The following is a 115,343-nucleotide window of genomic DNA, read 5'->3' as shown; positions in this document are numbered from 1 at the left end:
GGGATTGTTGGCATCTATGCCGACCCTAGATATCCATCAAACGGATCTTTACAATATCCCGGGATCACCACCCAATTTGCTACATCCGCCTAAAGGAGACGCTTTTGCTTCAAGAAATGAATTCGCATTAGCAGTCGATTTTGAGCAAGAGCCTGAGATGTTCAAAGTCACAGATACTCATTTCGCCAAAACTTGGCTATTGCATCCAAAAGCGCCGAGTGTGACGCCGCCTGCGGAAGTGGTCAGGCGTAAGCAGAAATACGAACAATTATTTGGTGAAAAGAAGGTAAGAATTCAGTCAGGAGGTGAGGTCGTTGGTAGCAGAGGTTGAAAAAAAGAAATCAATCGTTGAAATTACAGGTTTCAAACAGTATTTCAATGCGGGAAAGAAAAGTGAAGTCAGAGCAGTCAACGATGTCAGCTTCAATATCTATGAAGGGGAAACGTTTGGCCTAGTTGGGGAATCAGGTAGTGGAAAGTCGACGACTGGTAGAGCGCTTATCAAATTAGGAGAGTTCACTGGTGGACAGATTCTATATAAAGGCCAAGATATTTCTAAAATTCGTGGACGTAAAAAGTTGCTTGATTTCAGAAAATCGATGCAAATGATTTTTCAAGATCCCTATGCTTCATTGAACCCAAGAATCACAGTGAAGGATATTATCGGAGGGGCTTTGAAGGTCCATGGGATTTACAAAAATGGTAAAGAGCGTACGGAAAGGGTTTATGAGTTACTAGAAGCAGTGGGATTAAGCAAAGAGTTCGCGAACCGTTACCCTAAGGAATTTTCTGGAGGCCAATGTCAGCGTATAGGGATTGCGCGTGCACTAGCTGTAGAACCGGATTTTATTATTGCTGATGAGGCCATTTCAGCTCTGGATGTATCGATTCAAGCTCAGGTAATCAATTTGTTGAAAGAATTGAAAAAAGAAAACAATTTGACGTATCTGTTTATTGCGCATGACTTGTCGATGGTTAAATATATCAGCGACCGTATTGGTGTCATGAATAGTGGACGAATGCTTGAAGTGGCAGAAGCAGACGAGTTGTACATGGCTCCGCTACATCCCTATACGGAGTCTTTACTCTCCGCTATACCAACGCCAGATCCAGAAAATGAGCGAAATCGTGTTAGAACGGAGTATGATCCGAAATACCATCAATACGATGATTTAACAAAAGTGGGCTTACATGAGATTGCTCCAGATCACTACATTTATTGCCACGAAAATGAAATAGAGGTCTACAGAAAAAAACGAGAAAGACTGTTACGTGAAGGTCAAAAATATGCTTAGGATGACTTAATACGAACTCGAAATCCAAAGACTGTTGTCAACTATGGACCCACTGACCTTTAGACATCCTAAAACAGTGACCAGACTTGATGCAGTCTTTTTTGTATAGCGAAATCATACACTGAACAGAAAGCTTCTACTAAAAATGTAGGATAAACGAGAACTTAAACAGAAACTAATGGGATGAAAGAAGGCAGAAGAGTAGATGAATGCACTAGAAGAAAAATTGCAGAGTGTAATCGATAGTAGAATGGATGAATTTTTCGATTATTTAAGACTAGATTCTGTTTCCACACAAGACAGAAAAATACCTGAAACAGTCGCTTACGTTAAAGATATGCTTGAAAAGACAGGAGGAAAAGTCCAAGTACTGGATGATTTAGGCGGAAATCCTGTTGTATACGGTTATTTTCCAGCTGGGAAAAATGGGAATAGTAAAAAGACACTGTTGTTTTACAATCATTACGATGTTCAACCAGAAGATCCAATCGATGAATGGGATAGTGCGCCATTTGAACCTAGAGTAAAAGACGGTATTCTTTATTGCCGAGGCGTAGCGGACAATAAAGCGAATCTGATGGTTCGCTTGAATGCCATTCAAGCATTGCTGGATACGGAGGAAGGTTTATCTTGTAATATTAAGTTCCTTATTGAAGGTGAAGAAGAAAATGGGAGTCCGTCCCTTGGAGCCTACTTAGAAAAATATGCAGATTTATTTAAAAGTGATGCATGTATCTGGGAATTCGGTGGAAAAGATGAAGAAGAAAACTATGTGATTGAAGCAGGAATCAAAGGAATGGCTTATTTTGATTTGTTTGTGGAAAGTGCAGATGTAGATATTCACTCTTCTATCGGTGCAGTCGTGGATAATGCTGCTTGGAGACTGACGCAAGCGCTAGCTAGCTTAAGATCTGCAGATAACCAAGTACTCGTTGAAGGATTTTACGAGGATATCATTCCCCCAACAGACTTTGAAAAAGAAGTGGTCGCACGAAAACCATTTGATGAAGAAAAAATGCAGAAAGTTTATGGCTTGAAACATCCACTGATCACTAAAGACTTAGAATGGACACCAAATGAAGCCTTAGCTTTCTATCCTACGATGACGATTTGCGGAATGATCTCAGGTTACACTGGACCAGGATCAAAAACGGTCTTACCGAGAGCGGCGTCTGCAAAATTAGATTGCCGAATCGTACCAGGACAGGATCCGGAAAAAATCCACGAATTGATTCGGAAGCATCTAGATAAACACGGGTTTGAAGATGTACAACTAGACTTGATCAAAGCTCAAAAAGCTTTTCGTTCAGACCTAACAAATGATTTTGTGGATGTGGTTGCTGACTCCGCTAAGAAAGCTTACGGAGAAGGGACAGAAATTGTTTTGTCTCCTAATAATGCGGGAACAGGCCCCATGTACAATTTCGACAAGTATCTACAGCTTCCAGTATTAAGTAGCGGATGTGGTTGGGCGAATTCTAGAGCGCATGCACCTAATGAATCTGTAAGACTCAAAGACTTTTTTGAGGGAACAGCACATATGGCATACCTTCTTCAAGACTTTGGAAAATAATCATAAAAAAAGTGTCTCTCATGAGAGGCACTTTTTATTTTTTAAGAAATCAATTGATGGAAGACAACTCATCTACAGCAATGGTCGTGCCTTCTTCAGGAACTTTGGTTAAGACAAAGAATCCAATAACGAATAGTAAAATGAGACTAAAGACCCCGTAATTAGATTTACCGGTTAGTTGAGTGATCGTTGCGACCATCGTGGGACCAATAATAGAAGCAAATCGACCAAAAATATCATAGAGACCAAAGAATTCATTAGCCTTATGGCTAGGGATAATTCGTCCAAAATAAGCACGGCTTAAAGCTTGTATACCTCCTTGAGAAGTCGCGATCAACATCGCTAGTATCCAGAAGTCTATCAAAGTAGACATAAAGAATGCGTAGGTACACACACCAATATATACGACAATCGCTACATAAATCATGGTTTTACCAGGGAAACGGTCAGCTAGTCGACCGTATAATATAGCAAATGGCGCAGCGACGATTTGAACAACGAACAATACGATAAGCAAGTCAGTTGCTTGCAATCCTAAATCTGTTCCATAAGCCGTGGACATTGAGATAATCGTTCCCACACCATCGATATAAAACATATAAGCAATCAAAAATAAAAAGGCTGCTCGGTACTGCTTTAGTTGACGAAAAGTACTAAAAAGACGCTTAAAACTATGCTTGACGAGCTTGGGCTGTCTTTCGATTCCATGGATTTGATGAACATTTTTCAGCATCGGTAAGCTAAAGATAGTCCACCAAAGAGCGGTCAGTATAAATGCGAAGCGAGTTGCACTGATAGTAGAAAAAGGGAATACACCGTTTTGAGACAATAGTATGACGCCGATACTGATCATAAAAGGAATGCTACTCCCGATATATCCCAGACTGAAACCTCTGGAAGAAACGCGGTTCATACGTTCTGGCTTTGTAATATCAACTAAAAATCCATCATAGAATACATTAGATCCAGCCATCCCAATCGAGGCTACGGCATATCCAATCAATAAAACCAACCAAGAAGTGTCAGGAATAATGGCGAGACTGAGTGTCCCTAAAACACCGAGTGCAAAAAATGTGAAGAAGAATTTTTTCTTGAATCCTTTGACATCAGCCATTGTTCCAAGAAGCGGCGACAGTACTGCGATAATCAGAGTGAAGATAGAAATTGTATATCCAAGATAAGCAGTAGAGTTTCCGTCCGACACACCAGACAGTTCAGCTGCACTACTATAGTAAATCGGGAAAATAGCGGTTGTTACAATAATCGAAAAGGCCGATTCCGCCCAATCATAAAACATCCAACTATGTTCGGTTTTTGTATAAGTCATCTTCAAATTAGTCACACTCCCTTTGTTATATATGACTTTATTTTATCAAATAAGTCAGAATGATAGACAAAATCAATCAATAATTATCCCAAAGTTTACAATTGAGAAATTCAAGTGAATAGATGAGATAGAAAAAGAAATAGACAAAGAGCTCAATAAGAAACTTTTGATTCATAAAAACCTTAATTGTTAACTTTATGTGAACGTTATGTAAATTTTGATCAAAATTTCGGCTTTACAGACAAGCCGAAACTATCTATATGTAAGCGGAATACAAGAACATATAAAGAGGGTTTTCCGAACTTTAGATTACTTATTCATTTTAAAATTCGTTTATAGTCTATCTGCTTCATATAGAGACCAAAATGACATACGGTATGAAGGTGAAATGCAAAGGCTATTAAATAAAAATCTTCTAATTTGTAAATTTAGTGTTCATTTATTGTAAAGATACATTTAAGATAAGGATGGAAACTCTGAATTCGAAAGTAATAGGTATCCGATATTACTTCAAGTTATCCATCACCAAAATACGTAATACATCTAATGGAGGAGTAAAAAAGTGGATATACAACAAATCATTTTTCAGTTCGTTGGTGGACTAGGCATTTTCCTTTTCGGTTTGAAATATATGGGAGACGGTCTTCAAAGAACAGCTGGAGATAATTTGCGAGATATTTTGAATAAATTTACATCTACACCGTTTCGAGCAGTTCTAGCTGGAATCGTTGTGACCGTACTGATTCAAAGTAGTAGTGGGACAACTGTTTTAACTGTAGGACTCGTAAGTGCTGGCTTTATGAAATTAAAGCAAGCGATTGGAATCGTTATGGGTGCCAACATTGGTACAACCATTACGGCATTCATTATTGGATTTGATATTGGAGCTTACGCTTTGCCAATTATAGCTATTGGAGCCTTATTGTTGTTTTTTTTCAAACGTCCATTTGTGAATAGCATGGGACAAGTTATATTTGGATTTGGGGCATTATTTTATGGTCTCGAGTTAATGGGAGAAGGTTTAGCACCTCTTGAAGACCTTCAAGTATTTACGGATGCAATGGTCACATTATCTAACAATCCCATTCTTGGTGTGGTATCAGGAACTTTATTCACCTTTATGCTTCAAAGTTCGTCTGCAACGATTGGGATTTTACAAGAACTTTATAGCCACGGAAGTATTACACTTGAAGCAGCTCTACCCGTTTTATTCGGAAGTAATATCGGAACAACCATCACAGCGATCCTTGCTGCAATAGGGGCAAGTGTAGCGGCTAAACGTACGTCAGCATCTCACGTGATTTTCAACTTAACGGGAACTATTATTATATTGATTCTTTTAAATCCATTTACAAGTCTGGTTAGTTATTTATCCGTTCATTTGGGACTGAATGCAGCTATGCAAATTGCTTTTGCTCATGGAATGTTCAATGTCTTTAACGTACTTGTGCAAATGTGGTTTATCAGTCAAATCGCTGCCATCGTTACAAAGATCGTACCTGGAGACGATGCACTGATTGAATACGATTCTTCACATTTAGATTATTCTCTTATTCAGACAGCACCTTCCATTGCTTTGAATCAAGCTAAACTCGAAATCGAGCAGATGGGTGAGTTTGTAGTGGAAGAATTCAACTCAATGTTCAAGTATTATAAAAAACAAGATGAAAAAAGTCGGACAGATACACTCCAACTAGAAGAAGTCGTTAATAAGATTGATGTCCACTTAACAGAGTATTTAATGTTGATTTCAGTGGAAGATCTTCCGTTACAAAACTCAGCGGAACATGCACAACTCGTTGATGTAACGAAGTATCTGGAACGAATCGGTGATCACTCAGAAAACATCATAAAAAATATTCAAGAAGCCGTAAAAGCAAATAAGAAACATAATAAAAATTATAACAAAGAAGATAAAGTCTTTTTCGATGAAGACCTTGTCAGATTGTTTGAGCTTGTAGAAGAAAATATTAAAGATGCCATTACATCATTTTCGACGGATAGTTATTCTTTGGCTGGGAAAGTATTGAAACGTGAAAAGGAAGTAAACAAGCTAGAGGATGATATACGTAGCAAATTTATTGAACGCTTGAATAAAGGTATTGGCTTACCATCAGATGGTATTCTATTTGTCGATATCGTTTCAAATCTTGAGAGAATGTCTGACCACTCTACTAAAATCGTTAAACATACTTTAGGTATGCGTTATCCATTCCAAAAACAATCAAAAGTACCAAAACATGGTTACATCAAAGAAGTAACCGATGGAACAGAAATTTCTTAAAAGGTTTCCAATAAAAAACAGCCTTGCCTTTGGTCATTATTATGACTAGAGAACAAGACTGTTTTTTTTATTTTAATTGATTAGAAAGTGTACCGATTTTTTGAATCGAAACTTCCAGCAAATCATTTTGTTTGAGCCATTGTCGCTCAGGGTTTGGTTTACCAACAATCACCCCTTTAGGCGTTCCTGTGAAATCAAGTCACCCGGTTTTAACGTCATATGACGAGACAAGTAGCTAATCAAGTAAGGAATAGTGAAAATCATATCTTTTGTATTTCCATGTTGTTTGATTTCATTGTTAACTTTCAACATAATATCTAAATGGGTAGGATCTACTAGTTCGTCTGAAGTTATGATAGTAGGACCGATTGGTGCAAAATAGTTTAGTGTTTTACCAAGCATCCATTGAGATGAGCTCATTTGAATCTTCCGATCCGTTAAATTGTTACCAATCGTGTAGCCAAAAATATGATCACTCACTTGTTTCTCATCAATATTGGTTGCTTCTTTACCTATGACGACAATCAATTCTGCAGAATAATCGACATTTCTAGCCACAGAAGGTACTGGGATTTCTTGTCGATGAGCGGCTAGTGTATTATTATATTTACTGTAAAAAATGGGCGTCACTGGCAGTTCACCATCAACTTCTTTAACGTAATCTACATAATTCATGCCGACACAGATGATCTTCTCGGGATCTTGAACAACTGGAAGGTAATAGATGTTTTCGCTCTGTTCAAGAAAATGTTTAGAGTCAAAGTCTTCATAGTGATAACGTTCCAGCAGACATTTCAGTTGTTGTTGAAAATGAGGTTTTTGAATGATGGAATTCATAGTGTATTCTGAAGGGTCTTTGAAATGCTTTGCTAAAGTCTCGACATTCAGAATACCAGATGTTAATTCAATACCGAGCTGTACTTGAGCATTTGAGGCAGTATAGTACTGGACGAGTTTCATACGGGTTTCCTCCCTGAAAGTATGGAACGATTCAAAAATAGTTTGTCCAGAATATTATATCGAAAAGCTTGAAGATATAATATTATAATGAATTTAAATCTGTTTCTTCTTGCTCAAAAGGCTGGTTTGAAGTATCCTTAAGAGACAAAAGATAAAGCGTATGGCTTATAAACGGAGGATACACATGTCTAATCGTAATAAAAACATTGAAGTCGAAATCAAAGAAACCGCTAATCAGTCAGATACTTTGACTGAACTTGAAGTTTTAGTAAAAAACAAAGTGATCGGTACAGTTCGTCAAGCTCAAGATGAGCAAGCGATGATTTGGTACAAATCGGATAAAGAAATGACTGCAAAAACGGTTGAAGAAGGTATTCAGATGATTATTTCTGAATATAACTTACACGACCAGTAAACATAAATAGCTGTCCCACATCAGGTCTCCGTTATGGAATCTGGTTTGGGATTTTTTTATTTATATAGTTGGTTTAAGTAGAATCCAAAATTGTAAATGCCTTTCGATACGGTTTGAGGATAGGAATATGATATGATGAAACAAAGAACTGTTGGGGATCAACAGTATTAGGAAGTGATGAGTATGGAAAAAGTAGAAAAATTCGAGGACAAGATCCCTCATAAGAAAAAACTAATTCGACTGATTAATATCTTTCAGTCCAATTGGGAACGAGCAGATATCAATCAAAGTGCGGCCGGAATGGCGTATTTCCTTTTACTATCTCTGTTGCCGGTACTATTGGTAATCGCAAACGTGATCCCATTACTACCAGTGGCGACGGCAGATATTTTGGAGTTTGTGTCAGAAGTGATTCCTCAAGATATCTTTAATGTACTTGAACCGACACTCGCGAGTTACTTAGAAAGCGGTAGTGGAGGCGTAATATCCATTGGTTTGTTAGGTGCAATCTGGTCAGCCAGTAAAGTGATCAACATCCTCAGAAAAGTATTAAATGATGTATATGGTGCAACGATGGAAAATAACTTTATTATTGCACGTGTTATCTCAGTATTCGTGATGGTCGCCATTTTAGTGGTTATCGGCCTCGCAGTATTCTTATTCGTTTTTGGAGAACAAATTCTGAATATCGTACAAGATTTCGTCGGTCTGCAACTACCGTTTATTGATGCCTTTTTAATCTTAAGATATGTTGTTTTAATTGCGATTTTGTTCATTGTATTCTTAATCGTATTTCGGTTTATACCGAATCATAATCTTACGATGAAATATTCTTTCCCTGGTGCAATATTCTCTACAGTTGGTTGGTTAGTCCTTGTCCAAGGGTTCTCACTGTATTTGAACGTTGCAGGTGGAGATGCAGTAGCGAACGCGACTTTTGGAGCATTTATCGCTTTAATGTTGTTCCTTTATCTATCTAGTATCATTATTTTACTTGGTGGACTCTTGAATACGATTATTTTTGAATGGAAAAACGGCAAATCTGTTCCAGATTATGAATCAGACCTTAGAAGAGAAGAACAGATCAGTGATTCAGAGTGGACAGGTTATCCTGATGAAGAAGATACAGTAATTTTGAAAAAAGTCATTTACAAAGTAAATCGGTTAAAAGAAGACGAGCTTGAGACCATTAAGCAAGACGGTGATGAAGCGAAAATGGATGGTTAGTTCATTAAAGGAGAAGACGAGGCTAAGGGGAGACCTTTCCTCGTTTTTCTTTTGTCCTCTTTTTCTTTTTAGTGAAATGCCGTATAATAAATAGAGATGATTCAACGATGAGGAGTATTGAAATGAAATTTTATTGCCATCCGACATGTACAACGTGTAAAAAAGCCCAGAAGTGGCTGGACGAAAGATCGATCGCATATGAGTGGATCAATCTAAAAGAGACATCCTTATCAAAAGAGGAATGGATTGAATTACTTGAAAAAACAGATCGTCCGATCAAACAGTTTTTCAATACAAGCGGACAAGTTTACAGAGAAATGAACCTAAAAGAAAGAGTCCCCAATCTGACAATTCAAGAAGCGGCAGATTTGTTGTCCCAAGATGGCATGCTAGTCAAGCGACCGTTAGCTTTTGATCAATATAATCTAACAGTTGGATTTAAAGAAGCAGAGTATGAAACAGTGTGGGAAAAAGAAAAGGAGAGTCAAAAATGACGGTAAAATATCACGAGTCTGGTGTGTGGATCGAAAAAATAACGGATAACTATAGAATTGGACTATCAGAAAAAGGGCAAGACGATATTGGAGAAGTTATGTTTGTGGAATTGCCGGAAGAAGGCACGGAGCTTAAAGCTGGAGACGTACTACTAGGTGTTGAGGGTGCTAAAGCCGTAACGGAGCTGACCATTCCTATCAGTGGAACCGTAACAGCTGTTCACAAAGAAGTGGAAGATGAACCAGAATTATTGAATTCAGCGAACAAGACAGAGAATTGGATCGTAGAATTGGCAAGCTCAGATCACGATACAGTCAGTACGCTTTCAGATAAAGTATGGGGAAACGAAAATTAAGCTTGACAGTCTTCCAGTATCTTGATACTATAAAAATCACATTAATACAACAAGTTATGCGAATCAAATAAAGAAGCGATGATAAGTAGAGTACATCCAAGAAACATTCAAAGAGAGCTGCTAATTGGTGAAAAGTAGCAATGTAAACGGGATGGAAAATGAGCTTTGAGCAGATAAGGTGAATGAGTCATCATAAGCCTGATCCGGTTGCACCCGATAACGTGCCACAGTATGCGGAAAATAGTCCAAGTACTGGTTGAGGTCTGATATGCGAGTACCAGACGAATAAAGGTGGTAACACGAAAGCTAAAGCTTTTGTCCTTTGGAATCTACGAATGGATTCTATAGGACAAAAGCTTTTTTTATTGTTAAAATCACTAAGACATGATAAACGCATCCCGAAAATTGAAAGATCAGAACCATTTCCCTAAGGAGGAAACACCGTGATCGAATTAAAGCAGATCAATAAAGTATACAAAACAAAACAAGATGACGTGGTTGCGCTAGACAACGTTAATATCGCAATTCAAGATGGCGAGATCTATGGTATCGTAGGCTACTCTGGTGCAGGGAAAAGTACTTTGCTACGATTACTGAATGGATTAGAAAAACCAACATCAGGTGAAGTATCTCTTGCTGGAAAAGCCTTAAACACCTTAAAAAATGCAACGCTGAGAAAAGAAAGACAGAAGATTGGGATGATTTTTCAGCACTTCAACCTACTTTGGAGTAGAACAGTCTTAGAAAACATAATGTTTCCGCTAGAAATCGCAAAGGTACCTAAAGCAAAGCGGGTTGATAGAGCGAAAGAACTGATCCGTTTAGTTGGACTGGAAGGCAGAGAAGAAGCGTATCCATCACAACTGTCAGGTGGACAAAAACAGCGAGTCGGTATTGCTAGAGCACTTGCTAATGATCCAACGGTCCTCTTATGTGATGAAGCAACCAGTGCCTTAGATCCTAAAACAACGGAAGATGTTCTTGAGCTATTATTAGACATCAATCGTAAGTTGAATCTGACCATCGTCTTAATTACACATGAGATGCAAGTGATTAGAAGAATCTGTGATCGTGTAGCTGTCATGAGTAAAGGTGAAGTCGTTGAAGAAGGAAAAGTCTCTAACGTATTCAGAAATCCAGAACAAGAAATCACGAAACAATTTATTCGCCAAGATACAACAGCCGATTCAGAAGATGTGATTACCATTCTTCATGAATTAGCTAGAAAATATCCAGAAGGCAAAATTGCTAGACTGGTTTTCTCAGGGGAAGAAGTGAGAAGTCCGTTTATCTCAAAAATTTCTCGTTCCTGTAATGTTGATATTAATATCATTCAAGGAAATATCCAGGAATCGCAGGAAGATACAGTCGGTTCGCTTTACGTACAAGTGACGGGTCGACCTGAAGATGTTGAAGCAGGGTTAAAACAGATTCAAGAACATCATATTGAAATTGAGGTGATCGACTATGCGTAGACAACAAAGCCTACTAGAAGTATTTCAGTCTTATACAAACTGGGAAGATGTTGATTTAACAAAACTGTGGGAAAATACTCAAGACACCTTGTATATGACGTTCGCATCTTTGGTTGCTGTTTTCATTATTGGCTTAGTTCTAGGTTTGCTATTATATGAAACAAGCCGTAGAGATGATGGGTTTGCAAAAATCGTTTACTATATAACCACGTTTTTAGTGAACGTCTTCCGGTCCATTCCCTTTATCATCTTGATTGTTTTACTAATTCCATTTACTCGAGTGCTGCTGGGGACAATAACCGGTCCAACGGCGGGGCTACCGGCTTTGATTTTTTCAGCCGCACCTTTTTATGCCAGATTAGTTGAAACAGGATTTAGAGAAGTGGATAAAGGTGTCGTTGAAGCAGCAGAAGCAATGGGCGCGAGCAAACTAGGCATTATCGGTAAAGTACTGATCCCAGAAAGTTTGCCATCACTTGTATCAGGGATTACCGTTACAGCGATTTCTCTTGTAGGTTTCTCAGCTATTGCCGGAATCATTGGTGCAGGTGGTTTAGGTAATATGGCTTATCTGGACGGATTTCAAAGAGGACGAAACACAGTGGTTCTCGTCGCAACGATCACAATCGTACTCATTGTATTTATTCTACAAGCGATTGGAGATATTGCCGTCAAGAGAATCGATAAAAGATAACACCAATAACTATAGGAATAAACTTTTAAAAAATAGATTTATGGGGGAACTAACATGACAAATTCATTATGGAAAAAAGTATTAGTATCAGCAGGAGCGCTTGCACTATTAAGTGCCTGCGGAAACGGATCAGATGATTCAGCAAATGAAGGTACAGGTGACACAACAACAAACACAGCAGAAGAAACAACTATCAAAATCGGTGCAACAAATACACCGCACGCTGAGATTTTAGAATTCGTTAAACCAACACTTGCAGAAGAAGGTATTGATTTAGATATTATTACCTATACGGATTATCCATTAATCAACCAGGCTCTAGATGGTGGAGATTTGGACGCAAACTACTTCCAGCACGTGCCTTACTTTGATGCAGATGTAGAACAATTCGGCTATGACTTTGTTAATGCGGGTGGGATCCATATTGAACCAATCGCGGCTTATTCACAATCTATTGATCAATTAGAAGATCTTCCAGAAGGTGCTGAAGTTTTGGTCAGTAGTAATGCATCTGATTATGGCCGTATCCTTGAAATTCTTCAAGACCACGATCTAATCAAAGTTGATGAAAGTGTGAATATCACAGATGCAACATTTGATGATATCGTTGAAAATGAACGTAACCTTGACTTCCAGTATGATTATGCACCAGACTTGATGGTTCAACTTTATGATAACAACGAAGGAGATGTTGTCTTTATCAACTCGAACTTCGCGGTAGATAATGACTTGAATCCTGTAGAAGATTCTATCGCGATTCAAGGAGAAGATTCTCCGTATGCGAATATTATTGCTGTTCGTTCAGAAGATGCTGAAAACGAAGCCATCATTAAGCTAGTTGACGAATTGCACAGTCAAGAAACACAAGACTTCATTCTAGAGACTTGGGGCGGTTCAGTTGTACCGGTCTCCAAATAAATAATTTCTTAACGAAATATTCTTAAGTCAAACGAAGGGTCAGTCACTTTTAATAAAGTGATTGATCTTTTTTGCTTAAGATTCTAAAAAAGAAGGCAGAGCAATAGAAAAAGTATGCTATGATATTTCATACAAATCAAAAAGGAGTGAAACATATGCCAATCGTTCACGTAGAAATGATTGAAGGACGTTCTGACGAGCAGAAAAAGCACTTGGTGGAAGATATCGTCAAAGCAGTAGAAACGCACACAGGTGCCCAAAAAGATGCGATCACAGTCATCATTGATGATATTAAAAAAACAAATATTGCCACTAAAGGACAATATCAAGGATAATCAATTCATGCCTTTAACTGATTCAGACAAATTCAAGACCATTGCAAATAGTGCTCCTCAGTGGCTTATAACTGAGTGAGCACTATTTTATAGTCTAGGGATCTTTAGGTTTGACACTTTAAGGATACATTCAAGAAACGGGGAGAAAGAAACATGATCGATACGAAAAAAATAGGGCTGATTTTTGGTCCACTAATGTTTTCAGTGTTATATTTTTTACCAAACCTTACCGGATTAGAGGATTCACCCAGAGCTGTATTAGGGGTAACGGCTTGGGTAGCCATCTGGTGGATCACGGAAGCTTTACCGATACCAGCGACTTCTTTGTTACCGATTTTCCTGCTACCATTAACGGGTGGAGCAGATCAAGCGACTGCAGCAGCAGCTTACGGAAATCCAATCGTCTTTATGTATATGGGCGGATTCACAATCGCCATCGCCATTGAAAAATGGAATCTACATAAAAGAATTGCAATGACGATCATTTCGATCTTAGGAACAAGTAGTGACCGAATCATTTTAGGCGTTGGTTTAGCAACAGCATTCTTATCAATGTGGATTTCTAATGCCGCAACGGCCTTGATGATGTTACCGATAGCAATTGCCTTGATTTCAGAAATCAGAGAAAAGAACTTCTTTGATACAGAATCCATGCAGAACTTTTCTAAAGGCTTACTCTTAATGGTCGCTTATTCTGCTTCGATAGGCGGACTAGCAACAATCGTCGGCTCTGTACCGAACGCAGCTTTCGTGGCCATTGCTTCAACGATGTTAGATCAGGACGTGACATTTTCGGACTGGTTTTTATTCGGTATCGTAATCACAATTGTATTGATGATTGCTTTGTACTTTTACATTACAAAAATCAAATTCAAAGTGAAACAAGTAGGGAAAATCTCTTCTGATTTTGCAAAACAGCAGTTAGCTGATTTAGGACCGATGTCATTAGAAGAAAAACTGGTTTTGACTGTCTTTACATTGATTGGATTATTGTGGATTTTTGGCGGATTTCTTCCTTTCGACCTATCAGATACGACCATCTCCATCTTTGGAGCGACTCTACTGTTTTTGATTCCAAGCTCAAAAGGCGGAAGATTACTGGACTGGATCGATATGAAACATTTATCTTGGGGACTGCTTTTATTGTTTGGAGGAGGTCTTTCTCTAGCAGCGGCTTTTGAATCTTCTGGACTGACTTTATGGTTTGGAGAAATTTTATCTAATCTTGATCAATTCAATTACTTTGTTATCCTAATTATTTTGACAACGACCGTCTTGTTTATGACGGAAATTATGTCCAATACAGCCGTTTCCAATATGCTGATGCCAATTAGCGTGGGCCTCGCGGCAGGTATTGGAGTTGCCCCGTATGGCATTATGGCTGTTGTAGCGTTAGCCTCTTCTTGTGCCTTTATGCTACCCATCTCAACCCCACCTAATGCCGCTGTATTCAGTACAAATGAATTGAAAATAGAAGATATGGTAAAAGCCGGATTCTGGATGAACATCGTCAGTATCGTCGTCATCGTATTGGCCGTTTATTTTCTACAACCGATTTTGCTGGACTTCTAAGATGACTTGAGTTCTTATTCTGATTTGATTCAATGTAAATTGAATCGAATTAGGGTAAGATCTTTTTTTGTTAAATCCACAATTTAAAAATCGTTACATTTATAAATGCTTTAGGTAGAAGGTTTATCGTAAATAAAAGCTTGGAAATTGTTCTGTATTTACATTAAATTTACATTCATTTACACGAACTACACATAATCTCAGCAATGAATCAACAATCGGATTGTAGTATAAGAACCGAGGGCAAGATAAACTGTCCATCACATAACTTAATCAGAAGGAGATTTAAAATGAAACCTAAGTACGCATCGAAATGGATTATGGCACTTAGTGCAACAGCATTATTAGCAGCATGTGGAGACGGTGGATCTGATACTGGAACTGACGAAACTGATTCTACAGAAACTACTGATGAAACAGCAACAAGTGACTTTGATACTTCAAATACAATGAACGTTGTTGTACGTGAAGATGGTTCTGGTACACGTGATGCTTTCAACGAAATCACAGGAGTATTATCTGAAGATGGCAACACTGATAATACGTATCAAGCAGCAACAATCCAAAACGGTACGAACGGAGTTATTACAACAGTTTCAGGTGATACTAATGGTATTGGGTACATCTCAATTGGTTCAATGAGTGACCAAGTAAAAGGTGTAAACGTTGATGGAGCTGCTCCAACTGATGAAGAGATTGTTGATGGAAACTATGCAATTTCTCGTCCATTCAATATGGCATACGGGGAAGACTTATCTCCAGTAGCGCAAGAATTCTGGGATTTCATTTTCTCAGCTGAAGGACAAGACGTTGTTGAAGAATCAGGTTACATCAAAGTAGATCAAGAAGCGCCTGCTTACGAAGAAGCTGAAGGTATCGAAGGTACAATCAGTCTTGCTGGTTCTACTTCAGTATCACCTGTAGCAGAAGCACTATCTGAATCATTTACTGCTATGTACCCAGATGTGTCATTTGATATTTCAGCAACTGGTTCAAGTGCTGGTGTAACAGCAGCTCAAGACGGAACAGCTGATATCGGAATGGCTTCTCGTGAAATTACTGATGAAGAAGGTGCAACAATTTCTCACGAAGCAATCGCTTTGGACGGAATTGCGGTAATTGTAAATACTGAAAATCCACTTGAAGATTTAACTTTAGACCAAGTTCAACAAATCTTTACTGGTGAAGTAACAACTTGGGAAGACGTCATGAACTAATCGTTCTATTTCAAATTTTCGAATGATTTATAACAGAGTAATCAAACATAAGTCTCCCCTTATAACAGATTCTGTTCATTGAAAATAGTACAATTAAATAAATGATATGTCTAGCTTTTAAGGGGTGGAGTCGAATTGAGAATCATTCGGCTCTTAACCCTTTTTATGCGTTTATATTCAGTTGAGCTTTCAGGTAGAGGTCAATGAATTTTAAGCTTGGTATTATCTAGTGGGTTATCAAAAATCGAAAATGAAATGATCTCTATCGTAGAAAGGATGTTAATGTTGAAGAATGGCAAAGAAACAGCTATGAAAGGAATCTTTTTCCTATCCGCTACCTTTTCAATCGTCGCACTGCTATTAATTATTATATTTATATTTGCAAATGGAGTGCCTTTTATAACAGAATATGGAATCGGTGATTTCTTGTTTGGACAAAAGTGGACGCCATCCAATAATCCAGCACTATATGGAATTTTCCCAATGATCGTGGGGTCCATTTACGTCACGCTTGGGGCGGTTGTCGTGGGTGTTCCAGTAGGAATTCTAACAGCTGTGTTCATGGCAGAATTTTGTCCACCAATCCTATACAAAATACTGAAACCGGCAGTGAATTTGATGGCTGCTATTCCATCCATCGTTTACGGATTCTTTGCTTTACAGGTTTTCGTTCCTTTTGTTCGAGAAAATAGCTGGTTAGGTGGGACAGGGTTCAGTGTGCTGACAGCCCAAGTTTTGCTTGGTATTATGATTTTACCGACTGTTATCAGTTTATCTGAAGCAGCTTTAAGAGCCATTCCGCGCTCTTACTACACAGGTAGTATTGCAATGGGTGCAACAAAAGAACGTAGTGTGTTCGCCGTGCTCATTCCAGCAGCTAAGTCGGGAATCGTATCCAGTGTTATTTTAGGAATCGGCCGTGCGATTGGCGAAACAATGGCAGTCGTTCTAATTGCTGGAAATCAGCCAATCATCCCTCAAAACTTGTTATCCGGCGTTAGAACCTTAACAACGAACATCGTTTTAGAGATGGGTTATGCCAGTGGCGTTCACCGTGACGCGTTGATTGCGACATCAGTTGTCTTATTTGCTTTCATCTTAATCATCAATTCTGTCTTTTTATACTTCAAAAACAAGGAGGCTAAATAAATATGGGTTCAAAAGTTTTACGTGGCTTAGTTTATTTAGCCTCAGCGATCACTTTCGGAATGCTTGGATATATTATTTTCTTCATTCTGTATAATGGTCTTAGGTATATCACACCAGATTTGTTTGCCTGGAATTACAATTCATCAAACGTTTCCATGATGCCAGCTATCATTACAACGTTTTACCTAGTAGGTGGAACGTTACTGATTGCTACGCCGATTGGAGTCTTTACTGGATTTTATCTAGTGGATTATGCAAATCGAAAAAATCCGATTGTTAAGTTGATCAGTATGGCTACAGATACACTAGCTGCTGTTCCTTCTATCGTTTATGGTTTATTCGGGTTCTTATTTTTCGTAACCTTTTTAGGACTCAGATTTTCTTTACTGGCAGGGATTTTAACTTCTGTGATCATGGCCTTACCTTTGATCATTCGTGCTACAGAAGAAGCACTGATCTCAACAGGGCGTCCGATTCGTGAAGCCAGTTACGCTTTAGGAGCGGGTAAATTGAGAACGATTTTCACGGTCGTATTACCTGTTGCGATGCCGGGGATTCTTTCAGGAGTTATCTTGGCAAGTGGACGTGTTATTGGTGAAACAGCTGCATTACTATATACCTTAGGTTCATCCACAAACCTACCGAGCTCAATATTCAGTTCAGGTAGAACACTGGCTTTGCATATGTATGTATTATCCAGTGAAGGATTCCATGTCAACGAAGCTTATGCTACAGCGGTTATCTTACTGTTATTTGTACTGGTACTAAACGGACTTTCAACACTTGTCAGTTCACGATTATCTAAAGGAGGAAAATAAATGGCTACACAAAGTTCAAAAATCAAAGTTCAGGATCTTAAATTATGGTATGGAGATTTCCAGGCATTACATGGACTGGATCTTGAGATTCCAGAGAAAAAGATCACAGCTTTTATTGGACCTTCTGGATGTGGAAAGTCAACGTTCATCAAAACATTGAATAGAATGAACGACCTCGTTGAAAACTGCCGTATTGAAGGTAAAATAGAGTTAGATGGAAAAGATATCTATGGAAGCAAAACAGATATCAACCATTTACGTAAAAAAGTCGGTATGGTATTCCAACAGCCGAATCCATTCCCTAAAAGTATTTACGATAACATTGCTTACGGACCACGTACACATGGAATTAAAAAGAAAGCTGAACTAGATGAGATTGTAGAACGTAGTTTGAAACAAGCTGCTATCTGGGACGAAGTCAAAGATCATTTGAACCGTAATGCTTTATCGATCTCTGGTGGACAACAACAAAGAATCTGTATTGCTAGAGCATTGGCGGTAGAACCAGAAGTCTTGCTGATGGATGAACCGACAAGTGCCTTGGATCCAATCTCAACAGCTAAAATTGAAGAACTCGTTTCTCAATTGAAAGATGATTATACGATCGTTATGGTTACCCACAACATGCAACAAGCTTCTCGTGTATCCGATGAAACAGCCTTTTTCTTGAATGGGCACATTATCGAACACGCAGACACCCGTAAAATCTTTACAAACCCAGATCAAACTGAAACTGAAAACTACATTTCAGGTCGATTCGGTTAACTAACGTTCAAAGAAAATAGGAGGGAATGTAAAATGAGAAGAGCGTATGATGAAGAGTTAGAACAGTTGCACAGAAAGTTTTATCAAATGGGCTGCAAAGTGAATGAAGCAATCTATAAATCGATCAAGGCTTTCGTTAAGCATGACAAAGAACTGGCTAAAGGAGTCATTGATGAGGATAACGAAATCAATCAATTCGAACACGACCTTGAACAATCCTGCATCGAACTGATTGCCTTACAGCAACCTGTTACAACAGATTTAAGAAAAATCGTTACAGTGATGAAAGCTTCTGCTGACCTTGAGCGTATGGGAGACCATGCCGTTAGTATCTCTAAATCAACGATTCGCGTAAAAGGTAATAAACGAAATACAATGATCGAAGGTATGATTTCAGATGCTGGAGAGAAAATTAAAAAAATGGGTGAAGATGTCTTAAAAGCCTATATTGAGTATGATGCAGAAAAAGCGGTTGAAATCGCAAAATACGATTATTTAGTCGACAGCCTAGCGCATGATATTAAAGAAGCCTGTATCGCTGAAATGAAAAAAGATCCAGAACTTGTATTAGGGGCAACGGATTATATGATGGCCAGCACTTATATCGAAAGAATTGGCGATTATATCACGAATATCTCCGAGTGGATCGTTTACTTTGAAACAGGCGAGATTCAAGAACTGAATACGCATAATAGCTACGAAAATCTATAATCGCAAGTTGAAAGTGCTGATTCCCCAAAAGGAAAAGGCACTTTTTTTATACCGACGATTCCTCTCGTTTGGTATACTGGAGAGAGTAGCGTGGAAAGGACGGTGTACATATGAAAATCAAAATCAGTCAGACAATCCAATTAAATTATGAGGTGACCGGAACGGGTCCGAACGTGATCTTGTTACATGGAAATGGGGAAGACTTGCATATCTTTGATGCACTGGTTTCTCGACTGAAAGCCTCTTTTACGGTCTATGCGGTAGACAGCCGAGATCATGGCAAGAGTACCCAAACAAACGAACCGTTTAACTACAACGATTTAACAGAAGATATCCATCTGTTTATCCAAAAGCTCCAGCTAGAAGAAGTGACGATCCTCGGCTTCAGCGATGGGGGCATTATTGCTTTATTACTCGGAATCAGACAAGAGCGCTACTTAAGAAAACTCATCAGTCTCAGTCCCAATCTTTCACCGAAAGACTGGAAGAAAGCACCATTGATGAAAATTCAAGAACGGTACAGAGAAACAAAAGACCCGATGTTTCATATGATGTTGAATGAACCGAATATTGATCCAAAAGAGTTGAAGAACATTGTGGTTCCTACACTGATTACAGCGGGAGAACACGATCTTTTTTATCGATCCATGTACAGAACCATTGAAAAAAGGATACCAGAGGCTGAGCTGCAGATACTAAAAGGCGAAGACCATAGCTCGTATATCATCGATACTGATAAAATGGCAGAAGCATTTCGCTCATTTATCCTTCGCTGAAAGTCAGTCACTCTGGCTTATCCACTAGAGAGAAGGTAGAACGATGTTAGTTAAAGCAGATAAAACCGTAAATGGTCAAATTGAAAAACTTTTTGCCGGCTTAGAAGAAACCATGATCCAAACCTATTTAGAAGGTCATATGGGAGAAGCCTGGGTAGATGACCTCGAAAATCCGACGGCTGCTCAGATCACGGTCAGTATGTTCACCTTTTATGCAGGGGATCATACTTCGCCCCTAGCGGAAGAGATGTTGAACAATATTAAAGAAGATGTCTTGATCATTACAGAGTCTGAGGGGTGGAAACAAAAGCTAGAGAGAATTCACGTAGGGGCTTTTGAAAAATATTCCAGATACCGCTTTGAACATAGCGCAGACTATTTTGACCGAAATCATCTAGAAAATCTAGTCGCTCAATTACCAGAGCCTTATGTCGTCAAAAGAATCGATCAGGATGTGGTTGAATTACCGTCTTTACATCAACTATCACCGGACTTTACAGGAAATTTCGAGTCTAGCGAAGCTTTTTTGGATAGAGGTGTAGGTTACGTAGTGTTGCATGAAGATAAAGTGGTCAGTGGAGCATCCAGTTTTAGTATCTTTGATGAAGGTATCGAAATCGAAGTAGGTACTGATCCAGAGTACAGAAGAAAAGGCTTAGCGACGGTTGTTTCTGCAGCTTTGATGCTAGACTGTTTGGATCATCAACTGTATCCAAGCTGGGATGCGGAAAATATTGGCTCCGCTAAACTGGCGGAATCTCTAGGTTATGTTATGAAAGAGCCTTATGATACTTATTACGTCTTTAAACGCTAGTCTTCTTAAATAATAAAAACGAAGTAGTGACTATAATCGTCGCTACTTCGTTTTTTGAATTTAATCTTGTTTGTTTTTCCAGTCGATTACCGTTTTGACATAGGCATCGAATAAGCCTTGGGCAGCGTCGTTGTTATGGATCATAAGTTCCGGATGCCACTGAACGCCAACCGTAATGTGCTTATCATCACTACTCTCAAAAGCTTCGACCAGTCCATCATGCGACCAGCCAACAGGACGTAAACCGTCTGCCAATTTTTTAATAGCTTGATGGTGATAAGAATTCACACTGGCTTTTTTACCATATAATTGACCAAGCCAGGAATCTTCTTCAAGGGTTACCGTGTGTGCGGCTGTTTCAGGAGTAGACTCTTGAACATGCTGCAAGCCCAGTTCTGGATAAAGGGAGACATCTTGGTATAAGGTTCCCCCGAACGCCACGTTAAAGATCTGTAGACCGCGGCAGATGGCTAAGACGGGTTTATTTTCTGCCCACGCTTCTTTGATGACGGCCATCTCAAACTTGTCACGTTCAAGGCTGGTGTCTTGTAATTTTAAATGAGGCTCTTCGCCGTAAGTCAGCGGAGAGACATCTTGACCACCAGCCAAAACGATTGCATCCACACTTTTCACATATTGTTTTGCATTTTCTTCGCTGGAGATCGGGAACACGACAGGCAGTGCGCCGGCAGCGTGTAAGCCTTCCACGAATCCTTGCGGTGTATAAGTGATCGGTAAGCTGTTATACCGAGGACTAAAGTTTGTCAAAATATTTCCAGGGATTCCAATAACGGGTTTCATCGTACATCATCCTTTCAAACACCTGTTGGATTCAGGTCTCTATCAGTATACCGTATCGTCGTTTCCGTGCACAAAAAACTTTGTCTAAATCCTGAAACAAATTAGCGTTCGTCTAGCAACGTTTTATAAGTCTGTTCAATCGCAAAAGCACCAATGGGAGCCGTGATCAAAATCGACAATACCGCGACCGTCGCAATCAGTTCGCCACTAGCTAACTCCATCGCTAACGGGACACCACCAATCGCTGCCTGAACCGTCGCTTTTGGCGTATAAGCAATCATCGTAAAGAGTGTTTCTTTTTTCGTTAACTGAGAAGGCGTTAAGCTGATCCATACCCCAAGCATTCTGAACACCAATGCAGCAAGAACCATAACGATCGCAGCCAGCCCAGCCGTCAGCGCATAACGTAAATCAACCGTCGTACCGACCAGCACAAACAACAAAATCTCCGCGCCGACCCAGAGACCGGAATAGGTTTTCGATAACTGAGCAGAGACGTTTGGATACAACTGATTCAAAACGATCCCCATACTCATGATCGCCAGTAAGCCAGACAAAGCCACCTTGCTTTCTAAAATACCTTCTAATGCCAGTAGCAAGAAAGACACACTCAAGGTGATCAGCACTTTGATCAGCGGATTCAACTGAATCCTTTTAAATAATTGTCCAAGAAACAGTCCAGTAGCGACACCCAAAAGACTGCCTAAAACGATTGAAACGGGAATCGTCAGAAAATGACGAGCGGTGACCGCCCCACCAGTTGCCACAGACAAGAAAGAAGAAAACAAGACGATCACAAAAATATCATCCAAAGAAGCACTCGCAAGCACGAGTTGTGGAATCCCTCTTTTTTGACCATAGCCTGATTCTTTAATCTTGAGCATCAAAGGCACGATAACCGCAGGAGACACAGCCGCTACAACCGAACCCATCAAAGCCGATTCAATGTAAGTCAAATCAAAAAAGAGTGGCGCGAGGAGGGTGATAGCTGTGATTTCAAGTATGGCCGGAACAAAACTCATCAAGAGAGCCGGTAAGCCGATCTTCTTGAGCTCCGTCACGTTGAGTGACAAACCGGCCCGAGTCAAGATAATGACCAAGGCAATACTTCTCAAATCAGAAGAAATCGAAAGCAAAGAATCATCTAGTAAATCTAAAGCATGTGGTCCGATCAAAACACCCGCAAAAATCATCCCGATCAGTCCAGGTAAGGCCAACTTCTTAGCCACACCACCCAATAAAAGTCCAAAAATAAAAATCAAAGCAAAACTCGTTAACATAGAATCAGTCCTTTTCACTAGTTTAGTAGACAAACAGTCGAATCAAGCATAAAAAAAGCCGAGACTCCTGGATGCATACACATCACAGAAGTCATCAGCTTTACAGCGGTTTAGGCTAGACCTTGGGAGACATTCATTCCCGTTTGACTAGAGTATAGCACAATTCTACTCACTTTAGGAATAGTCAATTCACTAAGTTCATATAAAACAGTTCACGCAGAGATTGAACAAAATGATAAAATACAGACTGTTTTAGATTATTTCCTAGATAATAATTTTTACAATCTGAAAAGGTTGGTATCAGTGGTTTTATAGACTTTCAAGCTGTCAGTGGGCTCTTTTAGACCTTGATAAACGTTCTCACTTAAACTAAAATGATAGAGTATACGCATAAAGATTTTAACGTGCGTAGCTAAAAAAATCCCAGAGAAAAGGAAGGTACATAATGGCAGTATTAGAAATCAAGAACCTACATGTATCCATTGAAGATAAAGAAATTTTAAAAGGCGTTAATTTAAAAATGCAGACAGGAGAAATCCATGCCATCATGGGACCCAACGGAACAGGTAAATCAACTTTGTCCGCTGCAATCATGGGCCACCCAAGTTACGAAGTTACAGAAGGAGAAGTCCTTCTTGACGGAGAAAACGTATTGGAACTAGAAGTAGATGAGCGTGCACGTGCGGGTCTATTCTTAGCCGTTCAATATCCAAGTGAAATTGCTGGGATCACAAATGCAGAATTTATGCGTGCAGCGATCAACTCTCGCCGTGATGAAGACAACAAAATGGGTGTTATGGAATTCATCAACAAACTGGATGAAAAAATGGCCTTACTCGATATGTCTGAAGAAATGGCTGAACGTTACTTGAACGAAGGTTTCTCAGGTGGAGAAAAGAAACGTAACGAGATCTTACAGTTACTGATGATCGAACCGACTTTTGCGATTTTAGATGAGATCGATTCAGGTCTTGATATTGATGCCTTACAAGTGGTTTCGAAAGGCGTGAACGAAATGCGTGGCGAGAACTTTGGGTCACTGATCATCACTCACTACCAAAGACTTTTGAACTACATCACTCCGGATGTTGTTCACATTATGATGGATGGCCGTGTTGTTAAAACCGGTGGCGCAGAATTAGCGCACAAACTGGAAGCTGAAGGATACAAAGGTTTGATGGAAGAACTAGGTATTGAATACAAAGAAGAAGAACACGAATAAAAAAAGAGGAGGCAAAACCTATGGTAACAAAAGAAAAGCAGTACGTAGATTATGCTGACGCTCTAACGGCCTTCTCGACAGGACTCGGAGAACCAGAATGGATGCTTCAGTTGCGTCTAGAAGCGCTGAACAGTATCGAAAAACTGGACCTACCAATTATCGAACGACTACGCTATAACCGCTGGCCACTGTTTCAGGTGCCAAACCTAACAGGCGCACCAGCAGCGAAGTCAGTTGATATTACTCAGTTTATGGAAGACAAAGCCGATGCAGCGCGCGTCGTTCAAGCCGGTAATGATACGCTTATTGAAACTTTACCAGAATCACTGAAAGAAAAAGGCGTCATCTTTACCGATATTCAGACAGCTTTAAAAGAGCATTCTGAATTGGTACAAGAAGCGTATATGCAAATTGCAGTGAAACCACAGAAGAACAAAATCTCTGCTTTCCATGCAGCTTTTATGAACTCAGGACTATTCTTATATGTGCCAAAAAACGTTGTCGTAGACGAACCGCTAGAAGCAATCTTTATTCAAAACAGTTTAGTAGAAGACAGCTTTATCAAACATGTACTGGTTTATGCGGACGTAAATTCCAGCTTCAACTATGTGGAGCGTTTCTTTACTGCTGGTCAGGAAAAGAATGCAGCCAACATCTTAGTGGAAGTTGTCGCAAAACAAGGTGCACAAGTGAAATTTTCTGCTGTTGATCAGCTAGGCGAAAATACGACCACTTACTTTAACCGTGCTGGACATACTTTCCGTGATGCTTCAATTGATTGGGCAATTGGGGTTATGAACAACGGTAGTACAATTGCGGACTTGGATACGAACCTAGTTGGGGACGGATCTAGTTCTGATTTGAAAGCTGTTGGAATCAGTAGCGGTAAACAAACACAAGTCATCGATTCAAATGTTGTCAGTTATGGTAAAAGCACTGTTGGAAATATTTATCAACACGGCGTTATCCTTGATCGTGCTACACTGACGTTCAACGGAATCGGCCATATCATCAAAGGCGCTAAAGGATCAGATGCACAACAAGAGTCTCGTGTATTAATGTTATCTGATAAAGCCCGTGGAGATGCCAACCCGATTCTATTGATCGATGAAAATGAAGTAACCGCTGGACACGCCGCTTCTGTTGGTCGAGTGGACCCAGAAGAAATGTATTATCTCATGAGTCGTGGGATTGAAAAAACAGAAGCCGAACGCTTAGTGATTCGAGGATTCTTAGGATCTGTAATCTCAGCGATTCCTTTGAAATCGATTCGTGATGAACTAGTTGAAACCATTGAGAGGAAGTTGACTTCTAGATGACCGTTTCGTTTGACCGATTAAAACAGGATTTTCCCATTTTAAACCAGGTCATTAACGATGAACCACTGGTTTATCTGGACAATGCAGCGACAACTCAAAAACCTCAGACCGTACTGAATGCGGTCGAAACCTATTACCATACGTCAAATGCGAATGTTCACCGCGGTGTGCATACTTTGGCAGAACGAGCAACCAGTCAGTATGAAGGGTCCCGTGAAGTCATTCGTAACTTCGTCAACGCCGCTGAAACGGCAGAAGTGCTTTTGACTCGCGGAACCACAACGTCACTGAATTGGGTTGCCAAAAGCTTTGGAGAAGTTGTGGTGGAGGCCGGAGATGAGATCTTGATCTCTTATATGGAACACCACTCCAATATCATTCCTTGGCAACAGTTAGCGAAAAAGAAAAAAGCGAAACTGGTGTATGTCGAACTGACAGAAGATGGTCAGCTTGATCTGGATGATTTCCAAAAAAAACTCACAACTAAAACAAAAATCGTTTCTTTAACGCACGTATCCAATGTACTGGGTGTGGTGAATCCGATTCGTCAGATCGCCGACTGGGTACATGAGAAAAACGGCTATCTAGTCGTTGATGGTGCCCAAGCAGTTCCACATATGCCGGTAGACGTACAAGCGCTCCACGCGGATTTCTATGCGTTTAGCGGACACAAGATGCTTGGACCAACTGGGATCGGCGTGCTTTACGGAAAACGGGCACTCTTGGAACAGATGGAACCCATCGAGTTCGGTGGCGAGATGATCGATTTCGTGGAAGAACAAGACAGTACTTGGAAAGAACTGCCTTGGAAATTCGAGGCAGGGACACCAAATATTGCTGGAGCGATCGGTTTAGCAGCAGCCGTTCAGTATCTGGAAAGAATCGGGATGAAAAACATCGTTCAACACGAACGCGAACTGGTTGAATACGTGATGCCAAAACTGAAAAAAATCGAAGGACTAACGATTTTCGGTCCAGAAGATTTGAGATTCAGAACGGGTGTGATATCATTCAATATCGATGGCGTCCATCCACATGATGTAGCGACAGCGATGGATATGGAAGGCGTCGCGGTCAGAGCTGGGCACCATTGTGCTCAGCCACTGATGACGTATCTGAATCAGCCTGCAACGGCTAGAGCCAGCTTTTATATTTATAACAAGAAAGCCGATGCCGATAAATTTGTAGAAGCGATTCTCGCTACAAAGGAGTTTTTCTTAGATGGCCTTAACTAAACTAGACCAACTATATAGAGCGGTTATCCTGGAACACTCGCAGTCTCCAAGACGTCGCGGTACACTGGATGAAAGTACCACACAGATTGAGTTAAGAAACCCGACTTGTGGGGACGTCATCCAAGTGCAACTGAATGTACAAGACGGACTTGTAAAAGACGTCAGATTCGATGGTAGTGGCTGTACGATTTCTATGGCCAGTGCCAGCATGATGACGGATGCGATCATTGGGAAACCGATCGAAGACGCCTTGAATCTTTCAAAAGAATTTTCCCAAGTGGTTCAGGGTAACGAAACGGAAGACCAAAACGCCTTAGGCGACGCTATGATGTTGTCAGGTGTTTCAAAATTTCCAGCCCGTATCAAATGCGCCACACTTTCTTGGAAAGCATTGGAAAAAGCCTTGGCGAACCAGGGTACCGGAGTAGACGGACAACTCAGACATGAAGACATAACAGACTAGAAACCAACGAGCAACACACTCACGAGAGGGGCACGCAAACATGGTCGATGTACCAGAAAAAAGCGAATACCAATACGGATTCCACGATGATGTCGAGTCGATTTACGATACTGGTAAAGGACTGACAGAAGGCATTATCCGAGATATTTCAGCTCGTAAAGAAGAGCCACAATGGATGCTGGATTACCGTTTGAAATCTTATGATCATTTTTTGAAACGTCCAATGCCAAATTGGGGCGCGGATCTATCAGAAGTTGATTTTGATAATATCACGTATTACCGTAAATCCAGTGAACGTTCAGAACGTAGCTGGGATGATGTACCAGACAAAATCAAAGAAACCTTTGAACGTCTTGGCGTTCCAGAAGCAGAGCGTCAATTCCTAGCAGGATCTGGTGCTCAGTATGAATCTGAAGTGGTTTACCATAACATGAAAGAAGAATACGAAAAACTAGGCATCGTCTTTACCGATACAGATACAGCTTTAAAAGAATATCCTGAACTATTCAAAGAACACTTTGGAACAGTTGTCCCACCAACAGATAACAAGCTAGCGGCTTTGAACTCAGCGACTTGGTCGGGTGGAACCTTTATCTATGTACCAAAAGGCGTCCGCTGTGACGTGCCACTACAAATGTACTTCCGTATCAATGATGAAGCCATGGGTCAATTTGAACGTACGCTGATCATTGTAGACGAAGGCGCAAGTGTGCATTATGTTGAAGGCTGTACGGCTCCAACATTCTCGGAAAGTTCATTACACGCTGCCGTTGTAGAAATCATCGTTAAAAAAGATGCTTACTGCCGTTATACAACGATTCAAAACTGGTCAGATAACGTTTATAATCTCGTTACAAAACGGGCAACTGCCGCAGAAGGCGCAACGGTTGAATGGATCGATGGAAACCTAGGCGCTAAAACAACGATGAAATACCCAAGTATCCATCTGAACGGACGTGGCGCTCGTGGTACGACAATGTCGATCGCAATGGCGGGAGAAGGTCAGATCCAAGATACAGGTGCGAAAATGATTCATAACGCTCCAAACACATCTAGCTCGATCGTTTCTAAATCGATTGCGAAAGATGGTGGAGAAGTGAACTACCGTGGACAAGTAACGTTTGGGAAAAATTCCGGCGGATCGATCTCACACATCGAGTGTGACACGATCATCATGGATGACAAGTCGAAATCCGACACGATCCCTTATAACGAGATCCACAACTCGAACGTCGCATTAGAGCATGAAGCAAAAGTTTCCAAAATATCAGAAGAACAACTCTACTACTTGATGAGTCGTGGCTTGAACGAAGAAACAGCCACAGAAATGATCGTCATGGGATTCGTAGAACCCTTCACCAAAGAACTTCCTATGGAGTACGCTGTTGAACTCAACCGTTTGATCAGCTATGAGATGGAAGGTTCAGTGGGGTAATTTTTAAATAGAAAGCTCGAAACGTATATAAAATGCGTTTCGAGCTTTTATAAAATAGAAATTTGGGTAGGGATAATTATTATTTGATGGGCTAACTCAATAATTTAGTAGGGATATATCAAAAGTGAAAATACGACTATTAAAAGTACATACTCCAAATACAAGTAGAATAAAAATATAAAAAAATGCTAAAACAAGAAGTGGATAGATTCATTAAAATATTGAGACAAGTTTTACCTATGGAAATCGGGTTCGAAAATATCATTGTTGATAGAGAAAGCGGAGAAATTATGTTTGAAACGAAAACAGGAAGTTTCTTATTGGACTCACTTTCAGGTGGTATGGGGGCGATTATTGATATTGCTTGGCAGATGTTTGTGGCTGTTCCTATGGATAGAAATTACTTTGTTGTAATTGATGAGATTGAAAATCATTTACACCCTTCAATGCAGAGAGAAATATTACCTAATTTATGTAAAGCTTTTCCAAATGTTCAATTTATAATTTCGACGCACAGTCCGGAAGTAGTAACTTCAATAGAAGAATCATATATATATATTTTAAGTCATAATGAAGATAAAAAGGTCACTGTTCAGAAAATTGAGGATTACCAGTATGATTTAACAATGCCAAATGAAGATGTTCTATACAATGTTTTAGGAGTTTCTACTAATTTACCTAAATGGGCGGAATATAAATTTGCTTCAATATTAAATAAGTATAAAAATATGGAATTATCTAATGAGGATTTTTTAGAGCTACAAAAGGATATGAAAAAAGAAAATATTGAATCATTGTTATCTGACTTAGTCTTCAGTATCAATAATGAAGGTGAAAAAAATGGTTAAAATCGTAAAAGGAACTACACCGGGTATATTAGCAAGAAAATCGAAAGAATGGACAGATTTTTTATTGGATGAATATAAAAAAATGGGAATGACTTTTCTAAAGTGAAACCTAAATTCAAAAATAAATATAATAATGAAGAAATAAAAGCTGCACTAAAAGAAGAAAGTTTTGGAAAATGTATGTATTGTGATACATTCGTCAAAGTCATTACGTATGGTCATGTTGAACACATAAAACCTAAAAGTTCGCACCCCCATTTAGCCTATGATTGGGAGAATTTAGGGTGGAGTTGTCAGACATGTAACGTTAAAAAAGGATCAAAAGAAATTTTGAATCCCTATATCGATGATTTAGAAGAAATTTTAGAACCAAAGTTTACGTGTATGTATGAAGATGAACCAGAGAATGTAGAAGTAATCAATTTCATATCAACGCTAGACCTTAATAGACCTGATTTAGTAATTAACAGAGTACAAGATTGTTCAAACTTTGAGAGAAAATTGAAAAGGATAAAAACTATATTGAATGGTACAGATACTAATCTCAAGTATTATATAGAAGCACTAAATCAAGAGTCCAATGTTGATCAACAGTACTATATTTTTAAAAGATATACTTTAGACATATACTTGAAAGCTCAAGACATTGACGTTGAAAACTTTGTAAGTTGAATACTCTATTTTGACTGAAACTGTTCCTATTAAAAAAGCACGATTAAAGATATATATACTAAATATATCTTTAATCGTGCTTTTTATTTTGCGCAACATTAAACAAAAATATTGTGTTCAACCTTACTGTTACTCCATAAATACAATTTATTCAGTAACCTACTTACGTAAAGATAGAGTATACCATATTGTTACAATGAATGTACAGATAGTAAGTTCAAGTTAAAAGGGTTTAGACACATTTTGTTCAATTTTTCGAATTTGTTTTAATAATATTGAAATATTTTTGTAATATAATGCTACAATCACCTTGTAATATCGTCATATAATAAAATGAAGAGGTGATTTATGAAGATTTTAAAAAAAGGTTTAATCTCAATGCTAACAATTCTTATGGTATTTCAGATTTTAGGAACTACAGGCTTATACGTCTACGCTGCTGAAACTGATTCAGTGGATAACACTACGGAAGATATAACGGTAAATGATACTACTGAAGAAAACGAAATAATCAACATTACTTACGAAGAAGATACAACAGATAGCGATATTGAAAATAACCCGTCTAATGTTGTATTATCAGAATACGGAATAACCATAAATGGTACTTATTACACGGAAGATGAATTTGAAAAACTACTTGAAACAGTTGTAGAAGTAGAGGTTGGCGAAAGTGTAACGAATACACCACCGTATGCAAGTAACGGTGGGCAGATGTCCATAATGGCTGCTAGTGACGTTATCCAATATGCTCCACTTCTTGCAGGAACTTGGGCTATTCCCGGGGTAGGGCAAGTGGTCATTACTGGTGTGGGAGCTATAGTTATAGCGGGCGTTACTATAAAAGCAACTCACTGGGCGTACAAAAAAGTACGTATATTTTTCACTGAAAGAGCTTATAATAAAGCTAAAAAAGATTGGACACCGACCAAAACCCATTCTACTACAACAAAAAGTAAAGTTCCTATCTCCGGGGAGAAGCCATACTCTTCTAAGGATAAATTAGTAAAAGGAAAACGCACACAAAGAAGATATTATGATAAAAATGGTAATGCTGATTTTGATGTCGACTATTCTCACTCTGGACCGCATAAATTTCCGCATACACACACTTGGAAAGGTAAGGATAGGTCAGGACATTAAATAAAGGAGATAAAATTGTGTCTATGAATGATTATGAAAAAGAGTTACCTAATCCTACTATATCATTAGAGGACTTGATCGACTATATCAAACATGGAAGAGAAATAGAATTCAGCTATCAAGGTCAGTCGTATTTTATTGATCATAGTAGTAAAGAAGGGCGAACGGTATGGATCGATCAAACTGCTGTCAGTCGGACTTATAAAAAAGATTTTGAAGAACATTTAAGCGAAATCATTTTACAAGATAAAAGTATTGCTGATATATTTAGAAATAGAGAAGGAATCATTGTGACTATTCTTTAAATTTGTTTACGATTAAACAATATGACGAGATTATTTAATTAAAAATGCTATTGCTTTAGTCTATACGAACCCAAAAAAGAGCAAAATCTTAAAAGAGAACTGATCCAGTTTTCATGCACGTCCATCAGGACGGCTCCAATTAAGCGATTAGCTGAAGCAGTATTGGGGAAAATACGGATGACTTTTTATCTCCGTCTGACTTCCTCATTCAATCGTTCGAGTAAATTTGTGCTCTTCAATCGGTTATGGCTTTTGCCTAAAACAGTGTACTGGAAGGCATCTTCGAAACCTTCATCTAGTGTTCTACAGGCCTTTTGATACTTTACTTGATCAGCGTATTCTTCAATCAACGCATTTTTAGCCTTACGGGCTAAATGAATATCTGAGAATTTGAAGATCGCTTTGACTGCTTCTCGAAAGGGTTTAGAACCTTTCTTAGGAACTGTACTTAAAATGTTTCGCATAAAGTGAACCTGGCATCTCTGCCATGAAGCATGAGTGAAGGAAGTTTGAATAGCTGACACAAGTCCTTTATGCGCATCAGAAATCACGAGCTTGATTCCAGATAGTCCTCTGTTTTTCAGATAGTCGAAAAAATTCGACCAGGTTTCATGACTTTCTTCATTTTGAAGCATAAAGCCAATGATCTGGCGATCGCCTTCTTCTGTAATCCCTATAGCGATATGGCAGCTTTGAGAGAGGACGCGCTGTTCTACTCGTGCTTTAATATAGAGAACGTCTACCATGAGGTAAGGGAACTTCGTTCCTGTCAGTGTTCGATTCTGCCATTCTTTAACGATTGGATCTAATTGAGTAGTCAGAGAAGAAACAAAAGACTTAGAGACTGATTTTCCACACAATTCTTCTACGATCTGAGAGACTTTACGAGTGGAGACACCTGGTACATACATCTCTAGCATAGAAGCTAACAATGCTTTTTCATTCCGTTGATACCGCTCAAAAACAGTCGGAGAAAAGACACCGTCTCTTGTTCTTGGAACCTTAAGTTCCAACGTTCCTACGCGTGTTGTCAATGCTCTTTCGTAGTAGCCATTTCGCTGTCCCGTTCGATTCTCGGATCTTTCATAACCCTCAGCCTGAATAAATTCCGTTCGTTGATGCTCCATTAATTGGTTAAAGACGGTCGTTAAAATCAGCTTTGAAGCATCGTCTTTCACACTACTCTCAATTAATGCTTGTATCTGTTTCGGTTCTAGGTTAATCTGTAGATGTTGGGTCATATGATTGCCTCCAGGTATGTTTTTAGTGGTTAAAAACATTGTACCGTACAGGCGATCATATGGCCTTTCTTTTTACACAATTATATGGACTTTATCTTATAAAGTTAATTCGGTGTTATTTATAGGAACATATAGATTTCAAACAATAAGATAAACTATAATTTTTAAATAAGTTATGATAAGAATAAATAATAACTTGCGATATTATAAAAAAATAATGAGAAATAAATTTTCTAGTCAGTAGTATAATATAGAAAGTTAGGAGATGAGCCAAGAGTGGAAAAAGAGAGAGAAGTTTTGCTTCTGGTATTGGAGGATCAAATAAATAAATATGGAGAAGAAAAAGATATACTACTTTTTTATCGTAAAGATAATCATACATATATCGATCATTTCATAGATAATGTTAGGTTCTATGAGGAAGATGACTTAATGAATAAATTTTTCAATGATAACGTAGGTTCTATGTGGAGTACTCTTCGCGCTCTGTATATTAAATTAAAGGTAGATCATTAGATAAAATTAGAAAATCACATTCCCTCAAACTTATAATTTGAATAATGTAACCTTGTTTTAATATTTATTACTTAGGAAAATAATAAGTTGCGAAAAGAACGTATGTTTGTTATGGTTTAAATAGATACATCTTGGTTTTAAAGTATTCAAAAATTAAATTGAGGATTTTCGATAATTGGTAATACCCTAATTCGTAAAATTATTCGTAAATTATCAGTTGGAGAGTATCGTAATTTAAGAACGCCTATAGAGAAATTCGTAAAACAAATAGTTAAACAGAAATTTTTTAAATATTTTAGTAATTATAGAGTTACGAAAAACAATTATCGTATATATTTTATTACCTTTCGACTTGTAACTTTTTGCGATATAATTGGGAGGTTGTAAAGTTCTAAGAGGAACACTTAACGTTTTGAAACTTTTGGAATAATAGGAGATTGTTTAGGCTAAAACAAAAAAATCAATTAATCTTAAAGTGAATAAAGGAAGCCATAATACAAAAACTATAATTTTATAAATATAGTATAAAATTAGTTTAATTAACCCAATTTTATTAGATAAGTCATAAAAAATATCTAATATAAGTAATGTTAATTTTGATGATATTTATAATTGAGAGGGAATTTATTGGAATGAGATATCTTGGAAATAAAACAAAATTGTTACCTTTTATTGATGAGGTAATTAAAAAATATAATATAACTGGAGAAGTCTTTGCGGATTTGTTCGCTGGAACTTCAGCAGTTAGTGATCATATGAAAGGTAAATATAAAATTATAACAAATGATTTTATGTATTACTCTTTTGTCTTCAGTAAAGCAAAAACTTTAAATTTCGAATTACCTAAATTTGAATATTTCATAAATCAATACTTAATAACACCTTTTGAATGGTTGAATTCTAGAAAATATACTCCTGATGAACATTATTTTATTTATCAAAATTATTCACCAAAAGGAGATAGGCAGTTTTTTATAGAAGAAAATGCTATTAAAATAGATGGAATGAGGTTAGATATAGAAGAGCTATACCAGGAAAAACTGTTGTCAGAAGCAGAGTACTATTTTCTTCTTGCTTCACTTCTAGAAAGTGTTACAAAGATATCAAACACTTCTGGAACCTATGAGGCATTCTTTAAATTCTGGGAAAGTAGGTCTAACAAACCATTAGTACTTTCACCTTTAGAAATGGAAAATTCATTTTCAGTAGATCTAACCAATATTTCATTCAATGAAGATACAAACTTTCTCATTAGACATATTGCAGGCGATATTGCATACATTGATACACCCTATACAATTACACAATATGCTTCTGCTTATCATATATTAGAAACAATTGCAAGATATGATATACCTGAAATTGCCGGAAAGACTGGACGTAGACAAAATGGGAGAAGGATGTCACAATATAGCCGGAAACAATTGGCAAAATTTGCATTTGAAGATATGTTTAGACAATTGAATTTTGAGCATATTCTTATTAGCTATAGTAATCAATCTTTAGTTCCTTTAGATGAACTTGTGGATTTGGCAAAGTTATTTGCAGTTAATCATGAAGTTTTTATTGAAGAAGTTCCTTATAGAGAATATAAAAATCTAAATTCAAGTCAAAAAGGCAACGGAAAAAAACTCAACGAAGTGATTATCTACTTTAAAAAGAACAAGATAAATATAAAATCTCCATTGAACTATTCTGGGAGCAAAGATACTTTGCTTGAAGCAATTTATAAGGAACTTCCACAACACGTTGGTACTTTTGTTGATGCTATGGGTGGTGCATTTAATGTAGGTGCTAATGTGATAGCAACCAATAGTGTCTTATATAATGAGTACAATCCATTTGTTTTTGAAGTTATGGAAATGATATTGACGTCTGATAGAAAAAGTTTACTAGATTTGATTGAAAAGAAAATTGAAAATTATAATCTTGGCAATGCCAAAAAAATAGAATACTTAAATTTTCGAAATTGGTATAATAGCAATGAAAAGACACCTTTAAATCTTTTTATTCTTCACATGTTTTCTTTTCAAAACCTAATTAGATTTAACGGACAACTTGGGTTCAACTCTCCTGTCGGTAACGCAGGATTCAATGAAGGCCTTAGAAAAAGAATTCTAAATTTTTTACCTAAATCGCCAATATTATCCTTAAAACAAGGAAGCTACAAAGATCTTCCGCTCGATAAGTTTGAAAGAGATACTGTTTTTTATTTTGATCCCCCTTACTTAATAACGACAGCAGAGTACAACGATGGAAAACGGGGATTAAAGGGTTGGGATGTTGAGATGGAAGCTGAACTTCTAATGTTTCTATCTAAGCTTGATAAGCTTGGTTTTAAATTTATGTTATCAAATGTTATGGAGCATCAAGGTAGAATAAATAACCTTCTTAAAGAATGGACTGAGCAACATAGATATGAATGTATAGAAATTGGTCAAAGTGGAGCACGTTATCCAAGAACTGAGGTTTTAATAAAAAATTACTAATATTGGTTTTTGTAAAAAAATGTATTCTAATTTGTAGAATACATTTTTTTTACACCTAATTAATGGCATATGATAAAATAAGTATAAAAACTATAAAGAAGAGGTTACAATCATGTCCGAAACCAAAATTTATCTCGACATTCGAGTTAAAAATACGCTAATTGATAAGAAACACGATAAAAAAACAGGTCAGATGATAGATAATAATCACAAAAGGGTTATGGTGGAAAATGGAATTGACAACCTGGATCAATATAATAATATAGTAATTGAAAGAGTAAACGAATATAATCCTAAACTCAATATAACTGGTATAGAATATGTGGAAACACCAGTAGCTGTGATTGGAAGAAATGCTGTATATTCAGGTCTTATAGAAAGAATTGATGATGATGGAGTTAAGAGTTCTTTAGCCTATATTTTTATCAGTTACCCAGAAGTTGGTTCAAGAAACGCTTTTGGGTCACAACATTTGTTTCCTGGATTATCAAAATTAGTAGATTTTTATATTGATTCTCCGAGTTATGATCTAGCAAATTTACCTATATATTTTGTAAATGGGAGTTTTGATAATATAACTAATTCGATGCTAGAGACAGTAATAAGTATGAAGTTGATGGGGATTAATTATATTCAACTACATAATTCGAATTCAGTAACTGTTGACTTGGATTACTATGATTTGAAAAAGTATTCTCGTTTTATTTCAAATGATAGATCTCTTACGAATGATACTAATATAATAAAAACTGATTTTTATAATATTGATATTAATTTGAAAAAAATTCAGTTTATCACAAATAGCTTTTCATGCAATTTAGAAACATTTGGTAGTAAAGATCGCTTTTTTGTAATTAAATCGTATCCAGCTTTAATACTGGCTGATGAATTAGGCTATGTAATTGATGTAACAGCAATTTCTTCTTTCGTTGAAACACATAATAGAGGAAGAAATAATTTCATTCCGTTTATTAAGTACGCTGAAAAACTAATAGAAAAGGAGCAGTAGAAGATGGCTTTTTTACAAATGATTTATTATGGAGTTCCAGGAACAGGGAAAAGTTATTCTGTCGATCAGTTGAAAGGAGTTGCAACTGCACCAGATGAGCAAGTTTTTCGCGTTACATTTCACCCTGAATACACTTACTCTGATTTTATAGGTCAGCTTTTACCTGTGGTTAAAGAGGATCTAATAACTTATGATTTTCAACTAGGAATATTCACTCAAGCATTAGTTCAGGCATTCAAAGATACTTCAAAGCCTGTTTATTTAATTATTGAAGAGATGTCCCGTGGAAATGTTGCTGCTATATTTGGAGATATTTTTCAATTACTCGATAGAAATGAAAAAAATGTTAGCAGGTATCCAATTCGTAACTCATTAGTCGCAAAAAATATTAGACAAATAAGTAACGATGTTATATACTTTCCAGCAAATTTTAATATAATCGGAACAGTTAATACATCTGATCAAAATGTTTTCGCGATGGATACAGCCTTCAAGAGAAGATTCGATTGGAAATATGTAAGTACAAATCCAGTAAGGAATGAAGAAGGTGAGCTGTTACAAGATTATAACGTTCCGATAACATTATATTATGGGGATAAGCTTATTAAAACGAACTGGTATGAATTTTATTTAAAACTAAACAAGTTTATTACCGATAAAAATAACGGGTTAGGTTTAAGAGAAGATAAGCAAATTGGACAATTTTTTATTCAGTTTTCAACAAGAATGAATGAAAAAAAAATCAAAGATAAATTTCAAAATAAACTATTACAATACTTATGGGATGATGTAGAGTCTGTATCTTATAATCGAGCAATTAAACTTTTCTCTGAGGAAATAACAAATTTTTCTGAGTTGTTTTCGACTTTTGATAAGGAATTACAAATTTTCAGCAACATTTTTTTAGAATATTATATCCATTGCGATATACCTGAAGAAATATTGAATTGAGGTTAAAAAATGGGGAAAACAATTCGGTATGGGATAGATTCACAACCTGTACCATCAATAAAAACAATAGTGTTTGATAAAAGAGATACTAAAGTAATAGATACAAAAATTAATGAACAAGAAATTATTAACTTTGTTGGAATAATTTTTGAAAAAAAAGAGATATTTGTTTCATTTCCAAAAAATTTTAAAGTGTGTGAAAGTAATTTGAATGATGATATGACTTTATTATTTAATGTTTTAACAAAACATTTTCAGGAAAATCAACAGAAATATATCGACCGTTCGTTGAGTATAAAAACTAATTACCCTTTCAACTCTTTTTACAATATTTACGATTATTACCAAAGATATGGTGTATATAAAGAAGAAGAACGGTATACACAAAATGGATACCAAGGTAATGTCTCTTGGAAAGAAACTATTCAAAAATCTAATAAAGTAGTAAGTAAACAAGGGTTGATGTTTATTCCAATGAAGATAAAAAAACTTGAAAGTAAGCAGGTTTTTATTAGTGAGTGCATGGTGTTTGCAATCAATTATACTTTGGATTTTTTTGAAGGTTTTATCAGCCTTGCCAAGATAGAAGGTAGTTATGTGAAACGAGATTTGTTGCAAGAAAAAGAATATGTATTATCGAGATTAAATTTAATAAAGAATGAAATATTTAAGGATACTAATAAAAAACTTCTTAATAACTTGATTCAATTCTTCGAAGAAATATCAGAAGGTGGGGAATATCATATAAAAAATTATACCTTTAGAGGGGTTTGGGAAACAATGATTGAATTTTATCTAAACAGTCATTTTATTTCTGCAAACCCAAAAAAAATTGTGATGAGTGAAGAGAAAAATAAAAATAATACAAAAAAATTTACTAAGCGAACTTTTCACCCTAATTATGTCAATTCAAAGCATAATATTCAACCTGATCATTATCTAGAAGAAGAAGACACTCAATATATTTTTGACGCAAAATATTATCAAAACTTAGATGGTATAAACTATAAACAAATTGCATATCAAATGTTCTTAGAAAATTACTCTGATTCTAAAGAAGAACCATATAACAAAAAATTTACTGAAACAATTAGTGCTCTAATATTACCTGGAAATTTTGAAAGTAAAGTTCACTTCCAAATTAAACCAGAGTTTAATTATATTGAGTATAAAAAAAAGTTCACTATATTAGAGCACTATCTAGATGTTAAAAAGGTAATGAGATCTTATTCTTCTTAAGATTTATTATATAAACCATATTAATTATTTACCAAAATGAAAATAGTTAAATCAAGAGTAGAAAGATGAAATAGCGCAAGAATCTTTTAAAACTTATGAAGAAGGATTAGTCAATTTCTACAATAAAAGTAATTTTTCAGAATTATATGATGAATTTAAAGTTTATGGGGATTAGTGATGTCAATCAGATCAGATCTTTGAACGTATTGAATTTTGGATATGTGTTATAACTTCTAATGAAATCCTAAAAAATCAATCTCGTGAAAAGAGATAAAGTTTTGTGTTGATTCGTTATGCTGTCTCTATTGACTCAGGGATTTTCTGGATCAAGTTAACCTCAAATAGATCCTGATGTTCGACGTTTCAATGAGTAAAACCCAGAAAACTATTTAGAAATTGTAGAAGCTGTTAAATTATCGGATGCGTTCTGGAATAATACTTTGATTAGAAGACTAGAAACAAATCAAATTGGACCAATTCACTATATCTACTTGTTTACTCAGATAAAAAATCAAGATAAAGGATTCTTATCGGACCCCACTAGTGTTCAGTCTATGCTTGAAATGCACGGAGATATCCATCACATATTCCCTAAGAATTATTTGCAGAAAAATGGCGTAACTGACAAGAAGGACTATAACCAGATTGCTAATTATGCAATGGTTCAAAAAGAAATCAATATTAAAATTAGCGATAAATCACCAAAGGATTATCTGGAGCTACTAAGCATATCTAAAGAGGATGAACAAAGCTTACAAAACTTCAAAGATAATGCAGTGCCTACGGAGTTATTTGATATGGATATGAATGACTATCAGGAATTTTTAAAATTAAGAAGACAATTGATGGCTACTAAAATAAAAGATTACTATTATAGTCTATAGAGGACGTGAAAACATGATTAGTAAGATTTTTAAAGTTATGATATTAGTTGTACTAGTGACTTCAGGTGCTTTTACGAAACTAATCAATCAAATTTCTGAAGAGTTTGGATCAAAATAAGATTGAGGAAAACTAATAGTTCACGCTATTAGTTTTTTGTTTATTAAAGTGTATTCATGAGTAGCGTTTGTAATATAGAAGTTGCTTTATAAGGTTCGTTTACCGTAAAGGGAATTAAACAAACTTTATTTAGTTGCGCTCGCAACGAATAACTGATAGTCTTATTCAATAAGTAGGAGTAGAGGAGGATGAAAACAATTGTCCATGATGCGCTTAATTAACAGAACCACTCGCCTAGGTGAGATGTATCGAAACGAAAAGATGAAGCAGTACGGTTTGAAGGGAATGCACCATACATATATTCTGAACATTTGTACTAACCCAGGTGTTACGCAGGAAAAACTGGCAGAAATTATTTATGTGAATAAAAGCAATGTGACGAGACAGCTCAATAACTTAGAGAAGGCAGGCTATGTCACGCGTTCTCCAGATCCAAAAGATGGCAGAAAGTTATTGGTGTATCCAACGGACAAAGCACGTGTTGTGTATCCGAAAGTCGCAGAGATTTTAAAAGAATGGAACGAGATGATTTTAGAAGGCTTTTCAGTAGAAGAGCAAGCACTTCTAGAAAAACAACTGTCAGGTATCATGAAAAAAGCAAAAGCGAAAGTCGACACGATGGAAACCGATTAAAATCATAGAGTAGAAAGGGACCTTCATGAAATTATTTATAGAATATTTGAAACCTTTACGGGGAAGATTAGCGAGTGGCTTGACGGTAAAATTTTTAGGCACGATCATGGATTTATTTCTGCCATTGATTTTAGCCTTTATTATTGACGTCGTGATTCCGACCGGCAATATCAATCGGGTACTGCTTTGGGGTGGTGCAATGGTGCTCTGTTCGATTATAGCGGTCGTACTGAGTATCAAAGCCAACCAAATGGCATCTGGTGTCGCCAGAGATGCCGTTGAACGGATTCGTCATGATCTTTACGAGAAGATTACCTATCTTTCTGCTAGTCAGGCAGATCAGTATGGAACGCCCTCTTTGATTTCAAGACTGACGTCAGATACGTATAACCTTCACCGTACAATTGGCTTGATGCAGAGAATCGGTGTACGTGCACCGGTGCTGCTCATTGGGGGTATTCTAATGACCGTTACCTTGGATCCTGTTCTGACGTTGGTGATGATGAGCGTATTACCCTTTGCGACGGTGACGATTTACTATATCTCGAAAAAGGGCGTACCCTTGTTTGACCAGCTCCAACAAGAAGTCGATAAGTTGGTCCGAACCGTTAGGGAAAATATTACCGGGGCTCGAGTGATCAAAGCCTTGTCTAAAACCGAATACGAGAAAGTACGATTTGAAGGGGTCAATCAAGGCGTCGTCGATGCAGAGACCAGTGCCAATAAAACCATGGCTGCCACAACACCATTAATGAATCTCTTTTTGAATATTGGATTAACGCTTGTTCTATTGACGAGTGCTTACAGAGTTAATGAAGGCTTAACGCAACCAGGCGTGATTATTGCCTTTATGACGTACTTCACGATTATCTTAAATGCGATGCTCAGTGTTACCCGAATCTTTGTCTTGTTCTCTAAAGGACTGGCTTCTGCGGACCGAGTGCATACGATTTTACAAACGGAACCAGAACTTGAAGTCCAGCCACTGGATGAAATAGAAGATACAGCTCATGTGCGTTTTGATCACGTCTCTTTTGGTTATGAAAAGAACAATACAGTGGAAGATATCGATTTTGCCTTAAATAAAGGCGAAACGCTCGGGATCATCGGCGCGACAGGGAGCGGGAAAACGACCCTCGTTAAGTTGTTACTGAGACTTTATGATGTCGATTCCGGCAGTATCCGAATCGATGGCCGAAACATCAACAGTATGAATCTGGAAGAGTTGCATACAAAATTTGGTGTCACCTTTCAAAGAGATTTCTTATACGCAGATACCTTAAGTGAAAATATCGACTTTGGTCGCCAACTTCCCGAAGAAGACATTTTACAATCAACGGAAGCCGCGCAAGCGGAAGAGTTTATTGAATCCTTGGACGAGGGCGTGGATCATCGTTTGACGGCTAAAGGGACGAATTTAAGTGGGGGACAAAAACAGCGGGTCTTACTGTCTCGCGCTTTGGCGGGAGACCCTGAGATTTTGGTGCTGGATGATTCTTCTAGTGCACTGGATTATAAAACGGATGCGAATTTAAGAAAAGCCTTGAATAAAAATTATCAAGAGACGACAACCATTATGATCGCTCAGCGCATCAGTTCTATCCAGCAAGCCAATCAGATCCTGATGATGGATAAAGGGCGGATCCTTGGCAAGGGGACACATAAAGAATTGATGGAGACATGCGAACCTTATAGAGACATTTACTATAACCAGTCGGGGGGCGAAGAGATTGCCTAAAGGAAAAAAGAAGCCAATACCAATTCCTAAAAAGAAGGAAAAGCTGAAAACCAGCCGTGCCCATGTCTTGAAAAGACTGTGGTCTTATTTATTCAATTATAAGTGGATGCTCATCACGGCTACGATATTGATGGTCACCAGTAATGGCTTGTCGCTGATTGGGCCATATTTATCGGGGCTAGCGATTGATTCGATTCAACCGGGAACAGGAAATGTACTGTTTCAAAGAGTGTTTTATATTGTAGGATTAATGGCTATCTTTTTCGTACTTTCTTCGATTCTTGAGTATGTAATGCAGCTATTGATGATCAAATTAACCCAGCGAACCATCAGACGACTGAGGCGAGATGTTTTCAATAAAATGGCAGAATTACCGGTCGGCTTTTTTGACAAGCATCAAACGGGAGACATTATCAGCCGGATCACTTATGATATCGATACGATCAACCAGTCTTTACAAAATGATTTTATTCAAATCGTGACCAGTGCCATCACGATCGTTGGTTCATTAACAATGATGTTGTTGATTTCACCGATACTGACTTTAGTCTTTGGAATCACTTTACCAATTTCTATTTTCTTGACGAAATTTATGGTCACGCGTTTCCGACCACTGTTCAAGAAACGCTCAGTTAAGTTGGGTGAGTTGAATGGTTACGTTGAAGAAATGATTTCTGGTCAACAGACGATCAAAGCCTATAATCAGGAAGAAAACATGATCATGCGTTTTGACGAGAAAAATGAAGAAGCGGTCTCTGCTTATTATAATGCCGATTACTATGGCAGTATGATCGGTCCTTCTATCAACTTTATCAACAATCTTTCTCTTTCATTGGTCAGTGTAGCGGGAGCACTGCTTTATTTATTCAATTATTTAACACTAGGTGGCGTTTCTTCATTCGTTTTATATTCTAGACGGTTCTCTGGTCCAATCAATGAATTGGCCAATATCATCAGTGAATTGCAATCGGCTTTTGCTGCTGCTGAGCGAGTCTTTTTATTGATGGACGAACCTTCAGAAGCAAGAGACATACTGGATGCGCATGTATACGATCAAGTAGAAGGAAACGTGGAAATGAATCATGTGGACTTTGGGTATACCTCTGAAAAAATGACGATTCATGATCTGAATTTTGAAGCACCAAGTGGCAATGTCATTGCTGTGGTTGGACCAACAGGAGCAGGGAAAACGACCTTGGTAAACTTACTGATGCGCTTTTACGATCCTAGTGCAGGTTCAATCGAACTGGATACAGTCGATACGACCAAAGCAACGAGAGAAAGCTTACGCACATCTTACGCAATGGTCCTGCAAGATACATGGCTGTTCAGTGGGACAATTTTTGAGAATTTGGCATATGGGAAAGAAAACGTAACTGAGGAAGAAGTGGAAGAAGCTGCGAAAACGGCACAGATTCATGACTACATCATGGGCTTACCGAACGGTTACCAGACCGTTATCGACCAAGAAGGGTTAAATATCTCTCAAGGACAGAAACAATTGTTGACGATTGCCCGTGCGATGATTTTGGATGCCAACTTGCTGATACTGGATGAAGCGACTTCAAATGTAGATACGCAAACAGAAATGAAAATCCAAGAAGCAATGCAAAAGCTGATGAACGGGAAAACGTCTTTTGTCATTGCCCACCGTTTATCCACTATTCGAAATGCGGACACCATACTAGTGGTTCAAGATGGTCGGATTGTGGAACAAGGCAATCATGATGACTTGCTTGAAAAAGAGGGCCTTTATTCCGACTTGTATCATTCACAATTTGAAAATGTTATTTAAATAAGGACCGATAGAATGGTTTTCACCGTCAGTCTAAGGCGTAAGATCTGGTAACGAAGATATCTTGCGTCTTTTTTGCGGTTAAAAGGACTATAATAGGGAAACGTTTAACATAATATAACTCACTAAATTGTATCTTAAGTTATATATGTCTAAATAATGTACAATTAAAGATTTCGCAAAAAAATACTTCGAATTCGAGTGAAATAAATTAGATTACCAAAAACAAATATGATATTCTTAGCTGAATAAAAAAATAGTACAACTAGTTATCAAGGTAAACTTAAGGAATAAGAGTAAAACATACATAGTGTTTAATTAACTAAATATCATTTAATACTAAAAGGAAGTGATCACATGATATGGTATTTTCTGTTTACACTCATCGCAGTTACGCTCATTATCATGGCAAGTCTGATCTTGTATAGAGTAAGAGAGTCAAGAAGAAGCAAACAACAGTTAAAGCTAACAAACAATTGGAAAATGTATTTTGACGACCGTTTCGCAACGGAACAGAGTCGCAATGTTGTAATGGAAGAAGCAACTTTCAAACGACTTCAATCAATTGAAGAATTGATCGCATTTTTCGCAGGAGGAGCTGCCTATCATCATTCTCCTTTATTAGAAGAAAGAGAACAGTTCAGACAATTGATTCGCAGTAATAAAAAAGACTGGATACAGTTAGGACAAGCTTATGGTAAGAAAAAGCTGATTGAAAAAGCCTACTTTGCTTATATCTGCGAACAGCTTCGCATCAATGAACCAAAAGAATACGATGAATTGACAGAGCTGATGGTGTTTTTGCATTAGAGCCTTCCATCAACAGTCGTGAAAATGCACTTAAAGCAGTCTACGCCTTTGGAAATGAAGATGCCGTAGTAGAAGCTTTCAAAAGATTGTCAAAAACAGCTCACACGCACCACCGTAAACTGGTAACAGATGGCTTGCTTGAATTTAAAGGAGACCAAGAAGTACTAGCAGAAGCACTTTACGATAACTTCAGTGCATTTAACGCAAACTACCAAGCTGCGATGGTCGACTTCTTCCGATTATCAGACGCACCATTATCAGACAAGTTGATTACCTTACTCAAGCAAGGAACAAAAGATAAAGACGTACTGTGTGCGGTGCTACGATACTATGAGAAACATCCCGTTCATGCCTACAAAGAAACCATTCTATCCTATCTAACGCAGACCTTTGATGAGAATTGGGAATGCGTCTCAACAGCAGCCGCTGTTTTGAGTCAATATCCTGGTGAAGATACACTACAGGCCTTAGAAGTGGCTTTGTCTTCGCAGTATTGGTATGTAAGACTAAATGCAGCTCGTTCAATCGCAGAACTAGGTGTGTCAGAAGATTGTGTGATGGACATACTAGACGGTCAAGATGCTTACGCGAAAGAACAATTAGTGTATCAAATGGCGAGCACAAGAGAAAGGCTGGTTCAAAATGGATAATGTGGATGTATTTCTACTGGTTACAGGGATTTTCTTTGCAACGTATATCATTATTTATGGATGCTATTTAACGATTAGCGGAATCGTCTCTATCGGTAGTCTTCGGAATTATAGAATTAAACAGCGACTAGAAAATGAATTGAATCATCAATTTTTCTTTCCGATTTCGATCCTTGTACCGGCTTACAATGAAGCGACAACGATTGTGACAACCGTGAATCATTTGCTGGAGATGGATTACAAACTATATGAAATCGTTGTGGTCGATGACGGTTCAACAGATAAAACAGCTCAGTCTATGATTGATAAATATAATTTGAAAAGAGACTTTAAACCAGTAAGGCTTCAAGTACCTTCACAAGAAATACTTGAGGTTTACAGCGGTGAACATAATCATATTCCCATCGTCTTGGTTAGAAAGAAAAATGGTGGAAATAAAGCAGATGCTGTAAATGCGGGAATCAATGTTTCTAAATTCCCTTACTTTGTGAGTATGGACGCTGATGAGATTTTACAAGCAGATGCGTTAAAATATGCAGCGAGACTATTCTTAGAAGACGATAAAGTCATCGCGATTGGAGGGCAAATTTGTATCGCCAATGGTGTGACCTTTGAAAAAGGGATGCCAGTGGAAACCAGAATGAGCAAGAATCCGATCGTCAGTATTCAAACACTTGAATATATCCGTTCTTTTATTACTTCTCGAATTTTCCATGATAAATTTAATGGAAACTTGAATATTTCTGGTGGATTCGGATTGTTTAAAAAAGAAGCTGTTATTACAGTTGGTGGATACGATCCGAACAGTAGCAAAAACAAAAAAGCAACGAGGACGAGACCGGTCCATATGCAGGAGTAGAATTTGAAGAAGAGATCAGACAGCTAGAAACTGAAGTAAATGATCTGAAGAACCAATAACAACATACGAATTTTAAAGTCAGAGTGAGAACTCTGGCTTTTTTCATATCAAAAAATACTGAATGTTTCTTTTTAGTTAACTTTAACACCCCAAAGTTAACAACTGCTCTATTGAGTTCCTACGAAAACAATCGTACACTTACGTAGAGGTGATCAAGATGAAAGTCAGTTTAGGAACCGTGATCTTAAATGAACGTAAAAAGAAGCAGATTACGCAACAGCAATTAGCGGATTTTATGGGTGTCTCTAAGACTTCTGTGTCAAAGTGGGAAAATGAGTATGCCTACCCAGATATTACATTGTTACCGTTATTAGCAGCTTATTTCGATATCAGTATTGATTCATTACTAAACTACGAACCGGAATTAAACAAAGAAGAGATTCAGCAAATCTATCTTTCGTTACAGAAATCTTTTGAAACTCAAGAGTCAAAGGAAGTCTGGAAGTCGATTCATAGTCTGACTCGACGATATTACTCGTGTTATCCATTTATTTTACAAATGGGCTTGTTGATCTTAAATCATTTTGACAAATTACTAGGAGAAAATCCCAATGAACAAAAGGAACACTACGTTGGAGAAGCACTAAACTTATTTATACATATTAGAACGAGCAGTTCTGATACAAAGTTGGTTAGTGAAGCAACTAAATTAGAAGGTTTTTGTCTTTTACTACTCAATAGACCAGATGACGTCCTAAAAACGTTAGGCAATTACGTTGAAAATTACTTGCCTACAGATGATTTGATCGCTAGTGCTTATCAGTTAAAAGGAGAACCTAAACGAGCAGCTGCAACGGCTCAAAGCGGTATTTATCAGAACACTTCAGTGTTGATTAGTGCATTGACCAACTATACACAATTAGTTTCAGCTGATTTGAATAATTTTGAGGAAACCTTTAGAAAACAACGAACGCTAATTGAAGCATTCAATATTGAACACGTCAATCCTACATTAGCTTTAAATGCTTATCTATCAGCGGCAGTTGTTTATGCACAATATCATTCCGAAAAAGAGGTCTACAATTGTCTAAGAAATGTAATAGCGGTCTTAGAAAAGAACAACGGTTTACTGTCATTCAACACAGACACTTACTTCGATTTAATTCAAGACTGGCTAGAAAATTTACCGCTAGGCGATCACACACCAAAAAATTCGAATCAGGTCATCGACTACATTGGAAATCTTATATTGACTCATCCTGGGTTTGATCCTTACAGAATAACCGAAGAGATGATAGAAATTGAAAAACAAATCAAGATAATTATGAAAAGGAGTGAGTCAGATGAATACTGAAATACCGGCGTGGCTGTTTGATTATTGGATATTATTGGTTCCTGTTATCTTGTTACAAGTTATTTTGATGATCACTGCACTGGTTCAAGTTTTGAAGCAAGAACTGTTTCGCTTTGGAAATAAAGTCTTCTGGATTATTGTGGTAGCAGCGATTCAAATCGTCGGACCGATTGCTTATTTTGCATTTGGGAAGGAGGACTAGTTATGTCTATTCTAACACTGGAAAAGGTTACAAAATCTTTTGGTAATCAAAAGATACTTGATGGAATTGATTTGTCGATACCAAAAGGAAGTGTTTATGGATTTATTGGAATGAATGGTGCTGGTAAAACAACGACTATGAAATTAATCCTTGGCTTAGAAGAATTGACTGAAGGGGAAATTAGAATAAATGGAGAAGTGGTAACGTTTGGCAATACGAAAACGAACCACTATACTGGTTACCTTCCAGATGTTCCAGATTTTTATGGATTTATGACGGCGAGAGAGTACTTGAAGCTTTGCGGTGAGATTACAGGAATATCTAAGAAGTTTCTCTCAGTGAAGGTACAGGAGATGATCCAAAAGGTAGGACTTGAAGACAATAAAAAACAAATTAAAACGTATTCTAGAGGAATGAAGCAACGCTTAGGGGCTGCACAAGCACTTCTGAATGAGCCGAAATTATTGATATGTGACGAACCAACTTCAGCTTTAGATCCAAGTGGAAGGCGAGAGTTCTTGGATTTGATTGCTTCTTTAAAAGGGGATATCACCATTTTGTTTTCAACGCATATATTAGATGATGTAGAACGCATTTGTGATCAAGTCTGCATTCTACATAAAAGCAAAATCGTTGCGGACGGGACGCTAAGAGAATTGAAGAGCAAATATACAAGTCCTCAAATAGAGATTCAAGTCGATCAAGAATCAGAGACTTTGCTGGTAACAATTTTAGATCAGCTGATAGAAGAGCAAAAAGTTCAGTCCTATCTTAAAGAAAAGGACGCCTATCTTCTTTCGTATACAGGAAACTACACAGAGTTAGTGAGCCAACTATTTGAGCAGTGTAAGACATCGAGTATTGTTCCTGCTTTATTTCGTAAAGTAGAACCTTCACTAGAAAGAATCTTTTTGGAGGTGACCAAATGAGAGATATTATCATATTCACAAAAAAAGAGTGGTTAGAAGCATGGAGAACCAAGAAGCTATTATTGATTTTAACGGTATTCGTATTTTTTGGAATATTAAGTCCATTGATTGCGGTACTTACACCAGAAATCCTCAAAAGCTCACTAGGAGAAGGTGTTCAAATTTCATTACCTGAACCAACATCAGTTGACTCCTGGGTACAATTTTACAAGAATTTAACGCAGATCGGTATTTATTTGTTAGCGATATTCTTTAGTAGTAGTGTGAGTGGAGAAGTGAAAAGTGGTAGTTTGATCAACCTAGTCACAAAAGGATTAAGTCGATCAGCCATCATAACGAGTAAGTTTATTATGATCTTATTGCTTAGCGTATTAGCGCTCCTACTCAGTTTTGGCGTAACCGCTGCTTATACAAGTCTTTATTTTACAGATAACGCAAGTCCTCATATCTTTCTCGCATTGATACCATTTCTAGTATTTATTCTCTACTTTTCATCCATTATTGTTTTAGGTTCTACACTTTTCAAAAGCGGATATCTCTCATTACTGTTTAGCTTATTGATGATTGGGCTGATGTATCTAATAAATATAGTTGAAAGCGTAAGAGCGTATAATCCGATTATGCTGATTGGAGAAAACGTCTCTATACTAGAAGGGACAACAGAGTTCAGTGAAATAAACTGGGCAATAGTGGTTAGTTTATTTCTATCGGCCGCCTGTTTCTCCATCTCTATTAAAGTGATGGACAGGAAGAAGTTTTGAAGAAGATACTGATTGCAGGCAAGTAGAGTGGTTAAATAAAAAATCCTCAAAAGATAGCAAATAATAGTAAGGAGGAAAAGTTATAGAACTGATCCAATTTAAAATAGAAGCAGGATCTATCGATCATTCTATTCAGTATTTAAAAGAGGAAAGTTCATTCATACTATATACAGATCTCGACACCAGTTCATTGATGATAGGATATCAATATCTTTCGCTAGAAGTGGACTGTCATCAAAATACGATTTTAGGTGTTTCTGGTTACTTTAGATTAGAGTTATGTAAGAGAGGAAAAGTAACCCAAGTCAATTCTGAAGAAAATAGGTTAGTGAAAGTAGTGTCGGATTTTCAACTAGAATGCGGAATGGGTTACGATTGTAAGATTGCTGGTGAATCTATATATGATCCGAATTCAAAAAGACTACTGATTGGAAACAAGACTAAAGATTTGAAATTTTTATCCGTAGGTAACGATGTGATGATTGGTTTGTCTAAAGAACAAATTATATGTTTACAAATCGAACATATTCAAGTTTGATTGGAGTGAATAGAAATCCGTATTCACTCCGGCGGTGATTCGTTTAAGTGGTAGTGAAGTACATGTTCGTTAAATTTCTTATTGAAGGAATGATACTTGAAACCAATCGACTTCAACAAGTCACCCATAACTTCATTGCCCTTTACATAATCGGCAATAAGAATCTCGTAGGTTGAATCAGATTGAGCTAATTCGATTGTTTTTTCAATGGTTTGTCGGCCGTAACCTTTACCTTGATGTGCTTGATCAATCATGATTCTCCAAATCGTCATTTGGTGATCTTCGTCATCAGTGTCTAGCAATAAAAAGCCAACCACTATATCTTTATCTTGAATAGCAAAAGGGAAAACATCACCATTGTTACGGTAAAGATAACATTCTGCTAAAGAACTAACAGTAGGTGCAACGAACTTACTTTGGCTTTCAGCGACTCTTAAAGCCAACACAGCCTCAAAATTTTCTTCATTAATCGGTACTAACGTAACCATAACAACCTCCTAGAAATGTTCAATATGAATGACTATGACAATTATAACAATGATACAATTGAAAGTTAAAGCATTAATGAATATATTATAGTTATTAAGAAAGACTACCAAAAAAAAGCAAATGTTTTTTCGTATATAGAAAGGAGGAACCGGAATGGATATGCCTTCTGTGTACTTAGTAAAAGAGCTTCAGATAACAAATTATGAAATATACCGTATGATGAAAACTGAATAGGAAACGTTAAAATCAATTGTTGGATTTTTAGTTTTAGAGGATTGTAATCGACCAGCGATGGTAGAAGACTATTCGTTTCTGAAAAGTGTCTATTCGACTGGAAAAGGATTTGACGGTGGAGAAAATTTACTTAAATGTCACGCCGTCGTATCTGAATCCTTATCGGAAAGTGATGAAGCAGTATTGGAACATTTAGGTATTAGTTTGATCGAATTTAAACCAAAAGTGGATGCTTTGTTCGAAGTTCACGTACAGCCGGAACTGGAGCAGTGGCTGGATCAAATGGAAGAGAATAAAATTGTGGTATTGCAAAATCTTTTAAATTACTCAGAAAACAAGATAAATATTAGCGATTATAGCGAAGCTTCATTTAGTAGATTAACTCAATTTAGACGATAAAGAAACCTCTAGTCACATTAAATCATTGGCTAATCAAACGATTTAAAAGGTGAGTAGAGGTTGTATTCATATATTAAGTTAAATGGATTTAACGATTATCAATCGTTTCGGGATACATATCGTGATTCGCTAATCGGTTCCAGGCTACGTCTTCCCAGCGTGTACCAGGTTTGCCGTAGTTACAGTAAGGATCGATTGAGATACCGCCACGAGGAGTAAATTTACCCCAAACTTCGATGTATTTTGGATCCATTAGTTTGATCAAGTCTTTCATAATAATATTCATACAGTCTTCATGGAAATCTCCATGGTTTCTGAAACTGAATAGATAGAGTTTCAAAGACTTGCTTTCAACCATTTTTTCACCCGGTACATAAGAGATATAAATCGTCGCAAAGTCAGGTTGTCCAGTGATGGGACAAAGACTTGTAAATTCCGGACAGTTGAATTTTACAAAGTAATCATTGTTCGGATGTTTGTTGTCAAAGCTTTCGAGTACTTCTGGTGCATAATCCATACTGTACTTCACTTCTTGATTGCCTAAGTGAGAGATACCAGTTAACTCTTTTTCATTACGTCCTGTCATAAAATCACCTTTCTAGCTTTTAAGGGTTTTTCTAGTGCTTGAACCAGTAACACACCAAGAATTCCTGGAATGATTTGTCCAATCACCAGGTTGACCACTAGCGCCCAATAAGGAACGCCAAGTAAAAAATTCAAGTAACTTGGGATACCTAAACCAATTAAAAAGATAATCGGTAAAGCGATAGACCAACGAGGTAATGCGAAACGTCGAATGAGTACGATGGAACTGGAAACGAGTATCCCAATCACCAATCCTCCGATTACATCAATAGGACCTAATCCGCCAAGTAAAAAATTCGAAAGTGCGTTAGCCAAACCAAGTGGAAGAACAAGAAAAGGGAATAAATAAGAAAGAGCGTAAAGACTCGTCGCGATTCGGATCTGATAAGCGCCGAAAGAAATCGATGCTGTAGAAGCCATAGCGACGATGTATAATGCAATAACTAGTGCTGAAATCGTCAGTTTACGGGTATTGAATGACTGTTTAGTAGTCTCTTTCATATTGTTCACCTCCAATAAATTTGCGTTGCTTAAGTATCACTAAAAAGTAATCCCAGACAACAAAAAAACATCCACCGCATGAGTATGCTAGGACGTCAAAAAATGCAATAGTCATATGCTATTGCTTCCCTAGTTTTGTTTTCCGACAGGATGGTTACGAACTGTCTATTCTATTAGCTTATAGTAGAATACCATGGAATGAGGAGACATGCTAGAATTTCTTTTTATAGAAATAAAGAATATGCTTCAGTAGAAATGTTCGCTAAAGAATGGTTTAAGGTTATCAAAATCTAAAAAAGCAATAGGTTACCGACCGAAAGGGTTGATAACCTACTGCTTTTTATTGCATTATTTGAAGTGCTGTTCGCTTCTTTTGACTCGGTACATGGCATTGTCAGCTTTACTGAGTAATTCGGTTGCTGTTAACCCATCGACTGGATAATAGGAGAAACCGATACTAGCAGTACAGTTCAAAGAATGTCCATTGATTATATGAGGTTCGCTTAATAGTTCTTGCAAGGATTGAATCTTCGCTGGAACAAGATAGGCGGAGACATTTTTTATAAGAATCGTAAATTCATCTCCCCCAAGTCGTGCCGCGATATCATCTTCTTCAATAAATTCTTTTATTCTTTTAGAGATAGAAACTAGAATCTCATCACCAACTGCGTGTCCATAATAATCATTGATTTCTTTGAATTTATCTAAATCAAGAAACAAGATTGCAAATTGTGTTTTATTGACTTTTGAACTATCTATGGTTTCTTGCAAGTTATTTTCAAACGATCTTCGATTAGCCAAGCCAGTTAAGTGATCATGGTAAGCGTAGAAATGGATTTTTTCCTGATCTAATTTATGTTCAGTGATATCTCTTCCCACACCAAAACTACCGACGAGTTTACTTTTAACTAAGATAGGGATATGTGTCATATGAATCCAAAGATTTTTTCCATGATTGTTTTGAAATGGAAATTCGTGACTATTAATCCAACCTTCGTTGATCTTCATGATATTCTCACGAGCCTGTTTTAGCTGTTGTGCATCAATATATTCAGTGATTGGAGTGCCAATCACACTACTTTGATCTCTGCCTAAAAGAGTAGCACCAACAGGATTCATACTTTCAATTGTCCCTTTCAAGTCAAGTGAAAAAACAGAATCTGGATGGTATTCAAATAATGATCGATAGCGTTCTTCACTGATTTCGAGTTCTTCAGCTTTATCATAATATTGTTTGACTAGCGTTCGATTTTCAAAGATAACAATAAATTGTCTAAGGATGACAAGAATAATAGAAATTCCAGAGCCAATACTAATGACATCTAGTCCGCTAGAGTGATTGATCATAAAAGTAAATAAAACCACAACCAATGTATATGGCAAGATCAGTCGAGGGATGGATGTAGCAATGTCTTCGGTATCTGGCAGTTCAGTTATTTCCTGGATATCACACTCCCCCTCAAGTAAGGAGGTATACCCAATCAACAAAACAGGTAAGACGAAGAGTGGATCAAACCAACTTCCAGATAGATAGGCTGCCTGTGTACTCTCAAGAAAGTATAGACTAATTGAGATAATCTGTATGAAAATAGCTAATATAATATAGTACATTGCTTTTTTTTGATAAAAATATTCGCCACCAAAATAAAAGATTGATACGCATAAAACCAATACAATATCTCCAACGAGATAAAAAAGAGCGACTGAAACGGAAGCAAACATTGAACCGGATGTTTCCGAAATAATGGGTCCTAAGATGTAATACCAGCTGAACGTTAGTGCTACAGACAAGATGACTAAAATATCAAATAAGAATTTCAAAATAAACGATTTTTTAGCATATCTTGCAATTCTCCAAGCAAAAGCAAGGAAATAGCCGAAACCAGATAAAACATAGAAAACATCATAAATGCCAGGAAAGCTTGGTTCTCCTGTTAGAATCGTATCTGTAAAAATCCAACAGAACTCTGCAAGTAAATAACTAGCAGAAGCAAACAATAATAATTGCCAATAGCGTTTATTCCTGTGTAGCTGATTGTAGCGAAAAGAATCAGTAATCCACAAGACTGGTACAAAGGAGCCTATCAAAGAGATAAGGTTACCTCCGGTTGTTTGAACGTTCATGTTATCCGACCAAAATAGGAGCCAGCCAAAGTAGAACGAAAACCAACCAATAATGACCAACAACCAAATCTGATTTTTTCTTTTTATGGTCATATTTCATCTCCTTAGAGTAAAATGAATAGCTAAAAATGAAAACATAATAGGTTCAATTTGAAAATACTATAATAGTAGATTTAGAGAACATTATTTTATGTTTAATATCGTAATAAGTCGCAATATATTAAGTATACCAACAATGAAATAGTACACACCAGCGTAAAAAAATAGACAGTACGGAATACCTTACTTAGTTATGACTTGAGAAAGGATGCAATAGACGTACTAAAAAAACAGTTCAAACAGTAAGGTTCAATATGCAACCGGCATCAACATTGTTACATCGACTAGTTAATTGTTTCGTCCTTGATATGAAAAGGGTTTCTTGTTATGAGAGCACAGAAAATTCATATTATTTATATTGACATTTACTAAAAGTAAGGATAATATAGTTAGCACGGTAACTATATTTCAGTAAGTGGCAAAACCTCTGTAATTACGAAAAAGAAGACTACAAATTCTACTATAAAAGTAATAAATATAAAAGAAGTTCAACTCGCTTACTGCTAGACGGAGGACATTATGTTAAAACTATTAAGAAAAGCAAACACAAAAGAAAGAATCGGGATTATTCTCAGTATTCTTTTTATCATGGTTCAAGTATGGTTGGAGTTAAAAATTCCTGATTATTTGGCTGACATCACTACAAGACTACAAACACCAGGAACAACGGTTTCAGATATTTTTTCACCAGGATCCATTATGGTCACACTTTCTTTACTAAGCTTAGTGGCCTCTATCATCGTTGGGTTCATTGCCTCAAAAGTTGCGGCAGGCGTAACGCAAAGAATTCGTGGACAAGTCTTCAATAGTGTCATGGACTATACACCAGGAGAAATCAAACAATTTTCGATTCCTAGTTTGATTACACGAACAACTAATGATATTACTCAGATTCAACTGGTTATTGCCGTTGGACTGCAAGTGGTTATTAAAGGACCAATTACAGCAATCTGGGCGATTACAAAGATTGCTGATAAGAACTGGCAATGGACTGCGGCAACAGGTGTAGCGGTACTCGCTTTACTAGTTATGCTAAGCACGATTCTAGTATTCGTTCAGCCAAAATTTGGCCGAATCCAATCTTTGACGGATAGATTGAACAGTCTGACTCGTGAGAACTTACAAGGTATTCGTGTGGTTAGAGCGTATAACGCTGAAGGTTACCAAAACGGTAAATCATTGGATGCCAATGAAGAATTAACAAACGTGAACTTGTTTACTAGCAGAATGTTAGCCATCATGAACCCTGGAATGTCTATCATCTCAAGTGGATTAGCTTTATCGGTTTACTGGATTGGTGCACATTTAATCGATGCAGTAGGGCTAGAAGAAAGAATCACATTATTTAGTGATATGGTTGTATTTTCTTCCTATGCATTCCAAGTCGTTTTAGGATTTATGTTAATGACGATTGTTTTCTTGATCCTACCAAGAGCACTGGTTTCAGCGAAACGAATCAACGAAGTTTTGGAATTGGACTCTACAATCAAGTTTGCTAGAGAGAGTGAACAATCAGCTAATGGAAAAGGAACTGTATCATTCAAAAACGTGACGTTCGCTTATCCAAATGCATCAGAACCGGTTATCAAAGACATCAACTTCACGGCCAATGCTGGTGATACAGTTGCTTTCATCGGATCAACAGGTAGTGGTAAAAGTACCATTATTGGTTTGATTCCAAGGTTTTACGATGTAACAGAGGGTCAGATATTGATTGACGGACAAGACATTAAATCGTATAGCCACCAAGACTTAAATGAGAAAATCGCTTATATACCTCAGAATCCATTTTTATTTAGTGGAACGATTCGCTCGAATATGAACTTTGGACATAGTTCTAATTTGCCTGAAGATGATTCAGAAATTTATAAAGCACTAGAACTCGCAGAAGCAAAAGAATTCGTTCTTGGAAAAGAAGACCAGCTAGAAAGTCGCGTTGCACAAGCGGGAAGTAACTTCTCTGGTGGACAAAAACAACGACTATCTATTGCACGTGCGATTGCTAGAAAAGCTGAAATATTAATCTTTGATGATTCATTTTCTGCTTTAGATTACAAAACAGATAGAAAACTAAGACACAACCTGTCTGAACAAATGGCCGATACAACTAAACTGATTGTTGCCCAAAGAATCAGTACGATTATGGATGCAGATCAGATTCTTGTTTTAGAAGAAGGAAGAGTCGTCGGTCAAGGAACGCATAAAGAACTGTTGGAAAGTAATCAAGTGTATCAAGAGATTGCCTATTCTCAACTTTCCAAGGAGGAACTGAATAATGGATAATACAAAAAAAGAGCAAAGTTATAGTTTGAAAGAAATATTAGCGAATGTAAATATCTATGCTGGACAATACAAGATTCTATTCTTGTTATCAATCATCTTTGCAGCATTCGGAAGTGTCACAGTCATTATCGGACCTGACCGCTTAAGTGAAATTACAGATATTGTTGTTCAAGGTATTGGGACACAAATCGATATCGCACAAATCAACCGTATTGGGATCACGTTAGTGATATTGTACTTGATCGGTAGTGCCTTGACTTATGGACAAGGCTTTATTGTAGCAACGATTACTCAAAAATTCTCTAAACGTTTAAGAGAAGAAATTTCAATCAAAATCAATAAATTACCGCTTAAATATTTTGACTCTAACAGTCAAGGAGATATATTAAGTCGCGTAACCAATGACTTGGATACTGTTGGACAATCATTGAATCAAAGTTTGGGGACACTCGTCAGCTCAGTTGTCTTGTTTATCGGATGTTTGTTTATGATGCTCAAAACAAATTTGATTATGAGTTTTTCAGCTATTGCTTCTGTATTACTTGGATTCGTGATTTTGACATTCTTAATCAAAAAATCTCAGATTCACTTTAAAGGACAACAAAGCAAATTGGCTAAAGTTAATGGATTTGTGGAAGAAGCTTACACTGGCCACAATACAATCTATTCTTATAATGCAAAAGATCAATCAGTCGAAGATTTTGAAGGAATGAATTCAGATCTTTATTCAAGTGTTTGGAAAGCACAGTTTCTTTCTGGGATGATGCAACCATTAATGGGATTCATTGGTAACTTTGGATACGTAGTCGTTTGTATCGTCGGTGCGATTCTAGTGATTCAAGGATCCATCACTTTTGGTGTGATTGTAGCTTTCACTGTCTACGTTAGATTGTTCTCTCAACCACTTGGTCAAATGGCACAAGCGTTCACTGGTCTACAACAAGCGAATGCTGCAATGGGTCGAGTATTTGAATTCTTAAATGAAGATGAAATGCAAAACGAAACAGGTAAAACTCAAAAAATCACGGGTAAAACAACTGGACACGTTGAGTTCGACCATGTTAGCTTTGGATACGATCCTTCTAAAACGATTATTGATGATTTCTCTACAGAAGCTTTACCTGGTCAAAAAATTGCTATCGTTGGACCAACAGGTGCGGGTAAAACAACCATCGTTAACTTACTGATGAAATTTTATGAAGTAACGGAAGGTAGAATACTCATTGACCATGAAGATATTGCAGAAATGACCCGTGAAGAAATTCATGAACAGTTCTGTATGGTTTTACAAGATACTTGGTTGTTCGAAGGAACCGTCAAAGAAAACTTGATTTATAACCAGAAAAATATCTCAGATCAACAAGTGATAGATGCTTGTGTGGCTGTCGGTGTAGATCACTTTATCAAAACACTTCCTGAAGGTTACGACACAGTCTTGAACGATACTGTTTCACTTTCAGTTGGTCAAAAACAATTGATGACGATTGCTCGAGCATTATTGAAAGATTCTCCAATGTTAATTTTGGATGAAGCAACCAGTTCAGTAGATACAAGAACAGAAGAACTAATTCAAGCTGCAATGGATAAATTAATGGAAGGCAGAACATCATTTGTTATTGCCCACCGTTTATCTACGATCCAAAATGCAGATACGATTCTTGTTATGAAAGACGGTGCCATCATCGAAAGTGGTAACCACGAAGCGTTGATGCAAGCTCAAGGATTCTACTCTGATCTTTATAACAGTCAATTTGAAAAATGATCCGTTAACTTGAGTTAACCTAAAACAGTAAGTGGACACGGTTAAGAGAGGATGAGTCAGCATGGACCCTCACGGTACGATTGGATATGAATTAAGAGAGTTATCGATCTTATTTGTACGCTATATCGAAAAGGAAAAAGCCGGAAAAAACTTCGAAGAGATGCATCGGATGCAGGCATGGGCGTTAAGTTTCTTGTACGAAAATCAACATAAACCCATTTTCCAAAAAGATATCGAAAAAGAATTCTCCATTCGTAAATCTACAACAAGTAATTTAGTTAAACGCTTGAAAAATAATGGCTATATTGATGAAAGAAAAGGTACGCAGACAGATAAGCGTCTAAAAGAGATTGTTTTAACCGATAAAGCGATTGAACAAATTAATGCTTTCAAACCTTACATTGAAAAACTTGAAGAAACCATTACTCAAGGAATTGATGAAGCAGAACTTGCACAGTTCAAAGCTACCTTATCTAAGATCAAAGCAAACTTCAAATAAATCTGAAAAATCACTGACGACAGAATAGTCGTTGGTGATTTTTTTGGTAAAGTTGGTTCTATCTAGGTCCGTTTTGAATTCTCACGAGTAATTACTTTATTAATTCAACCCGCATACCGTATACTAGGGATAAGAGAATAAGGTTTAATAGGAGAATAATAGGATGTTTACAGACAGAAGATTGACAGAAGCTTATCAGAATGCCAAACAAATGTATTTTGACGATCACTCTCGTATTGTCTTTATGAGTGATGCCCATCGAGGTGATGGTAGTGTGTCAGATGAGTTTCTAAGAAGTCAGAACTTGTTTACACATGCACTGAACGAATATTATGAGAGTGAGTACACATTCGTAGAAGTGGGCGATGGTGAAGAACTTTTAGAGTATTCTAAGTTTGAACATATCAAAAATGCCTACGTCGGTGTATATGAAACAATTAAAAAGTATTATGACGATGATCGCTATATTCGAATTTACGGAAATCATGATCTCTTTTTGAGAAATAAAAAGTATGTAGAAAAGAATTTCTATGTTAATTATGATGAGTATACAGAAGAATATTTCGATTTTATGAAAGGCTTAGAGCCAATAGAGGCCCTTGTTCTCAAGCATCGTCAGACGAGTCAGGAAATATTTGTTTTACATGGCCATCAAGGAGATGCACCAAATGATCAGTTCTGGTTTTTTACCATGCTATCACTGAAATACTTCTGGCGTTTCTTGCACCGTTTTGGAATCAGAAACCCGGCAAGTCCTATTAAAAATGTTAACAAGCGCCATAAAATTGAACGGAATTATAGTAAATGGATTCAAAAGAACAGAAAAATGTTAATTTGTGGGCATACTCATCGATTCAAGTTTCCTAAAAATAATGATCGTCCCTACTTTAATACTGGCTGTGGTATCTATCCTGCTAGCATCACGGCGATCGAACTTTCAGAAGGTATGGTTCGCTTGGTGAGATGGAAAGAGAAAGTTAATGAAGAGGGCCAATTGTATATTGAAAGAGAAACGATGAGAGGTCCAGAACCAGTTGAGCTATTCGATATTCGTAAACCCAAAGAAGTAGTAGAGTATCTAGCGAAGCTCAAGCTACAGCGTACAAAAAAAGAAAGAGAAGACCGAGCATCTTTCAGAGAAAAGCATATGTGAATTTAATTTTGTAAAACGTATTATGAAGAGCTTCTACCGCATGGTTTAAAACCAGTGGTGGACGCTCTTTTTTGAACTTACTTTAATAAACTGAAGTTATTCCGATAACAATAGATAGGAGAGTACAAAAAATAAGAAAAGATGAGGGAATGTGTATTGAAGAAGAAAGGTCTTAAATTAACGAGTCAAATGAGTATCATTATTGCGGTATTATTTGCAGTGGTATTTATCAGTCTAGGGTTAACTATTTATGTTAAAACGACTGAAACGATTCAGGAGATGACTAGTGAAAAAGCTCAGATAGATTTGAAGTTGACGGAAGAGGTATTAGATTACTGGTATCCGGGAGAATGGTCAGTATATGATGGTGAATTATATAAAGGGTCAGAGTTAGTAAACGATGAAATGGTTGACAGAATAACAGAGATTACAAAAGGACCAGCTACGATATTTCTAGGAGATACAAGTGTCGTCACTACTTTTGAAAAAGATGGAGAGCGCTTGGTCGGTACAGCTGCTTCAGAAGAAATTGTAAATAGTGTATTAGTTGGTGAAGAAATCTACGTGGGAACTGCAGATATAATGGGAGAAATGAACCAAACAGCCTATCAGCCTATCTATGATGTTACAGGAACTCCAGTTGGTATGTGGTTCGTTGGTGTTTCTCAACAAATGATCAATGATTCAATTTGGTCCATTTTTTCAGTACTTATTATTGTGATGATTCTTGCAGTCATTGTATTCATCATTATCTTGTCATTATTCAATAAGCGACTAAAAAGACGGTTTGCGGAAGTTTCAACTGTTTTGGAGCAAGGTGGTCAAGGAGACTTTACTAAGGAAGTCAATGTCACTTATTATGATGAAATTGGTCATATTGGAGAAAGCTTCAACATTATGAGAGCTCAACTCGCTAATTTGTTACATCATGTAGATGAGCAAGCTAATTCAGTAGCTGCTTCGTCAGAAGAATTGCTTGCGAGTTCTTCAGAATCTTCAAAAGCGACAGAAGTGATTACAGAATCAATGAATTCAATGGCAGATACAACAATGACTCAATCTGAGAAAACGAATAAAGTGAACCAGACGATTTCAGATATTATTCAAAATATTGCGAATATGTCAAAACGGATTAAAGTGATTCATACTTCAGTAGAATCTGTTCAACAAAACGTTACTAATGGAGAGTCCATCATTCAAGACTCTGTTACCGACATGCATACCATTAAAGAAAAAACGGACCAAACCTCTTCTTACGTAAAAGTATTGAGCACACAATCAGTAGAAGTTGAGAAAATCGTTTCGTTTATCAATGAAATTTCAGAACAGACTAATCTACTCGCTTTAAACGCGGCAATAGAAGCTGCACGAGCGGGTGAGCAAGGTAAAGGATTTGCAGTAGTGGCCGAAGAAATCAGAAATCTTGCCGAGAAATCTGCCAACGCTACAAAACAAATTGAGTCCATTATCAGCGAAATCCAAGGAAACATTTCAAAATCTTCTCTTTCTATGAAAGAAGCCGATGAAGCAGTTGTTCACGGAGAAGAAAGTGTTCAACAAGCTGGGAAAGTATTTGAAAAATTAACCAATTACATTAACCGATTGAATCAGGAATCCAGTTCCGCTGAAAAAGAAGGAACCGTTGTTGCGAATCATTCATCAGAGCTAGAATCGATGATCAATGAAGTAACCGGTGCAATCGAAGAGATTTCAACTAAAGTAGAAGATGTTGCATCATCTACAGAAGAACAAAACGCTTCAATGGAAGAAATCACAGCCGCTTCTAATGACTTAGCAGAAATGGCACAAGAACTACAAAGCAAGGTGAGTTTATTTAAAGTTTAGATAGATTAGATCTATAATTTAAGAAAACCCGATCAAGCTTTATGGAAACTTGATCGGGTTTTTAGCGTATTGAAAAGTTTTTAATATGACAGGTGAAAGTTTAAGCTGATAGATAGAACATATTTGGACATTACAAATAGGAAAAAAATGAAGTGATTAAATAAGATGTATAAAGCTTTTAGTAATGCCCTTTAATTATATAGAATTATTCCGATAATAATAATTTGAGCAGTATAAAATAGAAGCGAAGATGAGGTAAAAGTATTGAAGAAAAAAGGTCTTAAATTAACGAGTCAATTCAGCATTATTGTTGCACTATTGTTTGCCATTATATTTATAAGTTTAAGCGTGACAATCTATGTTAAAACTTCTGAAACTATTCAGAATATGACAGAACAAAAAGCTCAATCAGATTTAAAATTAAGTGAAGAAACTTTAAACAACTGGTATCCTGGAGACTGGTCGATTAGAAATGGCGAACTTTATAAAGGAACGTTAGCTGTAAACGATGAAATGGTCGATAGAATCACAGAAATCACAGGAGGTCCTGCTACGATTTTCTTAGGAGATACAAGTGTTGTCACTACCTTTGAAAGAGATGGAGAGCGTCTAGTAGGCACGGCTGCTTCCGAGGACATTGTTAATACGGTTCTAATAGGCGGGGAAGTTTATGTTGGTACCGCGGATATTATGGGTGAAATGAACCAGACTGCTTATCAACCTATTCTAGATGCTGCAGATAATCCTATTGGTATGTGGTTTGTAGGGGTTTCACAACAGATGATTAAAGAATCAATCTGGTCTATTATTTCAGTATTGATACTGGTTATGATTGTTTCAGGTATTTTATTTACAGGAATTCTATTTATATTCAATAAACGACTGAGAAGAAGATTTGAAGAAGTTTCAAATGTTTTAGAATCAGGTGGTCAAGGAGATTTTACCCGAGAAGTGGAGGTTACCTATTATGATGAAATTGGTAATATAGGAGAAAGTTTCAATGTCATGAGAGCTCAGCTCGCTGAACTTTTGTATCATGTCGATGAGCAAGCTAATATGGTTGCTGCTTCATCTGAAGAACTTCTAGCCAGTTCATCTGAATCTTCAAGAGCCACAGAAGTGATTACGGAGTCCATAACTTCTATGGCAGATACAACCTCTGCTCAATCAGAAAAGACAGGTAAAGTGAATCAGACAATTTCAGAGATTATTCAAAATATTTCGAATGTTTCTAAACGAATTAAAGTGATTCATACTTCTGTAGAATCCGTTCAACAAAACGTTACAAATGGTGAATCAATTATTCAAGATTCAGTTTTAGATATGCATACCATCAAAGAAAAAACAGATCAGACTTCATCATATGTAGATGTACTGAGCACTCAATCTCTAGAAGTAGAAAAAATCGTTTCGTTTATCAATGAAATTTCAGAACAGACTAATCTACTCGCTTTAAACGCGGCAATAGAAGCTGCACGAGCGGGTGAGCAAGGTAAAGGATTTGCAGTAGTGGCTGAGGAAATCAGAAATCTTGCGGAGAAATCTGCTAACGCTACAAAACAAATCGAGTCCATAATTAGCGAAATCCAAGGAAACATTTCAAAATCTTCTCTTTCTATGAAGGAAGCCGATGAAGCCGTGAATCACGGAGAAGAAAGTGTGCAAAAGGCTGGAAAAGTATTTGAAAAATTAACCAATTACATTAACCGATTAAACCAGGAATCCAGTTCGGCTGACAACGAAGGAACAATTGTTGCAAATCATTCGTCAGAACTTGAAGAAATGATCAATGAAGTAACTGATGCAATCGAAAATATTTCAGCTAAGGTAGAAGACGTAGCTGCGTCCACTGAAGAACAAAATGCCTCAATGGAAGAAATCACAGCCGCTTCTAATGATTTGGCAGAAATGGCACAAGAACTACAAAGTAAGGTAAGCCTATTTAAAGTTTAAAAGAATAGTAGAACCCTCGTTAGATAAAATTTGAAGAGGGTTCTTTCTACGAGATTATAAATATTATGCAAAAACCAGCAGATTCCTTTAGGAGTCTACTGGTTTTTTTTAGTTGTTAATTTTCTGGTGGGATAACAGGTAGTAGTCTTAATCGGTAGACAGGAAAAATTAAGTATACGAGAGAAAAAATGACTATTAATCCAATTCTAGAGAGAAAAATATACTTAGAAGGAAGGACTTGGCTGGAAATACTGAAAGAAATTGTAACTAATATCAAACTAATTAATGTCCAAAAGCGAGTACTGATTTCAACTTTCTGACCATCTTTAACGGGAAGTGAGTTACTTTTAGACCCAAATAGTTTTGCTTGAATTGTCGTTTGGTGACTTTCCAAATTTAATTCAGTTGATGGTCCTGCGACTTTTTCGTCGGGTTGACCATCTATTTTAATGGTCATAAATCCTGGTGAACCCAGTAAACCGGTCTTTCTAACGATGGTAACACTCATGAACTCATCCTTTATATACTCTATACCTTCATTGAACCTCATTTAAACAACAATTACAAAAGGTAACTACTCTTTAACATTACTAATCATCACGAACAACACATTTAATGTCATGAATAGAAGGCTATTCCCATCAAATGAACCACCTGAACGACATGTTTCATCATAGTATTTTACAGTAATGAAAAGAAAAACTACGCAAACAAATGATAAAAAAAACGATAAAGGAATTTTATTTATAGACTATTTTCTTCGAATAAATTTTGAAGCAAACAGATTGAATGAATACCATTATAATTGTTACGAAAAACAAAAGTCCCATTGCTGAAAATGGTTTGAAATACCATTGGTTTTCTATCAAACCGCTAGCAAATACCAATAAAGCAGACGAGCAGAAACTGATTATGTTTCCTTTGATCATTATTTCTGGTTGATGATGTTTTGTAATAAACAGGCTGAGAACAATAAATGCGATCAGCATGAATAGATACATCAACAAACTACCAAAAGCGAAATCCGCATACATTGATAGAAATACATAAGGAAATAGATAGCCTAACAAACTAATTTTTTTAACCATTTTTGAATTCAAAAGATCACTCCTCAAATGTTCTGTTAGTACATCGTTGAAAATCGTAAAAAAATGAGTTCTGGCTTATTGTTGACTCTAAAAGGGAACAAGCTATTTCCAAGCCCTCTACTAACAATCATATTCGTATCTTCTTCAGAATAAATACCATCTGTATATTTAGGGAAAAGCCCTTGGTTTGGAGCGATAAGACCACCGATGAAAGGAATTCTAAACTGACCGCCATGAGCGTGACCGCTGAAGACAAGGTCTATATCTTGTTTGACATATAAATCGAATAATTCAGGACGATGAGATAAAAGAATTTTAAATCCTTCATTATCTTTTGTGAGAGTCGCTAGCTCATTTTCTGGATCAGCATTTGGAAAAGAAGGATCTTCTATTCCTAAAAGCGTTAGCTCACTAACTCCGGAAGATAAGGTAAATGTTCGATTATCCATGAGTATGACTGTTTGATTGATAGCCTCAATCAGTTCTTCATACTGACTACTTCTAGCTTCGTGATTACCCGTAACGAAATAGACAGGCGCAATCTGAGTAGCTCTTTCAATAAAATCAACGGCAACAGGAATATCGGTATTTCTGGAATCAATCAGATCACCAGTTACTACGATGATATCTGGATAGACTGCTTCCAATTCTCTGATGAGTTTATTACCCCAGTCCTTATTATGTAAATCAGATACTTGAGCGATTGTATAGTTGTCGAAATCGCTTGGCACTTCATCATCGATTAACTCATACCATTTTGTTTCAATATGCGTGTTGCCCCATATGATCCAGATCAAAAGTAACGGAATGAGAAAAAGAAGAAAGCTGAGCACTTTGTGTTTTTTAATACGTTCAATCATTCATACTCCTCCAATTGTAGAACAGATAAAAGCAGCGTATGGGTTAGTCTTCAATAATGGACAATTTGTAGGGTGGGAAAAAATAGTTCGTAACGAAAAAAACGGGTATTATTACTAGAAGGAATTTCCAAAAGTTGCTTACACCTAATATAGAATTAGCTATGACAAGAAATATAATGATAGAAAAAATCATAGGTGTGTACCATTTTCTTGTCTTGATTTCTAGCACGGCTCCGTCTTTGACATTGACTATCTGTCTTTGAGTACCCAATTCTTTTAATTCTATTGTAGCTGTTTTTTCTTCTATGTGGATGACATTCGGTTCATCCAGCTTAAGCTTTTCTATTTGATCATTGACCTTGATTTTCATTAATCCACCTGAGCCCATGAGTCCGGTGTTTCTATGTATTTTGATGCTCAATTTTATTTTCCTATTATTTACAATCTATTAGACCTTTAAGTTTTTTGCTCCCCGTTAACAAACAGATCGTAAGTACCATAAACATATTGAATGGCAAAGCTTATAAGTACCAACGTAGCGGCTGTACCCCATCTAAAAGCACCTTCAAGCAAAGGTACAAGGATTACGATTAAAGACATTATAGTCCAGAAATAATAATGAAAATATTTCTTGTACACAATATCAATCTCATCACCATTCTTTACTATAATTTCTTTTTTCTTTTCAAGAAACAGTTTGATTCCAAACGTTACTTGTTCTCTTGGAATTTGAATCGTTAGTACTTCTTGGGGTTTGATTTTTTCAATTCGGTCACCATTAATTCTAAGTTTCAAGTTTGCCGCAGAACCCATGAAACCAGTGTTTCTATATACTTTAATACTCATTTTAGCCTACCTCCAATATTAGTAACTATTCCAGTGTTGCTCTTTTTCAGATAGATCTGATGTACGTTTGATTAAATACTTCGGAACAAACATATCGAAGATAGTCAGTCCTATGATAAAGAAAAGATGTATGAAGATAGTTGAACGAGCAATTGAGAAATTATTAAAAAAAGGGATAAGGGTTGTAATAATCAGCGCAAAACAAATTAAATATCTTAATCCCCACATGAGATTATTTCTTACGATATCAAATGTTTCTCCATCTTCCACAGTAAACGTTTTACTGGTCAAAGCGGTGCTAATTTTGATCGATTCTTGTTCTTTAGGGATTTCAAAAGTAACAGATTCTCCAGGCGCAAGTTTTTCCAAAACTACATCTTCCATTTTGACTGAAATATTGCTCATTACACTAAATACGCCGACACTTCTTTTAATAGTTACACTCATGATCAAACAACTCCTTTGAATAAAAGTACCATAACTTCAAGTGAAATGAAATCGCATTTATAAATTTATTTAGGAGTATATAAACCTTTACATTTTTTAAACTATTATCTAGATATATGCTATAATAAAACTATACGAATAGAGGAGAGTGCACATGTCATTTTCATTTGAATTTCCAGTAGCAATTGTAATTGCCGTAATACATATAATCATTTCTTTTAGTCTCAACGTTTCCACAAAGTACAAAACGGTATTTCGCATTTATTCGATTTTGGTAAGTCTCAGCTTCATTATTTTTTATATAGGATTTCCGATGTTCTTTTACGACATCATTTCTGACCAGACTGCATCAAGGGGAATCTATTTTGAAGGACTAGCGTATTCATATCTTCTGCTTTTTCTTCCACTCATAGTGACAGCTATAGTGATATTTGGGCAATGGATCATGAAACAAGAGAGTTTTTCGAAACCGACTAAATATATTGCCCTTACAGGACCATCTCTGTTATTAGCAGGTTTAGGCATCATGGCATACTATCCATTTATGCTATTCTTTTATGGGTTTAATTAATACCATCTTAAAACAAAGAAAACAGCTTCACCCAGAACAAATGGGGTAGGCTGTTTTCTATTAGATTCGGTTTATTTCTGCCATTTGATATCTGACTCTTTTATTGGTCGGATCACTTTGCAGGGATTGCCTGCAGCGAGGGCATTTGGAGGGACATCATTGAGTACGACACTCCCCATTCCAATGATAGAATTTTCTCCTACCGTTATATTCTGAGCGATTTTTACATTTCCGCAAAGCCAAACTTTATCTCCAATAGTCACTGGCTTTGCATATACTCCGCCATCAGCGCGTTCAACTGGGGCTTCAGCATGATCTCCCGTGTAGATTCCAACTCTAGGGCCAATATAAACATTGAACCCAAATTCGCACCTAAAGTTTGATTCAATAAAGGCACTTTCTCCAATATGACCCATGAGTTGCTCTAGAATAGATCGATCATAAGTACTTTCGTCGTTGACTTGTTTATTGTAGAGACGACATAGTTTGATTGCGGATTTTCGAGCTTTGGATAGGTTACACTCAGTTGGACAGAAAAGATAAGGTGTGTATACTAAACACAACATACACAGGAGGAATCTATCATGTCTACTCGTCGTCCACGTCGAACTTATACAGAAGAATTTAAGAAACAAATTGTTGATTTACACAAAGCAGGAAAATCAAGAAAAGAAATCATAGAAGAATATGATCTTACAGGATCGGCTTTTGACAAATGGGTACGTCAACATAGTCAAACCGGTTCATTCAAAGAAAGAGATAACTTAACACCTGAACAGAAAGAATTGAAAGAATTAAGGAAAGCAAATACCCAGCTTAAGATGGAAAATGATATTTTAAAGCAAGCGGCGCTGATATTCGGGCGAAAGTCGAAGTAATCAAACGCAACAAACATAACTATTCTATATCAGCGATGTGCCGTGCCCTTAAGATCAGTAGAGGATCTTATTATTACGAAGTAATAAAGAAAGAAAGTGACGCAGAACTCGAACAAGCGATTATTGAAGAGTTTGCCAAAAGCAAAAACAATTATGGCACGCGTAAACTGAAGAAAAGATTGAAGAAGCGTGCGTTTATCGTATCTCGTCGGAGAATTGGACACATTATGAAAAAGTTTCATCTGGTGTCCAAGTATGATAGACCATCATACAAACCACAAAAGAGTGGAGTCAATCAAGCGAAGATTGAAAACGCATTGAACCGTGAGTTCAATCCGAAAGAGCCGATGAAAGCTATCGTCACGGACTTGACCTATGTCAAAGTTGCCAATAAGTGGTTCTATGTTTGTTTTATTTTAGACTTGTTTAACCGCGAGATCATCGGGTATTCTGCTGGTCCCAATAAGACAGCTGACTTAGTCCTGCAGGCTCTCGCTACAGTTAAGGGTGATTTACATACGGTCAACGTGTTCCATACTGACCGGGGAAAAGAATTCGACAACCATACTATTGATGAGTTACTGGATACCTTTGATATTGTGCGCTCGTTAAGTAGAAAAGGGAATCCTTACGACAATGCCGTAGCGGAGTCCACGTATAAATCATTTAAGTTTGAATTTGTCTACGACAACACATTCCATACACTCTATGAACTGCAGGTCCAACTTATGGACTACGTCCATTGGTGGAATCATTTTCGCCCACATGGATCATTGGACTACGAATCTCCTATCGATTATCGAAAAGATTGGGAACAGGAACAGTCTGAAATGGAAGTCTGCAAATCCGTTGTTCCCCAGCTGGTCGAAACTAGCCTCTCATTCAGTTAGAGAGGCAAAAGGAAAGTGAACTCAATCATCATTTACACCTTATAATTTTTGTTCAAAAAAGTGTTGACATACCACAGTATGGTTAGAGTGGGTTATCAATGTTTGAAATAACTCAGATAGTTCCTCACTAGTTATATCAGGCCATAGAGATTTCAGTAATGCGTGAGTGTCAGTTTTGTGGGTTAGTGTTACTTCTGTAATCACTGTAAGACTTCCTTTCTCAATTTTAAAATTATGAAATAGCTTTAGTAAAAAAAGTAAGTTACCATTAAGATTACTGCATAGTTAAAGAAAAACAAGATAATTTTATTTAAATTAGTAAGTTTGACAGGGCTTAGCATTAATGCCGGAGCAGTGAACAACATCCCAAAACTTAACCAGGTACTGTTTGTCCACAGAATGGCAATAGCCAATACATAAGCAATACTCATAAGTTGGATTTCAATGGAGCGTTTGACTGGCTTATTCCTCTCTGAAGTTTCAGCTAAAAATATAGGAATAAGTAAGGGTATAAAGAATCGTAGATGAACTAGAGAAATGAAGCCAGTATGGATATAAAAGCCTATTGTATTGAGTAGTAAAGCTTTTAATATTGTTGAAACTGATATAGAAAAAACATCGAGTTCATAGAGTCTGAAAAAATAAACTGTCTGAGTCAGTATTCCATAACATAGTAGTAAAAGAAAAGTAGCAACTGAATGAACAAATAGGAAATACGTTAAATTTAACAGTAGCAGACCCTCTAATATAAGGATGAGCGTCTTTTTAAGTGTTTTTTTCTTATTCAAGGATACCTTGAGGTTCATTTCAATGACTTGATTGATTAGAATAAAGGTAGTCAAGAGGAAGAAAGAAAGGATGTTAAGGTTAGAATAGGGTAAGGAAAGAATCGTCCCCATTAGTATGTAAAAAATAGGTAGTAAAATGTATGAAAATAATGGATTATTAATGGTCTCGGATATTCTAAGTTTCAATCTTATCATCCTTTAGTATAGTAGTGTTTAACTTTATCATATCACATTTATATAAGATTACCTGAAATAATTTTGAATTCAGAATGATTGTTCTTCCCTAATGTGGTAGAATAATATAGGTTTACAATGAATTCCCGATAGGACGACCACAGACCAGGTCGGAAGCCTTGTAACCGATAATACAGTAGGGGGAATACTACAATGGAAGAAAGAAAATTATTTACGTCAGAATCAGTTTCAGAAGGACATCCGGATAAAATTGCTGATCAAATTAGTGATGCTGTACTAGACGCAATTCTTGAAAAGGATCCAGATGCTCGTGTAGCCTGTGAGACTATGGTAACAACAGGTTTAGTCTTGATAGCTGGTGAAATCAGAACAAATACGTATGTCGATATGCAGAAAATTGCTAGAGATACTATCCGAGAGATTGGGTATACGCGTGCTAAATATGGTTTCGATGCGGATACATGTGCAGTACTTGTTTCAATTGATGATCAGTCACCAGATATTTCTATTGGAGTAGATGATTCTGCTGAGTCAAAAGCTTCAAATGAAAATGATGCACTTGATAAAATAGGAGCTGGAGACCAAGGGCTTATGTTTGGATTTGCTTCCAACGAAACGCCAGAGTTGATGCCTTTACCTATTTCTTTAAGTCATCGTCTAACGAGAAGGATTGCTCAAGTTAGAAAAGAAGAAATATTAGATTATCTAAGACCGGATGCTAAAGCTCAGGTCACAGTTGAATATGATGAGCATGATCAACCTAAGCGTATAGATGCAATCGTAGTTAGCACACAGCATTCTCCTGAGATAGACTATGAAACTTTGAAAAATGATGTGATTGAACATGTCATTAAAGAAGTAATCCCAGCAAAATGGTTAGATGAAGATACGAAATATTATATTAATCCTACTGGTAGATTTGTAGTTGGTGGACCTCAAGGGGATGCCGGATTAACAGGTAGAAAAATTATTGTTGATACCTACGGTGGATATGCAAGACACGGTGGAGGAGCGTTTTCTGGGAAAGATGCTACTAAAGTAGATCGATCAGCCAGCTATGCAGCTCGTTATATCGCTAAGAATCTTGTTGCTGCAGGTATTGCAGATAAAGTTGAAGTTCAACTAGCCTATGCTATAGGTGTAGCACAACCTGTTTCAATAGCAGTAGATACCTTTGGAACCGGAAAAGTGGTTGATTCGAAAATTATTGCAGCCATTCGTCAGACGTTTGACCTTAGACCGGCTGGCATTATTAAAATGCTTGACCTACAACGTCCAATATATAAGCAGACAGCTGCGTATGGTCATTTTGGCCGTACAGATATCGATCTGCCATGGGAAAATGTAGATAAAGTAAATAATCTTAAAACACTTTTACTATAAATCAATATGTTTATACTCTAAGACTAGAGCCTTGTTGTTCTAGTCTTTTTGTTATTTACATAAGTTGTTAACAACTAAAAATTAAAATAAGCTAAGCGAAAATCGATTCAGGAGGACATATGCAAATAGAACTGGTAAAAGGCGTTGATTTGAAAGTATTATCCACTCAAAAATTTAAAACAGTGTCCATTAGAATCAATTTCAAATCTTTAATAGATGCCAATGAAATTACGAAAAGAGCCTTATTAGCAAACTTATTAAGTACGAATAGTCAGCATTATCCAACACAAACAGATTATAGAACAGCACTTTCAGAACTTTATGGCGCTCAGTTTTCATCAGATGTTTCCAAGATAGGCAAGTATCATGTATTGACTTTAGATTTAGATATAGTAGATGAAACGTATTTAAATGAAAAAGGATTGTTCGAAAAAGCAACAGAATTTCTAAAAAACATTCTTTTTTATCCCAATGTACATGATGGTGCCTTTCATAAAGAAACGTTTAAAAGAGAACTTGAAAACTTAAAAGACGAATACGAAGCGGTTTACGAAGATAAACAAGAATATGCAGGGATAGAAACTAGCCGTCTTTATTTCGATACTTTGGAACAACAAATTCCTTCTTGGGGTAGGCCTGAAGATTTAACTGGATTACTTCCAAGTGATTTATACACTGTCTATCAGGATATGATTTTAAATGACAAAATTGATATTGTGGTATTAGGTAATCTTGAAGAAGAGAGAGTGAAAAAAGCTTTCATTGATTTCAATTTCGAAGCTCGAATGGTAAACAATGAATTGTTGTTTTATAGCATTAGTGAAGTTAAAAATCTAACTAGAAAAAAAGAAATTCAACCAATCACGCAAGCAAAACTTAATTTGGCTTATAAAACGACTATTTATTATCATCAAGACCTTTATTATGCTGGACAAGTATTTAATGGATTATTCGGTGGTTTTCCACATTCTAATTTATTCACAATTTTAAGAGAACAAGAGGGACTAGCTTATGACATTGCGAGCGGAATCGATAGCTTTAATGGAGTACTTTATGTTCAATCAGGAATTGAACCTTCGGAAGCTATAAAGGTTGAAAAATTAGTAGGAGAACAATTAAACTCTATTCAAGAAGGCGCCTTTTCCGAAGAGGTTATAGATCAGACTAAGGCGTTATTGAAGAATGCTCTAATTCAATCTGAAGACCATGCAGAAAGTCTTATGGAAAAGTATTACAGCTTTAATTTGATCGATAAACCGATGATAAGTCTTGGAGAATGGGCTGATAGAATAGATGCTGTTTCAAAACAAGATATTATAAATGTAGCGAAAACGGTAGAATTAAAAGCCGTATTCTTATTATCGGGAGAGTGAGTCTAAGTTGAAAAAATTTGAATATAAGAATTTAAGAGAAACCCTCTATAGAGAGAAACTGGATAATGGGTTAACGATAACCTTGTTACCGAAAAAAGACTACCATACTACGTTTGCTTTGTTTAGTACGGAGTTTGGGGCAATTGATCAACAATTTATTCCTAATGGAGAAAATAACTTTATACAATTTCCACCTGGTATTGCACATTTTCTTGAACATAAACTTTTTGAAACTGAATCAGGTGATGTATTTGATCAGTTTGCACACCATGGAGCTTCAGCGAACGCTTTTACAGGGTTAACTAAAACAGCGTATCTTTTCTCTAGCACAAGTTATATAAAAGAGAATATAGAAACCCTTTTAAATTTTGTGCAAGAACCTTATTTCACAGATGAGTCTGTTGAAAGAGAAAAAGAAATCATTGGTCAAGAAATTCAAATGTATGAAGATCAGCCAGAGTGGACGGTCGCTTTAGGGCTACTTGAAAATTTGTATCCCAATCATCCAGTCAGTAACGACATTGCGGGGACATTGAACAGTATTCAAAAGATTACAGCGGACGATTTATATCTTAATCATCGTACGTTTTATCACCCAAGCAACATGCAATTATTTGTGGCGGGGAATATGGATGAAAAAGAGATTATAGAATGGATCAAAAAAAATCAGTTAGATAAAAATTTTGAGAGTGAGAAAGAGATTAAAAGACAATTCCCAGTTGTGCAACAACAAGAAATCATTCCTTATAGATCAGTCGAAGCGGATGTAGTTAAAGCCAAAGTACTGATTGGTATAAAAGGTGACAACGATGAGCTTGAAGGTGTCGAAGCTCTAAAGTATTCAATCAAGATGGAGTTTTTATTGAAATTGCTTTTCGGAGAGACTTCCACGACCTATTTAAAGTTATACAATGAACGTCTAATTGACGATAGTTTTAATTATGAACATACAGTTGAGAGGCAAATTGATTATCTTAGTATTGGAGGAGATGCGAATGACCCTCACGAGTTAACGATGATCCTTAAGACACTCTTATTAACGGCATCTGAGAGTCCAGATTTAAATGAAGCGCATTTCGATTTAGTAAAAAAAAGAAGTATTGGACAAGAATTACAATCACTGAATTCTTTGGAGTATATTGCTCAACAATTCGTTGACCTTCCAGAGTTGGAAGCATCCGTTTTTGATATTGTACCGCTTATGGAACAAATTAAATTAAAGGACGTTAAACAATTAGCTACAAGCTTTTTGCAAGAAAATAATATGTCTGTATTTCATGTTCTTAAAAGAACTTAGAGATTGAATTTGGGCTTTAAAATCAATAAATTTTAATCATTAGTAAATCTTTAATAGGATCCAGTACAGATGCAATAATCACCCTATACTCATAGTTTTTCGTGTGGTATACTTTTAGAAATGGGGTCATAACCCTTGTTTTATTTAGAATATAAACGATTATATAATGAGTGTAATAAAAAATAGTTATAAAGATAGACTGATCCCTGTAGGCATAGAAAATAGGCCCAAAGAATATAAAGTACTAGAATGATTGTTTTCTATAGAAGTATCAAATACAGGTTATAAGAATGACATTAGGGTAGGTGACAAGATTGAATGAAGTAGGCGAAAAGCTTAAAGAAGCTAGAAAAGCCAAAGGATACACATTAGATGACTTGCAACAAATGACTAAGATCCAAAAAAGATATTTGATCGCTGTTGAGGAAGGGAAATTAGATGTCTTACCAGGTAATTTCTATGCTAGAGCCTTTATTAAGCAATACGCGGATACTGTCGGCTTAGATGGAGAACAACTGTTAAAGGATCATTCTGATATTCCAGCACCTAAAAGTGAAGAAATTACTGAGCAAGTTAGAACAACACAAACTAGAACAAAGCCTAAAGAAAATGGTATGATGAGTACCATTCAAGATAGTTTACCAACAATTTTAATTATATTATTAGTTCTAGGTATTGCATTGGCTTTTTATATAGCCGTTAGTAGCAATTCTGGAGATAATGATTCATCTGTGAATCAAGACGAAAGTGCACAAAATAATGTAAATGTCGAAAGCAATGAAAATGCGGAGAATGCTCAACCAGAGGTTCCAGCTGACACTGATGACGAGGATACTGAAGAAGAACCAGAACCAGAACCAGAACCAGAAAATCCATTCACTATTGCGCAAGAGTCTAGTACTGGTGGTACGACCACTTATACTGTATCGGGTCCCCTACCGGATGATAAAAGTTTGACTTTGAATGCTGAAGGTGGAGAATCTTGGGTAAGTATCACTGTAGATGGTACAACAGCTGAACAAGCGCTTCTGTCTGGTGGGGAATCTATCTCTACAGATTTAACGGAAGAGGTAGAGACTGTAGCTATTGTAATTGGAAATGCTGCTGTTACAACTGTCCAATTAAGTGGACAATCTGTAGAGTATGCACCGGAATCGGCGAATGCTGTTAAACAAGATCTGATTTTTAACTTCGAGCAATAATAATAGAATGTTTTTTCAGATAAAGACCGAGTTAATTCCATTAACCCCGGTCTTTCATTTGAATGTCTAGGAGGAAATTATGAATTTACCGAATAAATTAACGATGCTTAGAATCTTTATGATTCCAATATTTATTGTGCTAGTCGTTATGCCTATAGATTTAGGAACAGTAGAAATTTTGAATTCTTCTATTGAAGTTAAGCTATTGATTGCGACGATTGTTTTCGCTGTTGCCAGTTTTACTGATTGGTTGGACGGTTACCTTGCAAGAAAAATGAACATTGTATCAAACTTTGGAAAATTTGCAGATCCACTGGCAGATAAAATGCTGGTTATGACGGCATTGATTTTACTGGTTCAGTTAAATTTGGCTCCTGCATGGGTTGTAGCGGTTATCGTATGTAGAGAACTGGCTGTTACAGGATTGAGACTATTATTAGTTGAACAAGGTGGAACCGTATTGGCTGCTTCTTGGCCAGGTAAAGTGAAAACTAATACGCAGATGCTTGCCATTATTTTCCTCTTGTTGAATAATTTTCCTTTCAATTGGACAGGCATCCCTGTTGCGACGATTCTATTATATATTTGTCTAATTTTCACTTTATATTCTGGATTTGACTATTTTTATAATGCGAGACATTTTTTCAAAGGGACATTCAGTAGTTGATCGACTTTTGAGTAAGGCGTGTGTGATCTTAAGGGATTACGTACGCCTTTTTTCTAATCTTTGAGGCGGTATTCTAAAATTTAATATGATAAAATCAAATTATGCTATCTGAAAAAAACAGATTAAGATTAATTGAACAGTATTTATATGTAGGAGGATTAGTATGAAAGCTGAAATTATTACAGTCGGAACAGAATTACTTATGGGGCAGGTTATCAATTCAAACGCTGCCTATCTATCGAAAGAATTATCTTCTCTTGGTATTGAAATTTATCATCAGGTAACTGTTGGAGACAATGCTGAGAGACTAACCGAAGCGATTAAAGTAGCTGAATCTAGAGTAGATACAATCATACTGACAGGAGGACTTGGACCTACTGAAGATGACATAACGAAGTCAGCGGTATCAAATCATCTAGGCTTAAATATGACCATACATGAAGAAACTGAAGAAAAGATTATTGAACGCCACAAATATAGCGATTTTAAAATGCCAGAAAACAATCGACTTCAGGCGCTTATACTAGAAGGTTCAGAGCCCTTACTAAACGACGATGGACTAGCAGTAGGCGTATTCTTGGAAAAAGATAATCGAGCTTATGTTATGCTTCCTGGACCACCAAGTGAACTGAAACCTATGGTCGAAAACTATCTTAAAAAAAGACTGATTGAACTGGAACAAGAAAATCAAAAACTGGTCTCTAGAATGATCAGATTGTTTGGTCTGACAGAAGCTCAAGTAGCAGAGCAATTAGATAGTATCATTAAGGAACAATCCAATCCTACTATTGCTATTTATGCTTCTAACGGAGAATCAAAAGTTAGAATAACTGCTAAAGGAAAGACTGAAGATGAGTGCGAAAAGATGATCACAGAAATAGAAAAAGAAATAAAAGCTAAAGTTGGTGATTACATCTACGGATATGGTGATCATACCCTTTCTTACGTTGTTCAATCGCTTTTATTTGAACAAAGTAAAAAGATTACTGCTGCTGAAAGTTTGACCGGAGGGGCCTTTTTAAGTTGTATTGCGAGTGAACAAGGGGCTAGTTCAGTACTTGACGGGGGAATCGTTGTTTACAGTTCTGAAAAGAAACATCAGGTTCTTAGCGTCTCCAATGAAACGATTGACACATATGGTATGGTGAGTGCTGAGTGTGCAGTAGAGATGGCTGAGAAAGCTCTAGAAAAATTCGATGCAGATATTGCAGTATCTCTAACCGGCGTAGCAGGTCCTCATCCTTTAGAAGGTAAAGAAGCCGGAATTGTCTGGATAGGAATTGCACATAAAGGACAAACAACTTTTGCAAAACACTTTCACTTCAAAAGAGACCGAGACAACAACAGAAATCTTGCGGTATTGAACGCTTTAAATCTTGTTCGTCAATCATTATTGGGTCTTACAATACAAGAAAAAGTATTTTACATGAATTCTAAAGACGAAAGAGCATAAGACGAAAAGTATACTTATTGCGAATAAATGTTCGATTTAAGCTTGCTTTTTGTTCAGAAAAACAGTAAAATAATAGAGTAGTAGAGAATGCACGTTTGCCATAAATAGAGTAAATCCCCAAGATGATTGATCTATAAAAAAGCATTAAATGTGTAGGTTAAATAGTAGTGGTAAGCATAAAAGTATATCAAAATTAAGTCCTGAATCAATAGGAGGAGAATATATTAATGACAGATGATCGTAGAAAAGCACTAGATGCAGCACTAAGCAAGATTGAGAAAAATTTCGGTAAAGGGTCTATTATGAAAATGGGCGAAAAAATCGATACTCAAGTTAAAACCGTACCAAGTGGTTCTCTTGCGTTAGATGTTGCATTAGGTATAGGCGGATACCCTCGTGGACGTATTATCGAAGTATACGGACCAGAGAGTTCTGGTAAAACAACAGTTGCTTTACATGCAATTGCTTCTATACAAGCTAATGGTGGTATTGCGGCATTTATAGATGCTGAGCATGCACTAGATCCTAAATATGCACGTGCCTTGGGTGTAGATATAGATGAGTTATTACTTTCTCAGCCAGATACAGGTGAACAAGCATTAGAGATTGCAGATGCACTTGTTTCAAGTGGTGCAGTGGACATGGTTGTTATTGACTCTGTAGCAGCATTAGTGCCTCGAGCAGAAATTGATGGAGAAATGGGTGCTTCTCACGTTGGTCTTCAAGCACGTTTGATGTCACAAGCTCTCCGTAAACTATCGGGATCAATTAATAAAACCAAAACAATTGCGCTGTTTATCAATCAGATTCGTGAAAAAGTCGGTGTTATGTTTGGTAGCCCTGAAACGACTCCTGGTGGACGTGCGTTGAAGTTCTACGCGACAGTCAGATTAGAAGTACGTCGTAGTGAAGCTATCAAGTCTGGTAAAGATATGACAGGTAACAAAACTAAAATTAAAGTAGTTAAAAACAAGGTTGCACCGCCATTCAAAGTAGCTTTAGTAGATATTATGTACGGTGAAGGTATTTCTCAAGTTGGAGAACTAGTAGATATGGGCTCTGACGCTGAGATTATTGATAAAGCTGGTGCGTGGTACTCATACGGTGAAGAAAGAATTGGACAGGGTCGTGAGAACTCAAAACAATACCTTACAGATCACCCTGAAATGCGCCTCGAAATTGAAAAACGAGTTCGTGTTGCTTACGATATTGGTAGTGAAGAAGATATCGAGTTTGTTAACAAGTTAAGCGGAGACGCTGGTGTCATTAAACTTGAAGAAAGTCCCGATGTTATCGGATCAGAAGAAACAGGGAATGAAAGTGAAACAGAATCTGACTCTGAAACGTTAGATGTTTAATCCTTTCTAAAATGAAGTAAAGCACCACACAAATTCTTTATTTGTGTGGTGCTTTTCGGTTATATTTTGATTATATCGTGCTGAAAAAAGAAAATTAAGGCTGATTGAAGTGAGTAATAATGAAGTTCTTTTAAACAATATTTCAACAAAAAGGTTTAAAATCCTTCTCTTTCTACAAACTGTATTGACACATAGACATAAGACCTTTAAAATTAGATTGTCTGTTACACAATTATGTTAATCATAAACACATTATTATAACTGACGTACGTTCTCAGTAATTGAAAACGGTCGTTGCTTAACATAAATAGTACCTGACTTTTTTATACATGAATTAAATGCAAACTAAATAATGATACGGAGGTGACCAAATGACTACTCTTTTATACTCAGTAGCCTTCGCTATCGTTACTTTAATCATCGGATTTTTCGTAGGAGCTAATTTCAATAGAAAAAGCTTTGAAAAAAGACTTGCTGATTCAAGAAAAACAGCCGAGAACATAGTAGAAGATGCTAACAAAGAAGCTGAAACCTTGAAGAAAGAAGCGTTGTTAGAGGCCAAAGAGGAAATCCATTCTTATCGAACAGAAGTAGAATGGGAGTTAAAAGAAAGACGCTCTGAAGTAGCACGTCAAGAAAATCGTTTGGACCAGAGAGAAGACAATCTTGAACGAAAAGCTAATACGATTGATAAGAGAGAAAGTTCTTTACAAAGTAGAGAAGATCGTTTGACAAGTAGACAAAAAGCGATTGAAGACTTGGAGCAAGTAGCTGAGGATTTAATTACAGAACAGCAAGAGAAATTACTGGCTGTTGCTGCTTTATCTCAAGAAGAAGCGAAATCAATCGTTTTATCTCAAACAGAAAAAGAATTATCTCGTGAATTAGCAATCATGGTCAAACAATATGAAGACAAAGCGAAATCAGAAGCTGACCGTAGAGCCAAAAACTTAATTACTCAAGCCATACAACGCTCTGCAGCAGACAAAGTTACCGAAACAACTGTCAGCGTAGTAAACTTACCGAATGATGATATGAAAGGTCGTATCATAGGACGAGAAGGACGTAATATACGTACGCTTGAGAGCTTGACAGGTATGGATCTAATAATCGATGATACACCAGAAGCAGTCGTATTAAGTGGATTTGATCCTATACGTCGTGAGACAGCTAAAATGGCACTTGAAAAACTGATTTCAGATGGACGAATCCATCCAGGACGAATCGAGGAAGCAGTAGAAAAATCTCGAAAAGAAATGGATGAACGTATCCGAGAAATTGGTGAAGAAGCTATTTTTGATTTAGGTATTCACTCAATACATCCTGATTTCATTAAAATAATCGGGCGCTTACACTTTAGAACAAGCTATGGTCAAAATGTTTTGAATCACTCAATCGAAGTGGCCAAAATTGCTGGTGTAATGGCAGCAGAACTTGGAGAAGATATTCAGCTAGCTAAGAGAGCTGGATTATTGCACGATATTGGTAAAGCATTGGATAGCGAAGTAGAAGGATCTCACGTTGAGATCGGTGCTCAAATAGCGATGAAATATCAAGAAAGCGAAACGGTCATCAATGCAATTGCTTCCCATCATGGAGATGTTGAAGCAAGCTCGATCATTGCTGTGCTTGTAGAAGCGGCAGATTCAATTTCTGCAGCAAGACCAGGCGCTAGAAGCGAATCTCTTGAAAACTATCTACAGAGACTTGAAAATCTTGAAAGAATTTCTAATGGATTTGAAGGTGTCAAAGAAAGTTATGCAATACAAGCTGGTAGAGAAATTCGCATTATTGTTAGACCGGATCAGCTAGACGATAGCATGTCCGCTAAATTAGCACGGAGTGTTCGGAAACAAATCGAGGAAGATATGGATTATCCGGGACATATTAAAGTAACGGTCATTCGCGAGACTAGAGCTGTTGAATACGCAAAATAATTAAATGAACAATGTCATCCAAGAAGAACAGCTTTCGCTGTTCTTCTTTTTTTGATATGGATGTATAGTGTAAAGAATGAATAAGTTTAAGATTGAATAATTGCAGATGTCGAAGCGTACGTAAGGGAAAGTATCTTTGTCAATTCACTTTGATTTTATCCTATCAATACTGGTAAAATAATAGTTACTGAATGGAGAAGAGGAAGTTAAATGAAAATACTATTTATTGGGGATGTAGTCGGCTCTATGGGACGAGAAATGGTCCAGGAGTATCTACCCAAGCTAAAAGCAAAATACAAGCCACAGGCAACGATTTTAAATGGAGAAAATGCAGCCGGTGGCAGAGGCATTACAGAAAAGATCTACAAGGAGTTTCTTCAATGTGGTGTTGATGCTGTAACAATGGGAAACCATACTTGGGACAAAAGAGAGATCGTCGATTTTATAGATGACTCCAAGAAACTGATTCGTCCAGCAAACTATCCAAATCTTTCCAGAATCCCAGGAAAAGGGATTGCTTATATTAAAATCAATCAACAAGAATTAGCAGTAATCAACCTACATGGTAGAGTGTTTATGGCAGATCTTGAAGATCCTTTCAGAGTAGGAATGGAACTGGTAGAAGAAGCCAGAAAAAGAACGCCTCATATCTTTATTGATTTTCATGCTGAAGTAACAAGCGAAAAAGAGGCAATGGGCTGGTATATGGATGGTAAAGTATCAGCGATTGTAGGGACACACACGCATGTCCAGACCAATGACCATAGAATCTTACCTGGAGGAACAGGATACATGTCTGATGCTGGGATGACAGGCTTTTATGATGGTGTACTTGGAATGAAAAAAGAAGCCATTATTGAAAAGTTCCTTACACAGTTACCAGCTCGATTTGAAGTGCCAGAAACTGGTCGAAAGAAATTAAATGGATGTTTTATAGAATTAAACGATACAACAGGGAAAGCCAAATCCATTATACCTATTCGTATTGATGAAGATACACCGTTTTTTGATTAAGCAGGTATAGATGAAACGAATCCTTTATTTTAGATATAGAGAGGTGAGGTAAATGCCTCAAAAGACAAAACACACACCCATGATGGAACAATATTTAAAGATCAAGGAACAGTATCCTGACGCTTACTTGTTTTACAGACTTGGCGATTTTTATGAACTGTTTTTCGATGATGCCGTAGAAGTAGCACAAATGTTGGAATTGACGTTGACTAGTAGAAATAAAAACGCAGAAGAACAAATTCCAATGTGTGGTGTACCCCATCATTCTGCGCAGAGGTATATTGATGCATTAATAGAAAAAGGGTATAAAGTAGCCATCTGCGAGCAAGTTGAAGATGCTAAGTTGGCAAAGGGAATGGTAAAGCGAGAAGTCGTACAAGTGATCACTCCTGGAACAGTGATGAACGCATCATCTGTTCAAGCTAAAGAAAATAATTACATTGCAGCAGTATTGAAAGTGGATGAGCATTATACACTGGCTTATACGGATTTAACCACCGGAGAATTAAAAGCAACAAAATTACATTCTCAAGAGGAAATCAAAACAGAATTGCAGTCTCTGAAAATCAAGGAAGTTTTATTTGAAAGAAATCAGGATCCGGTTCTCGTCGAAAGATTAGAGACGGAACTGGATATTCTTGTGTCCTTAATATCGATAGAAACCATCGAGGTAACGGCACTAGAAGAATTGAAAAAAGAGTGCGCAGACAAGCAGATTCATAAGGTAATTGACCTTCTGCTGACTTATCTGATCAAAACTCAAATGCGTAGTCTGGATCATCTGCAACCGGCGCAGCAATATGAAACGTCTCATTATATGATTTATGGTCAAGAAGCCCGCCGCAATCTAGAGTTATCGACTTCTTTAAGAGATGGATCAAAGAAAGGTACGTTACTCTGGTTACTCGATGAAACCAAAACAGCTATGGGTGGGAGAAAGCTGAGACAATGGCTCGAAAAACCACTGATATCTAAAAAAGCGATAGAAAATCGGTTAAATATTGTAAGTGTTTTAATCAATCATTTCTTTGAAAGAACAGATTTAACAGATACGCTGACGAGTATTTACGACCTTGAACGACTAGCTGGAAGAGTTGCCTTTGGAACAGTAAACGCACGTGATCTAATTCAATTAAAAAACTCTTTGAATCAAATTCCGAAATTGATTCAGATTATAGAAGGAATGAACGCAAATCATGAATGGGATGAGTTGCTTAAGCAACTTGATCCTGTAGAAGAAATTGCGGAATTGATTGAAACAGCAGTTGAGGAAGAGCCTCCTTTATCTATCACAGATGGTGAAATCATTAAAATGGGCTATCAGGATCAGCTTAACGAATATAAAGATGCTATGATCAATGGCAAGAAGTGGATCGCGAATATGGAAGCAGAAGAGCGATCACTGACTGGCATCAAGAATTTGAAAATCGGCTTCAATAAAGTTTTTGGTTATTATATCGAAGTGACTCGATCCAATATTGATAAAATTGATGAGCAGAGGTATCAAAGAAAGCAGACTTTAACGAACGCGGAACGTTATAGCACTCCGGACTTAAAAGAAAAAGAAGCGTTAATTTTAGAAGCAGAAGAAAAATCCAAAGCGCTTGAATATGAGTTGTTTATCGAAATTCGTGAACAAGTAAAAAAACAAATTAAACGATTACAAAAACTGGCTAGTATTGTTGCTGAAATTGATTGTTTTCAGTCGTTTGCTTGTATCAGTGAAACGTATGATTATGTTCGCCCTGAATTCAACACAACGTCTCAAGATATTTTAATCAAAGAAGGGCGCCATCCAGTTGTAGAAAAAGTAATGAAAGAACAAGTCTATGTGCCCAATGATGTTGAATTAGAAGGAGACACAGACATTCTTCTAATTACAGGACCGAATATGTCCGGTAAAAGTACCTATATGAGACAATTGGCCTTGACGGTTATTATGGCTCAAATCGGCTGTTACGTTCCAGGAAAATACGCTAAACTACCCATATTTGATCGTATATTTACACGTATCGGAGCAATGGACGATTTGATTGGTGGACAAAGTACATTTATGGTTGAGATGATGGAAACAAATCATGCGATAGAGTTTGCCACAGATAAAAGTTTACTACTGTTCGATGAAATTGGACGCGGAACCGCAACCTACGACGGAATGGCTCTCGCAGAAGCCATCATAGAATATGTTCATGATAAAATTGGGGCTAAGACGTTATTTTCTACCCATTACCATGAATTGACCGTTTTAGAAGACCGATTGGATCATTTGAAGAATATTCACGTTGGCGCTGTAGAAGAAGAGGGACAGCTTGTATTCCTTCATAAAATGCTTGAAGGCCCGGCTGATAAAAGTTACGGTGTTCAAGTTGCAAAACTAGCAGGACTACCGGACACTTTGATTGGCCGTGCTTCAGGGATATTGACTGAATTGGAACAAAAACAAGCAGGACTATTCGATCAATCTACGGAAAAAGAAACTGCAGTAGCGCCTTCTCGGAAACAAGAAAGCAACAAAAAAGTTCAGGAAACACGGGATGAGCAATTGTCTTTATTTGTATCCGAATCAGCTGAGAGAGAAGTAGCTGCCTTAGAGATGATTAAAGCTACCAATATTATGAACTTGACACCGCTACAAGCAATGACATTACTGAATGACTTACAAGATAAACTCAAATAAATGCCCATCTGAATGGAGAAAGGAGCCAAAGAAATGTCCCAGATCAAAATCATGTCTTCTATTTTAGCCAACCAGATAGCAGCCGGTGAGGTCATTGAAAGACCGGCATCAGTTGTAAAGGAACTGGTGGAAAATTCAATTGATGCAAAAAGTACAAAAATCGATATCTACGTAGAAGAAGCTGGGCTTAAATCTATTCAAGTAACAGATGATGGAGAAGGCATCCAGTCAGATGAGGTTCAAAAAGCATTTGAACGTCATGCAACTAGTAAACTGATTTCAAATGAAGATCTTTTTCGTATTCGAACGCTTGGATTCAGAGGAGAAGCTTTACCCAGTATTGCTTCAGTCTCTATGATCACCATCGAGACTTCTCAGCAAAATCTCCCAGGTAGAAGAGTCGTGTTGAAAGCGGGAGAAATCATTGAGAATCACCCTTCTTCTTCTAGAAGAGGAACAATGATTAAAGTTGAAGAACTATTTTTCAATACACCTGCTCGACTCAAATACGTCAAAACACTTAAAACTGAACTGGCGCACATCAGTGATACGATCAACCGAATTGCGTTATCTCATCCTGAAATTAGTTTTAGATTGTTCAGTGACCAAAATCAGTTGCTGAAAACAGTAGGTAATGGAGATGCGAGACAAGCCATTGCTGGTGTATACGGTGTAGATGCTGCTAAAAAGATGCAAGCCATCGAAGCGTCAAACTTTGACTTCACTGTTTCAGGTTATGTTTCATTACCTGAACTGACCAGAGCAAGCAAATCATATTTGACACTTGTCGTCAATGGTAGACATATCAAGAACTATGCATTGTCCCAAGCAATCGTAGACGGATATTCTTCCAAATTAATGGTAGGCAGATATCCTTTAGCATTGGTCAATATAGAGATGGATCCATTATTGTTAGACGTCAATGTACATCCAACGAAACAACAAGTCAGGATCAGTAGTGAAAAAGAACTCATTCAACTGATCAAGCAGGCTGTTGGGGGACTGATGCAGTCTCAACAAAGGATACCCAATGCGCTAGGCAATATTCATTCCAGTAAAAAAGAAACTAGCCAGAATAAAATAGAACAGACGACGTTCAATTGGCAAGAAAGTGCGGACTCAAAAAAACCTACTGAATGCAAGCAGGCTCTTTTCAGAGAACCAGTCAAAGAAGTAGAAGACCCGTTTGCCGAAAAAAATGAACCGACTGCTTACTCAGTTGAAGATCAGTATGGACATGAAAGCCATCAGAATATTCGTGAAGATAATCATCATGATCCGAAGTACACAGCAGTAGATCCGTCTACAGAGGAGTCTTCGCTACCAGAAGAGAAGCATGTTCTTGAATCTCCACTTAAGACAGCAGACAGAGTGCTTAAAGAAGCAAAATCAGTGCGTGAATTTCCACATCTAGAATATGTTGGTCAAATGCATGGGACCTATTTGTTTGCTCAAAATGAAGATGGACTTTATATTATTGATCAGCATGCCGCTCAAGAAAGAATTAAATATGAATACTACAGAAAAGAGATCGAAAAAGATGGAACGGTTCAGCAAGAATTACTCGTTCCGATTGTACTGGAATATCCTTCAAATGATGCCATCACCATTCGAGAGCATACAGACAAACTGTTGAAAGCGGGGATTGAATTAGAAGACTTTGGTCAGAACAGTTTTCTGATTCGTCGTCATCCAGCATGGTTCAAAGCTGGACAAGAAGAAGCAATCGTACAGGAAATGATTGATTTTCTACTTGAGAAGAACGATTTATCTGTTGCTAAATTCAGAGAAGCTACGGCTATTATGATGAGTTGTAAACGATCAATTAAAGCGAATCATTATCTAAATCCTAACGAAGCAAGAGTTCTGATACAAGACTTGAAAGAAACAGAAAATCCTTACAACTGTCCTCATGGACGTCCGGTCCTGGTACAAATGACAAATAATGACATGGAAAAAATGTTTAAAAGAATTCAAGATCCGCATTAGTAAAAAAACGAGCGGATTACCTTTAATTTTGCACGATATATTGGTACAATGTAGGTTAACAGGAGGGATAGTATCATGGCAAAACAATTTTCAGATGAAGAATTAAAACAACGTTTAACTAGAGAACAATACGAGGTCACTCAAAACAGTGCAACTGAACGAGCGTTTACTGGTGAATACGATGATTTTTATGAAGATGGAATTTTTGTAGATGTTGTAAGTGGTGAACCGCTATTTTCTTCTAACGATAAATATGATGCTGGTTGTGGTTGGCCTTCTTTTTCAAAACCAATCCAAAAACGAGGCGTTAAAGAATTAAGAGATTCTACTCATGGCATGGAAAGAACAGAAGTTAGAAGTAGTGAAGCAGATTCTCACTTAGGACACGTATTTACAGACGGTATACCGGAACAAGGTGGTTTGCGTTACTGTATCAACTCTGCAGCGATGAAATTCATTCCTAAAAGTAAACTAAAAGAAGAAGGATACGAAGAGTATCTGCCTGAATTTAACGCATAAAGAAACGATTCCCAGCCCCTAGGAAAATTTTATGGGCTGGGTATTTCTATGTTACAATAGATGAGAAATTAGCTGAAAAGGGGAACTTATGTGTACGAATACATAAAAGGAATCATTACGCACATTTATCCAAGTTATCTTGTAATCGAAACGAACGGAATCGGATATCACGTTTTAATGGCGAATCCTTTTCGGTATACCGATTATCATAATCAAGAAGTCCAACTGTATGTATACCAAAATGTCAGTCAAGATGATATCAATCTTTTCGGATTTAAAACGCACGAGGAGAAAGGTCTTTTCTTGAAGCTGATCAATGTTTCAGGAATCGGGCCGAAAAGTGCACTAGCTATCTTAGCTAATGAAAATCATAGAGGGCTTATTCAGGCAATCGAACAAGAAGATGTGAAATTCTTGCAGAAATTTCCAGGTGTTGGTAAGAAAACAGCTTCTCAGATCGTGCTGGACTTGAAAGGGAAGTTGTCTGAATTAAGTATTGATCAGTTTACTGGGCAACTTTCAGAGGAGTTGTCATTTGAAGAAGATGATGGGAACCTGTCTTTACAAGAAGCTACAGAAGCATTGATAGCTCTAGGGTATTCTAAGAGAGATGTCGTAAGAGTTAAAAAGTCTTTAGAAGCTATGGGACAAACGACTACAGATACCTATATCAGAGAAGGCTTGAAATTATTAATGAAATAATAAGATGAAAAAGGAGGTGCAGTAGTGGAGAGTGAAGATAGATTGACGTCGGAAGATTTATTGAGTGCATCAGAAGGCTCTTTGGAAAAATCCTTACGTCCACAATATTTTGATCAGTATATTGGCCAAGATAAAATCAAACAAGAGCTTTTGATTTATATCGAAGCAGCAAAGAATCGTGAAGAAGCTTTAGACCATGTCCTTCTTTATGGACCGCCGGGACTCGGAAAGACAACAATGGCAATGGTTATAGCAAATGAAATGAAGGCGACCATCAGAACAACGAGTGGACCGGCTATAGAGAAACCGGGAGATTTAGTTGCGCTATTGAACGATTTAGAGCCAGGTGGGATTTTGTTTATAGATGAGATTCATCGTCTACCAAGAGTCGTTGAAGAGATGCTTTATTCAGCAATGGAAGATTATTATATCGATATTATTATTGGTCAAGGAGAAACAGCCCATCCAGTGCATTTTCCTTTGCCACCATTCACTCTAATAGGTGCAACAACGCGTGCCGGAACACTATCTGCGCCTTTAAGAGATCGTTTTGGAATCCTATCACATATGGAATATTATGCTGAACAAGATTTAAAAGAAATTGTGGAGCGTACGGCAGATGTGTTGAATACGCAAACAGATGAAACAGGCGCAATCGAACTTGCCAGAAGATCAAGAGGAACGCCACGTATCGCGAACCGATTACTCAAGAGGGTACGCGATTATGCTGAAGTCGTCGGTGAAGGAATCGTTAATGAAGACATTGCTTCTAAAGCTTTGGACTTATTAAGAGTCGATAGCCATGGTCTGGATACTGTTGATCAGAAACTGCTGATGACGATGATTACTCTATATAATGGTGGACCAGTCGGATTAAATACATTGTCTGCAAATATCGGTGAAGAGATGGAGACGATCGAAGACATGGTAGAACCATATCTCTTGAAAGAGGGATTCATTCAGCGAACACCTAGAGGTCGGGTAGCAACAGCTAAAGCCTACCGACATTTTGACTTACCTGAAAAACCTCTTTAAAGCATCATAGAATAAAAAGGAGAGAAAATTGTGATGTTAACTACAGAAGACTTTGACTTTAATTTGCCGGAAAACTTAATTGCGCAAACCCCACTTGAAGATAGATCTTCTTCAAAAATGATGGTCCTTTCTACTTCAGATCAAACAATTAAAGATCAGAAGTTCGAAGACATTATAGAAGAACTACAAGCTGGAGACGCCTTAGTCATGAATAATACGCGCGTACTACCTGCTCGGTTACATGGGGAGAAAGAAGAAACTGGCGCTCATATTGAACTATTACTTTTGAAAAACACAGCAGGGGATAAGTGGGAAACGCTTGCCAAGCCAGCTAAAAAAGCTAAAGCAGGGACAAAAATTCTCTTTGGAGACGGTCGATTAGTCGGAACTGTTCAAGAAGAGTTAGAACATGGCGGAAGAATCGTGGAGTTTTCTTACGAAGGGATTTTTTTAGAAACTCTTGAATCTCTTGGTGAAATGCCTCTACCACCTTACATCAAGGAAAGGTTAGAAGATCAAGACAGATATCAAACCGTTTATGCAAAAGAAAATGGATCTGCTGCTGCACCAACTGCTGGTTTACACTTTACAAAAGAAATTATCGAAAAAGTTGAAGCAAAAGGTGTAAAGATTGTTTTCTTAACATTACATGTAGGGATTGGAACATTCCGTCCAGTTAATGTAGAAAACTTAGATGAACATAAGATGCATGAAGAATTTTACCAATTATCTGCTGAATCTGCTCAGACATTGAATGATATTAGAGAAAACGGCGGCAAAATCGTTGCAGTAGGAACCACTTCTATTAGAACGCTTGAGACCATTGGAACAAAATTCAATGGAAAGCTTGAAGCCGATAGTGGATGGACAGACATCTTTATCGCACCTGGTTACCAGTTTAAAGTGGTCGATGCCTTTTTGACAAACTTCCATTTGCCAAAATCTACCTTAATTATGCTAGTCAGTGCGTTTGCTGGAAGAGAATTTGTCTTGAAAGCATACAATCACGCTGTTGAAGAACAGTACCGTTTCTTCAGTTTTGGGGATGCAATGTTTTTAAAAAAGTAAGGAAATTAAATTAAAAGAAATTGAGGGTTACAATGATAGATCATCCGATAAAGTATCACTTAGAGAAAAAAGAAAAACATACAGGAGCAAGACTTGGAAAAATCGAGACGCCACATGGAACATTTGAAACCCCTATGTTCATGCCTGTTGGAACACTTGCAAGTGTTAAAACGATTGCGCCTGAAGAGCTAGAAGAAATGGGTGCAGGCATTATATTGAGTAATACGTATCATCTCTGGCTGAGACCAGGCGAAGATATTGTAGAAGAAGCAGGTGGTTTGCATGAATTCATGCAATGGGACAAAGGTATTCTGACGGATTCAGGCGGTTTCCAAGTGTTTTCCTTATCTGATATGAGAGATATCAAAGAAGAAGGAGTTCATTTCAGAAGTCACCTTGACGGTTCAAAGCTATTTTTATCTCCAGAGAAGGCTATTCAGATTCAAAACAGTCTTGGATCAGATATTATGATGAGTTTTGACGAATGTCCACCATTTGATGAAAGCTATGAGTATGTTAAAAAATCTGTGGAACGTACATCAAGATGGGCAGAAAGAGGCCTCGAGGCACATAAAAAATATGATAGACAAGGATTATTTGGGATTGTTCAAGGTGCAGGTTTTGAAGACTTAAGAAAGCAGTCGGCAAAAGACCTAGTTAGTATGGATTTTTCCGGTTATTCGATCGGTGGACTTTCGGTGGGCGAACCTAAAAAAGAAATGTATCGTGTCTTAGACTTCACAACACCATTATTACCTGAAGACAAGCCGCGTTATCTCATGGGTGTTGGCACGCCAGATGCCTTAATAGAAGGTGTAATGAGAGGTGTTGACATGTTTGACTGTGTGTTACCTACTCGTATTGCACGAAATGGGACAACGATGACGAGTAAGGGTAGAGTTGTTATTAAAAATGCTCAATATGCCAGAGATTTTGGACCACTTGATGATAAATGCGGTTGCTATACTTGTCGCAATTATTCTAGAGCGTATATTCGTCATTTGATTAAATCAGATGAAACATTTGGACTTAGACTGACAAGTTACCATAACTTATACTTTTTACTGGATTTAATGAAAAAAGTGCGTCAGGCGATCAGAGAAGACAATCTTCTGGAGTTCAAAGAAGCCTTTTTTGAAGAGTATGGATATAACAAACCGGATGCTAAAAACTTTTAATTCGATTCAAACTTATGTAGCATTCGCTTACAAAATCTGATAAGGTAGTAGGTGTCGTTAATGTTTAAATTTATTTAAACATCTAATCACTGCCTAAACGAACTAGGCTTGAGAAAATTAGGAATCATTTAAATTATCAAGGCTTTAAGCGACTCACAGTCTATGATAAAGAAACGAATAATGGAGGAAATAACATGGAAACAATAGTTGGTTTATTTGGATCAGTTTTACCGTTTGTATTTATTATCGCAATTGCGTATTTCTTGATGGTAAGACCGCAACAAAAACGAGCAAAAGAAGCTCAAAACATGCTGAGTTCATTACAAAAAGGTGACTCAATCGTAACAATCGGTGGACTTCACGGCGTCATTGATGAAGTTGATTCAGAAGGAAAGACAGTCGTTTTAGACTGTGAAGGCATTTATTTAACATTTGAACGTCGTGCGATTGCTCGTATTGTAACAAAAGTTGATAGTGTCCAAACGACTACAACAGAAGAATTAGGTACGAACACGCCCGATTCAACTGATGAAGAAGAATTATAGACCGATAACTCAGTAATAAAGGAGGTACCTTTTGGACTTTCAAACACAGACTTTTATGAATTATGAGGTTTGGCTGAAAATGAAGCAGGAGGAATTTTCAAAGAATGGTTATGATCAAGTCACAATCGAAGATCTTTGGAAATATTGTAATACTTTTCTGTGGAAACACATTCGTCCCGAGAGGTACCATGAAGAAGTAAAAGCCATTATGGGTATCGGACTGAATGATTATTTCAACTACGCTTCGCTTGAAGCTCAAGTTTATAATGTCTCCTCTCTAGATGAAATGGATTTTGGAGATATACTGGGATCATAAAGAAAAAAAGACAGAGATGAGTGTGCTCATTCTCTGTCTTTTTGTTTGTAGTTTTACTAGATGTAACAATATATTCTAAAACAAAATGATACTTGAAGGGGATTTCTAGTATAATCATTTAGTAGATACTTTAAATTTTAAAGGTAAGATTAAAGGGTATAAAGTCATAAACATGCAAATTTTGAACTTAGGTAAATGAACTAAAGAGGTGAACCGATGAAATATGGTATTCTAACTTTTGATGAACCTGAGAGGGATACATCTAGAAAAATCATTCATATTGATATGGATGCATTCTATGCTTCTGTAGAAGTTAGAGAAAATCCTTCTTTACGAGGTAAGCCAGTTATTATCGCTCGGCATCCAAAAGAGAATGGTGGTAGAGGGGTCGTTGCTACGGCTAGCTACGAAGCTAGAAAGTTTGGAATCCACTCAGCTATGAGTGCTCAAAAGGCTTATGAACTATGTCCAGATGGGATATTTGTTTCTGGAAAGTTTGAGCTTTATCGTTCTATATCAGAAGAGATTCGAGCAATTTTCAAGCGATATACGGATTTAATCCAACCGTTATCTCTCGATGAAGCTTACCTTGATATAACCGAAAATAAGATTAATTTAAATAGTGCGACATTAATTGCACAAAGAATCCAAAAAGAGATTTATTACGAACTTGGCCTAACTTGCTCAGCAGGCGTGTCTTATAATAAATTTCTTGCAAAGTTAGCTTCTGACTTTAAAAAGCCTTCAGGCATAACCGTTATCCCACCAGATGATGCACATGAATTTCTGACGAGTCTGCCCATTGAAAAATATTATGGGGTAGGGAAAAAATCAGTAGAAAAAATGCATGCACTGGGAATTTTTAACGGACAAGACTTATTTGATCAGAATGAAATGGAGCTTGTTTCTCATTTTGGTAAAATGGGCCATTCTCTTTACCGTAAAGTTAGAGGGATTGACGACAGTGCAGTCGTCGCTGATCGAACGCGTAAATCAGTTGGCAAAGAAAAAACATTTTTAGATGATTTGAAATCAGAGGAAGAAGTGACTCAGTCTCTTCGGCAGATTGCTAATCTTACTTTTGCATCTTTGAAAAAGAGTCAAAAGCACGGTAAAACAGTGGTACTAAAAATTAGATACAATGACTTCAGCACGTTTACAAGACGCAAGACCTTTCCTGAATATATTCAGGATGCAGATGAGCTTTTTGTAAGTGCACTAAGGATTTTTGAGGAAGAAGGTTCAGTATCAAAAGGGATTAGACTTCTAGGAATCACAGTCACTGGTTTAGATTCTTTATTGTTCGAAAACATTCCATTAAAACTTTGGGATAGACAAAAGACTAAAAATGAAAAGGAAACTGCAGATGGCGACGAAGCATGAACAAATTTTAAATTTTATCGAGTCGATCTCAATAGGAGAAAAGCTATCGGTCAGGTTGATTGCGAAAGAACTGAAAGTCAGCGAAGGAACAGCTTATCGGGCAATTAAAGAAGCCGAGAATAATGGCCTTGTCACAACGATACAACGTGTTGGAACGATAAGAACCGAATCGAAAACAGAAGGAAATATTGAAAATCTGACTTTTGAAGAGATTTTAAAAATCATTGATGGAGAATTATTAGGTGGTAAAAACGGATTAAATAAAACCTTAAATAAATTTATCATTGGTGCGATGACAGAGAATGCGATGCTCCGCTATATTACGGAAGAATCACTCATGATTATCGGAAATAGAGAATCTGCTCAAAGATTATCTCTTCAAAACGGCGCCGCTGTTTTAATTACAGGGGGATTTAGAGCAGATCAAGAAATTATTGATTTATCAAACGAATTGTCTCTTCCAGTTATGACGACATCTTATGATACATTTACAGTAGGTGCGATGATCAACCGTGCGATGAGAGATCAGTTAATCAAAAAAGAAATTATGCTGATTGAATCCATCTATACACGTTTAGAGCATACTCAGTACTTAACAACGGATGATACGGTATACGATTACCGTATTGCCAATCAAAGTAGTCAGCATACACGGTATCCTGTCATCGGACTCAATGACCGATTAGTTGGAATCGTGACGGCTAAAGATATTATTGGCAAAAAAGATACCGTCTTAATCAAAAATGTCATGACAAAAAACCCCGCATTTACAACAAACCATATGAGTGTGGCGAGTGTGGCACATACGATGATCTGGGATGGACTAGAAGTTATGCCTGTCGTCTCAGACGAAAAGAAATTACTAGGGATTGTATCCCGCCAAGATATTATGAAAGCTATGCAGTCCCAACAGCGACAACCACAGACTGGTGAAACGATAGCAGATCAGATCAATCAACTGATAAAAGAGAGGAACCCTGAAGAGTATTCTTTCAGCGTAACACCACAGATGACAAATGGCATGGGAACAATCTCTTTTGGAGTGTTAAGTGAGATCGTCACTGAAACAGCTTATTTAAAACTTTCCCAGCAGAACAAAAGAAATGTTGTGGTGGAACAAGTTCAGTTGCATTATCTGAACTTGATACAAATCGGTAGTACATTAACAATCAGACCAAACGTTTTCGACAAAAGTAGAAGATCGGCTAGACTAGATATTGAAATCTTTTCGGAGAGCGGATTGTCTGCCAAAGCGATCATTGTTTGTCAACTCTTACAAAAAATCAAATAGTACAGGATTGGAAGGAAAATTAAATGACATTAAAATCAATGAATACAGCGGACTACGATACGAAATTAGAAATATTGAATACCATTAAAAAGTGGGAGACGATTATCATTCATCGTCACGAAAGACCTGATCCAGATGCACTCGGATCACAGTGTGGATTAGCAGAACTCATTAAAGGCACCTATCCAGATAAAAAAGTCTATACAGCTGGTTTTGATAATGACAATCTAGCCTTTTTACAAAAAATGGATCCACCAAAAAAAGAAGACTATGCTAATGCTTTAGTGATTGTAACGGATACAGCTAATGTCAAGAGAATAGACGGTAAAGCATTTGATTTATCTGAGAACTGGATCAAAATTGATCATCATCCATTAGATGATTCTTATGGGGATATTGAGTGGGTCAATACAAAAGCAAGTAGTTGTAGCGAAATGATTGCTGACTTTTGGCTAACATTTAAAGATGAACTGGTCATGACGACAGAAGCAGCAAGATTATTGTACGCAGGGATTGTTGGAGATACAAATCGATTCTTATATAATGGAACGTCCAGTTATACAATGCAAATTAGTGCAGAACTAATGAACTTTCCATTTTCACATACAGCATTAAATAATAAAATGAATGTCATCAAACCACCAGTTGCTAAATTAATGGGGTATGTATTAGAAAACTTCTCAATCAATGATCAAGGCGTAGGACATATCATACTGACTCAGGAAACTTTGAAGAGTATGAATATTGGAGATAAGGATACAAATGGTATCGTTTCTCTTCCAGGATCCATTGAGGGCGTGAAAGTCTGGGGCATATTTGTTCAGCAAGTGGAAGGTCATTATCGTTGTAGATTACGTTCAAAAGGGCCAGTTATCAATGAGATTGCAAAACAACATGATGGCGGAGGACACCCGCTTGCAAGTGGAGCTAATGCAAAAGATAAAAGTGAGATTGAACAGATTTTAGGTCAAATGACGGAAGCAGCTGACCAGTGGAAGCCAGAAACCGTATAAATCAGTCTTTAGACGGATGATTCTAAATCAGTATGCAGATACGATAAGATGAAACATCCTTTACTTAAGATAATCAAAAGATAAAAGAAGATCGTCTGATATAACCACAGTGGATATTCAATGAATAAGTTGGTATCCATAGGGTAACAAAAGATATTGAGGGAAAAATCATGAAAAATCAGAATTTCAAGCAGCAAATCAAAAACAAGTCACGTTCTTTTTGGATCTGGTTGAAGCCAATTCTATCTCGTTTAATGATTCGACTGCGTCGGACTTGGAAGAAATATCATTTAACCAAAAGTCTGATTCTATTCGGACTGACGGTTTCATTGGTTTTCAGTATCTATCTAGCTTATTTGGCTAAAACAGCTAACGTAAGCGCACTTCGTGCAGGACTAGAACAGACGACGACAATCGTTGATGTTCAAGGAGAAGCAGCAGGTACGTTGTATGATCAAAAAGGAACATTCGTAGAATTGGAACAGATTTCACCAAATATACAAAATGCCGTTACATCTACTGAAGACCAGAGATTCTATGAGCACCGTGGATATGATATTAGAGGGATCGGAAGAGCGGGCATTAAATTTTTGACAAGTGGTAGAATTTCTGGCGGTGGGAGTACGATTACGCAGCAGTTGGCTAAAAATGCGTATTTATCTGCAGATCAAACGCTTATCAGAAAACTGAGAGAATTGTTTTTGGCTATAGAGATTGAAAAAAACTACAGTAAAGAAAATATATTGGAAATGTATTTGAATAATGCTTATTTTGGTAATGGTGTCTGGGGTGTTGAAGATGCTTCTTACAAGTATTTCAATAAGTCAGCTGCTCAACTGGATGTAGCAGAAGCGGCTACTATTGCAGGAATGTTAAAAGCTCCATCAAATTACAATCCGATTGATCATTATGATCGAGCGATTGATAGAAGAAATATTGTTTTGAGTTTAATGGTTGATACGGAAAAGCTAACAGAACAAGAAGCTCAGATGATTAGTCAGTCAGGATTAACCCTCTCTGATGGTTTTGCAGATGAAGATGGGTACCGTTATCCTTACTATTTTGATGCTGTGACAAATGAAGCTGTTTATCGGTATGGTATAGCAGAAGAAGATCTTCTAAATAATGGATATACGATTTATACTTCCTTGAACCAGACCTATCAGCAACAGATGGATGCGACTTACCAGAATAGTGCCTTATTTAAAGATGCATCAGATGGAACGGTTGTCCAGAGTGCTTCAATAGCAATAGATCCTTTAACAGGGGGTGTCAATGCAGTTGTCGGTGGAAGAGGAGAATATACTTTCCGGGGACTTAATAGAGCAACTCAAATGAAACGTCAACCCGGGTCAGTGATCAAACCTTTAGGTGTTTACGTTCCAGCCCTTGAGAATGGCTATGAAATTGATTCGATGTTACAAGATGAATTAACATCATATGGAGAAACCAATTATCAACCTACTAATCTATCAGGAACATATGCTGGCGAAGTGACAATGTATAATGCACTGTCAAATAGTTTGAATGCTCCAGCAGTCTGGTTACTGAACGAGATTGGGTTGAACAAAGGTGTAAATAAATTAAAAGAGTTTGGCTTACCTGTCAGTGATAAAGATATGCATTTAGGGGCTATTGCACTTGGTGGAATGGATCAAGGCGTTTCTCCGATGCAGATCGGGAGTGCCTATGCAGCTTTTGCTAATGGAGGAAAGCGTATTGACCCTTACTTTATAACAAAAATTGTGGATGCTACCGGAGCGGTTGTCGTAGACCATACGAGACCAAAAGAGAAACGCGTCATGTCGGAAAATGTAGCGGAAGAGATGAATAGAATGCTACTGAATGTATATTCTTCTGGTACAGCACGTAATAACCAACCAAACGGATATAGAGTTGCAGGGAAGACCGGTACAACTCAAACATCTAGTGGAACAGGCTCGACTGACCAATGGATTGTAGGGATGACACCGGATATCGTGGTAACAAGTTGGATGGGATTCGATCAGACGACAGAAGATCACTATTTGACAGACAGTAGTTCACAAGGAATCGGAATGGTTATGAAGTCTGAATTAGAGCATATTCTACCCTATACAAGCCAAACAGCATATGCTGTAGAAGATGCAAATACAGAAGAAGCAGAAGCAGATAATAATCAGGAACTAATGGAGCAAGTGAACAAAGGAATAGAAGATACAAAAGAAATCATTCGCAAGGGATCTTCTTATATCAAAGAGGGTGCTGGAAAAGTCGTTGAGTTTTTCAAAAATTCTGTAAGATAATCTAGTTCTTATTCTAAGAGAAAAGTGATTAATACTAGAATGGTATTCGGATTCATGATAAACTGAATTTAGAAAATAATCAGTTAATTATCTGGTTATAAATGAAGGGATGAGAGTATGGCGGTCAATATTTATGACACAGCTAACCAGTTAGAAAGAGAAATAAGAGAAACAGAACAATTTGTAACATTGCAGGAATCTTTCAAAGCAGTACAAAGCGATGAAGAAGCTAGTGCAATTTTCAATGAATTCAGAAATGTACAACAAGTACTACAACAAAAACAAATGACTGGGCAAGAAATTACTGAAGAAGAAGCACAACAAGCTCAAGAAATTTCAGGTAAAATCGGAGAGAACGAAATCATTTCTGGTTTACTTGAAGCGGAAAAACAAGTTGGACAAATGATAGACGATATCAACCAAGTTGTTTTGAAACCTGTTCGCGAATTATATCAGTAAAATTAAAAGAGTTTTAAGTGAAAAGAGCTTGCTGAAAGGTGAGCTCTTTTCATTTAGATTTAAAAAGAACATACGTACCCAGACGGTTTGAGAGGATTGAAGAAAGTATGATCAAATTTATTCATGCAGCAGACTTGCATCTGGATAGTCCGTTCTCTGGACTGAAAAGTCTGCCTAAAAAAATTGTGGAGATGATTCAGCAATCCACCTTTCAGTCTTTAGCGACGATCGTGTATTCCGCAATACATAACCAGGTAGACTTTGTTGTCTTTTCGGGAGATATTTACGATTTAGAAGATCGTAGTGTGAAAGCTCAAGTGCAATTTAAAAAAGAGATGGAACGCTTAAATAAAGCCAACATACCTGTTTATATCATTCATGGCAATCATGATTTTATTGGAGATGAAAAGCTCCATTTGTCTTTACCTGAGAATGTTAAAGTATTTGGTACCAGTGTAGAAACCGTTCGTATGGCAACTAAAAGTGGAGAAAGCGTTGCGGTATCAGGATTCAGTTATGGTGAAAGATGGATTACGGAGCGCATGATCACAGACTATCCTAAAAGACACACGCAAGTAGATTTTCATATTGGCTTATTGCACGGATTTCAAGAAGGGATCAATAGTGAACATGCACGCTATGCTCCTTTTACACTGAATGAGTTAAAAGAAAAAAATTATGATTACTGGGCTTTAGGACATATTCATGTCCGAAGTAAAGTTTCGGATTTTCCACTAGCTTATTATCCTGGAAACATTCAAGGACGTAATAAAAAAGAAACCGGTGAAAAAGGTTACTTGATGGTTGAGCTTAACAAGAATGCTTCTGCTGAAATCGACTTTTATTCTAGTGCGCCTATTGTCTGGAAAAAAGTGATGGTAGATGCCGTAGAACTAAATGATATGGATGCGATTTATAAGCTAATCCAAGAATCTTTACCATCGGTTGAATCTGAGCCAGTTCATTATCTTATATCGCTAGAGTTACAGGTCTCAGAAGACATTAAAGACACATTACTGAAAAAAATTAGCCAAGATGAATTTATTGAAGCTCATCATTTTTTTGAAGAGGCTCAATTTATCTGGATCGCAAATTATAAAGTTTCTCAAATCAAATCAAATCACAATGATTCTGATCTGCAATCATTGTTTCCAGTGGCCTTTCAAGAAGTTCTATCAGAGCTTTCAGAAGAAGAAGGATTCAATGAATTAACGACAGATTTCTTTGATCAATCCAAGTTTTCTAGGATATTAGAAGAAAGATCAGTGACTTATAGAGAAGAAATGATTAGAGAAGCTTTATCTGAGTTGCGCAATCAGTCGATTTAAAAGGAGTAAGAGAAGTTGAAGATTAAAAGCCTAATAATATACGGATACGGGAAATGGATTGATCAGAGCATTGATTTTTCTAGTGATTTTCATGTCGTTTTTGGACAAAACGAAGCCGGAAAATCTACTATTATGTCATTTATCCATAGTATTTTATTTGGTTTTCCAACCAGACATAGTGCACTGCTCAGGTATGAACCTAAAGATAGTAGTCGGTACGGTGGGAAAATCATAATAGAGGATGAACGATTTGGAGTTGTCAGCATTGAACGGGTGCAAGGAAAGTCAACTGGAGATGTGACAGTCCTCATGGAAGACGGGGCAACTGGAAGTGAGGCCTTACTTCACAAAATTTTATATGGTATAGATCGTACCTTGTATCAGTCAGTATTTTCTTTTCATCTAAAAGGAATCGAACGTGTTGAAGATATGACAAAAGATCAAATGAACCGTTATTTTCTAAGTGCCGGAGCTTTAGGAACAGAACGATTTCTACAAAAAGCTGACCAGTTCAAGCAAAAAGCAAATGGATTATATAAGCCAACCGGACGTGTACCAAAAATCAATCAGGCTCTAAAGGGACTAGAAGAAAAGCAAGCTGCTATGGAGTTAGCAAAAAGTAAAAATTCAGAATATCTGGACCTACTGCAAAAAGTAGAAGAATTAAATCAAGAGATCGAAGAACAGGAACGCACACAAAAAGATTTAAACAGAAGAATCCAAAAACTTAAGCAATTCGAACAGAACTTTGAAGCAGTTGAAACAATCAAACAACTTGAAAAAGAAATTGAGCAGTTAAATACTTCTAAACTTAATGAGAATAGTCTTTATGAGATGAATACGTTAAACAAACAAATAGAAGACATTCAAAAAGAAATTAGAACTCAGCAAGCATTACTTAAAGGGTTCGAAGAAGAATATGAGCCGTCTAGTCAATTAATTTTATATCAAGAACATGAACAAAGTATAGATGCCCTAGCTGTTCAAATTGGTTCGATTGATGACTTGATCAGAGAGCAAAAATATGTTTACAAAGAGTTAGAAAAAGCGGAACAAGAAATTACTAAGAAACGGATACAGCTAGATTTATCTGATGATGAACAAATTCCAACTGCCCTAACGAAGGCTGAAAAAGAAACCCTAGCAGAATGGCAGCGCGAAACAAATCTTAAAGAGAGCGGAATTGATCTACTGAAAGAAAAATTGACGACTATCGGATTCAAGATTAGTTCTCTTGAAGAGTCCATTGATGAGTTAGAACAAAATCTTTGGTCTAATGAACAATTTAGAAAAGAAGAAGATCACTTTGAAGCAAAACCAGCGACTCGTTCGCAAGCTATTCAGTTAACAAAAGAAATGAGTATTCTACTCGTTTCGATAGTATTGATTATAAGTACACTTTTATTGGATTTACCTTTTATGCTCTTATGGATTTTGCTAGCCGTTAGTCTCATAATGGGTAGTATTTTCAGCACATGGGAAAAAATGCATAAAAAAGATCAAGATTCTGCACAGATATCCTATGAAGACTATATTCGTCAAAAAGAGATCCGCAGACAGTGGCGAGACTATTTATTTAATAGCGACAAACTTGAAAGTGAGAAACAATTCTTGCATTCAGAAATAGCTAGTCTAGAAACCGAAATTGAAAACATACAGAATGACTGGTCTAAGTTTAAAGAAGATCGATTGGCAGGATATCGCACTGTACTATCAACTGTATTGCAATTTGAAGAAATGCTTAGTGAACTTCGTGTTAGTGAAAGCGAACGGAATAAAGTGCGTGATCACTTAGAAGAATTAAAAACAGCATTATTTCTTAAAACAGAACAGTTTGATCAAGTATCTGAATTATTTTCCGAAGAAGATACACCTACTGAGAAAATATCAAAATTCAAAGTGTTTTATCAACAAGTTAAAGAAGAAAGAAATCAATTACAGCAATATATGATTGAGAGTCAAGAAGCGAGAAGGTCACTGAATCGCTCGATTGAATCTGAGAAAACAATTCTTAGAAAAAAGAACCAACTGTTGCAAGAGGCGGGGGCAGATTCCGAAGAGGTATTTAGGCATTTATATGGTATATTAAAACAAAAGAACGAAAAAGAAGAAAGATTAAAAGTGCTTAAAGAACAATTACCTGAAAACCATTTGGAGATAAAAGCTGATTCGATAGAAGATATTCGATCTCAAGAAAAACAATTACAACAAGATGTATTGAATGTAACCTCGAGTATAAAGAGCTGTACTCAAGAAAAAATAGAAATCGAAGTTCATATCAAAAGACTGGAAGAGGGTGGAGAATATACAACACTACTACAGGAATTTGAGAATGAAAAGAGCCATCTACAAGAATTAGTGAATAGCTGGGTAACCAGTAAATTGGCTTCTAATATCATCGAAAAAACCCTCAAATACGCTAGAAAAGATCGGTTCCCTCAAACTATAATGGATGCTGAAAACTATTTCAGTTATTTAACGCAGGGGAAATATACTAAAATCGTTATAGATGATGAAACGGTCTTTATATTAAATAATGAAGGTCACTATTTCAGAGCAGATGAACTATCAAGAGGAACAGCCGAACCCTTATATGTTGCATTGAGGTTAGCTTTTATCAACAATATCAAAGACACTATTCGTATGCCGTTACTGGTAGATGATGGATTTGTAAACCTGGATCGGACTCGAAGAACACGAATGTACGAACTGTTAAAAGAAATCAGTCAGACAACACAAGTCATCTACTTCTCATTTGATCAACAGTCTCTTGAATCTCTAGAAGATGGTCAGAAAACGATTTTAACTAAAGTGTAGACGAGCTAGAAATAAAAACCTGAAAGGGATGAGTATAGTGGAGAAAAAATTATATGAACATCGTATGGATGAGCAAGTGAACTTGTTCTTGTTAATCAAGTCATCAGAAGAAAAGACGACTAGAAATGGAAAACCTTATCTAGCTTTTACTTTTCAGGATACAAGTGGTGAGATGTCGGCTAATTATTGGGATGCTTCTGAAGAAGATGTTGAAACTTTTCGTTCTGGTGCTGTTGTTAAAGTAAATGGAAAGAGAGAAGAGTATAAAGGGAGCCCACAATTAAAAATCAATGCGATTCGAGTAGCTACAGAAGGTGAACCAGCGAATCCTGAACTTTACGTTGAAAGAGCACCTATCAAGAAAGAAAAAATGATTGAACAATTCAATAAGGCGATTTTTGATATTACGAATGCGCACATGAATCGGATTGTTCGACATATTATGAATAAGTATCAGAAAGATTTTTTCCAGAGTCCAGCCGCTAAGACTAATCATCATGCTTTTTTAGGTGGTTTGGCCTATCACACCATTTCCATGCTTGGAATCGCTCGTTCAATTGTGGAGCAATATGACTTTTTGGATCAGTCTTTACTATTTTCTGGTCTAATCCTTCATGATGTTGGGAAAGTGGTGGAATTGTCCGGACCAACGGCCACAGAGTATACACTCGAAGGGAAGTTGATCGGGCATATTGTAATTGTACATGAAGAAATTTCTAAAGCTTGCCAACAACTGAAAATTGATGAATCAAATGAAGATGTTGTTTTATTAAAACATATGATGTTGTCTCATCACGGTCAGCTGGAATATGGATCTCCTGTCAGACCACAAGTTCCTGAAGCAGAAGCCCTTCACTATATTGATCAGATTGATGCTAGGATGAATATGCTCCAGTCAGCAATCAACAAAACAGAAAAAGGAACATTTTCAGAACGACTTTGGGCTATGGAAAATCGATCTTTTTATCGTTCAAACCTTTCGGATAAACTTTAGAAATCAGTTCATCTTCAAATATTATTCAAACTCATGAATAATGTGTAAACATTCTTAGCATTTTAGTGAAAAGCGGGTTTTTATCGCGACATAGGTTTAAAAGTAATCAATGCTGTGGTATATTAATCAAAGTATAGAAGAGTAAAACAAAGTAAATCAATTGCAAGCTATCATAAATTAGCTTGTACAGATTTGCTAAATGTTTTGATTTTAAAACTTATAGAAGTAGGATGTGTAAAGTAAAATATGAAAAAATGGTTAATCGCTACAATGGCTTGTTCAGGAATATTACTTGCAAGTTGTTCTAATAGCCCAGAAGTGGCTTCTACTGAAAACGGAAGAATTAGAGAAGATGCTCTATATGACCGTATGAAAAATGAAGTAACACAATCCGGTCAAAAATACGGAGAACAAATGCTTCAACAAATGTTACTTGAAGATATTTTAGAAAATGCCCATGGCGATCAAGTTTCAGAAGAAGATGTTGATGCAGAATTTGAATCAGAAGCTGAACAATATGGCGGGGTTGAGCAATTCGAGGAACTGATTGCGAACCAAGGTTTAGACGTTGATGAGTTAAAACAAACAATGCGTACATCTTTATTAGTTGAAAAAGCTATTTCCGAATATGCAGATTTCTCTGATGAAGATATTCAAGAAGCTTACGATAATTATGCAGTGAACAATACCGTTGCACATATTCTTGTTGAAGACGAAGAAACTGCCAATGATATTATTGGACAGTTAAATGACGGAGCAGATTTCGGTGAACTTGTTCAAGAATTTTCTACAGATACCGCTTCGGCAGCAAATAATGGTGAAATGGAATTAGTAGAAGGTCAGTTCGTTCCTGAATTTGAAGAAGCTGCAAATGCTTTAGAAAACGAAGGCGACATCACTCAAGAACCTGTTCAATCAGAATTTGGATACCACGTTATTAAGTTAGTCAGCGTTGGAGAAAAAGGCTCGCTTGATGAAGAAAGAGAAACGATTGAAGAAAATATGATCGCTGAGAAATTAGCAGATCAAGCTTACGTCCAAGAAGTGATCTCTTCTTTAGTAGCAGACGCTAATGTCCAAATTGCTGATGATGATTTAAGCAATGCAATGAGTGCTTATATGCAACCGGCGACGGAAGAACAGCCAGTTGAAGAAGAAACACCTGCTGATGATGCAACGGATACGGAAGAAAACACAGAAGAAAATTCTGATGAAAATACAGATGAGAACACAGAGACAGATACAGAAGAAAACACAGAAGACTCAGAGTAATGTTCTCTTAGTTTATAATAAAAAGAAGGCTTGCCAAGTGGCAGGCCTTCTTTTTATGTGTCATTATTTCACAGTCGTACTTTTAATATTCACAGTGGCTACTTCAATATCTTTATTAATTTTGTCCGTTTTTCTTTGAATTCGCTCTATTCTTGGTTGTGCTTCATACATATATTCATTTGAAAGAGCTTGGATATCAGTGATGAATTCAGTTTGTAATTTCATTCCTTCGTCAGCTAAATTTTGCATTGCTGCTTTCAAGTCGCTGACTTTATCATTGACATCCTTTACGTGTTCAGTGGTGTCATCGATATAATTTTTAAGTTTTTCCTGATTTTCTTTACCTGATCTCGGTGTCGTCAATAATCCGTACGTACCACCTAGAATGATTCCACTTAAACTACCTAAAATAAAATGTTTCATTTTGTCATTCCCTCCAATGCCTTTATGAGTTCTGATTGTATGTTATCTAATTCTGCATCAGTATACTGATCAGAATTGTCTGACCACTTCAGACCAAAGTCATCATCTTCACTATATCTTGGTAATAAATGAATATGACTATGGAAAACCGTCTGGGAAGCGACCGCTTCATTGTTCATTAAAATATTTAACCCTTTAACGTCCGGATTATGTTTTTTAACGGCTTTTGCCACAATAGGAAGACTTGAAAATACATTTGCTGCCAACTCTTCATCGTATTCAAAAATATTTCGGACTGGTTTTTTTGTAATAATCAATGTGTGGCCTCTAGTCACTTGTGACAAATCCATTATAGCAATCACATGATCATTCTCAAAAATTTTACGAGCAGGAATTTCTTCCTTTATGATTTTTGTAAAGATACTGTCTGTCATCTTCATTCCTCATTTCCTTTTAACGATCATCCACATGATCTCTTGATTTATTCTAGTTTAGCATAGAATTTAGCATTTTAATAAAAAGAAGCCTATTTCTTCCTCAGCTCTATTTGAACTTATGGTAAAATATAGAGAACTCAAATAGGAGGAAGTTTAAATATGAGCTTACAGATACAAAATGTCACAGGAGGCTATACAAGAAGACCTATTCTTAAAAAAGTCTCCTTTGATGTCTCAGATGGTGAACTAGTAGGATTGATAGGGCTTAATGGTGCTGGTAAGAGTACAACGATTAAGCATATTATGGGTCTACTGGAACCTTTTGAAGGCAAAATTACGTTAAATGGGAAAACTATTACTGAAAATAATATAGAATACAAAAAAAATATTGGATTTGTCCCAGAAACACCTGTTTTATATGACGAGATGACGTTAAAAGAACATATAGAAATAACGGCTATGGCTTATGGTATTGAAAAAGAAATAGCTTTTAAAAGAGCGGAGCCATTACTTTCTCTGTTTAGATTAAAAGACCGACTGGAATGGTTTCCTTCTGATTTTTCTAAAGGAATGAAACAAAAGGTTATGATTGTTTGCGCATTTCTGATAGAACCTAGCCTTTATGTGATAGATGAACCATTCTTAGGATTAGATCCTCTAGCAATAAGAGATTTACTTAAATTGATGGAAGAAAGAAAACAAGCGGGCGCATCTATATTGATGTCTACTCACGTTTTAACGAATGCAGAAAAAATCTGCGATTCTTTTGTCATTCTTCATGATGGGAAAGTTTTTGCGAAAGGTAATTTAGAGGAACTTCAACAAAAATTTCAGATGCCTGGAGCGAGTTTGGATGAGATATATGGACGTCTGGCTGACGAAGAGGGTTTTGCAGTATGACGATTCAATCATTGTTCAAACAACGATCCTCTATTCATTTCAAGCAGCTCTCAAGGTATATGAAATATGTCTTGAATGATCATTTTGTGTTGGCGTTATTGCTGGTACTTGGAGCTGCTGGATTTGGCTACTCGAATTACGTCCAGACAATTGAACAAGGCGCTATACTACCTCGTTTCATTTTGTTAATTCTTATGGTAGGTGTTGTAGCCAGTGGAACAATCACCACATTAATGCAGCAAGCAGATATCGTCTTTTTGTTGCCATTAGAATCAGAGGTTATCCCTGTCTTGAAAAAAAGTGTATGGAAGAGTTTGCTAGTATTAGCTTTTCCGGTAGCCTTCGTGTCTGCGGCAGCGATGCCTTTGCTAGTCGTAACGCAAGGTATAAACTTTAATATCTGGCCACTTTTTTTAGTTACCTCAGTTCTTTTTAAATACATTGATTTGAATTTTCAATTTATGAGTTTTTTTCAAAGTGATGTTCTAAAGAAAGGACTATATACTCATGCAGGAAAGATGATTAGTCTATTTGGGTTTACCTTGAGCATATTTGTAGGATTATCTTTCGGGCTGTTTTTTTCTCTAATCATCGTCTTGATACAGTTCATATACAGTAAAAAAATGGACCGAAATTCAAATAGATTACAATGGAATGATGTAATTGAAAAAGAAGAAAATAGACAGCAGAAACTCTTTCGATTCATTAATTTATTCACGGAGGTCTCTTTTGTTGAATCTCATCCAAGACGGTTGAGATGGTTAGACAAAGTCATAGACTTTCAGTCTGGAAAATCCCCACAACCACATTACTTTTATATTTTAAGATCTTTCTACAGAAATCCTTCCTACAGCGGACTTGTCAGTAGATTGGTTTTAATTGGTATTTTATTAATTTCATTCAGTACAATGATTGTTTTAAATCTGATGCTGGCGGTACTTTTTCTATACCTAATTGGTTTCCAATTGATGCCGATTTACCAGCAGTTCAAACAAAATTTTTATTTTCAATTGTACCCGATTCAAGAGACTGGTAAAATAATATCCATCCAGCGTTTAATAACGGAAGTTCTTGCAGTCGTTTTGGTTATTTTCACTCTTACCGGATTAGCCAAAGATATTTATAGCGGTGCAAGTTTATTTTTAGGTGGTGGGGTCTTTATCTTGATGTTTACAAGACTGTATTTGCCTAAGCGTTTAAAACGGATGGAGCAATTTTAATTAGAGAAACGAGGATAAAGACATGAAAGTAATCTGGAATAGCCAAATTGTTGATCGAGAAGAAGTTAAGATAGACCCAGAAGACAGAGGATATCAGTTCGGTGATGGCATTTATGAAGTAGTAAGAGCTTATAACGGTCATTTTTTTGGCTTAGATGAGCATGTCGACCGCCTATATTCTAGTGCGGATAAGATTGAAATGATTATTCCTCAATCAAAAGAAGAAATGAAAAATCTGATGATTAAATTATTAAATGAGAGCGACGTACAAACTGGAAATCTTTATCTGCAAGCAACCAGAGGAGTGGCCTCTCCAAGAAATCATGTATATCCTGACATGAGTGTTTTACCAACGATAACTGGAAATGTAACAGCAGTACCTAGAAATGCCCAAAAGATAGAAAATGGTATTACAACCATTACAGAACCGGACATCAGATGGTTAAAATGTGATATCAAGTCCATTAGCCTTCTGGGTAACATCATGGTCAAACACGAAGCACATAAAAAAAATGCTGAAGAAGCGATTTTGCATCGTGATGGTATCGTTACAGAGTGTTCTGCTTCAAACGTTGCAATTGTTAAAGATGGCACCATTTATACTCATCCCGATGGAAACTTGATTTTACCGGGTGTGACAAAAATCGTTTGGCTCAAATGTGCAGAAGAATTAGGAATAGAAGTTAAGGAAGAACCTTTTACGTTAGAACAACTTCAAGAAGCCGATGAAGTTTTTTGTTCAAGTACGACTATTGAAGTCATGCCTATTCATACAATTGATGGGAAAAAAGTGAATGGCGGTCAACGTGGAAAGATCACAGAACAATTAGCAGAAGCTTTTAAACTGAAAATAGAAGAAGCTTGTGGAGAACTACTATAAGATCGAAAGTGGATTATGAAGATAGAAATGAATGATAAAAATGAACCTGCTCAAACAGCATATAGAACTGTTCTTGGACTCAAGTAGTCAGTAATCTAGAAAAAGAACGTCTATCCGCTTGACGAGTAGGTCATTTCTTTCTACAATAGAATAGACAATGCTATCAGGAAAGTGAACAGGCGAATATGGATAATAAAAGGATTGAGTGGATATGGAGTTAGAGAGAGAAACGGGGTGGAAATTACATCCTATAGGTGGAGACACCGGTCAGGCTTATATGGGGACAAAAAATGAAGAGAAGCTTTTTCTAAAGCGAAATTCATCACCTTTTTTAGCAGCACTTTCGCTAGAAGGAATTTCTCCTAGATTGATATGGACCAAGAGAATTGGAAACGGAGACGTTTTAACGGCACAAGAGTGGTGCAACGGTCGAAATCTTTTTAAAGACGAAATGTTATCTTCTAGAGTTGCCAAAATACTTAAGAAAGTCCATCGGTCTCAGAGTTTGAAAAGAATGCTCCAGCGTATGGGAGGTCAATCCATCACACCGCAGGATCTTCTAGCAGAGTATCAACAAAACATTCCAGAAGAACTGGCAGAACACCCGCAATTGAAAAAAGCGTTGAAATGGGTTCAAGATACTAAACTAGATATTATCAAAGATTCTGAAGTGACCGTTTGTCATGGAGATGTATCCAGAAAAAACTGGTTGCTGTCTGAAGAAGATGAATTGTATCTCGTTGACTGGGATTCGGCTGTACTAGCGGATCTTGCATATGATATAGGACAGCTGTTTAGTCGTTACATCGATAAAGAGCAATGGGATAGCTGGTTGGTTGAATACGAACACGAATTAACAGAATCTTTTATGATGCGGATTCAATGGTATGTAATCATGACATTATTGATTGATGTCAAGAATGCTCACCGAAAAGGTCAATTTATTAAAATGAACAATTCTATTATTAAGATTGATCAATTACTTTGATTGAATAAGTGATATAGGTATTATTCGAAACTAGTGAGATTAAATTTATAGAAGAATGGGGATCAGACAATCTTGATTGAATCTGTCCCTATTTTTACGTTAAGGAGAGAATAAATTTATGCGTTTAAGAAACAAACCAGGAGCTGAAGAAAAATTATTGGAGTATGACCAATATGTTGTAGCTAAACCTGATGAATGGAAAGGGAAGTGGCAGGATCGATTTGAAAAGAAACAGCCACTTCACATGGAAATAGGGATGGGTAAAGGTCGATTTTTAATTGAAATGGCTAAGCAAAATCCTCACATCAACTATTTAGGCATCGAATTGCAGACCAGTGTAATCGTATCTGCGCTTGAAAAACAAATAGAAGAAGACTTGCCAAATGTTCAATTACTTCAGGTAAATGCACAAGACCTTAAAACTTATTTTGAAAAAGGTGAAGTTCAAAGAATTTATCTAACCTTTTCTGATCCATGGCCAAAAAATCGACATGAAAAAAGACGTCTAACTTACAAAGACTTTTTGATCAGCTACGAAACTGTACTAGATGACCAGGGAGAACTACATTTTAAAACAGATAATCAAGGATTGTTTGAGTATTCACTGATTAGTTTTTCAGAAAAAGGAATGATTTTAAAAGAGTTATATCTGGATCTTCATAATAGTGATGTCGAAGGTAATATTATGACAGAATATGAAGAAAAATTTTCGAAAAAAGGCAATCGCATTTATAAGACGGTGGCTTACTTTCCAGAACAGGACTAATCAAGAAAAAAGCGTAACGGTTGCGATCAGTCGCATTCGTTACGCTTTTTAAAATTAAACTCTATATAAATCAATCAAACTGCCTGTATAAGCGTCCGCTATAAATTCGTACTGAACTAAAATACTTTCTTCTAGTCTTGAAATTCCACCATAATAAACATCAGTAGAGTAAGCAAATTTTTTCCAAGGTACTTTTGTCAGTTCAATCCACGATCCGTCAATAGGACCTTCTTCACGAAACTGATCTTTAATGGCTTCAAGAATCGTGTCGGCGTGGATAGCCTGTTTTTTTGAAACTTTAGGATAAAGGAAAAATCCTAGTAAAAAAGTAACCATAAATCCTAATGCGCCTAATAAGTAGGTTGCTTGCTTTTGGTTTAATTTATTCTCCATTGTCTAGCCTCCAGATTATAGTTGCTTATATAAGGTCTTAAGTTATTTTAACATATATATTATATAAGCGTAATAAGAATATATAGGAAAGAGACTTAAAAAGATGAGGGATTTTGTGTATAATTGAAAAGATTGCACATCCAGAAAGACAGTTTACTGAAGTAAGAAGTTTGGAGTTATATTCAGTACCTAATAGGATTATAGTTATGATAAGTTCGATATAGGAAAAAATTAACGGATCAGGAGGCGTCGGGTAAGGAACCGACATATTAATATGGATAAACAAACATTTGAACGGATAAAGAAAGTTACGGAATTACAAGGAACAAGTGGATTTGAACATTCTGTTAGACAATATATGAGAGAAGAAATGACCCCACTAGTTGATAAAGTAGAAGTAGATGGTCTTGGAGGCATATTTGGAATCAAAGAGTCTGCTCAGGAAAAGGCTCCAAAATTAATGGTAGCTGCTCATATGGATGAAGTTGGGTTTATGATTGCTTCTATTACTGAAAAAGGCTTATTTAAAGTTGTTCCTTTAGGAGGCTGGAATCCTTATGTGGTTTCTGCGCAAAGATTCACGCTGCAGACAAGTAAAGGAGACTATCCAGTAGTATCTTCTTCCGTTCCACCGCATTTGCTTAAAGGCAAAAGCTCAGGAGCTGTTAGTGTTGAAGATATTCTTTTTGATGCAGGATTTGATTCAAAAGAAGAAGCGCTTGCCTATGGTGTTAGACCTGGGGACGCTGTGGTGCCTCAAGTTGAAACCATCCAAATGGCGAATGGAAAAACAATTCTCGGAAAAGCATGGGATAACCGTTACGGCGTTGCAGTCGTATTAGACGCTTTAAAAGCAGTGGAAAACGAATCATTACCAAATACACTGATTGCTGGAGCGAATGTTCAAGAAGAAGTTGGTTTAAGAGGGACAAAAGGTGCTGTGACAAAATTTGATCCAGATGTCTTTATTGCAGTAGATTGTTCTCCTGCAAATGATATTACTGGTGGTCCGGATGCTTTTGGAAAACTAGGAGAAGGATTTTTGATGAGAATTCAAGATCCTGGTATGATTCTTTCGAAGGAGATGCGTGATTTCTTACTCGACACAGCTGAAACGAATAATATTCCATATCAGTACTTTATCTCTAAAGGCGGTACTGATGCTGGAGCTGCTCATCAGATGAATCAGGGAATACCGAGTGCGGTTATTGGCGTTTGTGCAAGATATATTCATACCCATCAGACTTTATTCAATATCACTGACTTTGAAGCAGCAAAAGAAATGGTTATTCAGATTATGCGTACGCTGGACCAGTCAACTTTAGATACATTAAAAGTACGCTAATATAAAAAGTAATATAAAAAGAGAGTTAAAGAGGAGTAAAATATGTTAATTACGAGTTATAATAATAAAGGTTTAAATGATATTTTGATGGTTCAATTGTCAAAATGTACTATAGATAATCAAAGAGCTGAACGTAAAGGAAATATCACGAAAATCGTCTCGATGGATCAAGGCGAAACGGTTGGATTTAATTTCTTTGAACTATCAGAATTATTTAGTATAGACACGAACGGACCAGTAACCTTATCAAGTGAGCAAGTATCTGTCCTTAACAAACAAATCAAACAAAACGGTTGGGAAGATGAACTAGTTGCAGATACTTCACCAAAACTTGTAGTGGGCTATGTGAAAGAGTGTGTACCTATGGAAGACTCTGATCACTTAAATATCACACAAACTGAAATCGATAATGGAGAAATTGTTCAAATCGTATGTGGAGCATCAAATATCGAACAAGGTCAGAAAGTTGTCGTAGCAAAACCGGGTGCTGTTATGCCGGACGGACTAGTGATATGGCCTGGTGAACTAAGAGGAACTAAAAGTAGTGGTATGATTTGTTCAGCAAAAGAATTAGGCTTAGAGCAAACAAGTAAAGGTATTTTAGTACTGGAAGATACGGAAGAAATAGGACGTACATTTGAGCTAACTAAATAGTCTATTCTAGTTCAGGCAATTAGTACCAAATAGAGAGGAGGAAGTGTAGTGGTAGAATATGATGGACCAAGTTTCTTCAAACATGTCAAACATCAATCAACGCTCAAATCGACTAAGCGATTAAAAGCAAACCTTGAACAAAAGCAGCCGAGAGAACTGGAATCAAAAGAAAATCTGTTCAGTGAAGAACATACACACTCGCTTCCGAATCAGATTCAAAGTAGAGGCGAAGTTGAAAAGGGATTCCAGCAATATCTTGAAGAAAAGAGAACAACTGGTTTACCTAATCGTTCAAAGCATTATATCGAACCGCCTTTTGAAGTGAGTAAAGTGCCTTCGCCAATATATGGATTCAAAAAGCCGGTCAAAAAAGAACAGGACCATTGGAATTATGAGCGATTAAAAGAAACCTTAAAGAAGGCTTCAAATGAATTTTTGCTTTTTGAGGAATTCGAGACGGCTGCACCGATTGCTGATTGGAACTTCAAAGAGAAGCAACATCAATCTCAGATTACTATTCAAGAATCAACGGAATCGACTAATAAAGTTAATCAAGATCAAATAGAATCGTCAAAAAAAGAAACCAAGCAAGACGCCAAGAAAAGAATGAGATTACACCGGTCTTTAATGAATATCATTCAAGAAGAACAGTTAGGCGCCAACAAGTCAAAAAGAGAGATACCAGGATTTTTTTCAGACAAAAATGAATGAAGTCTCATTTGATTAAAATATTTGATACTAGATTTTTTCGGCGATTTGCATTATAGTATAAAATCGTTATGTCTTATCTTTATTTGTATTAAGGCAAAGACTATATAATCAATTATATAGCAGAAATTTGGAGGACTTTTCAATGGATCAAACGATGATTTATCATTTTGTCGGAATAAAAGGATCAGGTATGAGTGCATTAGCGTTGATTCTTCATGACAAAGGATACACAGTTCAAGGATCAGATGTGAATAAATACTTTTTTACACAAGAAAATTTAGAAATCGCGCAAATTCCTATTTATGTTTTTGATGAGAATAATATAAAAGAAAATATGGTTGTAATTGCAGGGAATGCTTTCCCTGATACGCATGAAGAAATTGTGAAAGCAAAAGCGATGGGCCTGAAAGTGGAACGATATCATGATTTCCTTGGTGAGTTCAGCAATCAGTTCACGAGTGTTGCAATAACAGGTTCACATGGGAAAACGAGTACAACAGGACTTCTGGCACATGTATTAAGTGGTATCGAGAAAACAAGTTATCTTATCGGTGATGGTACAGGTAGCGGAGTAGAAGATGCAGAATACTTTGTTCTCGAAGCATGCGAGTACCGTAGACACTTCCTAGCATACAAGACAGACTATGCATTGATTACAAATATCGATTATGATCATCCAGATTATTATACGAGTGTAGAAGATGTAGAGAATGCTTTTACGAGCTTTGCATCTCAAATTAAAAAAGCTGTCTTTGCTTGTGGGGATGATGAGCGCCTGCAAAATTTACAAGCATCTGTTCCTGTAGTCTTTTACGGATTTCAGGATCACAATGACTTCCAAGCTAAGAATATTGTTAGAACGACTGAAGGATCTTCTTTTGATGTTTATGTAAGGGGAGACTTTTATGGTCAATTCTCGATTCCTTCTTATGGGAATCACAATATCCAAAATGCTCTAGGCGTTATTG

The 115,343-nt window shown here is 36.9% G+C and carries 107 protein-coding genes, 2 pseudogenes, 2 riboswitches and 1 other annotated feature (2 of these 112 cut by a window edge); of the genes and pseudogenes, 91 read left to right on the top strand and 18 right to left on the bottom strand.

The window, feature by feature from the left end; translation table 11 throughout:
* The 3 genes from LG377_RS09835 to LG377_RS09825 all read left to right on the top strand — a co-directional run.
* A protein-coding gene (locus tag LG377_RS09835) for an ABC transporter ATP-binding protein (RefSeq protein WP_225744482.1) crosses the window boundary here: on the top strand, window positions 1–331 show its final stretch. The gene continues 764 nt to the left of window position 1, outside the view; 331 of the gene's 1,095 nt are visible here — the last part of the coding sequence; the start codon falls outside the window, past its left edge; it ends in the stop codon at window positions 329–331.
* On the top strand, window positions 315–1,295 hold the full coding sequence (locus LG377_RS09830) for an ABC transporter ATP-binding protein (protein ID WP_225744481.1): 981 nt from the start codon (window positions 315–317) through the stop codon (window positions 1,293–1,295). Before LG377_RS09835 ends, LG377_RS09830 begins: the two co-directional genes overlap by 17 nt.
* Before the next feature lie 205 nt (window positions 1,296–1,500).
* Window positions 1,501–2,868: a M20/M25/M40 family metallo-hydrolase gene (locus LG377_RS09825; RefSeq protein WP_225744480.1), complete on the top strand. Its 1,368-nt coding sequence runs from the start codon at window positions 1,501–1,503 to the stop codon at window positions 2,866–2,868.
* A gap of 49 nt (window positions 2,869–2,917) precedes the next feature.
* On the opposite strand, the gene LG377_RS09820 is transcribed toward LG377_RS09825, so the two are convergent.
* Window positions 2,918–4,195 (bottom strand): MFS transporter, encoded by a 1,278-nt coding sequence (locus LG377_RS09820; RefSeq protein WP_225744671.1) that lies wholly within the window; start codon window positions 4,193–4,195, stop codon window positions 2,918–2,920.
* 562 nt (window positions 4,196–4,757) lie between these two features.
* Between LG377_RS09820 and LG377_RS09815 the strand changes: the two genes are divergently transcribed.
* Complete coding sequence (locus LG377_RS09815) at window positions 4,758–6,479, top strand: Na/Pi cotransporter family protein (RefSeq protein ID WP_225744479.1); 1,722 nt, start codon at window positions 4,758–4,760, stop codon at window positions 6,477–6,479.
* A 67-nt stretch (window positions 6,480–6,546) separates the two neighbouring features.
* On the opposite strand, the pseudogene LG377_RS12540 reads toward LG377_RS09815, so the two are convergent.
* Window positions 6,547–7,154, bottom strand: a pseudogene (locus LG377_RS12540) (fumarylacetoacetate hydrolase family protein).
* A gap of 469 nt (window positions 7,155–7,623) precedes the next feature.
* Between LG377_RS12540 and LG377_RS09805 the strand changes: the two are divergent.
* The 16 genes from LG377_RS09805 (at window position 7,624) to LG377_RS09730 (ending at window position 21,175) form a co-directional block, all read left to right on the top strand.
* Window positions 7,624–7,854 (top strand): DUF2969 family protein, encoded by a 231-nt coding sequence (locus LG377_RS09805; RefSeq protein ID WP_225744478.1) that lies wholly within the window; start codon window positions 7,624–7,626, stop codon window positions 7,852–7,854.
* A 183-nt stretch (window positions 7,855–8,037) separates the two neighbouring features.
* Window positions 8,038–9,081, top strand: coding sequence for a YihY/virulence factor BrkB family protein (locus LG377_RS09800; protein WP_225744477.1), 1,044 nt, complete (start codon window positions 8,038–8,040; stop codon window positions 9,079–9,081).
* 122 nt (window positions 9,082–9,203) lie between these two features.
* Window positions 9,204–9,575, top strand: coding sequence for a Spx/MgsR family RNA polymerase-binding regulatory protein (locus LG377_RS09795; RefSeq protein ID WP_225744476.1), 372 nt, complete (start codon window positions 9,204–9,206; stop codon window positions 9,573–9,575).
* Window positions 9,572–9,931, top strand: coding sequence for a glycine cleavage system protein H (locus LG377_RS09790; protein WP_225744475.1), 360 nt, complete (start codon window positions 9,572–9,574; stop codon window positions 9,929–9,931). The genes LG377_RS09795 and LG377_RS09790 overlap by 4 nt, the downstream gene beginning before the upstream one ends.
* A gap of 69 nt (window positions 9,932–10,000) precedes the next feature.
* Window positions 10,001–10,257 (top strand) — a binding site (T-box leader).
* 117 nt (window positions 10,258–10,374) lie between these two features.
* On the top strand, window positions 10,375–11,406 hold the full coding sequence (locus LG377_RS09785) for a methionine ABC transporter ATP-binding protein (protein ID WP_225744474.1): 1,032 nt from the start codon (window positions 10,375–10,377) through the stop codon (window positions 11,404–11,406).
* Window positions 11,399–12,100 (top strand): methionine ABC transporter permease, encoded by a 702-nt coding sequence (locus LG377_RS09780; protein ID WP_225744473.1) that lies wholly within the window; start codon window positions 11,399–11,401, stop codon window positions 12,098–12,100. The genes LG377_RS09785 and LG377_RS09780 overlap by 8 nt, the downstream gene beginning before the upstream one ends.
* A 54-nt stretch (window positions 12,101–12,154) precedes the next feature.
* On the top strand, window positions 12,155–13,018 hold the full coding sequence (locus LG377_RS09775) for a MetQ/NlpA family ABC transporter substrate-binding protein (RefSeq protein WP_225744472.1): 864 nt from the start codon (window positions 12,155–12,157) through the stop codon (window positions 13,016–13,018).
* Window positions 13,019–13,173: 155 nt separating this feature from the next.
* Window positions 13,174–13,353, top strand: a complete 180-nt coding sequence (locus tag LG377_RS09770) for a 2-hydroxymuconate tautomerase (protein WP_370632555.1) — start codon at window positions 13,174–13,176, stop codon at window positions 13,351–13,353.
* Between the two features lie 153 nt (window positions 13,354–13,506).
* Window positions 13,507–14,925 (top strand): DASS family sodium-coupled anion symporter, encoded by a 1,419-nt coding sequence (locus LG377_RS09765; protein WP_225744470.1) that lies wholly within the window; start codon window positions 13,507–13,509, stop codon window positions 14,923–14,925.
* Window positions 14,926–15,215: 290 nt separating this feature from the next.
* Entirely contained in the window at window positions 15,216–16,142 is a 927-nt protein-coding gene (locus tag LG377_RS09760; protein ID WP_225744469.1) for a substrate-binding domain-containing protein, read from the top strand.
* Between the two features lie 282 nt (window positions 16,143–16,424).
* Entirely contained in the window at window positions 16,425–17,291 is an 867-nt protein-coding gene (pstC, locus tag LG377_RS09755) for a phosphate ABC transporter permease subunit PstC (protein ID WP_225744670.1), read from the top strand.
* A gap of 2 nt (window positions 17,292–17,293) precedes the next feature.
* Window positions 17,294–18,109 (top strand): phosphate ABC transporter permease PstA, encoded by an 816-nt coding sequence (gene pstA / locus LG377_RS09750; protein WP_225744468.1) that lies wholly within the window; start codon window positions 17,294–17,296, stop codon window positions 18,107–18,109.
* The gene (gene pstB, locus LG377_RS09745; RefSeq protein ID WP_225744467.1) at window positions 18,110–18,874 is read left to right on the top strand and encodes a phosphate ABC transporter ATP-binding protein PstB; all 765 of its coding nucleotides are present in this window, start codon (window positions 18,110–18,112) and stop codon (window positions 18,872–18,874) included. It abuts the gene before it with no gap.
* A gap of 33 nt (window positions 18,875–18,907) precedes the next feature.
* Window positions 18,908–19,585: a phosphate signaling complex protein PhoU gene (phoU, locus tag LG377_RS09740; RefSeq protein WP_225744466.1), complete on the top strand. Its 678-nt coding sequence runs from the start codon at window positions 18,908–18,910 to the stop codon at window positions 19,583–19,585.
* A 110-nt stretch (window positions 19,586–19,695) separates the two neighbouring features.
* Window positions 19,696–20,361, top strand: a complete 666-nt coding sequence (locus LG377_RS09735) for an alpha/beta fold hydrolase (RefSeq protein WP_225744465.1) — start codon at window positions 19,696–19,698, stop codon at window positions 20,359–20,361.
* A gap of 43 nt (window positions 20,362–20,404) precedes the next feature.
* Window positions 20,405–21,175: a GNAT family N-acetyltransferase gene (locus tag LG377_RS09730; protein WP_225744464.1), complete on the top strand. Its 771-nt coding sequence runs from the start codon at window positions 20,405–20,407 to the stop codon at window positions 21,173–21,175.
* 60 nt (window positions 21,176–21,235) lie between these two features.
* On the opposite strand, the gene LG377_RS09725 is transcribed toward LG377_RS09730, so the two are convergent.
* Both LG377_RS09725 and LG377_RS09720 read right to left on the bottom strand, forming a co-directional pair.
* On the bottom strand, window positions 21,236–21,976 hold the full coding sequence (locus tag LG377_RS09725; protein ID WP_225744463.1) for a gamma-glutamyl-gamma-aminobutyrate hydrolase family protein: 741 nt from the start codon (window positions 21,974–21,976) through the stop codon (window positions 21,236–21,238).
* 101 nt (window positions 21,977–22,077) lie between these two features.
* A complete protein-coding gene (locus LG377_RS09720; RefSeq protein ID WP_225744462.1) occupies window positions 22,078–23,256 on the bottom strand; it encodes a sodium:proton antiporter in 1,179 nt (392 codons plus the stop codon).
* 78 nt (window positions 23,257–23,334) lie between these two features.
* Window positions 23,335–23,406, bottom strand: a riboswitch (Fluoride riboswitch).
* A 295-nt stretch (window positions 23,407–23,701) separates the two neighbouring features.
* Here LG377_RS09720 and sufC point away from each other — a divergent pair.
* From sufC to LG377_RS09675, 9 genes are all read left to right on the top strand, one after another.
* The gene (sufC, locus tag LG377_RS09715; RefSeq protein ID WP_225744461.1) at window positions 23,702–24,478 is read left to right on the top strand and encodes a Fe-S cluster assembly ATPase SufC; all 777 of its coding nucleotides are present in this window, start codon (window positions 23,702–23,704) and stop codon (window positions 24,476–24,478) included.
* Window positions 24,479–24,498: 20 nt separating this feature from the next.
* Window positions 24,499–25,797, top strand: a complete 1,299-nt coding sequence (sufD, locus tag LG377_RS09710; RefSeq protein WP_225744460.1) for a Fe-S cluster assembly protein SufD — start codon at window positions 24,499–24,501, stop codon at window positions 25,795–25,797.
* Window positions 25,794–27,032 (top strand): cysteine desulfurase, encoded by a 1,239-nt coding sequence (locus LG377_RS09705; protein ID WP_225744459.1) that lies wholly within the window; start codon window positions 25,794–25,796, stop codon window positions 27,030–27,032. The genes sufD and LG377_RS09705 overlap by 4 nt, the downstream gene beginning before the upstream one ends.
* A complete protein-coding gene (gene sufU / locus LG377_RS09700) occupies window positions 27,019–27,495 on the top strand; it encodes a Fe-S cluster assembly sulfur transfer protein SufU (protein WP_225744458.1) in 477 nt (158 codons plus the stop codon). Before LG377_RS09705 ends, sufU begins: the two co-directional genes overlap by 14 nt.
* Window positions 27,496–27,535: 40 nt before the next feature.
* Window positions 27,536–28,930, top strand: a complete 1,395-nt coding sequence (gene sufB / locus LG377_RS09695; RefSeq protein ID WP_225744457.1) for a Fe-S cluster assembly protein SufB — start codon at window positions 27,536–27,538, stop codon at window positions 28,928–28,930.
* A gap of 185 nt (window positions 28,931–29,115) precedes the next feature.
* On the top strand, window positions 29,116–29,778 hold the full coding sequence (locus tag LG377_RS09690; protein ID WP_225744456.1) for an AAA family ATPase: 663 nt from the start codon (window positions 29,116–29,118) through the stop codon (window positions 29,776–29,778).
* A gap of 102 nt (window positions 29,779–29,880) precedes the next feature.
* On the top strand, window positions 29,881–30,450 hold the full coding sequence (locus LG377_RS09685) for an HNH endonuclease (RefSeq protein ID WP_225744455.1): 570 nt from the start codon (window positions 29,881–29,883) through the stop codon (window positions 30,448–30,450).
* Between the two features lie 378 nt (window positions 30,451–30,828).
* Entirely contained in the window at window positions 30,829–31,593 is a 765-nt protein-coding gene (locus LG377_RS09680; RefSeq protein ID WP_225744454.1) for a hypothetical protein, read from the top strand.
* Window positions 31,594–31,610: 17 nt separating this feature from the next.
* Window positions 31,611–31,898, top strand: a complete 288-nt coding sequence (locus LG377_RS09675; protein WP_225744453.1) for a hypothetical protein — start codon at window positions 31,611–31,613, stop codon at window positions 31,896–31,898.
* A gap of 47 nt (window positions 31,899–31,945) precedes the next feature.
* Here the strand turns inward: LG377_RS09675 and LG377_RS09670 are convergent.
* Window positions 31,946–33,139: pseudogene (locus LG377_RS09670) on the bottom strand (IS256 family transposase).
* Between the two features lie 276 nt (window positions 33,140–33,415).
* Here LG377_RS09670 and LG377_RS09665 point away from each other — a divergent pair.
* The 17 genes from LG377_RS09665 (at window position 33,416) to LG377_RS09585 (ending at window position 50,614) form a co-directional block, all read left to right on the top strand.
* Window positions 33,416–33,655: a hypothetical protein gene (locus tag LG377_RS09665; RefSeq protein ID WP_225744452.1), complete on the top strand. Its 240-nt coding sequence runs from the start codon at window positions 33,416–33,418 to the stop codon at window positions 33,653–33,655.
* 632 nt (window positions 33,656–34,287) lie between these two features.
* Complete coding sequence (locus LG377_RS09660) at window positions 34,288–36,144, top strand: DNA adenine methylase (RefSeq protein ID WP_225744451.1); 1,857 nt, start codon at window positions 34,288–34,290, stop codon at window positions 36,142–36,144.
* 112 nt (window positions 36,145–36,256) lie between these two features.
* Window positions 36,257–37,153: a hypothetical protein gene (locus LG377_RS09655; protein WP_225744450.1), complete on the top strand. Its 897-nt coding sequence runs from the start codon at window positions 36,257–36,259 to the stop codon at window positions 37,151–37,153.
* A 3-nt stretch (window positions 37,154–37,156) separates the two neighbouring features.
* Entirely contained in the window at window positions 37,157–38,104 is a 948-nt protein-coding gene (locus LG377_RS09650; protein ID WP_225744449.1) for an AAA family ATPase, read from the top strand.
* Window positions 38,105–38,113: 9 nt separating this feature from the next.
* The gene (locus tag LG377_RS09645; RefSeq protein ID WP_225744448.1) at window positions 38,114–39,343 is read left to right on the top strand and encodes a hypothetical protein; all 1,230 of its coding nucleotides are present in this window, start codon (window positions 38,114–38,116) and stop codon (window positions 39,341–39,343) included.
* A gap of 440 nt (window positions 39,344–39,783) precedes the next feature.
* Window positions 39,784–40,227 carry a DUF1524 domain-containing protein gene (locus LG377_RS09640; RefSeq protein WP_225744447.1) on the top strand — a complete coding sequence of 148 codons (444 nt, stop codon included), beginning with the start codon at window positions 39,784–39,786 and terminating at the stop codon, window positions 40,225–40,227.
* Between the two features lie 322 nt (window positions 40,228–40,549).
* Entirely contained in the window at window positions 40,550–40,978 is a 429-nt protein-coding gene (locus tag LG377_RS09635) for a MarR family winged helix-turn-helix transcriptional regulator (protein ID WP_225744669.1), read from the top strand.
* A gap of 25 nt (window positions 40,979–41,003) precedes the next feature.
* Entirely contained in the window at window positions 41,004–42,716 is a 1,713-nt protein-coding gene (locus LG377_RS09630) for an ABC transporter ATP-binding protein (RefSeq protein ID WP_225744446.1), read from the top strand.
* Window positions 42,717–42,738: 22 nt separating this feature from the next.
* A complete protein-coding gene (locus LG377_RS09625) occupies window positions 42,739–44,511 on the top strand; it encodes an ABC transporter ATP-binding protein (RefSeq protein ID WP_225744668.1) in 1,773 nt (590 codons plus the stop codon).
* Between the two features lie 357 nt (window positions 44,512–44,868).
* The gene (locus LG377_RS09620; protein ID WP_225744445.1) at window positions 44,869–45,321 is read left to right on the top strand and encodes a hypothetical protein; all 453 of its coding nucleotides are present in this window, start codon (window positions 44,869–44,871) and stop codon (window positions 45,319–45,321) included.
* Window positions 45,322–45,407: 86 nt separating this feature from the next.
* Window positions 45,408–45,971, top strand: a complete 564-nt coding sequence (locus LG377_RS09615) for a HEAT repeat domain-containing protein (protein ID WP_225744444.1) — start codon at window positions 45,408–45,410, stop codon at window positions 45,969–45,971.
* On the top strand, window positions 45,964–46,830 hold the full coding sequence (locus LG377_RS09610) for a glycosyltransferase family 2 protein (protein WP_225744443.1): 867 nt from the start codon (window positions 45,964–45,966) through the stop codon (window positions 46,828–46,830). The genes LG377_RS09615 and LG377_RS09610 overlap by 8 nt, the downstream gene beginning before the upstream one ends.
* A gap of 217 nt (window positions 46,831–47,047) precedes the next feature.
* Complete coding sequence (locus LG377_RS09605) at window positions 47,048–48,184, top strand: helix-turn-helix domain-containing protein (protein ID WP_225744442.1); 1,137 nt, start codon at window positions 47,048–47,050, stop codon at window positions 48,182–48,184.
* Window positions 48,174–48,386 (top strand): PLDc N-terminal domain-containing protein, encoded by a 213-nt coding sequence (locus LG377_RS09600; protein ID WP_225744441.1) that lies wholly within the window; start codon window positions 48,174–48,176, stop codon window positions 48,384–48,386. The genes LG377_RS09605 and LG377_RS09600 overlap by 11 nt, the downstream gene beginning before the upstream one ends.
* 2 nt (window positions 48,387–48,388) lie before the next feature.
* Window positions 48,389–49,315 carry an ABC transporter ATP-binding protein gene (locus tag LG377_RS09595; protein WP_225744440.1) on the top strand — a complete coding sequence of 309 codons (927 nt, stop codon included), beginning with the start codon at window positions 48,389–48,391 and terminating at the stop codon, window positions 49,313–49,315.
* A complete protein-coding gene (locus LG377_RS09590; RefSeq protein ID WP_225744439.1) occupies window positions 49,312–50,076 on the top strand; it encodes an ABC transporter permease in 765 nt (254 codons plus the stop codon). The genes LG377_RS09595 and LG377_RS09590 overlap by 4 nt, the downstream gene beginning before the upstream one ends.
* A 193-nt stretch (window positions 50,077–50,269) precedes the next feature.
* Window positions 50,270–50,614 (top strand): hypothetical protein, encoded by a 345-nt coding sequence (locus tag LG377_RS09585; protein WP_225744438.1) that lies wholly within the window; start codon window positions 50,270–50,272, stop codon window positions 50,612–50,614.
* 23 nt (window positions 50,615–50,637) lie between these two features.
* On the opposite strand, the gene LG377_RS09580 is transcribed toward LG377_RS09585, so the two are convergent.
* Window positions 50,638–51,102 (bottom strand): GNAT family N-acetyltransferase, encoded by a 465-nt coding sequence (locus LG377_RS09580; RefSeq protein ID WP_225744437.1) that lies wholly within the window; start codon window positions 51,100–51,102, stop codon window positions 50,638–50,640.
* A gap of 292 nt (window positions 51,103–51,394) precedes the next feature.
* Between LG377_RS09580 and LG377_RS09575 the strand changes: the two genes are divergently transcribed.
* On the top strand, window positions 51,395–51,736 hold the full coding sequence (locus tag LG377_RS09575) for a hypothetical protein (protein WP_225744436.1): 342 nt from the start codon (window positions 51,395–51,397) through the stop codon (window positions 51,734–51,736).
* Window positions 51,737–51,824: 88 nt separating this feature from the next.
* Here the strand turns inward: LG377_RS09575 and queF are convergent, their stop codons facing one another.
* From queF to LG377_RS09560, 3 genes are all read right to left on the bottom strand, one after another.
* Window positions 51,825–52,322, bottom strand: a complete 498-nt coding sequence (queF, locus tag LG377_RS09570; RefSeq protein WP_225744435.1) for a preQ(1) synthase — start codon at window positions 52,320–52,322, stop codon at window positions 51,825–51,827.
* A complete protein-coding gene (locus LG377_RS09565) occupies window positions 52,319–52,822 on the bottom strand; it encodes a QueT transporter family protein (RefSeq protein WP_225744434.1) in 504 nt (167 codons plus the stop codon). Before LG377_RS09565 ends, queF begins: the two co-directional genes overlap by 4 nt.
* Before the next feature lie 348 nt (window positions 52,823–53,170).
* Window positions 53,171–55,039 carry a sensor domain-containing diguanylate cyclase gene (locus LG377_RS09560; protein WP_225744433.1) on the bottom strand — a complete coding sequence of 623 codons (1,869 nt, stop codon included), beginning with the start codon at window positions 55,037–55,039 and terminating at the stop codon, window positions 53,171–53,173.
* A gap of 525 nt (window positions 55,040–55,564) precedes the next feature.
* Between LG377_RS09560 and LG377_RS09555 the strand changes: the two genes are divergently transcribed.
* The 6 genes from LG377_RS09555 to LG377_RS09530 all read left to right on the top strand — a co-directional run bounded on the left by LG377_RS09555 (window position 55,565) and on the right by LG377_RS09530 (window position 64,540).
* Window positions 55,565–57,328 (top strand): ABC transporter ATP-binding protein, encoded by a 1,764-nt coding sequence (locus LG377_RS09555; protein WP_225744432.1) that lies wholly within the window; start codon window positions 55,565–55,567, stop codon window positions 57,326–57,328.
* Window positions 57,321–59,090, top strand: a complete 1,770-nt coding sequence (locus LG377_RS09550) for an ABC transporter ATP-binding protein (protein WP_225744431.1) — start codon at window positions 57,321–57,323, stop codon at window positions 59,088–59,090. Before LG377_RS09555 ends, LG377_RS09550 begins: the two co-directional genes overlap by 8 nt.
* A gap of 61 nt (window positions 59,091–59,151) precedes the next feature.
* Window positions 59,152–59,589 carry a MarR family winged helix-turn-helix transcriptional regulator gene (locus LG377_RS09545; protein ID WP_225744430.1) on the top strand — a complete coding sequence of 146 codons (438 nt, stop codon included), beginning with the start codon at window positions 59,152–59,154 and terminating at the stop codon, window positions 59,587–59,589.
* Between the two features lie 163 nt (window positions 59,590–59,752).
* Window positions 59,753–60,742, top strand: coding sequence for a metallophosphoesterase (locus tag LG377_RS09540; RefSeq protein ID WP_225744429.1), 990 nt, complete (start codon window positions 59,753–59,755; stop codon window positions 60,740–60,742).
* Window positions 60,743–60,898: 156 nt separating this feature from the next.
* Window positions 60,899–62,587, top strand: a complete 1,689-nt coding sequence (locus LG377_RS09535; protein ID WP_225744428.1) for a methyl-accepting chemotaxis protein — start codon at window positions 60,899–60,901, stop codon at window positions 62,585–62,587.
* Between the two features lie 264 nt (window positions 62,588–62,851).
* Window positions 62,852–64,540, top strand: a complete 1,689-nt coding sequence (locus LG377_RS09530) for a methyl-accepting chemotaxis protein (protein WP_225744427.1) — start codon at window positions 62,852–62,854, stop codon at window positions 64,538–64,540.
* A gap of 115 nt (window positions 64,541–64,655) precedes the next feature.
* Here LG377_RS09530 and LG377_RS09525 read toward each other — a convergent pair whose 3' ends face one another.
* Window positions 64,656–65,048: a hypothetical protein gene (locus tag LG377_RS09525; RefSeq protein WP_225744426.1), complete on the bottom strand. Its 393-nt coding sequence runs from the start codon at window positions 65,046–65,048 to the stop codon at window positions 64,656–64,658.
* Between the two features lie 281 nt (window positions 65,049–65,329).
* Here LG377_RS09525 and LG377_RS09520 point away from each other — a divergent pair, with 281 nt between their 5' ends.
* Entirely contained in the window at window positions 65,330–65,482 is a 153-nt protein-coding gene (locus LG377_RS09520) for a hypothetical protein (protein ID WP_225744425.1), read from the top strand.
* Window positions 65,483–65,663: 181 nt separating this feature from the next.
* On the opposite strand, the gene LG377_RS09515 is transcribed toward LG377_RS09520, so the two are convergent.
* The 5 genes from LG377_RS09515 to LG377_RS09495 form a co-directional block, all read right to left on the bottom strand.
* Window positions 65,664–66,488 (bottom strand): metallophosphoesterase, encoded by an 825-nt coding sequence (locus LG377_RS09515; protein WP_225744424.1) that lies wholly within the window; start codon window positions 66,486–66,488, stop codon window positions 65,664–65,666.
* 43 nt (window positions 66,489–66,531) lie between these two features.
* Complete coding sequence (locus LG377_RS09510) at window positions 66,532–66,909, bottom strand: hypothetical protein (protein ID WP_225744423.1); 378 nt, start codon at window positions 66,907–66,909, stop codon at window positions 66,532–66,534.
* A gap of 35 nt (window positions 66,910–66,944) precedes the next feature.
* A complete protein-coding gene (locus tag LG377_RS09505) occupies window positions 66,945–67,334 on the bottom strand; it encodes a hypothetical protein (protein ID WP_225744422.1) in 390 nt (129 codons plus the stop codon).
* 18 nt (window positions 67,335–67,352) lie between these two features.
* A complete protein-coding gene (locus LG377_RS09500) occupies window positions 67,353–67,781 on the bottom strand; it encodes a hypothetical protein (RefSeq protein WP_225744421.1) in 429 nt (142 codons plus the stop codon).
* Between the two features lie 642 nt (window positions 67,782–68,423).
* Complete coding sequence (locus LG377_RS09495; protein WP_225744420.1) at window positions 68,424–68,768, bottom strand: hypothetical protein; 345 nt, start codon at window positions 68,766–68,768, stop codon at window positions 68,424–68,426.
* 168 nt (window positions 68,769–68,936) lie between these two features.
* Between LG377_RS09495 and LG377_RS09490 the strand changes: the two genes are divergently transcribed.
* The 28 genes from LG377_RS09490 to LG377_RS09355 all read left to right on the top strand — a co-directional run bounded on the left by LG377_RS09490 (window position 68,937) and on the right by LG377_RS09355 (window position 105,658).
* A protein-coding gene (locus LG377_RS09490) for an IS3 family transposase (RefSeq protein ID WP_225743066.1) occupies window positions 68,937–70,120 on the top strand; the annotation gives its coding sequence in 2 pieces (ribosomal slippage) (window positions 68,937–69,222 and window positions 69,222–70,120; 1,185 coding nt in all).
* Window positions 70,121–71,210: 1,090 nt separating this feature from the next.
* Window positions 71,211–71,298, top strand: a riboswitch (SMK box riboswitch).
* Window positions 71,296–72,486, top strand: coding sequence for a methionine adenosyltransferase (gene metK, locus LG377_RS09485; RefSeq protein WP_225744419.1), 1,191 nt, complete (start codon window positions 71,296–71,298; stop codon window positions 72,484–72,486). (Overlaps the previous riboswitch by 3 nt.)
* A gap of 119 nt (window positions 72,487–72,605) precedes the next feature.
* Window positions 72,606–73,859 (top strand): EF-P 5-aminopentanol modification-associated protein YfmF, encoded by a 1,254-nt coding sequence (gene yfmF, locus LG377_RS09480; RefSeq protein ID WP_225744418.1) that lies wholly within the window; start codon window positions 72,606–72,608, stop codon window positions 73,857–73,859.
* Window positions 73,860–73,866: 7 nt separating this feature from the next.
* A complete protein-coding gene (yfmH, locus tag LG377_RS09475; RefSeq protein ID WP_225744417.1) occupies window positions 73,867–75,156 on the top strand; it encodes an EF-P 5-aminopentanol modification-associated protein YfmH in 1,290 nt (429 codons plus the stop codon).
* Between the two features lie 314 nt (window positions 75,157–75,470).
* On the top strand, window positions 75,471–76,358 hold the full coding sequence (locus tag LG377_RS09470; RefSeq protein ID WP_225744416.1) for a helix-turn-helix domain-containing protein: 888 nt from the start codon (window positions 75,471–75,473) through the stop codon (window positions 76,356–76,358).
* Window positions 76,359–76,437: 79 nt separating this feature from the next.
* A complete protein-coding gene (gene pgsA / locus LG377_RS09465; RefSeq protein ID WP_225744415.1) occupies window positions 76,438–77,025 on the top strand; it encodes a CDP-diacylglycerol--glycerol-3-phosphate 3-phosphatidyltransferase in 588 nt (195 codons plus the stop codon).
* 163 nt (window positions 77,026–77,188) lie between these two features.
* Window positions 77,189–78,478, top strand: coding sequence for a competence/damage-inducible protein A (locus LG377_RS09460; protein WP_225744414.1), 1,290 nt, complete (start codon window positions 77,189–77,191; stop codon window positions 78,476–78,478).
* Window positions 78,479–78,705: 227 nt separating this feature from the next.
* Window positions 78,706–79,836, top strand: coding sequence for a recombinase RecA (gene recA, locus LG377_RS09455; RefSeq protein WP_225744413.1), 1,131 nt, complete (start codon window positions 78,706–78,708; stop codon window positions 79,834–79,836).
* A 371-nt stretch (window positions 79,837–80,207) separates the two neighbouring features.
* Window positions 80,208–81,773 carry a ribonuclease Y gene (rny, locus tag LG377_RS09450; protein ID WP_225744412.1) on the top strand — a complete coding sequence of 522 codons (1,566 nt, stop codon included), beginning with the start codon at window positions 80,208–80,210 and terminating at the stop codon, window positions 81,771–81,773.
* 210 nt (window positions 81,774–81,983) lie between these two features.
* Window positions 81,984–82,787 carry a TIGR00282 family metallophosphoesterase gene (locus tag LG377_RS09445; RefSeq protein ID WP_225744411.1) on the top strand — a complete coding sequence of 268 codons (804 nt, stop codon included), beginning with the start codon at window positions 81,984–81,986 and terminating at the stop codon, window positions 82,785–82,787.
* A 52-nt stretch (window positions 82,788–82,839) separates the two neighbouring features.
* Window positions 82,840–85,464 (top strand): DNA mismatch repair protein MutS, encoded by a 2,625-nt coding sequence (mutS, locus tag LG377_RS09440; RefSeq protein ID WP_225744410.1) that lies wholly within the window; start codon window positions 82,840–82,842, stop codon window positions 85,462–85,464.
* A gap of 33 nt (window positions 85,465–85,497) precedes the next feature.
* Window positions 85,498–87,453, top strand: coding sequence for a DNA mismatch repair endonuclease MutL (mutL, locus tag LG377_RS09435; protein WP_225744409.1), 1,956 nt, complete (start codon window positions 85,498–85,500; stop codon window positions 87,451–87,453).
* 75 nt (window positions 87,454–87,528) lie between these two features.
* Window positions 87,529–87,972, top strand: coding sequence for a peptide-methionine (R)-S-oxide reductase MsrB (gene msrB / locus LG377_RS09430; protein ID WP_225744408.1), 444 nt, complete (start codon window positions 87,529–87,531; stop codon window positions 87,970–87,972).
* Window positions 87,973–88,062: 90 nt separating this feature from the next.
* On the top strand, window positions 88,063–88,674 hold the full coding sequence (gene ruvA / locus LG377_RS09425) for a Holliday junction branch migration protein RuvA (RefSeq protein WP_225744407.1): 612 nt from the start codon (window positions 88,063–88,065) through the stop codon (window positions 88,672–88,674).
* 24 nt (window positions 88,675–88,698) lie between these two features.
* On the top strand, window positions 88,699–89,709 hold the full coding sequence (gene ruvB, locus LG377_RS09420) for a Holliday junction branch migration DNA helicase RuvB (RefSeq protein WP_370632554.1): 1,011 nt from the start codon (window positions 88,699–88,701) through the stop codon (window positions 89,707–89,709).
* 33 nt (window positions 89,710–89,742) lie between these two features.
* On the top strand, window positions 89,743–90,777 hold the full coding sequence (gene queA, locus LG377_RS09415; RefSeq protein WP_225744406.1) for a tRNA preQ1(34) S-adenosylmethionine ribosyltransferase-isomerase QueA: 1,035 nt from the start codon (window positions 89,743–89,745) through the stop codon (window positions 90,775–90,777).
* Window positions 90,778–90,809: 32 nt separating this feature from the next.
* Window positions 90,810–91,955, top strand: a complete 1,146-nt coding sequence (gene tgt / locus LG377_RS09410) for a tRNA guanosine(34) transglycosylase Tgt (protein ID WP_225744405.1) — start codon at window positions 90,810–90,812, stop codon at window positions 91,953–91,955.
* A 194-nt stretch (window positions 91,956–92,149) separates the two neighbouring features.
* A complete protein-coding gene (gene yajC / locus LG377_RS09405) occupies window positions 92,150–92,500 on the top strand; it encodes a preprotein translocase subunit YajC (protein ID WP_225744404.1) in 351 nt (116 codons plus the stop codon).
* Between the two features lie 31 nt (window positions 92,501–92,531).
* On the top strand, window positions 92,532–92,816 hold the full coding sequence (locus LG377_RS09400) for a post-transcriptional regulator (protein ID WP_225744403.1): 285 nt from the start codon (window positions 92,532–92,534) through the stop codon (window positions 92,814–92,816).
* Between the two features lie 216 nt (window positions 92,817–93,032).
* Window positions 93,033–94,199: a DNA polymerase IV gene (dinB, locus tag LG377_RS09395; RefSeq protein ID WP_225744402.1), complete on the top strand. Its 1,167-nt coding sequence runs from the start codon at window positions 93,033–93,035 to the stop codon at window positions 94,197–94,199.
* On the top strand, window positions 94,183–95,490 hold the full coding sequence (locus LG377_RS09390) for a DRTGG domain-containing protein (RefSeq protein WP_225744401.1): 1,308 nt from the start codon (window positions 94,183–94,185) through the stop codon (window positions 95,488–95,490). The genes dinB and LG377_RS09390 overlap by 17 nt, the downstream gene beginning before the upstream one ends.
* Window positions 95,491–95,513: 23 nt before the next feature.
* A complete protein-coding gene (locus LG377_RS09385; RefSeq protein ID WP_225744400.1) occupies window positions 95,514–96,503 on the top strand; it encodes a bifunctional oligoribonuclease/PAP phosphatase NrnA in 990 nt (329 codons plus the stop codon).
* Between the two features lie 170 nt (window positions 96,504–96,673).
* Complete coding sequence (locus LG377_RS09380; protein ID WP_225744399.1) at window positions 96,674–98,788, top strand: PBP1A family penicillin-binding protein; 2,115 nt, start codon at window positions 96,674–96,676, stop codon at window positions 98,786–98,788.
* 117 nt (window positions 98,789–98,905) lie between these two features.
* Window positions 98,906–99,247, top strand: a complete 342-nt coding sequence (locus LG377_RS09375; RefSeq protein WP_225744398.1) for a YlbF family regulator — start codon at window positions 98,906–98,908, stop codon at window positions 99,245–99,247.
* Window positions 99,248–99,354: 107 nt separating this feature from the next.
* Entirely contained in the window at window positions 99,355–100,575 is a 1,221-nt protein-coding gene (locus LG377_RS09370; RefSeq protein ID WP_225744397.1) for a DNA repair exonuclease, read from the top strand.
* A gap of 15 nt (window positions 100,576–100,590) precedes the next feature.
* Window positions 100,591–103,392, top strand: a complete 2,802-nt coding sequence (locus LG377_RS09365) for an AAA family ATPase (RefSeq protein WP_225744396.1) — start codon at window positions 100,591–100,593, stop codon at window positions 103,390–103,392.
* Between the two features lie 28 nt (window positions 103,393–103,420).
* Complete coding sequence (locus LG377_RS09360) at window positions 103,421–104,386, top strand: 3'-5' exoribonuclease YhaM family protein (RefSeq protein WP_225744395.1); 966 nt, start codon at window positions 103,421–103,423, stop codon at window positions 104,384–104,386.
* A 246-nt stretch (window positions 104,387–104,632) separates the two neighbouring features.
* Window positions 104,633–105,658 carry a peptidylprolyl isomerase gene (locus tag LG377_RS09355; protein ID WP_225744394.1) on the top strand — a complete coding sequence of 342 codons (1,026 nt, stop codon included), beginning with the start codon at window positions 104,633–104,635 and terminating at the stop codon, window positions 105,656–105,658.
* 63 nt (window positions 105,659–105,721) lie between these two features.
* Here LG377_RS09355 and LG377_RS09350 read toward each other — a convergent pair whose 3' ends face one another.
* Window positions 105,722–106,081, bottom strand: a complete 360-nt coding sequence (locus tag LG377_RS09350) for a YtxH domain-containing protein (protein WP_225744393.1) — start codon at window positions 106,079–106,081, stop codon at window positions 105,722–105,724.
* On the bottom strand, window positions 106,078–106,515 hold the full coding sequence (locus LG377_RS09345) for an HIT family protein (RefSeq protein ID WP_225744392.1): 438 nt from the start codon (window positions 106,513–106,515) through the stop codon (window positions 106,078–106,080). The genes LG377_RS09350 and LG377_RS09345 overlap by 4 nt, the downstream gene beginning before the upstream one ends.
* Before the next feature lie 162 nt (window positions 106,516–106,677).
* Here LG377_RS09345 and LG377_RS09340 point away from each other — a divergent pair, with 162 nt between their 5' ends.
* The 5 genes from LG377_RS09340 to trmB all read left to right on the top strand — a co-directional run bounded on the left by LG377_RS09340 (window position 106,678) and on the right by trmB (window position 111,272).
* Complete coding sequence (locus LG377_RS09340; RefSeq protein WP_225744391.1) at window positions 106,678–107,418, top strand: ABC transporter ATP-binding protein; 741 nt, start codon at window positions 106,678–106,680, stop codon at window positions 107,416–107,418.
* Window positions 107,415–108,638 (top strand): ABC transporter permease, encoded by a 1,224-nt coding sequence (locus LG377_RS09335; protein WP_225744390.1) that lies wholly within the window; start codon window positions 107,415–107,417, stop codon window positions 108,636–108,638. The genes LG377_RS09340 and LG377_RS09335 overlap by 4 nt, the downstream gene beginning before the upstream one ends.
* A gap of 22 nt (window positions 108,639–108,660) precedes the next feature.
* Window positions 108,661–109,518, top strand: a complete 858-nt coding sequence (gene dat / locus LG377_RS09330; RefSeq protein WP_225744389.1) for a D-amino-acid transaminase — start codon at window positions 108,661–108,663, stop codon at window positions 109,516–109,518.
* A 211-nt stretch (window positions 109,519–109,729) separates the two neighbouring features.
* Window positions 109,730–110,506, top strand: coding sequence for a phosphotransferase family protein (locus LG377_RS09325; RefSeq protein ID WP_225744388.1), 777 nt, complete (start codon window positions 109,730–109,732; stop codon window positions 110,504–110,506).
* 118 nt (window positions 110,507–110,624) lie between these two features.
* Window positions 110,625–111,272 (top strand): tRNA (guanosine(46)-N7)-methyltransferase TrmB, encoded by a 648-nt coding sequence (gene trmB, locus LG377_RS09320; RefSeq protein WP_225744387.1) that lies wholly within the window; start codon window positions 110,625–110,627, stop codon window positions 111,270–111,272.
* A gap of 54 nt (window positions 111,273–111,326) precedes the next feature.
* On the opposite strand, the gene LG377_RS09315 is transcribed toward trmB, so the two are convergent.
* Window positions 111,327–111,665: a hypothetical protein gene (locus LG377_RS09315; RefSeq protein ID WP_225744386.1), complete on the bottom strand. Its 339-nt coding sequence runs from the start codon at window positions 111,663–111,665 to the stop codon at window positions 111,327–111,329.
* A 274-nt stretch (window positions 111,666–111,939) separates the two neighbouring features.
* Between LG377_RS09315 and pepA the strand changes: the two genes are divergently transcribed.
* The 4 genes from pepA to murC all read left to right on the top strand — a co-directional run.
* Window positions 111,940–113,010, top strand: a complete 1,071-nt coding sequence (gene pepA / locus LG377_RS09310) for a glutamyl aminopeptidase (protein ID WP_225744385.1) — start codon at window positions 111,940–111,942, stop codon at window positions 113,008–113,010.
* A 42-nt stretch (window positions 113,011–113,052) separates the two neighbouring features.
* On the top strand, window positions 113,053–113,664 hold the full coding sequence (gene ytpR / locus LG377_RS09305) for a YtpR family tRNA-binding protein (RefSeq protein WP_225744384.1): 612 nt from the start codon (window positions 113,053–113,055) through the stop codon (window positions 113,662–113,664).
* A 48-nt stretch (window positions 113,665–113,712) separates the two neighbouring features.
* Window positions 113,713–114,375, top strand: a complete 663-nt coding sequence (locus LG377_RS09300; protein ID WP_225744383.1) for a hypothetical protein — start codon at window positions 113,713–113,715, stop codon at window positions 114,373–114,375.
* Between the two features lie 142 nt (window positions 114,376–114,517).
* Window positions 114,518–115,343, top strand: the 5' portion of a protein-coding gene (murC, locus tag LG377_RS09295) for a UDP-N-acetylmuramate--L-alanine ligase (protein WP_225744382.1). It continues 503 nt past the right edge of the window; 826 of the gene's 1,329 nt are visible here — the first part of the coding sequence; its start codon is at window positions 114,518–114,520; its stop codon lies off the right edge, out of view.

It is taken from the genome of Marinilactibacillus sp. Marseille-P9653, assembly GCF_916618885.1.
GTDB lineage: Bacteria > Bacillota > Bacilli > Lactobacillales > Carnobacteriaceae_A > Marinilactibacillus.
The sequence above is the reverse complement of the archived record's forward strand: the minus strand, read 5'-3'. Positions and strand labels throughout refer to the sequence as shown.

Bases quoted from the DNA above. Each gene is read 5' to 3' on its own strand.
- mutS (WP_225744410.1), top strand. From the start codon at position 82,840: ATGCCTCAAAAGACAAAACACACACCCATGATGGAACAATATTTAAAG.
- msrB (WP_225744408.1), top strand. From the start codon at position 87,529: ATGGCAAAACAATTTTCAGATGAAGAATTAAAACAACGTTTAACTAGA.
- LG377_RS09655 (WP_225744450.1), top strand. From the start codon at position 36,257: ATGTCCGAAACCAAAATTTATCTCGACATTCGAGTTAAAAATACGCTA.
- dinB (WP_225744402.1), top strand. From the start codon at position 93,033: ATGAAATATGGTATTCTAACTTTTGATGAACCTGAGAGGGATACATCT.
- LG377_RS09545 (WP_225744430.1), top strand. From the start codon at position 59,152: ATGGACCCTCACGGTACGATTGGATATGAATTAAGAGAGTTATCGATC.
- LG377_RS09315 (WP_225744386.1), bottom strand. From the start codon at position 111,665: ATGGAGAATAAATTAAACCAAAAGCAAGCAACCTACTTATTAGGCGCA.
- pstA (WP_225744468.1), top strand. From the start codon at position 17,294: ATGGGTTCAAAAGTTTTACGTGGCTTAGTTTATTTAGCCTCAGCGATC.
- yajC (WP_225744404.1), top strand. From the start codon at position 92,150: ATGGAAACAATAGTTGGTTTATTTGGATCAGTTTTACCGTTTGTATTT.
- LG377_RS09605 (WP_225744442.1), top strand. From the start codon at position 47,048: ATGAAAGTCAGTTTAGGAACCGTGATCTTAAATGAACGTAAAAAGAAG.
- LG377_RS09335 (WP_225744390.1), top strand. From the start codon at position 107,415: ATGACGATTCAATCATTGTTCAAACAACGATCCTCTATTCATTTCAAG.
- ytpR (WP_225744384.1), top strand. From the start codon at position 113,053: ATGTTAATTACGAGTTATAATAATAAAGGTTTAAATGATATTTTGATG.
- LG377_RS09360 (WP_225744395.1), top strand. From the start codon at position 103,421: ATGAGTATAGTGGAGAAAAAATTATATGAACATCGTATGGATGAGCAA.
- LG377_RS09385 (WP_225744400.1), top strand. From the start codon at position 95,514: ATGACATTAAAATCAATGAATACAGCGGACTACGATACGAAATTAGAA.
- LG377_RS09680 (WP_225744454.1), top strand. From the start codon at position 30,829: ATGCTAACAATTCTTATGGTATTTCAGATTTTAGGAACTACAGGCTTA.
- LG377_RS09770 (WP_370632555.1), top strand. From the start codon at position 13,174: ATGCCAATCGTTCACGTAGAAATGATTGAAGGACGTTCTGACGAGCAG.
- LG377_RS09795 (WP_225744476.1), top strand. From the start codon at position 9,204: ATGAAATTTTATTGCCATCCGACATGTACAACGTGTAAAAAAGCCCAG.
- LG377_RS09735 (WP_225744465.1), top strand. From the start codon at position 19,696: ATGAAAATCAAAATCAGTCAGACAATCCAATTAAATTATGAGGTGACC.
- sufB (WP_225744457.1), top strand. From the start codon at position 27,536: ATGGTCGATGTACCAGAAAAAAGCGAATACCAATACGGATTCCACGAT.
- LG377_RS09645 (WP_225744448.1), top strand. From the start codon at position 38,114: ATGGGGAAAACAATTCGGTATGGGATAGATTCACAACCTGTACCATCA.
- LG377_RS09370 (WP_225744397.1), top strand. From the start codon at position 99,355: ATGATCAAATTTATTCATGCAGCAGACTTGCATCTGGATAGTCCGTTC.
- sufD (WP_225744460.1), top strand. From the start codon at position 24,499: ATGGTAACAAAAGAAAAGCAGTACGTAGATTATGCTGACGCTCTAACG.
- LG377_RS09565 (WP_225744434.1), bottom strand. From the start codon at position 52,822: ATGAAAGAGACTACTAAACAGTCATTCAATACCCGTAAACTGACGATT.
- LG377_RS09560 (WP_225744433.1), bottom strand. From the start codon at position 55,039: ATGACCATAAAAAGAAAAAATCAGATTTGGTTGTTGGTCATTATTGGT.
- queA (WP_225744406.1), top strand. From the start codon at position 89,743: ATGTTAACTACAGAAGACTTTGACTTTAATTTGCCGGAAAACTTAATT.
- LG377_RS09345 (WP_225744392.1), bottom strand. From the start codon at position 106,515: ATGACAGACAGTATCTTTACAAAAATCATAAAGGAAGAAATTCCTGCT.
- LG377_RS09550 (WP_225744431.1), top strand. From the start codon at position 57,321: ATGGATAATACAAAAAAAGAGCAAAGTTATAGTTTGAAAGAAATATTA.
- LG377_RS09505 (WP_225744422.1), bottom strand. From the start codon at position 67,334: ATGAGTATTAAAGTATATAGAAACACTGGTTTCATGGGTTCTGCGGCA.
- LG377_RS09380 (WP_225744399.1), top strand. From the start codon at position 96,674: ATGAAAAATCAGAATTTCAAGCAGCAAATCAAAAACAAGTCACGTTCT.
- queF (WP_225744435.1), bottom strand. From the start codon at position 52,322: ATGACAGGACGTAATGAAAAAGAGTTAACTGGTATCTCTCACTTAGGC.
- pgsA (WP_225744415.1), top strand. From the start codon at position 76,438: ATGAATTTACCGAATAAATTAACGATGCTTAGAATCTTTATGATTCCA.
- LG377_RS09580 (WP_225744437.1), bottom strand. From the start codon at position 51,102: ATGGTTACGTTAGTACCGATTAATGAAGAAAATTTTGAGGCTGTGTTG.
- LG377_RS09790 (WP_225744475.1), top strand. From the start codon at position 9,572: ATGACGGTAAAATATCACGAGTCTGGTGTGTGGATCGAAAAAATAACG.
- LG377_RS09495 (WP_225744420.1), bottom strand. From the start codon at position 68,768: ATGGGTCATATTGGAGAAAGTGCCTTTATTGAATCAAACTTTAGGTGC.
- LG377_RS09520 (WP_225744425.1), top strand. From the start codon at position 65,330: ATGAATACCATTATAATTGTTACGAAAAACAAAAGTCCCATTGCTGAA.
- LG377_RS09725 (WP_225744463.1), bottom strand. From the start codon at position 21,976: ATGAAACCCGTTATTGGAATCCCTGGAAATATTTTGACAAACTTTAGT.
- LG377_RS09690 (WP_225744456.1), top strand. From the start codon at position 29,116: ATGCTAAAACAAGAAGTGGATAGATTCATTAAAATATTGAGACAAGTT.
- LG377_RS09595 (WP_225744440.1), top strand. From the start codon at position 48,389: ATGTCTATTCTAACACTGGAAAAGGTTACAAAATCTTTTGGTAATCAA.
- mutL (WP_225744409.1), top strand. From the start codon at position 85,498: ATGTCCCAGATCAAAATCATGTCTTCTATTTTAGCCAACCAGATAGCA.
- sufU (WP_225744458.1), top strand. From the start codon at position 27,019: ATGGCCTTAACTAAACTAGACCAACTATATAGAGCGGTTATCCTGGAA.
- LG377_RS09630 (WP_225744446.1), top strand. From the start codon at position 41,004: ATGAAATTATTTATAGAATATTTGAAACCTTTACGGGGAAGATTAGCG.
- LG377_RS09800 (WP_225744477.1), top strand. From the start codon at position 8,038: ATGGAAAAAGTAGAAAAATTCGAGGACAAGATCCCTCATAAGAAAAAA.
- LG377_RS09610 (WP_225744443.1), top strand. From the start codon at position 45,964: ATGGATAATGTGGATGTATTTCTACTGGTTACAGGGATTTTCTTTGCA.
- LG377_RS09445 (WP_225744411.1), top strand. From the start codon at position 81,984: ATGAAAATACTATTTATTGGGGATGTAGTCGGCTCTATGGGACGAGAA.
- LG377_RS09825 (WP_225744480.1), top strand. From the start codon at position 1,501: ATGAATGCACTAGAAGAAAAATTGCAGAGTGTAATCGATAGTAGAATG.
- LG377_RS09585 (WP_225744438.1), top strand. From the start codon at position 50,270: ATGATAGGATATCAATATCTTTCGCTAGAAGTGGACTGTCATCAAAAT.
- recA (WP_225744413.1), top strand. From the start codon at position 78,706: ATGACAGATGATCGTAGAAAAGCACTAGATGCAGCACTAAGCAAGATT.
- LG377_RS09460 (WP_225744414.1), top strand. From the start codon at position 77,189: ATGAAAGCTGAAATTATTACAGTCGGAACAGAATTACTTATGGGGCAG.
- phoU (WP_225744466.1), top strand. From the start codon at position 18,908: ATGAGAAGAGCGTATGATGAAGAGTTAGAACAGTTGCACAGAAAGTTT.
- LG377_RS09515 (WP_225744424.1), bottom strand. From the start codon at position 66,488: ATGATTGAACGTATTAAAAAACACAAAGTGCTCAGCTTTCTTCTTTTT.
- LG377_RS09650 (WP_225744449.1), top strand. From the start codon at position 37,157: ATGGCTTTTTTACAAATGATTTATTATGGAGTTCCAGGAACAGGGAAA.
- metK (WP_225744419.1), top strand. From the start codon at position 71,296: ATGGAAGAAAGAAAATTATTTACGTCAGAATCAGTTTCAGAAGGACAT.
- pepA (WP_225744385.1), top strand. From the start codon at position 111,940: ATGGATAAACAAACATTTGAACGGATAAAGAAAGTTACGGAATTACAA.
- LG377_RS09600 (WP_225744441.1), top strand. From the start codon at position 48,174: ATGAATACTGAAATACCGGCGTGGCTGTTTGATTATTGGATATTATTG.
- LG377_RS09555 (WP_225744432.1), top strand. From the start codon at position 55,565: ATGTTAAAACTATTAAGAAAAGCAAACACAAAAGAAAGAATCGGGATT.
- LG377_RS09635 (WP_225744669.1), top strand. From the start codon at position 40,550: ATGATGCGCTTAATTAACAGAACCACTCGCCTAGGTGAGATGTATCGA.
- LG377_RS09730 (WP_225744464.1), top strand. From the start codon at position 20,405: ATGTTAGTTAAAGCAGATAAAACCGTAAATGGTCAAATTGAAAAACTT.
- tgt (WP_225744405.1), top strand. From the start codon at position 90,810: ATGATAGATCATCCGATAAAGTATCACTTAGAGAAAAAAGAAAAACAT.
- pstC (WP_225744670.1), top strand. From the start codon at position 16,425: ATGTTGAAGAATGGCAAAGAAACAGCTATGAAAGGAATCTTTTTCCTA.
- LG377_RS09340 (WP_225744391.1), top strand. From the start codon at position 106,678: ATGAGCTTACAGATACAAAATGTCACAGGAGGCTATACAAGAAGACCT.
- LG377_RS09620 (WP_225744445.1), top strand. From the start codon at position 44,869: ATGATATGGTATTTTCTGTTTACACTCATCGCAGTTACGCTCATTATC.
- LG377_RS09660 (WP_225744451.1), top strand. From the start codon at position 34,288: ATGAGATATCTTGGAAATAAAACAAAATTGTTACCTTTTATTGATGAG.
- LG377_RS09500 (WP_225744421.1), bottom strand. From the start codon at position 67,781: ATGAGTGTAACTATTAAAAGAAGTGTCGGCGTATTTAGTGTAATGAGC.
- LG377_RS09805 (WP_225744478.1), top strand. From the start codon at position 7,624: ATGTCTAATCGTAATAAAAACATTGAAGTCGAAATCAAAGAAACCGCT.
- LG377_RS09775 (WP_225744472.1), top strand. From the start codon at position 12,155: ATGACAAATTCATTATGGAAAAAAGTATTAGTATCAGCAGGAGCGCTT.
- trmB (WP_225744387.1), top strand. From the start codon at position 110,625: ATGCGTTTAAGAAACAAACCAGGAGCTGAAGAAAAATTATTGGAGTAT.
- yfmF (WP_225744418.1), top strand. From the start codon at position 72,606: ATGCAAATAGAACTGGTAAAAGGCGTTGATTTGAAAGTATTATCCACT.
- LG377_RS09780 (WP_225744473.1), top strand. From the start codon at position 11,399: ATGCGTAGACAACAAAGCCTACTAGAAGTATTTCAGTCTTATACAAAC.
- sufC (WP_225744461.1), top strand. From the start codon at position 23,702: ATGGCAGTATTAGAAATCAAGAACCTACATGTATCCATTGAAGATAAA.
- LG377_RS09355 (WP_225744394.1), top strand. From the start codon at position 104,633: ATGAAAAAATGGTTAATCGCTACAATGGCTTGTTCAGGAATATTACTT.
- LG377_RS09820 (WP_225744671.1), bottom strand. From the start codon at position 4,195: ATGACTTATACAAAAACCGAACATAGTTGGATGTTTTATGATTGGGCG.
- rny (WP_225744412.1), top strand. From the start codon at position 80,208: ATGACTACTCTTTTATACTCAGTAGCCTTCGCTATCGTTACTTTAATC.
- LG377_RS09540 (WP_225744429.1), top strand. From the start codon at position 59,753: ATGTTTACAGACAGAAGATTGACAGAAGCTTATCAGAATGCCAAACAA.
- LG377_RS09325 (WP_225744388.1), top strand. From the start codon at position 109,730: ATGGAGTTAGAGAGAGAAACGGGGTGGAAATTACATCCTATAGGTGGA.
- LG377_RS09350 (WP_225744393.1), bottom strand. From the start codon at position 106,081: ATGAAACATTTTATTTTAGGTAGTTTAAGTGGAATCATTCTAGGTGGT.
- LG377_RS09720 (WP_225744462.1), bottom strand. From the start codon at position 23,256: ATGTTAACGAGTTTTGCTTTGATTTTTATTTTTGGACTTTTATTGGGT.
- LG377_RS09590 (WP_225744439.1), top strand. From the start codon at position 49,312: ATGAGAGATATTATCATATTCACAAAAAAAGAGTGGTTAGAAGCATGG.
- dat (WP_225744389.1), top strand. From the start codon at position 108,661: ATGAAAGTAATCTGGAATAGCCAAATTGTTGATCGAGAAGAAGTTAAG.
- LG377_RS09375 (WP_225744398.1), top strand. From the start codon at position 98,906: ATGGCGGTCAATATTTATGACACAGCTAACCAGTTAGAAAGAGAAATA.
- LG377_RS09765 (WP_225744470.1), top strand. From the start codon at position 13,507: ATGATCGATACGAAAAAAATAGGGCTGATTTTTGGTCCACTAATGTTT.
- LG377_RS09760 (WP_225744469.1), top strand. From the start codon at position 15,216: ATGAAACCTAAGTACGCATCGAAATGGATTATGGCACTTAGTGCAACA.
- pstB (WP_225744467.1), top strand. From the start codon at position 18,110: ATGGCTACACAAAGTTCAAAAATCAAAGTTCAGGATCTTAAATTATGG.
- LG377_RS09390 (WP_225744401.1), top strand. From the start codon at position 94,183: ATGGCGACGAAGCATGAACAAATTTTAAATTTTATCGAGTCGATCTCA.
- LG377_RS09575 (WP_225744436.1), top strand. From the start codon at position 51,395: ATGGTAGAAGACTATTCGTTTCTGAAAAGTGTCTATTCGACTGGAAAA.
- LG377_RS09525 (WP_225744426.1), bottom strand. From the start codon at position 65,048: ATGAGTGTTACCATCGTTAGAAAGACCGGTTTACTGGGTTCACCAGGA.
- LG377_RS09705 (WP_225744459.1), top strand. From the start codon at position 25,794: ATGACCGTTTCGTTTGACCGATTAAAACAGGATTTTCCCATTTTAAAC.